99 protein-coding genes, 1 pseudogene and 2 riboswitches (2 of these 102 running past the window's edge) are annotated in these 114,461 nt (G+C 74.5%); of the genes and pseudogenes, 66 read left to right on the forward strand and 34 right to left on the reverse strand.

All coding sequences use genetic code 11. The features are described from left to right. The 5 genes from ACF0H8_RS06170 to ACF0H8_RS06190 all read left to right on the forward strand — a co-directional run. Positions 1–133, forward strand: the end of a protein-coding gene (locus ACF0H8_RS06170) for a hypothetical protein (RefSeq protein WP_395288089.1). It extends 425 nt beyond the left edge of the window; only the last 133 of its 558 coding nucleotides appear in the window; the start codon falls outside the window, past its left edge; its stop codon occupies positions 131–133. Positions 134–158: 25 nt separating this feature from the next. Continuing rightward, entirely contained in the window at positions 159–614 is a 456-nt protein-coding gene (locus ACF0H8_RS06175; protein ID WP_395288090.1) for a hypothetical protein, read from the forward strand. A gap of 94 nt (positions 615–708) precedes the next feature. Beyond that, positions 709–1,233, forward strand: coding sequence for a hypothetical protein (locus ACF0H8_RS06180; RefSeq protein WP_395288091.1), 525 nt, complete (start codon positions 709–711; stop codon positions 1,231–1,233). Positions 1,234–1,304: 71 nt separating this feature from the next. Beyond that, on the forward strand, positions 1,305–2,915 hold the full coding sequence (guaA, locus tag ACF0H8_RS06185; protein ID WP_395290823.1) for a glutamine-hydrolyzing GMP synthase: 1,611 nt from the start codon (positions 1,305–1,307) through the stop codon (positions 2,913–2,915). Between the two features lie 3 nt (positions 2,916–2,918). Further along, complete coding sequence (locus ACF0H8_RS06190; RefSeq protein ID WP_395288092.1) at positions 2,919–4,133, forward strand: glycosyltransferase family 4 protein; 1,215 nt, start codon at positions 2,919–2,921, stop codon at positions 4,131–4,133. A 254-nt stretch (positions 4,134–4,387) separates the two neighbouring features. Here the strand turns inward: ACF0H8_RS06190 and ACF0H8_RS06195 are convergent, their stop codons facing one another. Both ACF0H8_RS06195 and ACF0H8_RS06200 read right to left on the reverse strand, forming a co-directional pair. Next, on the reverse strand, positions 4,388–5,059 hold the full coding sequence (locus tag ACF0H8_RS06195; RefSeq protein WP_395288093.1) for a hypothetical protein: 672 nt from the start codon (positions 5,057–5,059) through the stop codon (positions 4,388–4,390). Continuing rightward, positions 5,056–7,161 carry a PspC domain-containing protein gene (locus tag ACF0H8_RS06200; RefSeq protein WP_395288094.1) on the reverse strand — a complete coding sequence of 702 codons (2,106 nt, stop codon included), beginning with the start codon at positions 7,159–7,161 and terminating at the stop codon, positions 5,056–5,058. Before ACF0H8_RS06200 ends, ACF0H8_RS06195 begins: the two co-directional genes overlap by 4 nt. Positions 7,162–7,298: 137 nt before the next feature. Between ACF0H8_RS06200 and ACF0H8_RS06205 the strand changes: the two genes are divergently transcribed. From ACF0H8_RS06205 to ACF0H8_RS06250, 10 genes are all read left to right on the forward strand, one after another. Further along, complete coding sequence (locus ACF0H8_RS06205; RefSeq protein ID WP_395288095.1) at positions 7,299–8,522, forward strand: PspC domain-containing protein; 1,224 nt, start codon at positions 7,299–7,301, stop codon at positions 8,520–8,522. Continuing rightward, positions 8,519–9,199, forward strand: coding sequence for a LuxR C-terminal-related transcriptional regulator (locus ACF0H8_RS06210; protein WP_395288096.1), 681 nt, complete (start codon positions 8,519–8,521; stop codon positions 9,197–9,199). The genes ACF0H8_RS06205 and ACF0H8_RS06210 overlap by 4 nt, the downstream gene beginning before the upstream one ends. Positions 9,200–9,267: 68 nt before the next feature. Beyond that, positions 9,268–9,609 carry a hypothetical protein gene (locus tag ACF0H8_RS06215; RefSeq protein WP_395288097.1) on the forward strand — a complete coding sequence of 114 codons (342 nt, stop codon included), beginning with the start codon at positions 9,268–9,270 and terminating at the stop codon, positions 9,607–9,609. Continuing rightward, entirely contained in the window at positions 9,609–10,091 is a 483-nt protein-coding gene (locus tag ACF0H8_RS06220) for a DUF456 domain-containing protein (RefSeq protein ID WP_395288098.1), read from the forward strand. The genes ACF0H8_RS06215 and ACF0H8_RS06220 overlap by 1 nt, the downstream gene beginning before the upstream one ends. Positions 10,092–10,151: 60 nt before the next feature. After that, a complete protein-coding gene (gene pcrA / locus ACF0H8_RS06225; protein ID WP_395288099.1) occupies positions 10,152–12,803 on the forward strand; it encodes a DNA helicase PcrA in 2,652 nt (883 codons plus the stop codon). 116 nt (positions 12,804–12,919) lie between these two features. Continuing rightward, positions 12,920–13,729: an acyltransferase family protein gene (locus tag ACF0H8_RS06230; RefSeq protein ID WP_395288100.1), complete on the forward strand. Its 810-nt coding sequence runs from the start codon at positions 12,920–12,922 to the stop codon at positions 13,727–13,729. Then, positions 13,729–15,153, forward strand: coding sequence for an acyltransferase family protein (locus tag ACF0H8_RS06235; RefSeq protein ID WP_395288101.1), 1,425 nt, complete (start codon positions 13,729–13,731; stop codon positions 15,151–15,153). The genes ACF0H8_RS06230 and ACF0H8_RS06235 overlap by 1 nt, the downstream gene beginning before the upstream one ends. Positions 15,154–15,353: 200 nt before the next feature. Next, the gene (sucC, locus tag ACF0H8_RS06240; protein ID WP_395290824.1) at positions 15,354–16,520 is read left to right on the forward strand and encodes an ADP-forming succinate--CoA ligase subunit beta; all 1,167 of its coding nucleotides are present in this window, start codon (positions 15,354–15,356) and stop codon (positions 16,518–16,520) included. An 18-nt stretch (positions 16,521–16,538) separates the two neighbouring features. Then, a complete protein-coding gene (gene sucD, locus ACF0H8_RS06245) occupies positions 16,539–17,456 on the forward strand; it encodes a succinate--CoA ligase subunit alpha (RefSeq protein WP_395288102.1) in 918 nt (305 codons plus the stop codon). A gap of 183 nt (positions 17,457–17,639) precedes the next feature. Next, a complete protein-coding gene (locus ACF0H8_RS06250) occupies positions 17,640–19,154 on the forward strand; it encodes a DUF6350 family protein (RefSeq protein WP_395288103.1) in 1,515 nt (504 codons plus the stop codon). On the opposite strand, the gene ACF0H8_RS06255 is transcribed toward ACF0H8_RS06250, so the two are convergent. Then, positions 19,142–19,900, reverse strand: coding sequence for a hypothetical protein (locus ACF0H8_RS06255; protein WP_395288104.1), 759 nt, complete (start codon positions 19,898–19,900; stop codon positions 19,142–19,144). The genes ACF0H8_RS06250 and ACF0H8_RS06255 overlap by 13 nt on opposite strands. A gap of 39 nt (positions 19,901–19,939) precedes the next feature. On the opposite strand from ACF0H8_RS06255, the gene purN reads away from it, so the two are divergent. Continuing rightward, complete coding sequence (gene purN / locus ACF0H8_RS06260; RefSeq protein ID WP_395288105.1) at positions 19,940–20,578, forward strand: phosphoribosylglycinamide formyltransferase; 639 nt, start codon at positions 19,940–19,942, stop codon at positions 20,576–20,578. A gap of 4 nt (positions 20,579–20,582) precedes the next feature. After that, a riboswitch (ZMP/ZTP riboswitch) is annotated at positions 20,583–20,674 on the forward strand. A gap of 55 nt (positions 20,675–20,729) precedes the next feature. Then, positions 20,730–22,406 carry a bifunctional phosphoribosylaminoimidazolecarboxamide formyltransferase/IMP cyclohydrolase gene (gene purH / locus ACF0H8_RS06265; RefSeq protein ID WP_395288106.1) on the forward strand — a complete coding sequence of 559 codons (1,677 nt, stop codon included), beginning with the start codon at positions 20,730–20,732 and terminating at the stop codon, positions 22,404–22,406. Between the two features lie 115 nt (positions 22,407–22,521). Here purH and ACF0H8_RS06270 read toward each other — a convergent pair whose 3' ends face one another. Next, positions 22,522–23,787 (reverse strand): NAD(P)/FAD-dependent oxidoreductase, encoded by a 1,266-nt coding sequence (locus tag ACF0H8_RS06270; RefSeq protein ID WP_395288107.1) that lies wholly within the window; start codon positions 23,785–23,787, stop codon positions 22,522–22,524. 26 nt (positions 23,788–23,813) lie between these two features. Between ACF0H8_RS06270 and ACF0H8_RS06275 the strand changes: the two genes are divergently transcribed. The 5 genes from ACF0H8_RS06275 to pulA all read left to right on the forward strand — a co-directional run bounded on the left by ACF0H8_RS06275 (position 23,814) and on the right by pulA (position 34,124). Continuing rightward, entirely contained in the window at positions 23,814–24,092 is a 279-nt protein-coding gene (locus ACF0H8_RS06275) for a hypothetical protein (RefSeq protein WP_395288108.1), read from the forward strand. A 101-nt stretch (positions 24,093–24,193) separates the two neighbouring features. Next, positions 24,194–25,504 (forward strand): hemolysin family protein, encoded by a 1,311-nt coding sequence (locus ACF0H8_RS06280; protein ID WP_395288109.1) that lies wholly within the window; start codon positions 24,194–24,196, stop codon positions 25,502–25,504. Between the two features lie 197 nt (positions 25,505–25,701). Next, positions 25,702–26,919: an NADP-dependent isocitrate dehydrogenase gene (locus ACF0H8_RS06285; RefSeq protein WP_395288110.1), complete on the forward strand. Its 1,218-nt coding sequence runs from the start codon at positions 25,702–25,704 to the stop codon at positions 26,917–26,919. A 26-nt stretch (positions 26,920–26,945) separates the two neighbouring features. Then, complete coding sequence (locus ACF0H8_RS06290; protein WP_395288111.1) at positions 26,946–27,929, forward strand: malate dehydrogenase; 984 nt, start codon at positions 26,946–26,948, stop codon at positions 27,927–27,929. A gap of 357 nt (positions 27,930–28,286) precedes the next feature. Further along, positions 28,287–34,124, forward strand: coding sequence for a pullulanase-type alpha-1,6-glucosidase (gene pulA, locus ACF0H8_RS06295; RefSeq protein WP_395288112.1), 5,838 nt, complete (start codon positions 28,287–28,289; stop codon positions 34,122–34,124). 51 nt (positions 34,125–34,175) lie between these two features. Here pulA and ACF0H8_RS06300 read toward each other — a convergent pair whose 3' ends face one another. The 5 genes from ACF0H8_RS06300 to purU form a co-directional block, all read right to left on the reverse strand. Continuing rightward, complete coding sequence (locus ACF0H8_RS06300; protein ID WP_395288113.1) at positions 34,176–34,841, reverse strand: DUF4190 domain-containing protein; 666 nt, start codon at positions 34,839–34,841, stop codon at positions 34,176–34,178. 75 nt (positions 34,842–34,916) lie between these two features. Further along, positions 34,917–35,819 carry a carbohydrate ABC transporter permease gene (locus ACF0H8_RS06305; protein WP_395288114.1) on the reverse strand — a complete coding sequence of 301 codons (903 nt, stop codon included), beginning with the start codon at positions 35,817–35,819 and terminating at the stop codon, positions 34,917–34,919. Continuing rightward, entirely contained in the window at positions 35,816–36,718 is a 903-nt protein-coding gene (locus ACF0H8_RS06310; RefSeq protein ID WP_395288115.1) for a carbohydrate ABC transporter permease, read from the reverse strand. Before ACF0H8_RS06310 ends, ACF0H8_RS06305 begins: the two co-directional genes overlap by 4 nt. A gap of 83 nt (positions 36,719–36,801) precedes the next feature. Then, complete coding sequence (locus ACF0H8_RS06315) at positions 36,802–38,094, reverse strand: ABC transporter substrate-binding protein (RefSeq protein WP_395288116.1); 1,293 nt, start codon at positions 38,092–38,094, stop codon at positions 36,802–36,804. Positions 38,095–38,311: 217 nt separating this feature from the next. Then, positions 38,312–39,160: a formyltetrahydrofolate deformylase gene (gene purU / locus ACF0H8_RS06320; protein ID WP_395288117.1), complete on the reverse strand. Its 849-nt coding sequence runs from the start codon at positions 39,158–39,160 to the stop codon at positions 38,312–38,314. Between the two features lie 138 nt (positions 39,161–39,298). Here purU and ACF0H8_RS06325 point away from each other — a divergent pair, with 138 nt between their 5' ends. From ACF0H8_RS06325 to ACF0H8_RS06350, 6 genes and pseudogenes are all read left to right on the forward strand, one after another. Further along, a complete protein-coding gene (locus tag ACF0H8_RS06325; RefSeq protein WP_395288118.1) occupies positions 39,299–39,832 on the forward strand; it encodes a GNAT family N-acetyltransferase in 534 nt (177 codons plus the stop codon). A gap of 149 nt (positions 39,833–39,981) precedes the next feature. Continuing rightward, positions 39,982–40,069: riboswitch (ZMP/ZTP riboswitch) on the forward strand. A 56-nt stretch (positions 40,070–40,125) separates the two neighbouring features. Then, positions 40,126–41,430, forward strand: coding sequence for a serine hydroxymethyltransferase (gene glyA / locus ACF0H8_RS06330; protein WP_395288119.1), 1,305 nt, complete (start codon positions 40,126–40,128; stop codon positions 41,428–41,430). Further along, positions 41,427–42,314, forward strand: a complete 888-nt coding sequence (locus ACF0H8_RS06335) for a bifunctional methylenetetrahydrofolate dehydrogenase/methenyltetrahydrofolate cyclohydrolase (RefSeq protein ID WP_395288120.1) — start codon at positions 41,427–41,429, stop codon at positions 42,312–42,314. The genes glyA and ACF0H8_RS06335 overlap by 4 nt, the downstream gene beginning before the upstream one ends. Positions 42,315–42,486: 172 nt before the next feature. Continuing rightward, positions 42,487–42,909, forward strand: a pseudogene (locus ACF0H8_RS06340) (aldehyde dehydrogenase family protein); the annotation flags it as partial. A 91-nt stretch (positions 42,910–43,000) separates the two neighbouring features. Continuing rightward, complete coding sequence (locus ACF0H8_RS06345; RefSeq protein WP_395290825.1) at positions 43,001–43,963, forward strand: aldehyde dehydrogenase family protein; 963 nt, start codon at positions 43,001–43,003, stop codon at positions 43,961–43,963. 94 nt (positions 43,964–44,057) lie between these two features. Continuing rightward, positions 44,058–44,870, forward strand: coding sequence for an exodeoxyribonuclease III (locus tag ACF0H8_RS06350; protein WP_395288121.1), 813 nt, complete (start codon positions 44,058–44,060; stop codon positions 44,868–44,870). A gap of 11 nt (positions 44,871–44,881) precedes the next feature. On the opposite strand, the gene ACF0H8_RS06355 is transcribed toward ACF0H8_RS06350, so the two are convergent. From ACF0H8_RS06355 to ACF0H8_RS06370, 4 genes are all read right to left on the reverse strand, one after another. Further along, positions 44,882–46,087 (reverse strand): ABC transporter permease, encoded by a 1,206-nt coding sequence (locus ACF0H8_RS06355; protein ID WP_395288122.1) that lies wholly within the window; start codon positions 46,085–46,087, stop codon positions 44,882–44,884. After that, positions 46,084–46,878, reverse strand: a complete 795-nt coding sequence (locus tag ACF0H8_RS06360; protein ID WP_395288123.1) for an ABC transporter ATP-binding protein — start codon at positions 46,876–46,878, stop codon at positions 46,084–46,086. The genes ACF0H8_RS06355 and ACF0H8_RS06360 overlap by 4 nt, the downstream gene beginning before the upstream one ends. Beyond that, positions 46,878–47,663, reverse strand: a complete 786-nt coding sequence (locus ACF0H8_RS06365; protein WP_395288124.1) for a hypothetical protein — start codon at positions 47,661–47,663, stop codon at positions 46,878–46,880. The genes ACF0H8_RS06360 and ACF0H8_RS06365 overlap by 1 nt, the downstream gene beginning before the upstream one ends. 104 nt (positions 47,664–47,767) lie before the next feature. Beyond that, the gene (locus tag ACF0H8_RS06370) at positions 47,768–48,301 is read right to left on the reverse strand and encodes a TraR/DksA family transcriptional regulator (RefSeq protein ID WP_395288125.1); all 534 of its coding nucleotides are present in this window, start codon (positions 48,299–48,301) and stop codon (positions 47,768–47,770) included. A 264-nt stretch (positions 48,302–48,565) separates the two neighbouring features. On the opposite strand from ACF0H8_RS06370, the gene ACF0H8_RS06375 reads away from it, so the two are divergent. From ACF0H8_RS06375 to ACF0H8_RS06425, 11 genes are all read left to right on the forward strand, one after another. Then, positions 48,566–49,129, forward strand: a complete 564-nt coding sequence (locus tag ACF0H8_RS06375; protein WP_395288126.1) for a 2'-5' RNA ligase family protein — start codon at positions 48,566–48,568, stop codon at positions 49,127–49,129. Positions 49,130–49,307: 178 nt separating this feature from the next. Further along, positions 49,308–50,459, forward strand: a complete 1,152-nt coding sequence (locus tag ACF0H8_RS06380) for a mannose-1-phosphate guanylyltransferase (RefSeq protein ID WP_395288127.1) — start codon at positions 49,308–49,310, stop codon at positions 50,457–50,459. A gap of 55 nt (positions 50,460–50,514) precedes the next feature. Continuing rightward, a complete protein-coding gene (locus ACF0H8_RS06385; protein WP_395288128.1) occupies positions 50,515–51,816 on the forward strand; it encodes an amidohydrolase in 1,302 nt (433 codons plus the stop codon). 162 nt (positions 51,817–51,978) lie between these two features. After that, positions 51,979–53,085: a BMP family protein gene (locus tag ACF0H8_RS06390; protein WP_395288129.1), complete on the forward strand. Its 1,107-nt coding sequence runs from the start codon at positions 51,979–51,981 to the stop codon at positions 53,083–53,085. 123 nt (positions 53,086–53,208) lie between these two features. Continuing rightward, entirely contained in the window at positions 53,209–54,789 is a 1,581-nt protein-coding gene (locus ACF0H8_RS06395; protein ID WP_395288130.1) for an ABC transporter ATP-binding protein, read from the forward strand. Beyond that, the gene (locus ACF0H8_RS06400) at positions 54,786–56,099 is read left to right on the forward strand and encodes an ABC transporter permease (RefSeq protein ID WP_395288131.1); all 1,314 of its coding nucleotides are present in this window, start codon (positions 54,786–54,788) and stop codon (positions 56,097–56,099) included. Before ACF0H8_RS06395 ends, ACF0H8_RS06400 begins: the two co-directional genes overlap by 4 nt. Further along, entirely contained in the window at positions 56,096–57,385 is a 1,290-nt protein-coding gene (locus ACF0H8_RS06405; RefSeq protein WP_395288132.1) for an ABC transporter permease, read from the forward strand. The genes ACF0H8_RS06400 and ACF0H8_RS06405 overlap by 4 nt, the downstream gene beginning before the upstream one ends. A gap of 127 nt (positions 57,386–57,512) precedes the next feature. Continuing rightward, positions 57,513–57,923, forward strand: a complete 411-nt coding sequence (locus ACF0H8_RS06410) for a cytidine deaminase (RefSeq protein WP_395288133.1) — start codon at positions 57,513–57,515, stop codon at positions 57,921–57,923. Beyond that, positions 57,920–59,215, forward strand: a complete 1,296-nt coding sequence (locus ACF0H8_RS06415; RefSeq protein WP_395288134.1) for a thymidine phosphorylase — start codon at positions 57,920–57,922, stop codon at positions 59,213–59,215. The genes ACF0H8_RS06410 and ACF0H8_RS06415 overlap by 4 nt, the downstream gene beginning before the upstream one ends. Positions 59,216–59,517: 302 nt before the next feature. Then, positions 59,518–60,462 carry a hypothetical protein gene (locus ACF0H8_RS06420; protein ID WP_395288135.1) on the forward strand — a complete coding sequence of 315 codons (945 nt, stop codon included), beginning with the start codon at positions 59,518–59,520 and terminating at the stop codon, positions 60,460–60,462. Between the two features lie 120 nt (positions 60,463–60,582). Beyond that, complete coding sequence (locus ACF0H8_RS06425; protein WP_395288136.1) at positions 60,583–60,819, forward strand: hypothetical protein; 237 nt, start codon at positions 60,583–60,585, stop codon at positions 60,817–60,819. Positions 60,820–61,022: 203 nt separating this feature from the next. Here ACF0H8_RS06425 and ACF0H8_RS06430 read toward each other — a convergent pair whose 3' ends face one another. Continuing rightward, positions 61,023–62,654, reverse strand: coding sequence for a DUF222 domain-containing protein (locus tag ACF0H8_RS06430; protein ID WP_395290826.1), 1,632 nt, complete (start codon positions 62,652–62,654; stop codon positions 61,023–61,025). Between the two features lie 575 nt (positions 62,655–63,229). Between ACF0H8_RS06430 and ACF0H8_RS06435 the strand changes: the two genes are divergently transcribed. Both ACF0H8_RS06435 and deoC read left to right on the forward strand, forming a co-directional pair. After that, on the forward strand, positions 63,230–63,571 hold the full coding sequence (locus tag ACF0H8_RS06435; RefSeq protein ID WP_395288137.1) for a hypothetical protein: 342 nt from the start codon (positions 63,230–63,232) through the stop codon (positions 63,569–63,571). A 293-nt stretch (positions 63,572–63,864) separates the two neighbouring features. Beyond that, positions 63,865–64,521 (forward strand): deoxyribose-phosphate aldolase, encoded by a 657-nt coding sequence (gene deoC, locus ACF0H8_RS06440; protein WP_395288138.1) that lies wholly within the window; start codon positions 63,865–63,867, stop codon positions 64,519–64,521. Positions 64,522–64,713: 192 nt separating this feature from the next. On the opposite strand, the gene ACF0H8_RS06445 is transcribed toward deoC, so the two are convergent. Next, the gene (locus ACF0H8_RS06445) at positions 64,714–66,414 is read right to left on the reverse strand and encodes a phospho-sugar mutase (protein WP_395288139.1); all 1,701 of its coding nucleotides are present in this window, start codon (positions 66,412–66,414) and stop codon (positions 64,714–64,716) included. 235 nt (positions 66,415–66,649) lie between these two features. Then, positions 66,650–67,498 (reverse strand): purine-nucleoside phosphorylase, encoded by an 849-nt coding sequence (locus tag ACF0H8_RS06450; RefSeq protein WP_395288140.1) that lies wholly within the window; start codon positions 67,496–67,498, stop codon positions 66,650–66,652. A gap of 202 nt (positions 67,499–67,700) precedes the next feature. Between ACF0H8_RS06450 and ACF0H8_RS06455 the strand changes: the two genes are divergently transcribed. The 5 genes from ACF0H8_RS06455 to ACF0H8_RS06475 all read left to right on the forward strand — a co-directional run bounded on the left by ACF0H8_RS06455 (position 67,701) and on the right by ACF0H8_RS06475 (position 73,114). Further along, positions 67,701–69,101 carry an NAD(P)H-quinone dehydrogenase gene (locus ACF0H8_RS06455; protein WP_395290827.1) on the forward strand — a complete coding sequence of 467 codons (1,401 nt, stop codon included), beginning with the start codon at positions 67,701–67,703 and terminating at the stop codon, positions 69,099–69,101. A 63-nt stretch (positions 69,102–69,164) separates the two neighbouring features. After that, positions 69,165–70,262 (forward strand): succinyl-diaminopimelate desuccinylase, encoded by a 1,098-nt coding sequence (gene dapE / locus ACF0H8_RS06460; protein WP_395288141.1) that lies wholly within the window; start codon positions 69,165–69,167, stop codon positions 70,260–70,262. 94 nt (positions 70,263–70,356) lie between these two features. Then, the gene (locus ACF0H8_RS06465) at positions 70,357–71,172 is read left to right on the forward strand and encodes a TIGR00730 family Rossman fold protein (RefSeq protein WP_395288142.1); all 816 of its coding nucleotides are present in this window, start codon (positions 70,357–70,359) and stop codon (positions 71,170–71,172) included. Positions 71,173–71,265: 93 nt separating this feature from the next. Next, entirely contained in the window at positions 71,266–71,433 is a 168-nt protein-coding gene (locus ACF0H8_RS06470; RefSeq protein WP_123917334.1) for a DUF3117 domain-containing protein, read from the forward strand. A 106-nt stretch (positions 71,434–71,539) separates the two neighbouring features. Beyond that, positions 71,540–73,114: a leucyl aminopeptidase family protein gene (locus ACF0H8_RS06475; RefSeq protein WP_395288143.1), complete on the forward strand. Its 1,575-nt coding sequence runs from the start codon at positions 71,540–71,542 to the stop codon at positions 73,112–73,114. A 68-nt stretch (positions 73,115–73,182) separates the two neighbouring features. Here ACF0H8_RS06475 and ACF0H8_RS06480 read toward each other — a convergent pair whose 3' ends face one another. Beyond that, positions 73,183–73,815, reverse strand: a complete 633-nt coding sequence (locus tag ACF0H8_RS06480; RefSeq protein WP_395290828.1) for an O-methyltransferase — start codon at positions 73,813–73,815, stop codon at positions 73,183–73,185. Positions 73,816–73,956: 141 nt separating this feature from the next. On the opposite strand from ACF0H8_RS06480, the gene sigE reads away from it, so the two are divergent. Genes sigE through ACF0H8_RS06505 form a run of 5 tightly spaced genes read left to right on the forward strand, consistent with a single transcriptional unit; the run spans position 73,957 to position 78,268 of the window. Then, positions 73,957–74,583: an RNA polymerase sigma factor SigE gene (sigE, locus tag ACF0H8_RS06485; RefSeq protein WP_395288144.1), complete on the forward strand. Its 627-nt coding sequence runs from the start codon at positions 73,957–73,959 to the stop codon at positions 74,581–74,583. Further along, on the forward strand, positions 74,580–75,503 hold the full coding sequence (locus tag ACF0H8_RS06490; protein ID WP_395288145.1) for an anti-sigma factor family protein: 924 nt from the start codon (positions 74,580–74,582) through the stop codon (positions 75,501–75,503). The genes sigE and ACF0H8_RS06490 overlap by 4 nt, the downstream gene beginning before the upstream one ends. Next, positions 75,473–77,356 carry a trypsin-like peptidase domain-containing protein gene (locus ACF0H8_RS06495; RefSeq protein WP_395288146.1) on the forward strand — a complete coding sequence of 628 codons (1,884 nt, stop codon included), beginning with the start codon at positions 75,473–75,475 and terminating at the stop codon, positions 77,354–77,356. The genes ACF0H8_RS06490 and ACF0H8_RS06495 overlap by 31 nt, the downstream gene beginning before the upstream one ends. A 49-nt stretch (positions 77,357–77,405) precedes the next feature. Next, positions 77,406–78,026, forward strand: a complete 621-nt coding sequence (locus ACF0H8_RS06500; protein WP_395290829.1) for a twin-arginine translocase TatA/TatE family subunit — start codon at positions 77,406–77,408, stop codon at positions 78,024–78,026. Between the two features lie 38 nt (positions 78,027–78,064). Continuing rightward, the gene (locus ACF0H8_RS06505) at positions 78,065–78,268 is read left to right on the forward strand and encodes a DUF3072 domain-containing protein (RefSeq protein WP_395288147.1); all 204 of its coding nucleotides are present in this window, start codon (positions 78,065–78,067) and stop codon (positions 78,266–78,268) included. A gap of 92 nt (positions 78,269–78,360) precedes the next feature. Here ACF0H8_RS06505 and ACF0H8_RS06510 read toward each other — a convergent pair whose 3' ends face one another. The 3 genes from ACF0H8_RS06510 to ACF0H8_RS06520 are packed head-to-tail and all read right to left on the reverse strand — an operon-like array spanning position 78,361 to position 81,370. Then, on the reverse strand, positions 78,361–79,494 hold the full coding sequence (locus tag ACF0H8_RS06510) for an Mrp/NBP35 family ATP-binding protein (RefSeq protein WP_395288148.1): 1,134 nt from the start codon (positions 79,492–79,494) through the stop codon (positions 78,361–78,363). A 3-nt stretch (positions 79,495–79,497) separates the two neighbouring features. Next, positions 79,498–80,079, reverse strand: coding sequence for a DUF1003 domain-containing protein (locus tag ACF0H8_RS06515; protein ID WP_395288149.1), 582 nt, complete (start codon positions 80,077–80,079; stop codon positions 79,498–79,500). Beyond that, positions 80,072–81,370: a magnesium transporter MgtE N-terminal domain-containing protein gene (locus tag ACF0H8_RS06520; protein ID WP_395288150.1), complete on the reverse strand. Its 1,299-nt coding sequence runs from the start codon at positions 81,368–81,370 to the stop codon at positions 80,072–80,074. The genes ACF0H8_RS06515 and ACF0H8_RS06520 overlap by 8 nt, the downstream gene beginning before the upstream one ends. Positions 81,371–81,535: 165 nt before the next feature. Between ACF0H8_RS06520 and ACF0H8_RS06525 the strand changes: the two genes are divergently transcribed. Both ACF0H8_RS06525 and ACF0H8_RS06530 read left to right on the forward strand, forming a co-directional pair. Further along, positions 81,536–82,426, forward strand: coding sequence for a general stress protein (locus tag ACF0H8_RS06525; RefSeq protein ID WP_395288151.1), 891 nt, complete (start codon positions 81,536–81,538; stop codon positions 82,424–82,426). Next, complete coding sequence (locus ACF0H8_RS06530) at positions 82,423–83,277, forward strand: sugar phosphate isomerase/epimerase family protein (RefSeq protein WP_395288152.1); 855 nt, start codon at positions 82,423–82,425, stop codon at positions 83,275–83,277. Before ACF0H8_RS06525 ends, ACF0H8_RS06530 begins: the two co-directional genes overlap by 4 nt. A gap of 98 nt (positions 83,278–83,375) precedes the next feature. On the opposite strand, the gene ACF0H8_RS06535 is transcribed toward ACF0H8_RS06530, so the two are convergent. After that, positions 83,376–84,923, reverse strand: coding sequence for an aminopeptidase P N-terminal domain-containing protein (locus ACF0H8_RS06535; RefSeq protein ID WP_395288153.1), 1,548 nt, complete (start codon positions 84,921–84,923; stop codon positions 83,376–83,378). A 104-nt stretch (positions 84,924–85,027) separates the two neighbouring features. On the opposite strand from ACF0H8_RS06535, the gene ACF0H8_RS06540 reads away from it, so the two are divergent. From ACF0H8_RS06540 to ACF0H8_RS06550, 3 genes are all read left to right on the forward strand, one after another. After that, positions 85,028–85,888, forward strand: a complete 861-nt coding sequence (locus ACF0H8_RS06540) for a PHP domain-containing protein (protein ID WP_395288154.1) — start codon at positions 85,028–85,030, stop codon at positions 85,886–85,888. Beyond that, positions 85,885–86,508 (forward strand): MarC family protein, encoded by a 624-nt coding sequence (locus ACF0H8_RS06545; RefSeq protein WP_395288155.1) that lies wholly within the window; start codon positions 85,885–85,887, stop codon positions 86,506–86,508. The genes ACF0H8_RS06540 and ACF0H8_RS06545 overlap by 4 nt, the downstream gene beginning before the upstream one ends. A 223-nt stretch (positions 86,509–86,731) precedes the next feature. Then, positions 86,732–87,172 (forward strand): ester cyclase, encoded by a 441-nt coding sequence (locus ACF0H8_RS06550; RefSeq protein WP_395288156.1) that lies wholly within the window; start codon positions 86,732–86,734, stop codon positions 87,170–87,172. A gap of 167 nt (positions 87,173–87,339) precedes the next feature. Here the strand turns inward: ACF0H8_RS06550 and ACF0H8_RS06555 are convergent, their stop codons facing one another. Next, a complete protein-coding gene (locus tag ACF0H8_RS06555) occupies positions 87,340–88,899 on the reverse strand; it encodes a DEAD/DEAH box helicase (protein WP_395288157.1) in 1,560 nt (519 codons plus the stop codon). 312 nt (positions 88,900–89,211) lie between these two features. On the opposite strand from ACF0H8_RS06555, the gene ACF0H8_RS06560 reads away from it, so the two are divergent. Next, positions 89,212–89,865 (forward strand): ferritin-like fold-containing protein, encoded by a 654-nt coding sequence (locus ACF0H8_RS06560; RefSeq protein ID WP_395288158.1) that lies wholly within the window; start codon positions 89,212–89,214, stop codon positions 89,863–89,865. 163 nt (positions 89,866–90,028) lie between these two features. Here the strand turns inward: ACF0H8_RS06560 and ACF0H8_RS06565 are convergent, their stop codons facing one another. Further along, the gene (locus ACF0H8_RS06565) at positions 90,029–90,253 is read right to left on the reverse strand and encodes a DUF3107 domain-containing protein (RefSeq protein WP_395288159.1); all 225 of its coding nucleotides are present in this window, start codon (positions 90,251–90,253) and stop codon (positions 90,029–90,031) included. Positions 90,254–90,426: 173 nt separating this feature from the next. Between ACF0H8_RS06565 and ACF0H8_RS06570 the strand changes: the two genes are divergently transcribed. Genes ACF0H8_RS06570 through ACF0H8_RS06580 form a run of 3 tightly spaced genes read left to right on the forward strand, consistent with a single transcriptional unit; the run spans position 90,427 to position 98,133 of the window. Further along, the gene (locus ACF0H8_RS06570) at positions 90,427–91,230 is read left to right on the forward strand and encodes a DUF3152 domain-containing protein (protein WP_395288160.1); all 804 of its coding nucleotides are present in this window, start codon (positions 90,427–90,429) and stop codon (positions 91,228–91,230) included. 28 nt (positions 91,231–91,258) lie between these two features. Next, on the forward strand, positions 91,259–94,468 hold the full coding sequence (locus tag ACF0H8_RS06575; RefSeq protein WP_395288161.1) for a PD-(D/E)XK nuclease family protein: 3,210 nt from the start codon (positions 91,259–91,261) through the stop codon (positions 94,466–94,468). Next, positions 94,465–98,133 carry an ATP-dependent helicase gene (locus ACF0H8_RS06580; RefSeq protein WP_395288162.1) on the forward strand — a complete coding sequence of 1,223 codons (3,669 nt, stop codon included), beginning with the start codon at positions 94,465–94,467 and terminating at the stop codon, positions 98,131–98,133. The genes ACF0H8_RS06575 and ACF0H8_RS06580 overlap by 4 nt, the downstream gene beginning before the upstream one ends. Positions 98,134–98,247: 114 nt before the next feature. On the opposite strand, the gene ACF0H8_RS06585 is transcribed toward ACF0H8_RS06580, so the two are convergent. The 6 genes from ACF0H8_RS06585 to ACF0H8_RS06610 form a co-directional block, all read right to left on the reverse strand. Continuing rightward, positions 98,248–99,714, reverse strand: a complete 1,467-nt coding sequence (locus ACF0H8_RS06585) for a phosphotransferase (RefSeq protein ID WP_395288163.1) — start codon at positions 99,712–99,714, stop codon at positions 98,248–98,250. Between the two features lie 61 nt (positions 99,715–99,775). After that, positions 99,776–100,525, reverse strand: a complete 750-nt coding sequence (locus ACF0H8_RS06590; protein ID WP_395288164.1) for an amino acid ABC transporter ATP-binding protein — start codon at positions 100,523–100,525, stop codon at positions 99,776–99,778. 50 nt (positions 100,526–100,575) lie between these two features. Then, positions 100,576–101,235: an amino acid ABC transporter permease gene (locus tag ACF0H8_RS06595; protein ID WP_395290830.1), complete on the reverse strand. Its 660-nt coding sequence runs from the start codon at positions 101,233–101,235 to the stop codon at positions 100,576–100,578. A gap of 40 nt (positions 101,236–101,275) precedes the next feature. Next, positions 101,276–102,091 (reverse strand): amino acid ABC transporter substrate-binding protein, encoded by an 816-nt coding sequence (locus tag ACF0H8_RS06600; protein ID WP_395288165.1) that lies wholly within the window; start codon positions 102,089–102,091, stop codon positions 101,276–101,278. Positions 102,092–102,287: 196 nt separating this feature from the next. Continuing rightward, complete coding sequence (locus ACF0H8_RS06605) at positions 102,288–103,430, reverse strand: cystathionine gamma-synthase (protein WP_395288166.1); 1,143 nt, start codon at positions 103,428–103,430, stop codon at positions 102,288–102,290. A gap of 12 nt (positions 103,431–103,442) precedes the next feature. Next, positions 103,443–104,807 (reverse strand): cystathionine beta-synthase, encoded by a 1,365-nt coding sequence (locus ACF0H8_RS06610; RefSeq protein WP_395288167.1) that lies wholly within the window; start codon positions 104,805–104,807, stop codon positions 103,443–103,445. Between the two features lie 224 nt (positions 104,808–105,031). Here ACF0H8_RS06610 and ACF0H8_RS06615 point away from each other — a divergent pair, with 224 nt between their 5' ends. After that, on the forward strand, positions 105,032–106,048 hold the full coding sequence (locus ACF0H8_RS06615; protein ID WP_395288168.1) for a magnesium and cobalt transport protein CorA: 1,017 nt from the start codon (positions 105,032–105,034) through the stop codon (positions 106,046–106,048). A gap of 348 nt (positions 106,049–106,396) precedes the next feature. On the opposite strand, the gene ACF0H8_RS06620 is transcribed toward ACF0H8_RS06615, so the two are convergent. Next, positions 106,397–107,347 (reverse strand): glycerophosphodiester phosphodiesterase, encoded by a 951-nt coding sequence (locus tag ACF0H8_RS06620; protein WP_395288169.1) that lies wholly within the window; start codon positions 107,345–107,347, stop codon positions 106,397–106,399. 143 nt (positions 107,348–107,490) lie between these two features. After that, entirely contained in the window at positions 107,491–109,161 is a 1,671-nt protein-coding gene (locus tag ACF0H8_RS06625) for a S8 family peptidase (RefSeq protein WP_395288170.1), read from the reverse strand. A gap of 614 nt (positions 109,162–109,775) precedes the next feature. Here ACF0H8_RS06625 and ACF0H8_RS06630 point away from each other — a divergent pair. Continuing rightward, positions 109,776–110,099: a hypothetical protein gene (locus tag ACF0H8_RS06630; RefSeq protein ID WP_395288171.1), complete on the forward strand. Its 324-nt coding sequence runs from the start codon at positions 109,776–109,778 to the stop codon at positions 110,097–110,099. On the opposite strand, the gene ACF0H8_RS06635 is transcribed toward ACF0H8_RS06630, so the two are convergent. From ACF0H8_RS06635 to ACF0H8_RS06645, 3 genes are all read right to left on the reverse strand, one after another. Then, on the reverse strand, positions 110,055–110,765 hold the full coding sequence (locus tag ACF0H8_RS06635; protein ID WP_395288172.1) for a hypothetical protein: 711 nt from the start codon (positions 110,763–110,765) through the stop codon (positions 110,055–110,057). The genes ACF0H8_RS06630 and ACF0H8_RS06635 overlap by 45 nt on opposite strands. Positions 110,766–110,993: 228 nt before the next feature. Further along, entirely contained in the window at positions 110,994–112,103 is a 1,110-nt protein-coding gene (locus ACF0H8_RS06640) for a tyrosine-type recombinase/integrase (RefSeq protein ID WP_395288173.1), read from the reverse strand. Next, positions 112,081–112,398, reverse strand: coding sequence for a helix-turn-helix domain-containing protein (locus tag ACF0H8_RS06645; RefSeq protein ID WP_395288174.1), 318 nt, complete (start codon positions 112,396–112,398; stop codon positions 112,081–112,083). Before ACF0H8_RS06645 ends, ACF0H8_RS06640 begins: the two co-directional genes overlap by 23 nt. 90 nt (positions 112,399–112,488) lie before the next feature. Here ACF0H8_RS06645 and ACF0H8_RS06650 point away from each other — a divergent pair, with 90 nt between their 5' ends. The 4 genes from ACF0H8_RS06650 to ACF0H8_RS06665 form a co-directional block, all read left to right on the forward strand. Beyond that, on the forward strand, positions 112,489–112,686 hold the full coding sequence (locus ACF0H8_RS06650) for a helix-turn-helix transcriptional regulator (protein WP_395288175.1): 198 nt from the start codon (positions 112,489–112,491) through the stop codon (positions 112,684–112,686). Positions 112,687–112,875: 189 nt separating this feature from the next. Next, positions 112,876–113,148 (forward strand): hypothetical protein, encoded by a 273-nt coding sequence (locus ACF0H8_RS06655; protein WP_395288176.1) that lies wholly within the window; start codon positions 112,876–112,878, stop codon positions 113,146–113,148. Continuing rightward, positions 113,145–113,918, forward strand: coding sequence for a bifunctional DNA primase/polymerase (locus ACF0H8_RS06660; protein ID WP_395288177.1), 774 nt, complete (start codon positions 113,145–113,147; stop codon positions 113,916–113,918). Before ACF0H8_RS06655 ends, ACF0H8_RS06660 begins: the two co-directional genes overlap by 4 nt. Then, positions 113,915–114,461, forward strand: partial view of a DUF3631 domain-containing protein gene (locus ACF0H8_RS06665; RefSeq protein ID WP_395288178.1) — the start only. 608 nt of this gene lie beyond the right edge of the window; only the first 547 of its 1,155 coding nucleotides appear in the window; it begins with the start codon at positions 113,915–113,917; its stop codon lies beyond the right edge, outside the window. Before ACF0H8_RS06660 ends, ACF0H8_RS06665 begins: the two co-directional genes overlap by 4 nt.

Here is a 114,461-nt window from a genome sequence, read left to right on the forward strand (position 1 = left end):
CGACGCCGAGCTGGGGCGCACCGTGTTCGTGGCGGTCACCGGCAGCGAGCTGGGTGACGAGACGGTCCAGCAGATCGAGGAAAGCATCGAGGTGCTCGACGGCGACCCCGCCGAGGGACCCGCCGGCGCGTGAGCCGGTACCACGAACGGAGATGATGATGAACGTCCGTGCTTTCCTCCGCCCCTGGCTGGGCTCTGCCCTGACCTGGATCGTCGTGATGCTGCTCAGCGGGTTCCTGTACTCCCCCGAGCTGAGCCTGGAGATGACGCTGGTCCTGGCATACGGGTCCATCGTGGCGATGCCCGCGCTCTCCGCCGCCGTGGGGGTGCTGCTGCTGCGCGAGCCACCGCGTCACCGGGTCGCTGCTCGCCTCGTCGCCGGGACGCCGGTGACCGTGGTGGCCCTCGTGCTGACGGCGGTGGTGAACCCCGAGAACACGGAGCGGACTGTCGCCGCCGCCGGTGTCCTGCCGCTGATCGCGCTGGTCCTGCTCACCGCGATGGTCTCGCTCGCTGTCGGATGGCTGCGCGCCCGCGTGGCGGGGCCCGCCGGGGTCAGGACGGCCGGCCGGGCGTCGTACTCGGCAGATGGTCGGCCCCGGCGTCTGCCCTGACCTCCGGGTGTCCCGGACGGGTGCCCGCGTGTGGAGCGGGGCGGTGAAGGTGCCACAGGGTCGGCGGAGGAACGATGGTGAGGAGAACCGGCGGATGGTAGGCAGCGTGGCGCGGGCGGCGGTCGCGGCGGCGGGGGCGGGGACGCTGGTCGCCGGTTGCGCGTCCGGTACGCCGGAGGGATTCACGCGCCTCGAGCAGGGGTGGCTCGCCGTCGACGTCCCCGCGGAGTGGGTCGAGGTCGCGATGGAGCAGACAGGCCCCTACGACCTCGTGCTGCAGGACACCGAGTCCGCCCAGGACGCCGAGCTCCAGCTCGCTGCGGCCACCGAGTACGGCACGCACCCCGCCCGTGGCACTCTCAGCCTGGTGCGGGCGGGACAGCCCTTCGGACCGATTGACGACGGCGACAAGCTCTCCGAGGTCGAGGGCCAGGACGGCCAGGAGCTGTGGCGGTGGGACTTCACCTACGACGACGGCGGCTACCAGGGCGTCACGTGGGTGGCGCACGACCCCGAGGCCGAGCGCACGGTCGTCGTGGCGCTCACCGCGGAGGAGCTCGACGAGCGGACCGTGCAGGACGTCGAGGACAGCATCGAGGTGCGGGTCGAGGACGCGTAGCGTCCCGAGGGTCCGGGTCCCGGGCGCCCACGGCGGCGGGGCGGAGGCGCGACTATCCTGACCTGGTGAGCATCCCAGAGCAGCCGAGCCCGACGGCTACCGAGCCCACCGAGGCACCCGGCACCGAGCGACCCGTGGTGGTGGTCGACTACGGCGCCCAGTACGCCCAGCTCATCGCCCGGCGTGTGCGCGAGGCCAACGTGTACTCCGAGATCGTGCCGCACTCGATGAGCGTGGACGAGATCCTCGCGAAGGACCCCGCCGCGATCATCCTCTCCGGCGGACCGTCCTCGGTCTACGAGGAGGGGGCGCCGTTCACCGACCCGGCGCTGTTCGAGGCCGGGGTGCCGGTGCTCGGCATCTGCTACGGCTTCCAGTCGATGGCCCGGGCGCTGGGGGGGCAGGTGGCCCAGACGGGCTCGCGGGAGTACGGCTCGACCGTGGTGCGGCTGCAGTCCTCCGGCGAGCTGCTGGCGGGCTCGCCCACGCAGCAGACGGTGTGGATGTCTCACGGCGACGCGGTCCAGGCCGCGCCGGAGGGCTTCGAGGTGCTCGCCACCTCCGAGGGCTCCCCGGTCGCCGCCTTCGAGGACCGCGAGCGGCACCTCTACGGCATGCAGTGGCACCCCGAGGTCAAGCACTCGGTGCTCGGCCAGGAGGCCCTGGAGCGGTTCCTCTACGAGGGCGCCGGCCTGCGGCCGAGCTGGACGCCGGGCAACGTCATCGCCGAGCAGGTCGAGGCCATCCGCGCCCAGGTGGGCAAGGACCGCGTCATCTGCGGGCTGTCCGGGGGCGTGGACTCCTCGGTCGCCGCCGCGCTGGTGCAGAAGGCGGTCGGGGACCAGCTCACCTGCGTCTTCGTCGACCACGGCCTGTTGCGTGCCGGCGAGGCCGAGCAGGTCGAGGAGGACTTCGTGGCCGCCACGGGCGTGAACCTCAAGGTGGTGGACGCCTCCCAGACCTTCCTCGAGGCCCTCCGGGGCGTGACGGATCCGGAGACCAAGCGCAAGATCATCGGCCGGGAGTTCATCCGGGCGTTCGAGAAGGCCGCCCGCGAGATCGTGGCGGAGTCCGGCGACGCCGACGGCGAGGTGAGGTACCTCGTGCAGGGCACCCTCTACCCCGACGTCGTGGAGTCCGGCGGCGGCGAGGGCGCGGCCAACATCAAGTCCCACCACAACGTCGGCGGGCTGCCCGAGGACCTGCAGTTCGAGCTGGTGGAGCCGCTCCGCACGCTGTTCAAGGACGAGGTCCGCGCCGTCGGGCTCGAGCTGGGCGTGCCCGAGCCGATCGTGTGGCGCCAGCCGTTCCCCGGCCCGGGCCTGGGCATCCGCATCATCGGGGAGGTGACGGCGCAGCGCCTGGAGACCCTCCGCGCCGCCGACGCCATCGCCCGCGAGGAGCTCACCCGGGCGGGGCTGGACCGCGACATCTGGCAGTGCCCCGTGGTGCTGCTCGCGGACGTGCGCTCGGTCGGCGTGCAGGGCGACGGCCGCACCTACGGCCACCCGGTCGTGCTGCGCCCGGTCTCCTCCGAGGACGCGATGACCGCCGACTGGTCCCGCGTGCCCTACGACGTGCTGGCGACGATCTCCACCCGCATCACCAACTCGGTGCCGGAGGTCAACCGGGTCGTCCTCGACGTCACGTCCAAGCCCCCGGGCACCATCGAGTGGGAGTGAGGCGTGCGGGTCGCGCACGTCTCTGACTGCTTCCCGCCGCGGACCGGCGGTATCGAGTCCCAGGTCCACGACCTCGCCGTGAACCAGGCGCGCTCCGGGCACGACGTGCACGTCCTCACCGCCACCGGCGCCGGCGCGTCCGCCGTCGGTCGCCCGGGGGCCGGCCGGGCGACCTCCCGGGAGGCGGACGGGATCACGGTGCACCGGCTGTCGACACCGCTGACGCTGGGCGTGCCGGTGCACCCGCTGGAGCGCCCGCTGCTGCGGCAGGAGCTGCGCCGGCTGCGGCCCGACGTCGTGCACGTGCACGCCGGGGTGGTCTCGCCGTTCGCCTACGCCGGCGCCCGCGCCGCGCGCGCCCTCGACCTGCCGTTGGCGGTCACCTGGCACTGCATGCTCGACGGCATCGCGCCGGTCTACCGCGCCGGCGCGCGGCTGACAGGATGGTCGCGCGCGCCCCTCGCCGCCTCGGCGGTCTCCGGCGCCGCGGGCAAACGGGTGGCCGAGGTGCTCGGCCGGACGCCGGGAGAGATTCTCGTCGTCCCCAACGGCCTCGACGTGGACGCGTGGGTGCCGCACGACCCGGGAGGGGAGGCGGGCCTGCCGCCGCTGCCGCCCGGCGGCGTGCTGCGCGTGGTCGCCACCCAGCGGCTGGCGCCGCGCAAGCGGCCCGTCCAGCTGCTGCGCGTGGTCGCCGAGGTCCACGAGCGCCTGGGCCGGGACGCGAGCGGCGCCCCGCGGGTGCACCTGACCCTGATCGGCGCCGGACCCGCCGAGGCGGCCCTGCGGGCCGAGGTGGCGCGGCGCCGGCTGGGCGACGTCGTGGAGCTCACCGGCAAGCTCCCGCGCACCGAGCTGACGGCCCGGTATGCCCGCGAGCACGTGTTCGTCGCCCCGGCGCGGCTGGAGGCCTTCGGGATAGCGGCGCTGGAGGCCCGGGCGGCCGGCCTCGCCGTCGTCGCCGGGCGGGGGACGGGCGTGAGCGAGTTCGTCCGCGACGGCGTCGACGGCCTGCTCACCCCCGACCGCGGCGACGGGCTCGACGACGCGGCCGCCGACGCCGCGCTCGCGGACGCGCTCGAGCGGCTCGCCACGGAGGCGGGCCTGCTCGGCCGCATCCTCGCCCACAACCGTGCGGTGCCGCCGGCGGCGGCCTGGCCGGACGTGCTCGGCGCGGCGGAGGCCCTGTACGACCGGGCGCGCGCCCTGCACCGCTGAGCTTGTAGCTCCCCGGCACATTTCCCGCCGCGTTCCTGGGACCTGCGGGCCTCGCTGTTCACCTCGGTCGTCGCCTACGGCGTCGCCGCGCTCGTCGTCGGGCTCGGCGTGCTCCTGCTGATGATGGGGTGGGCCTTCAACGCCCTCTCCCGCCCCACCGCCGACCGGCACTGACACCGGCCGGCCCACGGAAGCCGGGACGACGAGGGCCGGCGCGGGGATCCCCGCGCCGGCCCTCCGTCTGCAGGGACTGCTCACACCTTGCCGGGCGCCTCCTCGCGGCGGCGGGACGCGCGGCCGCGCACCAGGGCGACGCCCAGCAGCGTCAGCGCCGCCAGCAGCAGGAGCGCGATGAGCACCAGCTGCATGTCGAGGCTGTAGCCGAGCGCGACGAGCACGGCCACCGCTCCGAGCACGACGAGCACCAGCCCCAGGACGAGCGTGCCGGAGCGGGGCCCGCGCGGGCGCTCCACGAGCGGTGCGGTGCTCGCCGACCACACCGCCGGGCCGCCCTCCGCCCGGCCGGACCACACCGGCGGCTCGGCCCTCGAGTAGGCGCGTGCGTCCGGCCCCGTCGCGTCCCGTGACGCCTCGCTCTCCCCCGCGCGGGGGAGCGGGCTCGTGACGTCCGCCTCTTCGCCCCCCGCCCGGAGCTGCTCGGTGACGTCCGCCTCCCCGCCACGGCCGGCCGGCAGCGCGGCCGTCTCGCCCGCCTCGTGGCGGGGGAGCGGGGTCGTCTCGTCGGTCGGCAGCTGGGCCGTCTTGTCGGCCGGCAGCGCGGCCGTCTCGCCCGCCTCGTGGCGCGGGAGCGGGGTCGTGACGTCCGCCGCGGTCGCGCCGGAGGGGGGCGGCGTGGTGGCCTCTGCGTCGCGGCCCTCGTGCTCGGGGCCCGCGGGGTCGCCCTGGGGCCTGATGTCCTGGTTCATCGCTGTTCCTCGTCATAGGCGGTGATCCCGGGTCCGACGACCACCGTGGGTTCAGTCTGCAGGGCGGTGGTGCCGGCGTCGTCGGCCGGGCTCTCGACCACGTTCACGCGGCCGGCCCCGACGTGGACGTCGACGACGACGTCCGGATCGCCGTCCCGTGCCTCGGGTGAGGACAGGGACGTGTCGATCCCGAGCCCGTTGTGCCAGCTGCGGGTCTCGCCGGTGCCTGAGTCGCCCGTGGAGCCGAAGCCCTCGCCGTCCGTCCAGCCGGGCCCGGTGCGGGTCTCCACGGCTCCCGCCCCGACCTCGGCGTCGACGCGCACGGCGGCGCCGTCGGGCACGCGGATGGTGATGTCGCCGGCCCCGACGTCCACCGGGATGGTGACCTGGTCCTCGCCGGCGCTGAGCTCGCGCAGGTCGAGGTCCAGGTCGCCGGCCGCGAGGTCGTAGCCCCGCGCGGCCTCGTCCGGGCTGGCCGGAGCGACAGAGAGGTCGCCGACCGGCGCGCCGGGGCCGACCCGGAAGCTGCCTGGGACGATCGTGGTGGCCATCGTCGCGGGCACGACCAGCAGCGCCAGCAGCACGCCGAGCACGGACAGGGCACCGCCGCGCCGCCCGCGGGCACCGGAGACCAGGACGCCGAGCCCGAGCAGGCCGAGCACGGTGCCGCCGATGAGCAGCGGAAGCTGCCAGCCGATGGGGTCGATCCGGTCCACCAGCAGCAGGGCCGCGACGGCGAGCAGGCACAGCGCCAGCACCACCGCGACCACAGCCTGCCCCGGGCCGGGGACGGCGGGGCGTGGCGGGGGCGGCGCGGGGACGGCCGGCCGCGGCGGCACCGGTGGCGCGCCAACCGGTCCGTACCCGGCGAAGCCGGTCTGTGGCGGCGCCGGCTGCCACACCGGTCCGCCGGTCTCGCGCCACGACTGGCCGGCCGCCGGGTCGACGCCCGGCGCCGCGGGGCGAGGGGAGCGGCCGGGTCCCGCCGGCCGGGGCTCGCCGGCGGCGGCCGCCGCGGCCGCGCCGAACGCTGCGCCCTCCGGTGGGAAGGAGCCGGCGGAGCTCGCGTGCGACGCCGGGGCGCCGGCGGCCTCCTGCCAGCCGCGCGCCGGCGCGCCCCCCGCCACGTCCGGCCCGGGGCCCGCCCACTGACCGCGCGGCGGGGGCGGCGTGCGCCGCGACCCCCGGCGCGCGAGCGCCACGATGCCGACGACGATCAGCACCACCGTCGCCACGGAGACGATGGACCAGAAGAACCCGTCGCCCCAGGACACCCAGCCGCCCCACCACACGCCGGGCCGTGACAGCCCGATGACGGTGAAGGCGATCGCACCGGCCAGGGCCGCGTCGACGTTGCCGCGCAGCGCCTCCTGCAGGTGGATGCGGCCGTCGGACTCCTCCGGCAGCAGCGCCCAGGCCACGCCGTAGAGCAGCAGGCCCAGCCCGCCGAAGAGGGTCATCACGACGAGGACACCGCGGATCAGGAGCGGGTCGACGTCGAGCCGGCGGGCCACGCCGGCGGCCACGCCGCCGATCCAGCGGTCCTGGCCGCGCCAGATGCCGCTGCGGCGCAGCGAGTCGAAGAACCCCGAGGCGACGGGCCGCCCCGGCCCGGGGCCGTACGCGCCGGCCCCGTACGGGCCCGGTCCGTAGCCCCCGGGCCCGCCGGGTCCGGAGCCGCCGGGGCCGTAGCCGCCGGGCGCGCCGGGGCCGTAGCCGCCGGGCGCGCCGGGGCCGTAGCCGCCGGGCGCGCCGGGGCCGTAGCCGCCGGGCGCGCCGGGGCCGTAGCCGCCGGGCGCGCCGGGGCCGTAGCCACCGGGCGCGCCGGGGCCGGGGCCATGGGCGGCGCGCGCGCCGGAGGCACCCTCGGGCCCCGGCCCGCCGGAGCCGCCCGGGCGGTACGCTCCCGCACCGGGCCGGGCGCCCAGCGCGCCGGGCCCCGGCCCGTAGGCGCCGCCCGGCTGGCCCGGGCCCGCGCCGGTCGGCTGGTACCCGGTCGGTTCGGGCGCCTGCTCGCGGGGGCCCTGCTGGCCGGGGCTCTGCCGCCCCGGGTCGCCGGGGCCCAGGGGGCCGGGTCCGGCGGGAGTGTCGGTGGTGTTCATGGCACCAGCCAACCGTCCGGCGCACGTCCCCGACCATGGGGGACCACCCTGGTCCGACCCTGAAGTCGCCCTCCCGGCACCCTGGAACAGCTCCGGTGACGTGGTTCCTCGTCGTTCTGACCTGACACGATGGGGCCGTGTCCAGCGCCGCCGCGCACCCGCGCCGCCTCCCGCTCCGCCGCCCCCGGCGGGGCCGGGTCGTCGCGGGGGTGTGCGCGGGCGTGGCCGCCCACCTGGGGTGGCCGGTCGCCGCGGTGCGGTGGATCTTCGTGCTCACGACCCTGCTGGCCGGCGCCGGCGCGGCGATGTACGCCTGGCTGTGGATCACCGTGCCCGCCGGGGACCCCGGCGAGCCGCCGGCGGTGCGCGCACGTCTCGCACCGCGCCTGCGCCTGGGCCCGCTCGGCCCCGGCACGCGCGACCTCACGATCGCCGTCGTGCTCCTCGGCACAGCCGCGCTCCTGCTGCTCTGGCGCGGCGGCGTCGCCGAGCCGGCCACCTGGCTCGTCCCCGCCCTCATCGCCGCGGCCGGTGCCGCGCTCGCCTGGGGACAGCTCGCGGAGGTCGCGCAGGCGGGCGGCCCCGGCGCCTCCCGGCGGCGCGGCACCGTCGTCGTCCGCGTGACCGCCGGCGTCGCCCTCGCCGTCCTGGGGGCGCTGCTGCTCGTCGGGCGCGGGGAGAGCCCCATGGTGCTCCTGCGCGGCGCCGCGGCCGGCCTGGCCATCGTGGCGGGCGTGGCCGTGGTGCTCGCCCCGCTGCTGCTGAGGCTCGTGCGCGAGCTCGGCGCCGAGCGAGAGGCCCGCGCCCGGGAGGCCGAGCGGGCCGACATCGCCGCGCACCTGCACGACTCGGTGCTGCAGACCCTGTCGATGATCCGGGCCCGCGCCGACGGCAACGAGGTCGTCGCCCGCCTGGCCCGCGCCCAGGAGCGCGAGCTGCGCGAGTGGCTCTACACCGACCGGCCCGCGCCCGGCACCTCCACGGCCGACGAGCTCCGGCAGGTGGCCGCCGAGGTCGAGGACCGCCACGGCGTCGCGATCGAGGTGGTCACCGCCGGCGACGCCGTCCCCGACGAGACGGTCCCCGTCGTCGCGGCGGCCACCCGGGAGGCGCTCGCCAACGCCGTGCGGCACGGGCGGGCCCCGGTGACCCTGTACGTCGAGGTGCGCGCGGACCAGGTGGAGGTGTTCGTCCGCGACCGGGGCGACGGTTTCGACGTCGCCGCCGTGCCGGCCGACAGGCACGGGGTGCGCGAGTCCATCATCGTGCGGATGCGCCGCCACGGCGGCGACGCCGAGGTCCGCGTCCGGCCCACCGGCACCGAGGTGCACCTGACCATGCCACGAAAGGGCGAACAATGAGTGAGACCGCCGAGACTGGTGCGCCCCGCATCCGCGTGCTGATCGTCGACGACCACGCGCTCGTGCGCACCGGCGTGCGCGCCGAGCTGGCCGGCCACGGCCCCGACATCGACGTGGTGGGGGAGGCCGACGACGTCGAGGGCGCCGTCGGCGCCGTCCACGCGCTGGCCCCCGAGGTCGTGCTGCTCGACGTGCACCTGCCCGGGGGCCGCGGCGGCGGCGGCGCCGAGGTCGTCGCGGCCTGCGCGGACGTGCTGGCCACCACCCGCTTCCTGGCGCTGTCCGTGTCCGACTCCAGCGAGGACGTGGTGTCGGTCATCCGGGCGGGGGCGCGGGGCTACGTCACCAAGGCGATCGGCGCTGACGAGCTCGTGGACGCCATCCGCCGCGTGGCGGCCGGCGACGCCGCGTTCTCCCCGCGCCTGGCGGGCTTCGTGCTCGACGCCTTCGGCACCGGGGACGTGGCCGTGCACGACGACGAGCTCGACCGCCTCACCGCCAGGGAGCGGGAGGTGATGCGGCTGATCGCCCGCGGCTACGCCTACAAGGAGGTCGCGGCGGAGCTGTTCATCTCGATCAAGACGGTCGAGACGCACGTCTCGGCCGTGCTGCGCAAGCTGCAGCTGTCCTCCCGGCACGAGCTCACCCGGTGGGCGGCCGCCCGCCGGCTGCTCTGACGTGACCAGCCTCTCAGGGCGGTGTCCCGGCGCCGCCAGGCCCCAGAACCTTCCATAGGGTGTCCGCTATGGACATCCTCACGGGCATCATCCTCGTCGTGCACATGGTCGGCTGGGCCATCGTCCTCGGCGGCACCCTGACCAGCCTCCGCCCCCCGCGCATCGCCAAGGGCGTCACGCACGGCGCGGTGACGGCGCTGGTGGCCGGGCTCCTCCTGGTGGGCCTGGCCGAGATGGGCGACGGCGACGTCGACCACGTCAAGATCGCCGTCAAGCTCGTGGTGTCCCTCGTCATCACCTTCCTGGCGTTCTACGGTGCGCGCCGCGAGGAGAGGGTGACCACCGGTCTGGTCGGCGGCATCGCCGGCCTCACGGTCCTCAACATCGCCGTCGCCGTCCTCTGGCGCTGATGGACCCCCTCGCCGAGCTCCTCGTCGGGCTCGTCATCGTCGTCGGGCTCGTCGGCGCCGTCGTCCAGGTGTACCCCGGCGGCCTGGTCGTCCTCGCGGCGGTGGCGGTGTGGGGCGTGGTCACCGGCGGCGCCGTGGGCTGGGTGGTGATCGCCGTCGCCGCCGTGGCGGTGCTCGGGGCCGGGGTGGCCAAGTACCTCCTCGCCGGCCGGTACCTGACGCGGGCCGGCGTGCCGGGTCGGACGCTGCTGCTGGGCGCCGTCGTCGGCGTGGTCGGGTTCTTCCTCGTCCCGGTGGTCGGCCTGCCGCTGGGGTTCGTGGCCGGCGTGTACGTCGCCGAGCTGAGGCGCCGCCGCAACCAGCCCGAGGCGTGGCGGGCCACGGTGGTGGCGATGAAGGCGACCGGGCTGACGATCCTCGTCGAGCTCGCCGGCGCGCTGCTGGCCACCGGCGCCTGGGTGGTGGGCCTCCTCGCGACGTGAGCGGGGCCTCCGCGCGGGCGGCGCCCCGGTGTGGGTGCGCACGCTTACGCTTGAGGCGCGATGACGTCACTGTTCGAGAACCTGCCCCTGACCGGCGTGCCCGCCCAGGACCTGCCGCCGCTGCCCGCCGCCGTCCCCCCGCGCGACGGGCCCGACGACGGCTGGGTGAGCGTGGAGCCGCCGGCCCCGGAGGTCCCCGAGGCCCCGCTCGCGGAGGACCCCGTGGCCCGCGCGCGCCGGCGCGCCGCCCAGGCGGGCGGCCCGGCGCGCCCGCGCCTGGACCCGGCGAAGCTGGTGGAGGGGCTCAACCCTCAGCAGCGCGCCGCCGTCGTGCACTCCGGCTCCCCGCTGCTCATCGTGGCCGGCGCCGGGTCGGGCAAGACCCGCGTGCTCACCCACCGCATCGCGCACCTGCTGGCCACCGGCCGGGCGCGGCCGGGCGAGATCATCGCCATCACGTTCACGAACAAGGCCGCCGCCGAGATGCGCGAGCGCGTCGAGGCGCTGGTGGGGCCCGCCGCGAACCGGATGTGGGTCTCCACCTTCCACTCCGCGTGCGTGCGGATCCTGCGCCGGGAGCACGCCGTGCTCGGGCTGCGCTCGAGCTTCTCCATCTACGACGCCGCGGACTCCCAGCGCCTCATGGCGCTGGTGTGCCGCCAGCTCGACCTCGACCCCAAGCGCTACCCGCCGAAGTCCTTCTCCCGCAAGGTCTCGGACCTGAAGAACGAGCTGATCGACCCGGACACCTACGCCGGCACGGTCAGCGACTCCAACGCCTTCGACAAGGCGCTCGCGCAGGCGTACCGCCTGTACAACGAGCGGCTGCGCCAGGCCCACGCGCTGGACTTCGACGACCTGATCATGACCACCGTGAACCTGCTGCAGGCGTTCCCGCCGGTCGCCGAGCACTACCGGCTCCGGTTCCGGCACGTGCTGGTCGACGAGTACCAGGACACCAACCACGCCCAGTACGTGCTCGTCCGCGAGCTCGCCGGGGTCGACCGCGACGACGACGGCGCGGGGGACCGGGACGGCCTGCCGCCGGCGGAGCTGACGGTCGTGGGGGACGCCGACCAGTCCATCTACGCCTTCCGCGGCGCCACGATCCGCAACATCCTCGAGTTCGAGGAGGACTACCCCAGCGCCACGACGATCCTGCTGGAGCAGAACTACCGCTCCACGCAGAACATCCTCACCGCCGCCAACGCGGTCATCTCCCGCAACCCCGGACGGCGGGCCAAGAACCTGTGGACCGACTCCGGCGCCGGGCCGCTGATCGTCGGCTACGTCGCGGACTCCGAGCACGAGGAGGCGCGCTTCATCGCCGAGGAGATCGACCGGCTGGGGGACGAGCACGGCACCCGGCCCGGCGACGTCGCGGTCTTCTACCGCACCAACGCCCAGTCCCGCGCGCTGGAGGAGGTGCTGGTCCGCACCGGCATCCCGTACAAGGTCGTCGGCGGCACGCGCTTCTACGAGCGCAGGGAGATCAAGGACGCCATCGCCTACCTTCGCGCGGTGGCCAACCCCGACGACGCCGTGAACCTGCGCCGGATCCTCAACGTGCCCAAGCGCGGGCTGGGGGACAAGGCGGAGGCCATGCTCGCCGCCCACGCCGAGCGCGAACGCGTCTCCTTCGGCCAGGCGATCACCGACGCCGCCGCCGACCCGGGGGAGCTGCGCGACGGGCGTCCCGTACCCGAGGTCATCGGGCTGGCCACCCGCGCCCGCACCCAGGTGCGCGCATTCCACGAGCTGCTCACCGGGCTGCGGGAGATGGCCGACGCCGGCGCCACGCCGGCCGAGGTGCTCGACGCCGCGCTCGACCGTTCGGGCTACCTCGCCGAGCTGCGCGCCAGCGAGGACCCGCAGGACGCCACCCGGGTGGAGAACCTCGCCGAGCTGCACGCCGTCGCCGCGGAGTTCTCCGAGCAGGACCCGGAGGGCAACCTGGGCGACTTCCTGGAGCGGGTGGCCCTGGTGGCCGACTCGGACCAGATCCCCGACGCCGCTGGCGCGGACGACGGGCAGGTCACCCTCATGACCGTCCACACCGCCAAGGGGCTGGAGTTCCCGGTCGTGTTCGTCACCGGCCTGGAGGACGGCACGTTCCCCCACCAGCGCTCCCTCGGCGAGGAGGACGAGCTGTCCGAGGAGCGGCGCCTGGCCTACGTCGCCCTGACCCGGGCGCGGGAGCGGCTGTACCTCTCCCGTGCGGCGGTGCGCACCGCCTGGGGCATGCCCCAGGAGCTGCCCGCCTCGCGGTTCCTCGGCGACATCCCCGAGGAGCTGGTGGACTGGCGGCGAGCCGAGTCCTCCATGGACGCCCTGCGCGGGCGCGGCTCGAGCGGCTTCGGCTCGAGCGGTTACGGCTCCGGCGGCTACGGCTCCGGGTCGACCTGGGGCCGCGGGAGCGACGGCCTGCGTGGCGGTTCCGGCGCCCGCAGCGGGCCCGTGCGCACGGGCAAGCTCGGCGCCACCGCGACGACGACGCCCTCCACCGGTGCGAAGTTCGGCTCCGCCACGCCGCGTCCCGACACGGACGTCCCCGGCCTCGACGTCGGGGACAAGGTGACCCACGACAGCTACGGCGTCGGCACCGTGATCGCGCTGGAGGGCGCCGGGTCCTCCGCCGTCGCGAAGATCGACTTCGGCGGCGGGCAGACCAAGCGCCTCCTCCTGCGCTACTCGCCGGTCACGAAGCTGTAGCGGCCACCGAGCCGGCGCGGGTGGCGTGCGCCACGCCACCGCGCGCCTTCCCCGGGGATGTCCCACCCCGCCCCTAGCCTCGGTGACAAGGGGTCGTCGGGCCAGGGAGGCAGGCCATGGGGACACAGGTGGCCGAGGCACGTCCGGCGAGCGCCCGGCAGCCGGGGCGAGGACGCACGGCAGGGTTGCTCGCCGACGCCGGACGCATCGAGGGGCTCGACGGGCTGCGCGCGCTCGCCGTCGCCGCCGTGCTGGTCTACCACCTGCGCCCGGCCAGCCTGCCGGGCGGGTTCCTCGGCGTGGACGTCTTCTTCGTCGTCTCCGGCTTCCTCATCACCACGCTCCTGCTGCGCGAGATCGCCACCCGCGGCCGGATCGACCTGGCCCGGTTCTGGCTGCGGCGGGCCCGGCGGCTGCTGCCGCCCCTCCTGGCCGTGGTGGTGCTCAGCGTCCCGCTGGCGTGGCTCGCCAGCACCGACCTGCTCGTGGGCATCGGCCGGCAGGTGCTCGGCGCCGTGACGTTCTCCAGCAACTGGCTCGAGATCGGCGCGGGGTCGAGCTACTTCGACGCCACCGCGCCGCAGCTCTTCGTCAACTTCTGGTCGCTGGCGGTGGAGGAGCAGTTCTACCTGCTGTGGCCGGCCGCCGTCGCGGCGCTCGTCGCGGCCGCGGGCGGGCGGAGGCGGACGCGCGTCGCGCTCGTCCTCGCCGCGGTCTCGGCCGCCTTCATGGCCGTGCTCCACACCCCGGGCGAGGACGCCACCAGGGTCTACTACGGCACCGACACCCATCTCTTCGGGCTCATGATCGGCGCGGCCCTCGCCTTCGCCTTCGCCACGCCGGGCACGGCCCTGCGCCCCCGGCGTGGGGACGGCGCAGGCGCGACATCGGGGCCGCGCTGGCCCTGGCGGGCCTCGCCGCGCTGATGCTCACGCTGCGCCAGTCCCACGCCTTCACGTTCCGCGGCGGCATCCTCCTCGGCTCGATGCTGGCCGCGGTGCTGGTGGCGGCGCTGCTCGGCCCGGCGGGGTACTACCAGCGGCTCCTGCGCCTGCGTCCGCTGGCCTGGCTGGGGGAGCGCTCCTACGCGGTCTATCTCTGGCACTGGCCGGTGATCCTCGTCCTCGACGAGCTGCTCCCGACCGCTCACGACTCCGCCGCCCACTGGGCCGTGCGCGCTCTCGCCGTCACCGTCACGCTCGCCCTGGCCGCGGCGTCCTACCGGCTGCTCGAGCAGCCCGTGCGCCGGCACGGCTTCCGGGGTGCCGGGCGCCGGGCCCGGCGAGCCCTGACCAGCCGGGTCCCGGCGCGGAGGGTGGTCGCCGGCGGGCTGGCCGCCCTGACCGGCGCCGCGACCGTGGTCACGGTCGCGGCCATCGCGGTGGCGCCAGAGCGCTCGCAGACCCAGGCGCGCATCGAGGCTGCGCAGGGGGCCGTGGACGCCTCCGCCGTGGACGCCCGGGCCGTCGACGTCACGAAGGGCGACTTCTCCGTGCCCACCGGCAAGGAGATCACCGGGTTCGGCGACTCCATCGTGGTGACCAGCGCCGACGGCCTCGAGGCCCGCTTCCCGGGGATCATGCTCGACGCCCGGTCCGTGCGCCGCTGGACCGACGGCGAGGCGGCCGTGCGCTCACGCCTCGCCGAGGGCACGGTCCGGCGGGCGGTGTTCCTCGACTTCGGCACCAACGCCGGGGTGAGCGACGAGGCGCTGGTCCGCCGCGTCCTGGACGCCCTCGGGCCCGACCGGATGATCGTCGTGGTGAACCTCTACGGCGCCAGCGAGTGGATCCCGACGGCGAACGAGACGCTCGCGAACATCGTCTCCAGCTACTCCAACGCCATCATCGCCGACTGGCACGGCGCGATCTCCGCCCGCCCCGAGCTGCTCCAGGCGGACGGCGTCCACCCCGGTCTGGAGGGCGCGCACCTGTACGCCGACGTCGTCGCGCGGGCCTTCGCCGAGCTGTCGGAGCGCCTCACGGGGGTGCCGGTGGACCTCTCGGCCGAGACGCCGTCCGAGCTGCCGGAACGCGTCACGGGCGAGGGCGGAGCAATCTCCGGCGGGGCGGACGACGCGGGCGCGCCGGCCGGCTCCGCGGAGACCGGGGACGACCCCGCCGCTACCGGAGGGGACCCGACGGCGGACGGCACCGGCGGCACCGGCGACCCGCGCGCCACTGATCCGAGCGCCGCGGACGACACGGCTGGTCCCGCGGCCGCGGGCGGCACCGCCGGGCCCGGTGAAGGTTCGGACGGCCCGGCGGTGGGGACCGACCTGGGGACGGACCCGGCGGCGGCCGGCGCGGAGCCGGGTGCCGCGAGCCCGGCCGGTCCGACCGCCCCCTGATCCCGAGCCGCCGCACCCGACAGCCCCATGAGCACGCCGTCGTTGCAGCCGCCGGCACGGCCCGACAGCCCCTCGAGCGCGCGTCGGGGTTGGGTCCCTCACCGCGGACGCACGTGAGACGTGCGCCACGGCGCGGTAGGCTCACCCGAGATGTCTCGATGTCGAGGCATCCAGTGATGTCAACGGAAGGACGCAGCGGGGTGGACCTCTTCGAGTACCAGGCTCGGGACATTCTCGAGAAGCACGGCGTGCCCGTGCTCGGCGGGATCGTCGCGACCACGCCGGAGCAGGCGCGGGAAGCCGCGGAGAAGCTGGGCGGCGGCACCGTCGTCGTGAAGGCGCAGGTGAAGACCGGTGGGCGCGGCAAGGCGGGCGGTGTCAAGCTCGCGCACAGCCCCGAGGAGGCTCAGGCCCGCGCGGCCGAGATCCTCGGCATGGACATCAAGGGCCACACGGTGCACCGGGTGATGATCGCCGAGGGCGCCAAGATCGCCGAGGAGTACTACTTCTCGGTGCTGCTGGACCGGGCCAACCGCCGCTACCTGGCGATGGCCTCGGTGGAGGGCGGCATGGAGATCGAGCAGCTCGCGGTCGAGCGGCCCGAGGCCCTCGCCCGCGTCGCCGTGGACCCCATCGCCGGCATCGACGAGGCGAAGGCCGCTGAGATCGTGCAGCAGGCCGGCTTCGCCGCCGAGGTGGCCGACGACGTCGCCGCGGTGATCCGCAAGCTGTGGGAGGTCTACGACCAGGAGGACGCCACCCTCGTCGAGGTCAACCCCCTCGTGCGCACCGAGGGCGGCGCGATCATCGCCCTGGACGCCAAGGTCACGCTCGACGAGAACGCCGCCTTCCGGCACCCCGACCACGCCGAGCTGGAGGACAGGGCGGCCGCCGACCCGCTGGAGGCCAAGGCCAAGGAGCTCGACCTCAACTACGTCAAGCTCGACGGCGAGGTCGGCATCATCGGCAACGGCGCGGGTCTCGTGATGTCCACGCTCGACGTCGTCGCCTACGCCGGCGAGCAGCACGGCGTGAAGCCCGCGAACTTCCTCGACATCGGCGGCGGCGCGAACGCGGAGGTCATGGCCAACGGCCTGGACGTCATCATCGGCGACCAGCAGGTGCGTGCGGTGTTCGTCAACGTCTTCGGCGGCATCACCGCCTGCGACGAGGTCGCCAACGGCATCGTCAAGGCCCTGGAGATTCTGGGCGACAAGGAGACCAAGCCGCTCGTCGTCCGCCTGGACGGCAACAACGTCGACGAGGGCCGGCGCATCCTCGCCGAGGCCAACCACCCGATGGTCACCCTGGTCGGCTCGATGGACGACGCCGCGGCCAAGGCCGCCGAGCTCGCGGCCGCGAAGTAAGGACGGAACACCAACACCATGTCGATCTTCCTCAACTCCTCCTCCAAGGTCATCGTCCAGGGCATGACCGGCTCCATGGGCCGGACGCACACCCAGCGCATGCTCAACGCCGGCACCCAGATCGTCGGCGGCACCAACCCCAAGAAGGCCGGCACCACGGTGGACTTCGACGTCCGGCCGGCCGGTCCGGGCGCCGAGTCGCGGCACGCGGGCCCGGTCTCCGTGCCCGTGTTCGGCTCCGTCGCCGAGGCCCGCGAGGCCACGGGCGCCGACGTGTCGGTGATCTTCGTCCCGCCCGCGGGCACGAAGGCCGCCGTAATCGAGGCCGTCGACGCCGGGGTGCCGCTCGTCGTCATCATCACGGAGGGCGTCCCGGTCGCCGACACGGCCGAGTTCTTCGCCTACGCCCAGTCCAAGGGCGTCCGCCTCATCGGCCCGAACTGCCCCGGCATCATCACCCCCGGCCACTCCAACGTCGGCATCACCCCGGCGAACATCACCGGCCCGGGCCGCATCGGGCTCGTGTCGAAGTCCGGCACGCTGACCTACCAGATGATGTACGAGCTCTCCGACATCGGCTTCACCACCTGCATCGGCATCGGCGGCGACCCGATCATCGGCACCACGCACATCGACGCGCTGCAGGCGTTCCAGGACGACCCGGACACCGAGCTGATCGTGATGATCGGCGAGATCGGCGGGGACGCAGAGGAGCGTGCCGCCGACTTCATCAAGGCCAACGTCACCAAGCCGGTCGTGGGCTACGTGGCCGGCTTCACCGCGCCCGAGGGCAAGACGATGGGCCACGCCGGCGCCATCGTCTCCGGCTCCTCGGGCACCGCGGAGGCCAAGAAGACGGCGCTCGAGGCTGCCGGGGTCAAGGTCGGCAAGACGCCGTCCGAGACCGCGCGCCTCGCCCGCGAGCTGCTCACCTGAGCGTCGCGCGGCCAGGTGCCGCGCCCCGGTCGCAGGCCCCGGCAGGTGGTTCGTCCGCCCGCCGGGGCCTGCGCCGTCGTCGAGAGCATCGGAAGTACCTCGCCCGCCGCCGTTGCGCGGGCCACGGCGACACGCCGCCCCGCTACCCGGCCCACGCGCGCCGCAGGCCGGACGATGGTCGCGATGCCCACCACCACCGAGCCCACCGTGCCGCGCGTCATCGAGGTCCCGACGCTGCGGCCGCGGCGCGGGGTGCCCGAGGGCTGGCTGCGCGGGCTCGTGGCCGGCCTCGAGTCGGCGGTGATGGGCTGGCTCGCCGTCGCCGTGCCCGCCATCGCCACGTACGTGGCGACGGCGGCCGCGCCCGCCCTGGGTGAGGCCACCTGGCAGGCCGCCGCCGGGGTCGGCACCTCCCTGTGGTTCCTCGGCCACGGCGGCGCCCTGCTCACCGGCCCGGGCACGACGATGTCGGTGGTGCCGCTCGGCGTCACGCTGCTGAGCCTGGCGCTCGTCTACGGCGCCGCCCGCCGCATGCGCCTGCGCTCGGTGGGCGCGGGCGCCTTCGTCCCCGCCGGGTACCTGCTGGCCGCCCTGGTGCTCTTCCCGTTCGCCGCCGTCCCGGTCGCGCCGCTGCAGGCGCTGCTCGGGGTGGTGGCCCTCCCCGTCGTCGGCACCGTGCTGGCGCTGCGGGGCCGGGTCCCGGCGCCGGCCTGGTGGGCCCGTCTGCGCGGGGCACCCGACGCCGTGACGGCCGGGCTCGCCGGGGCGCTGCGCGCCGGCGCGGCCCTGCTGGCCCTCGCCGTCGTGCTTGCGGCCGTCGCGGCCGTCACGGGGTGGGACCGCCTGCTGGGCATCCAGGCGGGCTACGCCCCCGACGCCGTCAGCGCCGTGGTCATGGTCATGGCGCAGCTGATCTTCGTCCCCACGCTCCTGGCGTGGGTGGTGGCCTGGCTGGCGGGGCCCGGGTTCGCCGTCGGCGCGGGCACCGTCTTCTCCCCGGCGGAGGTGGTCACGGCGCCCCTGCCGGCCCTGCCGGTGCTCGGCCTGCTGCCCTCGCCCGCATCGCCCGAGATGGGCTGGGCGGTCCTGGCGCCCGTCCTCGTGGGCGCCGCCGTCGGCGTCTGGCTGGACCGGCGCCGTCGCCGGCCCACGCTCCCCGGGGCGCTCGCGTCCGCCGCGGTGGCGGCCGGCGCGACAGCGCTCGGCGTGCTGCTGCTCGCCGCGGCGGCGTCGGGTTCCGTCGGTCCGGGCCGGATGGCCGTCGTCGGCCCCGAGCCGCTGCTGCTGACGGCCCTGGTCCTCGCCGAGGTCGGTGGGGGCGCGGCGCTGGCCGTCGTGGCGCTGCACCCGCGCACGGCCGAGGCGGTGCGAACCGCTGTCGAGGCGGCCCGGACCAGGACAGGACACCCGGGTGACGGCGCCGGCGCATCCGGCGCCGGGGCGGAGACCCGCCCGGCCGGCGGGGAAGGCGGGGGCGCGGAGGGCCCGGCAGCCGAGGACGCAGGCGGCGGTCGCGGCCACCCGGACGACGGGACGGCGGGCGTCGAGGACGCCGACGCGCCGGTCGGCGCCGGGACCGGGGAGGCCTCGGGGACGGCGCTGCCGGGCGGTGCGTGGCCCAGCACCGGCCAGTCGTCACCGGCGGGTGGGGCGGGCGGCTGGCGCGGCCCGCGCCTGTCCGACTTTCAGGACGACTGAGGCACCAGCTCGCGCTGCATGCGCTCCAGCCGCTCGTCGAGGGAGCGCTGCAGCTCGGCCTCGCAGGCGTCGCGCGCCTGGCTCGTGAGGGCCGAGCGCAGGCAGCCGGTGTAGGCGTCGTACTCGCGCCACAGCATGGCCTGGCTCACCGAGCCCAGCGCCAGCATGCCCGCCAGCACCATGCCGACCACCAGCACGGGCGTCAGCGCCCCGGGGATCCGCGCGGCACGCACCTTGACCAGCGCCACCACGCCCAGGACGACGGCGGCGAGGCACAGCGCCCCGGCGACCAGCGGCCACGGCCAGGGCAGCGCGAAGAGGCCCACCGCGAGACCGGCGAGCAGCACGAACCCGAACCCGCGCACCCAGCGCAGCGCGTCGGACCTGGCCTGCTCCGAGACGGCAGGCTCGGGCCGCCGCCACCCACCCTGCGGGCCGGGCGCGCGGGGGTCGGGAGGGCCGGGCTCCGCGCGCCAGGGGTATGGCGACGGCGGCTGGGCGCCGGGCGGGGCCTGGCCGGTCCACGGTGGCTGGGCGCCGGGCGGGGTCTGGCCGGTCCACGGTGGCTGGGCGCCGGGCGGAACCTGCCCATGCCCCGGCCGCGTGCCGTCCGGCGAGGGCGGTGCCTGGCCGTCGCCCGCCCACGGGTGCGGCGCAGGACCTGGGGACGTCGGGCCCGCAGGCTCCGTGCCTGCGGGCTGCTCGCGCCGCGGCGGGTTGCCGGGCGGACTCGACTGGATGGGCATGGGCACATCATCGCGCACCGGACGGTTACGCTCCCGCACGTGAGCACTCCCGGCAGCCCCGCAGCCCCCGCCCGACTCGTGGTGCTGGTCTCGGGCGGCGGCTCGAACCTCGCAGCCCTGCTCGAGGCCGCGAAGGACCCCGCCTACGGCGCCGTCGTGGTCGCCGTCGGGGCCGACCGCGCCGGCACCGGCGGCGTGGAGCTGGCGCATCGAGCCGGCATCCCCACCTTCGTCGAGCGCCTCGGCGACCACGCCACCCGGGACGACTGGGACGCCGCCCTCACCGAGCAGGTCGCCGCCCACGATCCCGACCTGGTGATCTCCGCCGGCTTCCTCAAGCTCTGCGGCCCCCGCTTCCTCGAGCGCTTCGACGGCCGCTACATCAACACCCACAACACGCTGCTGCCGGCCTTCCCGGGTATCCACGGCCCGCGCGACGCCCTGGAGTACGGCGTGAAGATCACCGGCGCCACCCTCTTCTTCGTCGACGCCGGCGTGGACACCGGCGCGATCGTCGCGCAGGTCGCGGTGCCGGTGCTGGACGACGACGACGTCGAGGCCCTCACCGAGCGGATCAAGGCCGCCGAGCGCGCCCAGCTCGTCGAGCAGGTCGGCCGCCTGGCACGGGAAGGCTGGCGGATCGAGGGCCGGAAGGTCGTCGTCGGGAGCGCGCGCTAAGATCGGTCGCGGCCGTGACTGGCGAGGAAGGTGGCGTCCACCACCGGGGAGCGGCCGGAAGTCCCCTGCAGAGCACCGCGCGCCTGGGTGCCTGGGTCGGGTGCCCGCGCGGCACCCTGCACGCCCGCCATCGACCCAGGAGCGCAGCCACATGACCTCCCAGCCCACCACAGTCGAGCCCGTCGGGGACAAGGTCCCCCTGCGCCGGGCCCTCCTCTCCGTCTACGACAAGACCGGGCTCGAGCCGCTCGCCCGGGCGCTGCACGCCGCCGGGGTGCAGATCGTCTCCACCGGCTCCACCGCCCGGACGATCGCCGCCGCGGGGGTGCCCGTCACCCCGGTCGAGGACGTCACCGGCTTCCCCGAGTGCCTCGACGGCCGGGTGAAGACCCTCCACCCGCGCGTGCACGCGGGCGTCCTGGCCGACCGCCGCAAGGCCGCCCACCGCGAGGAGCTCACCGAGCTGGGCGTCGCCCCCTTCGACCTCGTCGTCGTCAACCTCTACCCCTTCACGCAGACCGTCGCCTCCGGCGCCGGGGTGGACGCTTGCGTGGAGCAGATCGACATCGGCGGGCCGACGATGGTGCGCGCCGCCGCGAAGAACCACCCGTCCGTGGCCGTGGTCGTCGACCCGGCGCGCTACGACGACGTCTCCGCCGCGGCCGCCGGCGGCGGCTTCACGCTCGCCGAGCGCCGGCGCCTGGCCGTCGCCGCCTTCGAGCACACCGCCGCCTACGACGTGGCCGTGGCGTCCTGGATGAGCGGGGTCTTCGACGAGGAGACCGACGGCGCCGCCCGGCTGCCCGGCTTCGCCGGCGGTGCGTGGCAGCGCCGCGCGACCCTGCGCTACGGCGAGAACCCGCACCAGCGCGCCGCGCTGTACGCCGCCGACGACGTGAGCACGGGCATCGCGAACGCCGAGCAGCTGCACGGCAAGGCGATGAGCTACAACAACTACGTCGACGCCGACGCCGCGGTGCGCGCCGCCTACGACCACACCGGCCCGGCGGTGGCGATCATCAAGCACGCCAACCCCTGCGGCATCGCGACCGGCTCCGACATCGCCGAGGCGCACCGCAAGGCCCACGCGTGCGACCCGGTCTCCGCCTACGGCGGCGTGGTGGCCGCCAACCGGCCCGTCACCGCGGCGATGGCCGAGCAGATCGCACCCGTGTTCACCGAGGTCGTGGCGGCCCCGGCGTTCGAGCCGGCCGCGCTGGAGATCCTCGAGCGCAAGAAGAACGTCCGCCTGCTCGTGGTGGACCCCGGCGAGCGCGGCGGCGTGGAGCTGCGCCCGGTCTCCGGCGGCGTGCTCGCCCAGGACCGCGACGCCGTCGACGCCCCCGGCGACAGCCCCGAGGGCTGGACGCTGGCCGCGGGGCCGGCCGCCGACGAGCAGACCCTCGCCGACCTCGTCTTCGCCTGGCGGGCGGTGCGCGCCGTGCGCTCCAACGCGATCCTGCTCGCGGACGACGGCGCCAGCGTCGGCGTCGGGATGGGCCAGGTCAACCGGGTGGACTCCTGCCGCCTGGCGGTGGAGCGCGCCAACACCCTGGGCGCGCCCGTGGCCGGCGACGTCGAGGGCGCCGGCGGCGCCCAGAACGCCGACGACGCCGCGCGCGCCGCGGCGCCGGAGCGCGCCCGTGGCGCCGTGGCGGCCTCCGACGCGTTCTTCCCGTTCGCGGACGGCCTGCAGGTGCTCGTCGACGCCGGCGTCCGCGCCGTCGTGCACCCGGGCGGCTCCATCCGGGACGAGGAGGTCATCGCCGCCGCGAACGCCGCCGGGATCACGATGTACCTCACCGGCACCCGCCACTTCGCGCACTGAGCGACGGTGCGTGGGGCGGGGCGTCCCGCCCCGCGCACCGACTTGCCCGCGGCCGGGCCGGTACGGTCACGTGCGGGCGAGGGGGTACGGCTGGGCACAGCCCGGGCCGGTCCGGCTACGCGACCGCCTTGCGCAGGGGGACGGCCGGGTCGGTGGCGCGCGCCAGGTCCAGCACCGGCCGGGCGCCGCCGGCCAGGAGCTTGCGCAGCGGGCCGACGTCGCGGGGCCGGTCGACGGTGAAGCCCGCGGTGAGCCGGCCGCCGGCGGCGTCGGGCTCGACGAACAGCGCGGTCCACGCGCCGTCGGCGTCCCCGCGCAGCACCAGGAGCGCCCCGGGCACCGGCGCGCCCACCATCGCCAGCTCGTGGCCGAGCTGGGTGGAGAAGACGTAGGGCGCGGCGGGGGCCGGGACGTCAGCCCCCAGCAGGCCCGCGACCAGCGCGGTCGGGTGGGATAGCGCGCCGTCCCAGTGCCCGCCCGGCACGAGGCCCACGCCAGGCACCTCCATGTCGGCGCAGTCGCCGACGGCGCGCACCGGCGCGGGCGCCCCGGCGACGCGGCCGGCCGCGTCCACCGGGAGGGCGCCGCGCGCCGTGAGCGGGAGCGTCCCGTCGAGCCAGGCCGTGGCCGGGCGGGCGCCCACCGCGGCGAGCACGACGTCCGCCCGCAGCGTCTCGCCGTCCGCGAGCACGACCTCGCCGTCCACCACCGCCGTCACGGGGCTCGCGCACCGCAGCTCCACGCCGGCGGCCGCGTACCAGGGGACGGTGCGCGCGCCGAGGTCCGCGCCGATCTGCCGGTGCAGGGGAGTGGGGGCGGCCTCCACGACCGTCACGGCGCACCCGTGGGCGGCCGCCTGGCCGGCGATCTCCGCGCCGATCCAGCCGGCGCCGATCACCGCGACCCGGGCGCCCGGGACCAGGCGCGCCCGCAGCGCCGCGGCATCCGCGGCGGTGTGCAGCACCGCCGCCGACGACCACCCGGCGGGCCGGACCGGCTCGGCGCCGGTCGCGAGCACCACCGCGGACGCCTCGAGCCGCTCCCGCCGCCCGCCGTCGGCCACGGTCACGGTGGCGCCGTCGTCGCCGGCCTCCAGGCGCACGGCCCGGTGCCCCAGCAGCACCCGGTCGGCGAGCGCGTCCAGCTCGCCGTACCCCTCCCCGGACAGCCACACCGGCTCCGGCCGGGTGAAGATCTCCTTGGACAGCGGCGGGCGGTCGTAGGGCGGGAGGCCCTCGGCGCCCACCACGGTGACCGCGCCGGAGAACCCCTGGGCCCGGAGCTCCGCCACCGTGCGCAGCCCCGCAAGGCCGGCGCCGACGACCACCACGCCGGCCCGTGCGCCCGCGTCGCCGCGAGTGAGGAGGGGGAGGTTGGCCACGAGGGCCACGGTAGTCTCGCCACATCATGCCCAGCACCAAGGTCGTCCGCATCACCGTCATGACGGGGTTGCTCCTCGCCATCGCCGTCGTCTGCGTGCTCGGCGTGACGGTCAGCGGGCGGGCGGCCGTGACGGCGCTCGCCGGGCTGCTCGCGCTGTGGGCCGCCGCCCGCGCGTGGGCGCCGGACACCGTGGTGCCCGGCGCGCGCTCGCGGGCCTTCGACGTCACCTTCCTGCTCGCGCTCGCGCTCGTCCTGGCGTACCTCTCCCCGTGGGGGAACGCCATGGTCCCCGCCGCCGCCTGACGCCCGCCGGGGCCGCGCGACGCGCCGGGGGTGACCGGCGCGACCTGTGGGCCTCGCCACGCGCCCCGGTGCGCGGCGCCGGGCCGTGTGATCATGGGGCGGTGAACGACCCCGCGGTCAACATCCTCCTCGTCCTGCTGTTCATCCTCGTCGGTGGGGTGTTCGCGGCCTCGGAGATGGCGCTGGTCTCGCTGCGCGACAGCCAGATCCGCTCCCTGGCCGCCCGCGGCGGCGCCGGCGCGCGGATCGCCAAGCTCACGGCCGACTCCAACCGCTTCCTCTCGGCGGTGCAGGTGGGCGTCACCCTCGCCGGGTTCTTCTCCGCCTCGTTCGGCGCCGCGCAGATCGCTCCGCTCCTCTCGCCGCTCATCGAGTCGTGGGGCGTGCCCGAGGGCCTGGCCTACGGCATCGCGTTCGTCGGCACCACGGTCGTCATCTCCTACCTCTCGCTGGTGTTCGGCGAGCTCGTGCCCAAGCGGCTGGCCATGCAGAGCGCCGAGAAGATCTCGCTCCTCGTCGCCACGCCGCTGGACTGGGTCGCGACGATCCTCCGGCCGGTCATCTGGCTGCTCGGCGCGTCGGTCAACCTCGTCATGCGGCTGCTGGGCCGGGACCCGCAGGCGCAGAAGGAGGAGATGGGCACCGAGGAGCTGCGCTCGCTCGTGGCGCAGCACGAGGCGCTCGGGGCGCAGGAGCGCAACATGGTCGTCGACCTGCTCTCCGTGGGCGACCGCACGGTGCAGGAGATCATGACCCCCCGCACCGAGGTGGAGTTCCTCGCTGCCTCCATGCCCATCGAGGAGGCGCAGCCGCTGGTGCGCACGCTCGAGCACTCCCGCTACCCGGTGCGCCGGGAGGACAACGACGACGTCATCGGGTTCATCCACGTCCGCGACCTCATCCACCCGGACCCCTCCGTGCGCACCGTGGGCGACCTCGTGCGGGAGATCATGTTCTTCCCCACGGGCAAGAAGGTCCTGACCGCGCTGACCGAGATGCGCCAGCGGCACGCGCACCTGGCCGTGGTGGTCGACGAGTACGGCGGCACCGACGGGATCATCACGCTCGAGGACGTCGTCGAGGAGTTCGTCGGGCAGATCCAGGACGAGTACGACCGCGAGCCGCCCGAGAGGGTCGCGAAGGGCGCCACCGAGTCCGTCGCCGGCCTCCTGGGGCGCGCCGACGTCGCGAGGGTCCTCGGCCGCGAGCTGCCGGAGGGCCCCTACGACACCCTGGGCGGCTTCATCATGGCCGGCCTCGGCCGCGTGCCGCGGATAGGTGACTCGGTGACGTGGGACGGCGTGGCCCTGACGGTCACCGCCCTCGACGGTCGCCGCGTCGACCGCGTGGAGGTCCGCAAGGTGCCCGGCGCCTCTGCCGCCGCGACGAGCGTCGCCACCGCCGCGTCCTGACCCGCGAGTGGCGCCCGTCCGCCGTGGCCCCCGCGTCGCCGCCCGTCCGCCGTGGCGCCCTCGTCGCCGCCCGCCGCCCGCCTGGTGAGCCCCGTCACCCGATTATCTCGATGTCGAGTAATCTAGGTCTGGCGCCGGGGCCCCGGCGCACTGCGAAGTCGAGGCGCCCCCCGGGGTGGTCAGGAGTGTGGCAGGACATGGCGAAGATCAAGGTCGCGGGCCCGGTCGTCGAGCTCGACGGCGACGAGATGACCCGGATCATCTGGCAGTTCATCAAGGACCGCCTCATCCATCCGTACCTCGACGTCGACCTGCGCTACTACGACCTGTCCATCCAGAACCGCGACGCCACCGACGACCAGGTGACCATCGACGCGGCCAAGGCGATCAAGGAGCACCACGTCGGCGTCAAGTGCGCCACCATCACGCCGGACGAGGCCCGCGTCGAGGAGTTCGGGCTGAAGAAGATGTGGGTGTCGCCCAACGGCACCATCCGCAACATCCTCGGCGGCGTCGTCTTCCGCGAGCCGATCATCATCTCCAACGTCCCGCGCCTGGTGCCGGGCTGGACCAAGCCGATCGTCATCGGCCGTCACGCCCACGGCGACCAGTACAAGGCGACCAACTTCAAGGTGCCCGGCCCCGGCCAGCTCACCATCACGTTCACCCCGGAGGACGGCTCCGAGCCGATCCAGCACGTCGTCGCCAACTACGGCGACGACGGCGGCGTGGCGATGGGCATGTACAACTTCAACAAGTCCATCGCGGACTTCGCGCGCGCCTCGTTCAACTACGGCCTGCAGCGCGGGTACCCGGTGTACCTGTCCACGAAGAACACGATCCTCAAGGCCTACGACGGCGCCTTCAAGGACATCTTCGCCGAGATCTTCGCCAGCGAGTACAAGGACAAGTTCGACGCCGCCGGCCTGACCTACGAGCACCGCCTCATCGACGACATGGTCGCCTCCGCCATGAAGTGGGAGGGCGGCTACGTCTGGGCCTGCAAGAACTACGACGGCGACGTCCAGTCCGACACCGTCGCGCAGGGCTTCGGCTCCCTGGGCCTGATGACCTCGGTCCTCATGACCCCCGACGGCCAGACCGTCGAGGCGGAGGCCGCCCACGGCACCGTCACCCGCCACTACCGCCAGCATCAGGCCGGCAAGCCCACCTCGACGAACCCGATCGCGTCGATCTTCGCCTGGACCGGCGGCCTGAAGCACCGCGGCAAGCTGGACGGCACGCCGGAGGTCATCGGCTTCGCCGAGACCCTCGAGGACGTGGTCGTCAAGTCCGTGGAGTCGGGGAAGATGACGAAGGACCTCGCGCTGCTGGTCGGCCCGGACCAGGAGTGGCAGACCACCGAGGAGTTCCTCGCCACCCTCGACGAGAACCTCTCGGCCCGCTTGGCCTGAGAACCGACGACGAAGGAGTCCAGCTTATGACCACGCCCGTGAACGTCACCGTCACCGGGGCCGCCGGCCAGATCGGCTACGCCCTGCTCTTCCGCATCGCCTCGGGCCAGATGCTCGGCCCGGACACCCCCGTGAAGCTGCGCCTGCTGGAGATCCCGCAGGGCGTCAAGGCCGCCGAGGGCACCGCGATGGAGCTCGACGACTGCGCCTTCCCGCTGCTGGCCGGGATCGACATCTTCGACGACCCGAAGCGGGGCTTCGAGGGCGCCAACGTCGCGCTGCTCGTCGGCGCCCGCCCGCGCACGAAGGGCATGGAGCGCGGCGACCTGCTCGAGGCCAACGGCGGAATCTTCGGCCCGCAGGGCGAGGCGATCAACGCCGGCGCCGCCGACGACATCAAGGTCCTGGTCGTGGGCAACCCGGCCAACACCAACGCCCTCATCGCCCAGCGGCACGCCCCGGACGTGCCCGCGGACCGCTTCACCGCGATGACCCGCCTGGACCACAACCGCGCGCTGAGCCAGCTCGCCGCCAAGACGGGCACGCCGGTCTCGGAGATCCAGAAGCTGACCATCTGGGGCAACCACTCCGCGACGCAGTACCCGGACATCTTCCACGCCACGGTCGCCGGCAAGCCGGCCGCGGACCTGGTGGACGAGGAGTGGCTGGAGAAGGACTTCATCCCCACGGTCGCCAAGCGCGGCGCCGCGATCATCGAGGCGCGCGGCGCGTCCTCGGCCGCCTCCGCCGCCAACGCCGCGATCGACCACGTCCGCGACTGGGTGCTCGGCACGCCCGAGGGCAGCTGGACCTCGGCCGGCATCGTCTCGGACGGCTCCTACGGCGTGGAGGAGGGCCTGATCTCCTCCTTCCCGGTCACCGCCAAGGACGGGAGGTGGGAGATCGTCCAGGGCCTGGAGATCAACGAGTTCTCACGCGGCAAGATCGACGCCTCCGTCGCCGAGCTCGCCGAGGAGCGCGACGCCGTCAAGGGCCTCGGCCTGCTCTGACGTAGCCCGGCCCGTCCGGACCGCTCGACCGGCGCCCCGGTTCCCGTACAGGGAAGCCGGGGCGTCGTCGTTCGTCTCGTCGGCCTCTGGGCGTCGCGACGTTCCCGGTGGCCGTCTGGTCGTCGTCGCGGGTGCTCCCCTCTGCCACGGTCGCCGCGGTGCTCCGCCCTGCCGTGGTCGCCGCGGCACTCTCGTGAACCAGGCCGCCGCTCACCGGACGAAGCTGAGCGCCGTTTCCCGAATAATTGTCCTGAAACCCTTGCTGCAAGCGTTTCAGTGTCGCTAGCCTCGGCTCCACCCGCGCGACGACGCTGCGGGCACACCTGCGCGACGACGCGCAGCCGACGAAGGAGCCCCATGGCCACGCACCGTGCCGTCGCCGCCCTCAGCACAGCCGTGCTCGCCCTGACGGGCGTCGCCGTCGCCCTGCCGCCGGCTGACGCGGCGGGCCGGCAGGTCGTCCTCGTCGGCTCCCTCCAGGACGAGCTCGGGTGCGCGGCCGAGTGGGACACCGGGTGCGCGCAGACCACCATGACCGCCACGGAGGCCGAGGGCGTCTACGCGCTGGAGGCTGAGGTCCCGGCGGGGAGCTACGCGTACAAGGTCGCCCTGGACGGCACCTGGGACGAGTCCCACCCCGCCGACAACCGGCCCCTGCACCTGACCGCCCCCGCCACCCTGCGGTTCGTCTTCGACGACGCCACGGACCGCGTCAGCCTCGAGGCCCGCACCGTGGCGGGGCAGTACACCGCTGAGGACGACGCCCTCGTCGCCGAGCCGGCGCGCGACCCCGCCGCGGGGGAGAGCTTCTACTTCGTCCTGACCGACCGCTTCGCCAACGGCGACCCCGCCAACGACACCGCGGGCCTGGGCGACGACCGGACGGTGTCGGGGTTCGACCCCACGGACAAGGGCTTCTACCAGGGCGGCGACCTCGCCGGGCTGCGCGAGCGGCTGGACTACCTCGAGGGCCTGGGCACCACTGCCATCTGGCTGACGCCGTCGTTCAAGAACAACCCAGTCCAGGGCGAGGGCGCGGCCGCCTCCGCCGGTTACCACGGCTACTGGATCACCGACTTCACGCAGATCGACCCGCACCTGGGCACCAACGCCGAGCTCGAGGCGTTCATCGACGACGCCCACGGCCGCGGCATCAAGGTCTACTTCGACATCATCACCAACCACACCGCGGACCTCATCAGCTACGCGGAGGGCAGCTACGGCTACGTGGACAAGGCCACGGCGCCCTACCGCGACGCCGCGGGCGACGTCTTCGACCCGGCAGAGCACGCCGGGCGGGACAGCTTCCCCGAGCTGGACCCGGCCACGTCCTTCCCCTACACGCCGGTCCGCGACGCGGAGGGCCCCGCGATGGTGCCCGAGTGGCTGAACGACGTGACGCTCTACCACAACCGCGGCAACTCGACCTGGTCCGGCGAGTCGGTCACGTACGGCGACTTCGACGGGCTCGACGACCTCATGACCGAGGACCCGCGCGTCGTCGACGGCATGGTGGAGATCTACCGGACCTGGATGGACCTCGGCATCGACGGCTTCCGCATCGACACCGCCAAGCACGTCAACTTCGAGTTCTGGGAGCAGTGGACCGCGGCCATCCAGGACCACGCCGCCGCCACGAACCCCGGCTTCTTCACCTTCGGCGAGGTCTACGACGCCGACGCCCGCCTCACCGCCCCGTACGTGCGCGACACCGACATGTCCGCCGTCCTCGACTTCGCCTACCAGTCCGCCGCCCTGAGCTACGCCAAGGGCTTCACCGCCCGGGGGCTGTCCGGGCTGTTCGCCTCCGACGACTACTACACCACCGCCGACTCCTCCGCCGACGCCCTGCCCACCTTCCTCGGCAACCACGACATGGGACGCGTCGGCTACCTGCTCCAGGGCGCCGGCAGCGAGCTCGAGCGCTCGGCGCTGGCGCACTCGCTGATGTACCTCACCCGTGGCCAGCCGGTGGTGTACTACGGCGACGAGCAGGGCTTCGCCGGCGTCGGCAACGACAAGTCGGCCCGGCAGTCCCTCTTCGCCTCGAGCACCCAGGAGTACGTCGACCAGAAGCTCCTGGACGGCACGACCTTCGGCACCGACGACCACTACGACACCGGCTCCGCGCTGTACACCCACATCGCCCGGCTCGCCGCGCTGCGCGACGCCCACCCGGCCCTGGACACCGGCGCGCAGATCGAGCTGCACGCGGACGACGGCGCGGGCGTGTACGCCTTCGCCCGCGTCGAGCGCACCGAGAAGGTCGAGCACCTCGTCGCCGTCAACAACGCCACCACCGAGCGCACCGTCACCCTCACGACCCTCACGCCGGGCGCCGCATACGCCCCGCTGCACGGCACCGAGGCCCCCGTGACGGCGGACCACGCGGGCTCGGTCACCCTCACCGTCCCGGCCCTGTCCGCCGTCGTGCTGCGTGCCGACCGCACCGTGGGGGCGCCCTCCGGGCCCGGCTCGATCACGCTCACGCCGGCCCACGGCGCGAAGGTGGAAGGCCTGACCCCCGTGAGCGCCGACGTGGCCGACGACGTGTGGTCCGAGACCACCTTTTCGTACCGGCTCGTCGGCGAGCAGGGCTGGACCACGCTCGGCACCGCCGAGGACGACACCCCGCGCGTCTTTCACGACACCACCGGCCTGCCCGCCGGCACCCTGGTGGAGTACCGGGCGGTCACGGTGGACGCCGCCGGCAACCGCACCGCCGCCTCCACCGTCGGTTCCGTCGGCGTGGACGTCTCCGCCACGCCCGGGCAGCCGGCGCCGGGCGGCGAGCTGGTCACCGTGCCCGGCAACCACAACGCGGCCATGGGCTGCAGCGCCGACTGGCAGCCGGGCTGCGCCGCCGCGGCGCTCACCCTCGACGAGCAGTCCGGCAAGTACCTCGGCACGTTCGACCTGCCCGCAGGCAGCTACGAGTACAAGGTGGCCGTCGGCGGCAGCTGGGACGTCAACTACGGAGCCGGTGGGGTGCCGGGCGGCGCCAACGCGGCCTACACCCACGCCGGTGGCCCGGTGACCTTCTTCTACGACCCGGTCACGCACGACTTCACCAACACCTCGCAGGGGCCGATCATCACCCTCCCCGGTTCCTTCCAGAGCGAGCTGGGCTGCGCGGGCGACTGGGACCCGGCCTGCATGGCCACCTGGATGCTCGACCCCGACCAGGACGGCACCTTCACCTTCAGCACCGACGACCTCGCCGGCACCTACGAGGTCAAGGTGGCGCACAACCGCTCCTGGGCGGAGAACTACGGCGCCGGCGGCGTGCGCGACGGCGCCAACCTCACCTTCTCCGCCACCGCCGGCAAGGCCGTGACGTTCTCCTACGACATCGACAGTCATCTGCTCACCGTCGAGGTCACCGACCCGCCGCTGCCCGGCCTAGGGCAGCAGCGCGCCCACTGGCTGGACGCGCGCACCATCGCCTGGCCCGCCGACCTGCTCGGCGGCGCTCCGGCCGGCCTGGCCTGGACGCTCCACCACGCGCCGGACGGCGGCCTCGAGCTCGCCGGCGGCGCCGTCACCGGCGGCGAGGAGGTGGCGCTGCGGCACGTGCCCGAGGGCCTGGGGGCCGACCTGCGCGCGCGGTTCCCGCACCTCGCCGGGCACGTCGCGCTCGCCGTCGACGGCCTCGACGCCGGGCGCGCCCGCGAGATCCTGACCGGCGAGATCGCCGTGCTCCAGAGCGCCGGCGACACCCCGACCGCGTTCACCGGCGTGCAGCTGCCCGGCGTGCTCGACGACCTGTACGCGGCGGACGCCGCCGACCGGGAGCTCGGCGCCAGGTGGCAGGGCGGCGCCCCGTCCCTGGCGCTGTGGGCCCCGACCGCCAAGGACGTGGACCTGCTGCTCTACACCGACGGCGCGGGGACCGGTGAGCCCGAGCGCCTGGACATGGCGCGCCAGGACGACGGCGCCTGGACCGTGGCCGGCGAGGCCGCCTGGGAGGACCGGGCGTACCTGTACGAGGTGGACGTCTACGTGCCGGCCACCGGCGCGGTGGAGACCAACGTCGTCACCGACCCGTACTCCGTCGGGCTGACGCGCAGCTCGACCCGGTCGGTCCTGGTCGACCTGGACGACGAGACCTGGGCGCCGCGGCTGTGGGCCGCCACCCCGGCCCCCGTGGTCGAGGACCCCGTGGACCGCACCATCTACGAGCTGCACGTGCGCGACTTCTCCGTCGCCGACGCAACGGTGCCGGAGGAGCTGCGGGGCACCTACGGCGCGTTCGCGCTGGAGGGCACGGCCGGCACGGAGCACCTGCGCGCGCTCGCCGAGGCCGGCATGAACACCGTGCACCTGCTGCCCACCTTCGACATCGCCACCATCGAGGAGGACCGGGCCGCCCAGGCCGTGCCGGAGATCCCGGCGGACGCCGCGCCGGACTCACCGGCCCAGCAGGCCGCGGTCGCCGCCGTCGCCGACGCCGACGCCTTCAACTGGGGCTACGACCCGTTCCACTTCTCCGCCCCCGAGGGGTCCTACGCCTCCGCGGGCAACCAGGACGGCGGCGCCCGGGTGGCCGAGTTCCGCTCGATGGTCGGCGGCCTGCACGACGCGGGCCTGCAGGTCGTGCTCGACCAGGTCTTCAACCACACCGCCGCCTCCGGGCAGGCGGAACGGTCGGTCCTCGACCGCGTGGTGCCCGGCTACTACCACCGCCTGTCGGCCACCGGCTCGGTGGAGACCTCCACCTGCTGCCAGAACGTGGCGACCGAGCACGAGATGGCCGAGAAGCTCATGGTCGACTCGGTGGTGACCTGGGCGGCGGACTACCACGTCGACGGCTTCCGCTTCGACCTCATGGGCCACCACTCGCGCGAGAACATGCTCGCCGTCCGCGAGGCGCTCGACGCCCTCACCCTCGAGGAGGACGGCGTCGACGGCGAGGCGATCTACCTCTACGGCGAGGGCTGGAACTTCGGGGAGGTGGCGGACGACGCCCGCTTCACGCAGGCCACGCAGGGCCAGCTCGGCGGCACGGGCATCGGCACCTTCTCCGACCGGCTGCGCGACGCCGTCCGCGGCGGCGGGCCCTTCGACGAGGACCAGCGGGTGAACCAGGGCTTCGGCTCCGGCCTGTTCACCGACCCCAACGAGGTCGCCGCCGGCACGCCCGCGGAGCAGGCCGCCCGGCTGGCGCATGCGAGCGACCTGGTGCGTCTCGGCCTCGCCGGGAACCTGCGGCAGTACTCGTTCCTCACCAGCTCCGGGGAGCTGCAGCGCGGCGAGGACCTGGACTACAACGGGCAGCCGGCGGGGTATGCCGACAGCCCGGAGGAGGTCGTCACCTACGTCGACGCGCACGACAACGAGACCCTCTTCGACAACCTCACCCTCAAGCTCCCGGTGGACACGCCGATGGCCGACCGGGTGCGGATGAACACGCTCTCGCTGGCGACGACGGCGCTCTCGCAGACGCCCAGCTTCTGGCACGCGGGCGCGGACCTGCTTCGGTCGAAGTCGCTGGACCGCAACAGCTACAACTCCGGCGACCACTTCAACCTGCTCGACTGGAGCGGGCAGACCAACAACTTCGGGGTCGGTCTCCCGCCCGCGGCCGACAACGAGGACAAGTGGCCGGTCATGGCCCCGCTGCTGGCCGACCCCGCGCTGAAGCCGTCGCCGGCGGACATCGACGCGGCCGCCGCCCAGGCGCAGGACCTGCTCCGGCTGCGCGGCTCCACCGGGCTGTTCCGCCTGGGCTCCGCAGAGGCGATCCAGCAGAAGGTCACCTTTCCCGGGTCGGGGCCGGACGCCACCCCGGGGGTGATCACCATGAGCATCGACGACCTCGTGGGCGAGGACGCCGACCCGGCGCTCGACGGGGTCCTGGTGGTGTTCAACGCCTCGCCCGAGCCGGTCACCCAGACCGTCGAGGCGCTCGCCGGCCGGGGCTTCGCCCTCTCGCCGGTCCAGGCCGGCGGCGCCGACGACGTCGTGCGGGCGACGACGTGGGACGCCCCGACCGGCACGGTCACGGTGCCGGCGCGGACGGTCGCCGTGCTCGTCGACGCCCACGGTGACGGCGGCGGAGAGCCGGGCGAGCCGGGCAAGCCCGGCACCGGGAAGCCGTCTGACCGGCCGACGGGCCCGGGCAGGCCCGACCGGACGCCCGTGGGCCCGCCCGCGGACCGTCCCGGCAAGGGGCCGGAGCACCGCGGCCGGTGACCACGCCCTGCGACGGCCCGCCGCGGCGGCGGGCCGTCGCAGGCCGCGCCGTCAGAACCCGTCGGAGCGGTCGCCGACCCCCGCGTCCTGGAGGCACTGCTCCAGGCCGGCCGGGTCGTCGGAGAACTGCTCGACGCACCTGTCGAACTCGGGACCGAAGATGTCCGGGGCCACCTCGGAGACGACCCAGGACCCGAAGATCGTCGAGCCGATGCCCAGCAGCACGGAGAGGGCACCGAGGACGATGGCCGCGATCGGCACCCCGCGGCTGGTGGCCTCGCCCCGCTTGACGCGCCCGAGGGCCACGATCCCGAGCACGATCGCCACGATCCCGCCCACCACGCTCAGCAGCCCGATGAAGGGGACCCACGCGATGAGGAAGGACGCCGCCGCGACGATCAGGGCCGCGATGCCCATGCCGTTGCGCGCCTGGTACGGCTGGCCGGCGTACCCCTGGGCCTGGTAGCCCGGCGGGCCGTAGGGAGCGCCGTAGGCGGGCTGGCCATACCCCGGACCCTGCTGGCCGTATCCGCCCTGCTGCCCGTACCCCTGGCCGCCGTACGCGGGGTCGCCCTGCTCCGGGCCGCGCTGGCCGTACCGGGGCTCCGGGTACGCGCCGGCCGGCTGACCGTAGCTCGGCTCGCCGGGCCGGTACGACGGCGGTGGCGCGGAGCCGTCGGTCTCGGCGGGTCTGTCATCGGGGGGAGGTGTGCTCATGTCGTCATCTCCTCGTCACGTCGGTGCTCGCATCGTGTCACCATGCCCTCCGGGGGCGCCCGGCGAGCGCCGCGCTCAGCCCTTCACCGAGCCGGACATCAGCCCGCCCACGAAGTACCGGCCCAGCAGGATGTAGACCAGCAGCGTCGGCAGCGAGGCGAACAGCGCGCCGGCCATGGACGTCCCGTAGTTCTGCAGCAGGGCGCCGTTGGCCAGGTTGTTCAGCGCGAGCGTCACGGGCCCGTTCTGGCTGGAGGAGAAGAACACCGCGAAGAGAAAGTCGTTCCAGGCCGAGGTGAACTGCCAGATGAGGACGACGACGAAGCTCGGCACCGAGATCGGCAGCACCACCGACACGTACGTGCGGAGCATGCCGGCGCCGTCGACGCGCGCCGCCTCGATGAGCTCCCTGGGCACCGACTCGTAGTAGTTGCGGAAGATGAGCGTGGTGATCGGGATGCCGTAGATGACGTGCAGCGCGATCAGGGTGGGGATGCCGCTGGGCAGGCCGACGCCGAGCACCAGCTGCGTCAGGGGGATCATCACCGCCTGGTAGGGGATGAACATCCCGAAGAGGATCAGCGTGAAGACGATGTTCGCGCCCTTGAAGGACCAGCGGGACAGCACGAACCCGTTCATCGAGCCCAGGAAGGCCGAGATGACCGCCGCCGGGACGACCATCTGCACCGACCGCCAGATCGACGGCGCGAGCGCCTCCCACGCGGCCAGCCAGTTCTCGGTCGTCCACAGCGTGGGCAGGGCCCAGGCACGGGCGGGCGTGGCGTCCCCGGGACCCTTGAAGCTCGTCACGAGCAGCACGTAGACCGGGATGAGCACGACGACCAGGGAGACGAGCAGCAGCGCGTAGCGCACCGTCCGGCCCCACGAGTAGCGGCTGGGCGGCCGGCGCACGTCGGCCGGGCGCCCTGCCACCAGGTCGCTGACGCCCGGGGGTGCGGGCGTGGAGGTGGTGGTCATCGCGCCCGCTCCTTCCGGGTGGTGTGGATCAGGTAGGGCACGACGAGCACGGCGACGATGATCAGCAGGATCGCGCCGACCGCCGCCGCGTTGGCGTAGTCGAAGCTGGACTTGAACACGTACATGTCCACCGCCGGCACCTTGGTCTGGTAGTTCGACGGCTTCGAGATCGACATGATCAGGTCGAACGCCTTCAGCGACATGTGCCCGATGATGATCAGCGCCGAGAGCGCCACGGGGGAGAGCTGGGGGAAGAGCACGTGGCGGTAGAGCTGCCACTCGCTGGCGCCGTCGATGCGTCCCGCCTCGCGCAGCTCGTCGGGGATGCCCCGGAACCCGGCGAGGAAGAGCGCCATGACGTAGCCCGACAGCTGCCAGACCGCCGGGATGGCGATGGCCGCGATTCCCCACGAGATGTTGTTCCACCAGGGGTTCTGCAGGAAGTCCAGGCCGACCATCTGGAACAGCCGGTTCAGCCCGAGGGCGCTGTTGCCCTCGTTGGAGTTCAGCAGCCAGCGCCACACGACGCCGGAGGCGATGAAGGAGACCGCCATCGGGAAGAGGTACACCGAGCGGAAGAACCCCTCCCCGCGCGTCGGGCGCTCCAGGATCCACGCCCACAGGAACCCGATGGCCATGGTGCCGACGAGGAAGACGGCGGTGTAGAGCACGAGATTCTTCAGGGAGTGCTGGAAGTCCTCCGAGGCGAGCAGGTCCAGGTAGTTCTGCAGGCCCACGAACGCCGACGGAGCCTGGCCCGTGGCCTGCGCCGCGGTGTGGTTGTCGGTCGCCGAGGTGGCGAAGTTGACGGCGATCAGGCCGTACACGAAGACGGCGACCAGGAGCAGCGAGGGGGCGAGCAGCAGCAGCGGCGGTCCCCAGCGCCGGACGGTCTTCACGAGGTGCTCCTTCGAGGGAGAGCGGTCCGGCGGTGCCCGCCTCGGCGGGCACCGCCGGGAGCTGCCCGGACGGCCCGCGGTGCTCAGGCGCCGGCCGCGGCGACCAGCTCTTGCTGGTAGGTGGCGAGATCCGAGGCGCCGGAGGTGAACTTGCTCGTGGCGTCGGAGACCTCGTTGAGCCACGCGATCGGCGTGGCCGCGCCGTGAGCGAGCGAGGGCACGATCGTGTCGTTCGCGTAGGCCTCGATCGCCGCCTGCTGGTACTCGGAGAACTCCGCGGGGTCGGCGTCCGTGCGCGCCGGGATGGAGCCCTTCTCCTTGCTGAAGGCCACCTGGCCCTCGAGCGACCCGATGGTCTCCAGCCACGCGCGGGCGCCGTCGGGGTTCGGGGCGCCGACCGGCAGGGTGAAGGAGTCGGCGAGGAAGCCGAACATGCCGTCGGAGCCGGGCACCGGGAAGTCGACGAAGTCCGTGCCGCGCTCCATTCCCTGCTGGTCGAAGGCGGCCAGCGCCCAGTCGCCCATCACGGTGTAGGCGGCGGTGCCGTCGATGACCAGCTGCGTGGCCTCCGGCCAGTCGAGGCCGTCCCGGTCGGTGTTGGTGAAGCCCATCAGGGTCTCGAAGTGCTCGAGGGCCCCGGTCACCTCCGGCCCGGCCCAGTCGGTGTCGCCGGTCCACAGGCCGTTGTAGGCCTCGGCGCCGAGGTCCGCCATGAGCACCGTCTCCAGCAGGTGCACCTGCGTCCAGGTCTGCCCGACGGCGAGCGGCGTGGCGCCGGCGGCCTGCACCTTCTCGAGGTCGGCGATCCAGGCGTCGATGTCGGCGGGCACCGCGGCCGGGTCGACGCCCGCGTCCTCCAGCACCGTCGGGTTCGCCCACACGACGTTGGAGCGGTGGATGTTGGAGGGGATCGAGTAGATGGCGTCCTCGACCGTGAGAAGCTGCAGCAGGTCCTCCGGGAAGGCCTCGCGCAGCCCGAACTCGTCGTAGAGGTCCGAGACGTCCTCGACCTGCGCCGCGTTGATGTAGTCGGTGAGCTCCTGACCGGCGTGCGCCTGGAAGGTGTCCGGCGGGTCGCCGGCCTGCAGGCGGGTCTGGAGCAGGTCCTTCGCGGCCGAGCCGGCGCCGCCGGCGACCGCGCCGTTGATGAACTCGACGTCGGGGTGCTGCTCCTCGAAGACGGCCTGCAGCGCCTCGAGGCCGGCGAGCTCCGAGCCCTGCGCCCACCAGGTGAAGACCTCCACCTGCTCGCCGCCGCCCTCGGCGCCGCCACCCTCTCCGGTCGCGCCGCCGTCACCACCTCCGCCGCCTCCGCCGCATGCCGCGAGGAGGAGACCCGCGGCCGCGAAGCCGGCCGCTGCTGCGCTTCGTCGCATCTGACTGCTCCTTCGAAACGTCGTTGTCCCGTCGGCCTGGCAGGGGGCCGTCGTCGCTGCCGGGGCAGCGATTCCCACCATTGTGATCCGCTGTGCCCCAGATGGCCACGTTCCGGCGGAATCGTGGCGATCTCGTTGCTCGAGGCGACGACGCGCGCGCGAGGCCGGCCGCGGGCGGCGGCGGTGTGCGGGCGGGGCGACGGCGGAGCCGCCGGCCTCAGGGGAAGACGACCGTGCGGCGCCCGTCCAGGAGCACCCGGTGCTCGGCGTGCCAGCGCACCGCGCGGGCGAGCACCCTGCGCTCGACGTCCTGCCCGCGGGCGACCATCTCCGCGACGTCGTCGGCGTGGGTGACGCGCTCGACGTCCTGCTCGATGATCGGGCCCTCGTCGAGGTCCGCGGTGACGTAGTGCGCCGTCGCCCCGATGAGCTTCACACCGCGGCCGTGCGCCTGCGCGTAGGGACGGGCGCCCTTGAAGCTCGGCAGGAAGGAGTGGTGGATGTTGATGACCCGGCCCTCGAGCTCCGCGGTGAGCTCCTCCGAGAGGATCTGCATGTACCGGGCGAGGACCACGAGCTCCACGTCCTGCTCGCGCACGAGCTGCATCAGGGCGTGCTCGGCCTCCGCCTTGGTGTCCTTGGTGACGGGGATGTGGTGGAACGGGGCGCCGTAGAAGCTCGCGATGGGCTCGAGGTCGGGGTGGTTGGCCACGACGCCGACCACCTCGATCGGCAGTCTCTGGAATCGCTGGCGGAACAGCAGGTCGACGAGGCAGTGCGCGTCCTTGGAGGCCATGATCAGGGTCCGGACGGGGCGCCCGACCTCGTCGAGCTTCCACGTCATGGCGAACTCTTGCGCGATGCCGGCGAGCCCCTCCTCGAGCTCGCCGCGTGGGGCCTGCGTCTCCACCTGGACCCGCATGAAGAACAGCCCGGTGGAGGGGTCGCCGAACTGCTGCGACTCGGTGATGTTGCCGCCGTGCTCGACAAGGACGCCGGAGACGGCGTGCACGATCCCGGGCCGGTCGGGGCAGGAGAGGGCGAGGATGAGGTGCGCGGAGCTCACCTGGCGGAGCGTAGTGGGCGCGCGCACGGTCCGTCGGCGCAGTCCGTGTGGCGACGCGGCGCGGACCAGCGGCTTCGCCGCCGTCCGGTGGGCGGGTGGCGGCGCGTGACCCCCGCGGCGGATGCCAGACTGTGCCGCATGGACGACGTCAGGATCGACCTCATCACCGAGGAGGAGGCCGGGGAGCTGCTCACCGTGCGTCGGGCGGCCTTCGTCACCGAGGCGCAGCTGTACGGCGACCCGAACCTGCCCGCGCTGACCCAGTCGCTCACCGAGCTCGTGGCGGACATCGCGCGCCCCGAGGTGGTCACGCTGGGCGCCTGGATCAGTCACCGGCTGGTGGGCTCGATCCGCGTCGAGCTCGAGGCCGACCGGGCGAACCTGGGCCGGCTCGCCGTCGTCCCGGACCTGCAGGGCCGCGGGATCGGCACCCAGCTGCTGATGGCGGTGCTGGAGTACCTGCCGGAGCAGACCAAGGAGGTCTGGGTGTTCACCGGGCAGGACTCCAAGCAGAACCTGGCCATGTACGCCAAGCAGGGTTACGAGCACCAGTACGACCAGCACACCGGCGACCTCACGTACGCCTACCTGCGCCGCATCCTCGGCGAGGGTGAGCCGGAGGACGGCGGCGAGCTCCCGCTGGCGGACCCGGGGCTGCCCGGGCGCCCCTGACGCCACGCCGTCCTGCTCACCGGCTCCGGCTCACGCCTTCTTCCCAGCGCCGCCTGACCCGCGCCGTCCCCTGCCCGCCGTGGCCCGGCGGCGGTGGTCGTACTTGCGAGCCGGGCGGCTTCGGCCCCGCCCGGCCGAGTTGGTAGTCTCGGCGACGTCGCGACTGGCGCCTGAGGTGGGGAACCACCGGGGAGCGACATCAGCACCGATTCGAGGTCGTCCGCCTGGGCCGAGAGTCACCACACCGAGTGCGCGCGCACACCGTGTGTGCGTGAACGACCAGCGGAGGAAGCATGAGCCAGACCACCCCCGGCAGCGCCACGTCCGTGGCCGACCAGTCGCTCGCCGAGCTCGACCCGGAGATCGCCGCCGTGCTCGACGGCGAGCTCGCCCGCCAGCGTGAGACGCTCGAGATGATCGCGAGCGAGAACTTCGTGCCCCGCGCCGTCCTGCAGGCGCAGGGGTCCGTGCTGACCAACAAGTACGCCGAGGGCTACCCCGGCAAGCGCTACTACGGCGGCTGCGAGCAGGTCGACGTCGCCGAGAGCCTCGCGATCGAGCGGGCGAAGTCGCTGTTCGGCGCCCAGTACGCCAACGTCCAGCCGCACTCCGGCGCGCAGGCCAACGCCGCCGTCCTGCACGCGCTGGCGAACCCGGGCGACACCATCCTGGGCCTCTCGCTCGCGCACGGCGGCCACCTCACGCACGGCATGAAGATCAACTTCTCCGGCAAGCTCTACGACGTCGCCTCCTACGGCGTGGACGAGCAGTCGCACCGCATCGAGATGGAGACCGTGCGCGCCAAGGCCCTCGAGGCGCGCCCGAAGGTCATCATCGCCGGCTGGTCCGCCTACCCGCGCCAGCTCGACTTCGCCGCCTTCCGGGAGATCGCCGACGAGGTCGGCGCGTACCTGTGGACGGACATGGCGCACTTCGCCGGCCTGGTGGCCGCCGGGCTGCACCCCTCGCCCGTGCCGCACTCCGACGTCGTCTCCTCCACCGTGCACAAGACCATCGGCGGCCCCCGCTCGGGCTTCCTGCTCTCCCGGGACGAGGAGACCTTCGGCAAGAAACTCAACTCCGCCGTCTTCCCCGGTCAGCAGGGCGGCCCGCTCATGCACGTGATCGCCGCCAAGGCGGTGGCCTTCAAGATCGCCGCCGGCGAGGAGTTCAAGGACCGTCAGCGCCGCACCCTCGAGGGGGCGCGCATCATCGCCGAGCGCCTCAGCGAGCGCGACGTCGCCGACGCCGGCGTCTCCCTCGTCACCGGCGGCACCGACGTGCACCTCGTGCTCGTCGACCTGCGCGACTCCGCCCTCGACGGCCAGCAGGCCGAGGACCTGCTGCACGCCGCGGGCATCACGGTCAACCGCAACGCCGTGCCGTTCGACCCGCGCCCGCCGCGCGTGACCTCGGGCCTGCGCATCGGCACCCCGGCCCTGGCCACCCGCGGGTTCGGCGCCGCCGAGTTCACCGAGGTCGCGGACATCATCGCCACCACCCTGGTGGGCGGCGCGGACACCGACGTCGAGGCCATGCGCGGCCGGGTGAAGGCCTTGACGGACGGGTTCCCGCTGTACCCGGGGCTGCAGCAGTGACGGCGCGGGTCCTCGACGGGCGCGCCACCGCCGCCACCATCAAGGCCGAGCTCGCCGAGCGGGTCGCCGCGCTCCGGGAGCGGGGCGTCACGCCCGGCCTGGGCACCGTGCTGGTGGGGGAGGACCCCGGCTCCAAGGCGTACGTGGCGGGCAAGCACCGGGACTGCGCCGAGGTCGGCATCGCCTCCATCCGCGAGGACCTGCCCGCCACCGCCACCCAGGCCGACGTCGAGGCCGCCGTCGCGCGGCTCAACGCCGACCCGGCCTGCACCGGGTACATCGTCCAGCTGCCGCTGCCCCGCGGGATCGACACGAACGCGATCCTGGAGATGGTCGACCCGGCCAAGGACGCGGACGGGCTGCACCCGACCAACCTCGGCCGCCTGGTGCTCCGGGTGAAGGAGGAGGTCACCTCCCCGCTGCCCTGCACGCCGCGGGCGGTGCTCGAGCTGGTCGCCCGGCACGGCCTGGACCTGGCGGGCAAGGAGGTGTGCGTCGTCGGGCGCGGCACCACGGTGGGCCGCAGCATCGGGCTGCTGCTGACCCGCAAGGACGTCAACGCCACCGTCACGCTCACCCACACGGGCACTGCCGACCTGGCCAAGCACGTGCGCGAGGCGGACGTGGTCGTGGCGGCCGCCGGGCAGCCCGGCATCATCACCGCGGACATGGTCAAGCCCGGCGCGATCGTGCTCGACGTCGGCGTCTCACGGGCCGTGGACCCGGCCACCGGCAAGGCGAAGCTCCGCGGGGACGTCGCCGACGGCGTGGCCGACGTCGCGGCGTGGCTCTCGCCGAACCCGGGCGGCGTGGGGCCCATGACGCGGGCCATGCTGCTCGCCAACGTCGTGGACACCGCCGAGCGGCTGGCCGCGCGGTCCTGAGGCGGGGAGGTGGCCGGCGGCCCGCCGGCCGCCTCCGCCGCCCGGCCGCCTCCGCCGCCCGGCCGCCTCCGCCCCTCCCGCCGCCGTGCGTCCGAACGACGCCCGCGCGAGACTGGCCACGGAGCCCCCGGCCCTCCGTCGTGCCGGGGAGCGAGACGGCGGGGAGCTGACGATGACCGGGATCCTGCAGGAGAGCACCTGGCACGGCCGGGTCTTCACGGGGCGGTGGGCCGAGGCACGGGGCGGCGTCGTCGAGGACGTCGAGCCGGCGACCGGCGAGGTCCTGACCGTCACCGGCAACGCGAACGCCGAGGACGTCGCCGCGGCCTGCGCCTCCGCGGCGGGGGCCCAGCCGGACTGGGCGGCGCGGCCCTACGGCGAGCGCGCCCAGATCATGCTCGACGCCGCCCGCCACATCCGGGACAGCTACGACGAGCTCGCCGGGTGGATCATGCGCGAGTGCGGCGGCGTCCGGGCGAAGGCGGCCACCGAGCTCGACGACGCCGTCCTGCGCCTCACGCACGCCGCGGGGCTCGCCCTCGAGCCCTACGGCCAGCTGGTGCCCACGGCGGTGCCCGGGCGCTGGAGCTTCGCCCAGCGCGTGCCGCTCGGCGTCGTGGGGGTGATCTCGCCGTTCAACTACCCGCTCATCCTCTTCCATACGCTCGGTCGCCCCGGCGCTCGCGCTGGGCAACGCCGTCGTCCTCAAGCCCGACGCCCGCACGCCCGTCTCCGGCGGGTTCCTCATCGCCCGGGTGCTCGAGGAGGCGGGGCTCCCCGAGGGCGTGCTGCACGTGCTGCCGGGGGTGGGCGCGGAGGCGGGGGCGGCGCTGGTCGAGGACCCCAACAACCAGGCCATCTCCTTCACCGGCTCCACCGCCGTGGGCCGCAAGATCGGGGAGGCCGCCGGGCGGCTGCTCAAGCGGGTGGCCCTCGAGCTGGGCGGCAACAACCCCTTCGTCGTGCTCGAGGACGCGGACGTCGAGCTCGCCGCGACGGCGGGCGCGTTCGGCTCCTTCATGCACCAGGGCCAGATCTGCATGGCCACGGGGCGCCACATCGTGCACTTCTCGCTCGCCGCCGACTACGTCGAGGCGCTGACGAGCAAGGCCGCGGCGCTGCGGGTCGGGGACCCCTTCCGCGACGACGTGGACCTCGGGCCGATCATCGACGCCCACCAGCTCGACCACATCGACGGCCTCGTCCGGGAGACCGTCCGGGGCGGTGCGCGCGTCACCACGGGCGGCGAGCACGACCGGCTGTTCTACCGCCCCACCGTGCTCGCCGACGTCGGCACCGACGCGCCCGCCTACCGGCAGGAGGTGTTCGGCCCCGTCGCGCCGGTCGTGACGTTCCGCGACGACGAGGAGGCCGTGCGGCTCGCGAACGACTCCGAGTACGGGCTGAAGGCGGCGGTGCACGGCGGGTCCTACGAGCACGCGATGGAGGTGGGGCGCCGCCTGGAGGCCGGAGCCGTCCACGTCAACGACATGACGGTGAACGACGAGGCGGTCGCGCCCTTCCCGGCGGTCAAGGCGTCGGGCAACCAGACGGCGTTCGGCGGGCCCGCCGACGTCGGCGAGTTCACGCGCTGGCAGTGGGTCACGGCGCGCGAGACGCCGAACCCCGTCCCGATCGGCGGGGCGTGACCCTCGCCGCCCGGGGCGGGTGCCGCCGCGCGGACGCGGTGCGGCGGGTGGACGGCCGCGCGGCCGTGTCGGTGCCGTCGGCGATACTTGCCCGGTGCTGAGCATCGCCACCGTCAACGTCAACGGCATCCGGGCCGCGTTCAAGCGCGGCATGGACGCCTGGATCCGTCACCGGGACCCCGACGTCCTGCTGCTGCAGGAGGTCCGCGCCAACGACGACATCCTCGCCGAGCACCTCGGCGGGGGCTGGCACATCGCCCACCAGGCGTCCGACATCAAGGGCCGCGCCGGGGTGGCGGTGGCCTCGAAGCTGCCCGCCTCGGCGGTGCGCGTGGGCCTGGGCGACGGCGAGCCGCCGGTCGACACCGGCCGGTGGGTGGAGATGGACCTGGAGCTGCCGGGCACCGCCAAGCCGCTGACGGTGGTGTCGGTGTACGTCCACTCCGGCACGGTCGGCACCGAGAAGATGGACGCCAAGTTCGCGCACCTGGAGAAGGTCACCGCCCGCCTCGGCGAGCTGGCGGAGCAGGCGCGCGCGGGGGAGCGGGAGGTCGTCGTCGGCGGCGACCTGAACATCGTCCACCGCGAGGTGGACATCAAGAACTGGAAGGGCAACCACAACAAGGTCTCCGGCGTCCTCGACGAGGAGATCGCCTACCTCGACAAGTGGTTCGCCGACGACTGGGTCGACCTGGGCCGCCGCCTTGGCGGGGACGGCCCCGGGCCGTTCACGTGGTGGTCCTGGCGCGGCAAGGCGTTCGACAACGACTCCGGGTGGCGCATCGACTACCAGCTGGCCACCCCCGGCGCCGCCCGGCGGGCGACGGCCGCCGTCGTGGACCGCGCGGCCGCGTACGACCAGCGCTTCTCCGACCACGCCCCCGTCGTCGTCACCTTCGGGAGCTGAGCTCCCGGCCCTCAGTAGCGGATCGCGTCGATGGGCCGCACCCGCACGGCCACGACGGCGGGCAGCAGGCCGGCCAGGGCGCCCACCCCGGCCGCGGCGGCGAGTCCGCTGAGCGCCGCCGAGAGCGGGAAGGGCGGGGCGTCCTGGAGGCTGAAGCCCAGCAGCTGCTCCAGGGGCAGGTTCTCGACCACCGCGATCGGGAGGCCGACGCCCACCGCGCCCGCCACCACGGTCGCGACGACGGACTCGAGCATGATCGAGAAGAAGACGCGGCCAGAGGTCGCCCCGAAGGACCTCCGGATGCCGATCTCCCGGATGCGCTGGCGCACCGTGACCAGGGAGATGTTGACCAGGCTGAGCGCGCCGAGCATCAGCACGAGCGTGCCGATGCCGAGCACCACGAGCCGGAAGGTGTCGTCGAAGGCGTCCTGCCCGGAGAGGTCGTTGCTGTACACGTCCACCGTCGCGCCCTCACCGAGCGCCGCCGAGAGGTCCCGCCGCACCGTCTCCATGCCCAGCTCGGCCACCCCGGGCGGCACCCACAGCTCCATCTGGGGCGGGGCGAACATCGCGGGGTCGGCGTCCGGGGCGCCGGCGACGCGGGTCCAGGAGTCGTAGAGCACGAAGGCGGTGGGCATCTCCTCCGGCCAGCGGTTCGCCATGACGCCGGTGACGACGAAGGTCACCGGGTCGGCACCCGGCAGCGTCGCGGTCGGGTGGGCCTCGAGCCCGGGAGCGCCGAGCGCGGCGAGGAAGGACTCGTTGACCACGATCGCCGGTGCCAGCCGCTCCTCGTCGCCGAGCGCGAACCACGCGCCGTCCTCCACCGCTACGCGGTGCATCGTGCCGTAGGGCTGGTCCACCAGCCGCAGCTCGGCGTCGAACGTCGCGCCGCCCGCCCGGAACCGCGACGGGAGCCACTGCACCACCGAGGAGTGGTCGACCTCGTACCGCTCGGCGAGCGCCCGCATGGCGGGGACGACGCCGGCGGTGGCTCCCGGCGTGGCGCCGTACGCGTTGACGGTGAGCGTGGTCTGGCGCCCCGAGTCGCGATCCATGAGCTCGCTCTGCGCCTGGGCGGTCATCTGGCCGACGGCCAGGACGGCCGTCATGGCTGCCACGGAGACGGCCACGCCGACGAGGGACAGCAGCACGCGCAGCTTGTGCATTCGGAGCTCGTCCCACGCCTCCACCAGCGCGCCGAGCACGCCGGTCATCGCGCGACCGCCCGGGGCTCGGCCGCGCCGGCGCTCGGCCCGCTGCCGCCCGGCCCGGCGACGTCCGAGCCGACGAGCGACTCCAGCGAGCCGCCGTCGCGCCGCGCGATCTCGATCGGCGTGAGGACCCCCTCGCCGAGCCGGACGTGGCGCCGGGCCCGGGAGGCGACCGCTAGATCGTGCGTGATCGCGATCAGCGCCGCCCCGGTGTCGCAGGCGATGCGGTCCAGCATGTCGACGATCTGCGCGCCGGTCTCGACGTCGAGGGCGCCGGTGGGCTCGTCGGCGAGGATCACGCGCGGGGACCGCACCAGCGCCCGCGCGATCGCCACCCGCTGCTGCTCGCCGCCGGACAGGTGCGCCGGCAGGGAGTCCATCCGCCCGGCGAGGCCCACCCGCTCGAGGGTCTCCTGCGCGATGCGCCGGCGTCGCCAGAACGTGCGGCCGCGGGCGTAGAGCAGCGGCGCGACGACGTTCTCCAGCGCCGTCCGTCCCGGCAGCAGGTTGAACTGCTGGAAGACGAAGCCGAAGTCCTCCCCACGGCGGCGCGCCCGCCGCCTCGCGCCCAGGCGGGCGACGTCGGCGCCGTCGAGCCGGTACTCCCCGGACGACGGGGAGTCGAGCAGCCCCAGGATGTTCAGCAGCGTGGACTTGCCCGTGCCCGAGCGGCCGACGACCGAGACGTGCTCGCCCGCCTCCACCGTGAGGTCGACGCCGCGCAGGATGTGCAGCTCGCTCAGGTCCGGCAGGCGCACGGTCCGGGTGACGCCGCGGAGCTCGAGCAGCGGCATCAGAAGCCCCGGCCGATCGGCATCTCGCCGCCCGCGGGCGGGACGTCCCCGACCGGGATGAACTCCAGGACGGTGTCGCCCTCGGTCAGGCCCTCGGTGACCTGCACCATCTTGCCGTCGGTCATGCCCAGGCCGACCCCCTTCTTCACCGGCTCGGCGCCGTCGGCACCGACCACCCACACGTTGCCGGTGGCGAAGAGCCCCTGGACCGCCGTGACCGGGACGAGGAGGGCGTCGGCGGCCTGGCCGGCCGTGATCGTCATGGTCCCGGCCAGGCCGGGGAAGACCTGGACGTCGGCAGGGACGGCGCACCGGACCTGGACGGTGGCGCTCGGCGCGGGGGCCGCCGCGAAGGGCTCGACAGGGACGTTCGGGTCGGAGGTCCCGGGGCTGACCTCCGTCCCGGTGGACAGGCCGGTGCACGTGAACGGCGCCGGGCCGCCCCGGACCGGGACCTCCTGGTGGATCACCACCAGCGGGGCGCCGACCTCGACGTGCGCGCCGTCGGCCACGGCGAGACGGCCGACCGTGCCCTCCATGGTTGCCTTGGCCTCGACCGCCGGGTCCGCCTCGACGGTGGCGTCGACGGTGACGGTGTTGGCCACGGTTCCCGTGGTCACCGTCGCGACCGCGTCGGTGAACACCGCGCCCGGCTGGGCGGGCGGCGGGCCGGCCGAGAGGGTGGAGGCGCCGCCGAAGAACGCCAGCTTCACCAGCGCGGCCGCGATCACCGCCCAGACCAGCAGGCGCAGCGCCGGGAAGAGGATGTGGCGGGCGAAGGCCATGTGGTCCCCAGTCGGTCCGGGGCGGTCACCGCAGACCACCCTGTCGTCGCGGAATCGACCGGTAGCCGTCCGTAGTGGTGTGCGAATGGGCGGGCGGGCCAGCCCTAGCGCCGCCCGGCGCAGGCGACGCACGTCGTCGCCGTGGGCCGGGCGGCCAGCCGGGCCGGGGCGATGGGGCGCCCGCAGACCGCGCACCTGCCGTAGGTGCCCTCCGCGAGGCGGGCGAGGGCCGTGTCCACCTCCCCGAGCGTGCCGCGCGCCCGCCCGGTCAGCGCCGCCACCTGGGCGCGCTCGAAGCCGATGGTCGCGCCCTCGGGGTCGTGCTCGTCGTCGCTGTTCGCACCCGCCGCGGCTGCCACCACGTCGTCGAAGCTGCGGTCCAGGGCGGCCAGGCGTCCCGCTGCTGCCGCGCGCAGGTCCAGCAGGCGCGTGCGGACCGCCTCGTCGTCGACCGCCCTCTCGTCGGCGCCGACCGTCTCGCCGCCGGTGGCGCCGCCCGTCTCGCCGCCGGTGGCGCCGCCCGGCACACCGCCCGGCACACCGCCCGCACCGACCGACTGGCCGCCCGCACCGGACGACCGGCGGCCCGGCGTGGCGTCGCCGGCGGCCGTGTCGTCCCCGCCCTCGCCGATCGCCATGCCGGCATCGTCCCAGAGCGCCGGCAGGAGCGGCGGTCCCCGGCCCGACGCGGGCGCCGGGCGAGGGCGCTCAGGCGCCACGTGCGACGGACCCACGGCGGCACAGCCCGCCGCCCGGCGATGCGGACCATGGGTGGCCACTTCCTGCCAGCCCCTCGTGATGGGGGCACGTTCCCTGAGAGCCGCCCACCTGCCAGGATGGGGACGTGACACGTCCGCCGCTCGCCGTCGAGCCGAACCCGCGCGCCGCGAGGAGAGGCTGAGATGCACCTGCCCGAGCGCGTCGGGGACCAGGTGCGCATCGGCGTCGCCCTGCAGATCCCCGCGCCCTACGCCACGCTGATCCAGTCCACGCGGATCCGGCTGGGCGACCCGCTGGCGCGCTCCATCCCGCCGCACGTCACCCTGCTGCCGCCCACCGTGCTCGAGCCGGAGCAGCTGCCGGACGTGATCGACCACCTCGGCGAGGTGGCTGCCGCCCACCCCCCGTTCGTGCTGACCCTTCGCGGCACGGGCACCTTCCGCCCGATCAGTCCCGTCGTCTTCGTGCGCGTGGAGCAGGGGGCCGGGCAGTGCGCCGTCCTGGAGCGCGACGTCCGCTCGGGCGTCCTCGCGCAGGAGCTGCGCTTCCCCTACCACCCGCACGTCACGATCGCGCACGAGCTCGACGACGGGGCCCTCGACGCGGCCGAGCGCGCCATGGCGGACTTCGAGGCGACGTACGCGGCGGGCAGCATGCGCCTGTACGAGCACGGCGACGACGGCATGTGGCGGGTCATCGCGCGAATGCCGTTCACCGGCACGGCGGTGACGCACCAGGCCGGCTGACGCCCCGCACCGCTCCGCCGACTGCCAGAGCGGCGCCCGGCCGCCCGCGCAGGTGCGGTCCCGCAGCCCCCGCGAGGGTGCGTCCTGGGCGCCCAGGCTCGCGCCCCCGACGAACCTGCGCGGGGCCGCCCTTGCAAGGGGCGCCCGGTCGCCCACGCGGCCCCTTAGGGTGGCGGTCATGTCCGACGACGTCGCCCCCTACCTGCACGCCATCATCCCGGCCGGCGGGGCCGGTACCCGGCTGTGGCCGCTCTCGCGCCGCTCGGCGCCGAAGTTCCTGCTGGACCTGACCGGGTCCGGGCGCTCGCTGCTGCAGCAGACGGTCGACCGCCTGCGCGCGCTCACCGGTGACGCCGGCGTCACCGTGGTCACGGGCGTCGCGCACGCGGACGCGGTCCGTGCGCAGCTGCCCGGTCTGGGCGAGGGGGACCTGCTCACCGAGCCGAGCCCCCGCGACTCCATGGCGGCCATCGGCCTGGCTGCAGCGGTGCTCGCCCGCCGGCACGGCGACGTCGTGGTGGGCTCCTTCGCCGCCGACCACGTCGTCCGCGACGCCGCTGCGTTCGAGGCGGCGGTGCGCGAGGCGGTGGACGTCGCGCGCGGCGGCTACGTGGTGACCATCGGCATCGAGGCGGACCACCCGTCCACCGCCTTCGGGTACATCCGCGCCGGCGAGCTGCTCGCCGACGCGGCGGACGTCGCCGCGCCCACCGCTGCTGCGCCTGCCGCGCCCGCCGCACCCACCGCCCGCCGGGTGCTCGGGTTCACCGAGAAGCCGGACGCCGCGACAGCCGCCGCGTACCTGGCGACGGGGGAGTACCGGTGGAACGCGGGGATGTTCGTCGCCCGCGCGCAGGTGCTGCTGGACCACCTCGCCGAGCAGCGTCCCGAGCTGCACGCCGGCCTGCTCGAGATCGCCGCCGCCTGGGACACCCCGGACCGCCGGGAGGTGCTGGAGCGGGTGTGGCCGGGCGTGGAGAAGGTGGCGATCGACCACGCCATCGCCGAGCCGGTCGCCGCCAAGGGCGGCGTCGCCGTCGTGCCCGCCGCGATGGGCTGGAACGACGTCGGTGACTTCGCCAGCCTCGCCACCCTCGTCCCCGCGGGTGACGGCGTGCGCGTGCTCGGCGACGCCGCGGAGGTCCTCGCCGTCGGCGCCGACGGCGCGCTCGTGGTTCCGGGCAGCGGGCGGACGGTGGCCGTCGTCGGCCTGCCCGACGCCGTCGTCGTGGACACCCCCGACGCCCTGCTGGTCACCACGCGGGCCCACGCCCAGCGGGTCAAGGAGGCCGTGGACCGGCTGCGGGACGGCCACGAATCCCTGCTGTAGCACCACGCCGGGCCCGGCCAGGGCACGGCGTGGGGCGCCGGGCTATCGTCGGCCTGTGCAAACCATCCCGGCCACCACCGACTCCGCAGTCGCCCGACGCATCAACGCCGTGGTCGCCGCGCTCGAGCCCGAGCTCCTCGAGGTCCGCCGGCACCTGCACGCCCACCCCGAGCCGGCGCGGATGGAGCACGGCACGACGAACTACCTCGCCAACCGGCTGCGCGCCGCGGGCCTCGAGCCCCGCCTGCTGGAGGGCACGGGGCTGGTGGTCAACATCGGGGCCGACCCCCGCCAGCCGGGCCGGCGGCGGGTCGGCCTGCGCGGCGACATCGACGCGCTGCCGGTCACGGAGACCTCCGGGCTCCCGTTCGCGTCGGTCAAGGAGGGCTTCGCCCACGCCTGCGGGCACGACATCCACACCACCGCGCTGTACGGCGCCGCCCTGGCGCTGAAGGCGCTCGACGACGCCGGCGATCTCGCCGTGGGCGTGCGATGCATCTTCCAGCCGGCCGAGGAGGTCCAGCCGGGCGGGGCGGAGTCCGCCATCAACCAGGGCGTGCTCGACGGCGTGGAGCAGATCTACGCGCTGCACTGCGACCCCAAGCTCGACGTCGGCAAGGTGGGATCGCGCATCGGGGCCATCACGGCCGCGTCCGACACCCTGACGGTCACCGTGACGGGCGAGGGCGGGCACACCTCCCGCCCGCACCTGACCGGCGACGTCGTCTTCGCCCTCGGTCAGCTCATCACCCAGCTGCCCGCCATACTGGGCCGGCGGCTCGACCCCCGCGCAGGTGCCAACCTCACCTGGGGATCCGTGCACGCCGGCAAGGCGTCCAACGCGATCCCGGCGTCGGGGACCGTCTCCGGCACGCTGCGCTGCCTCGACGGACGCGTGTGGCAGCGCGCGGCGAAGGTCGTGCAGGACGCCACCGAGCAGGTGCTCGCGCCGTACGGCGTCGATGCGGAGATGACCTACGTGCGGGGCATCCCGCCGGTGGTCAACGAGGAGCGGTCCGTGCGCATCATCGACGCCGCGGCGAAGGACGTCATCGGCCCCGACACCGTGGTGCTCACGGAGCAGTCCCTCGGCGGCGAGGACTTCGCCTGGTACCTCACCCGGATCCCCGGTGCGCTGGTGCGCCTGGGCACGCGCACCCCCGGCGGCCCCGCCTACGACCTGCACCGCGGCGACATCATCTTCGACGAGCGGGCGATCGGCATCGGCACGCGGCTGCTGGCGCGCACCGCCGTCCTCGCCGGGGACGGCTCGCTCGAGCACGCCCGCCTGGGTAGGCGCCCGCCCCTGTCGGACGACAGTGTCGCTCGTTCGACCGGGAGGGAAACAGTTTCATAACTCTTTGCCACCCGGTCTCGCGGGTTGGTCACCCGCACCCTCGCCGGGCGACTAGGGTCACACCTGATATCCGCCGATCCCGGACTGCGCTGACGGTGCTCTGAGAGGCAGAGCGTGCCCCCGGCCCCGCAGGCCCTCGGCCCCACACAGCAGGAGACACGCGTGAAGAAGAGCATCTACGCCGCGGCGCTGGCGACCACGGTCGCCCTGACGCTCGCTGCCTGTGGCGCAGCTCCTGAAGAGGAGGAGCCCGGCGGCGGCGAGGCGACCGGCGGGGCGGCCGAGCAGGTCGACTACTCCGCCTGCGTCGTCTCCGACGCCGGTGGCTGGGACGACAAGTCCTTCAACCAGTCCGCCTACGAGGGCCTCATGCGGGCCGTCGACGAGCTCGGCATCGAGGCGAACGACGCCGAGTCGCAGTCTGAGACGGAGTTCGGCCCGAACGTCGACTCCATGGTGCAGGCCGGCTGCGACCTGACCTTCGGCGTCGGCTTCCTCCTCGAGGACGCCGTGCAGGCCGCCGCGGAGGCCAACCCCGACACGAGCTTCGCCCTCATCGACTCCGCCTTCTCCGAGGGCGAGCAGCAGGTCGACCTCGAGAACGCCAAGCCGATCCTCTTCAACACCGCCGAGGCCGCCTTCCTGGCCGGCTATGTCGCCGCGGGCATGACCCAGACGGGCACCGTCGGCACCTTCGGCGGTCTGCAGATCCCGTCCGTCTCCATCTTCATGGACGGATTCGCCGACGGCGTCGCCGCCTACAACGAGGACCAGGGCGCCGACGTCCGCCTCGTCGGCTGGGACAAGGAGGCGCAGACCGGCGCCTTCGCCGGCACCTTCGACGACATCGCGGCCGGCCGTCAGCAGGCCGACCAGCTCATCGCCCAGGGCGCCGACATCATCATGCCGGTGGCCGGCCCGGTCGGGCAGGGCGCCGCCCAGGCGGCCGTGGAGTCCGACGGTGCCGTGCGGATCATCGGCGTCGACTCCGACTGGTACGAGTCCACCGAGTACGGCGAGGTCGTCCTGACCTCGGTGCTGAAGGACATCAGCCAGGCCGTCTTCGACACCATCGAGCAGGGCGTCAACGGCGAGTTCTCGGGCGAGGCGTACGTCGGCACGCTGGAGAACGAGGGCGTGGGGCTCGCGCCGTTCCACGACTTCGACTCCCAGGTCCCGCAGGAGCTGAAGGACCGCGTCGCCGAGCTGCAGGAGGAGATCGTCTCCGGCGAGCGCACCATCGAGACGGTGAACGCCCCGTCGGCCTGATCCGAGCGCACACCGTGACGGCCCGGCCCTGGTGGCCGGGCCGTCACGGTCCGTGCTGAAGTAGTGTCGACGGACCAGGAACCGCGCACCGGGGGTGCGCCCGACACAGGGAGCTCAATTCCCGTGAAGCTGGAGCTGCAGGGGATCACCAAGACCTTCGGTCCCCTGGTCGCCAACGACCACATCGACCTGGTGGTCGAGCCCGGCGAGATCCACGCACTCCTGGGCGAGAACGGCGCGGGCAAGAGCACTCTGATGAACGTGCTCTACGGCCTGTACCAGCCCGACGGCGGGCGGATCCTGCTCGACGGCGAGGCCGTCGCCTTCAGCGGCCCCGGCGACGCCGTGGCGGCCGGCATCGGCATGGTGCACCAGCACTTCATGCTGGTCCCCGTCTTCACCGTCGCGGAGTCCGTGGTGCTCGGCTACGAGCCCACCGGCGGGGCCGGTCTCATCGACATCGCGGAGGCGCGTGGGCGCGTCAGGGAGATCTCGGACCGGTTCGGCTTCGACGTCGACCCCGACGCCCGCATCGAGGACCTGCCCGTCGGCGCGCAGCAGCGGGTGGAGATCATCAAGGCGCTCTCCCGCGACGCCAAGGTCCTGATCCTGGACGAGCCCACCGCCGTGCTGACGCCCCAGGAGACCGACGAGCTGATCGAGATCATGCGCCAGCTCAAGGCCAGCGGCACCTCCATCGTGTTCATCACCCACAAGCTGCGCGAGGTGCGGGCGGTGGCCGACACGATCACCGTCATCCGACGCGGGAAGGTCGTCGGCCAGGCCACGCCCATTTCCACCGAGACCGAGCTGGCCTCACTCATGGTGGGCCGGTCCGTCTCCCTCGGGGTGGCCAAGGAGCCGGCGCGGGCGGGCGACGAGGCCTTCCAGGTGCGCGGGCTGACCGTGCTGGACCCGACCGGCAAGGCCGTCGTCGACGACCTGACGTTCTCCGTGCGCCGCGGCGAGATCCTCGCCGTCGCCGGCGTGCAGGGGAACGGCCAGACGGAGCTCACCGAGGCCATCCTGGGCCTGGTCGAGCCGGTCGCGGGCTCGATGACGCTGGACGGCGAGGACCTCCTCGGCCGCGGGGTGAAGGACCGGCTGCGGGCCGGCATCGGGTTCGTCCCCGAGGACCGCTCGACCGACGGCGTCATCGCGAGCTTCTCGATCGCCGAGAATCTCGTGCTGGACATCTACGACTCCGAGCCGTTCGCCCAGGGCCTTGCGATGAGCCCCGCGGTGGTGCGCGCCAACGCCGAGAAGCGCGCCAAGGAGTTCGACATCCGGCTCAGCTCGATCGACGACCCCATCTCGACGCTCTCGGGCGGCAACCAGCAGAAGGTCGTCATCGCGCGCGAGATGTCCCGGACGCTGCGCCTGCTCGTGGCCTCCCAGCCCACTCGCGGCCTCGACGTCGGCTCGATCGAGTTCATGCACGAGCGCATCGTGGAGGAGCGGGACAACGGCACCCCCGTGGTCATCGTCTCCACCGAGCTCGACGAGGTCCTCGCCCTCGCCGACCGCATCGCGGTCATGTACCGCGGGCGCATCGTCGGCATCGTCGACGGCGGCACGGACCGCGACGTGCTGGGCCTCATGATGGCGGGCGTCCCGCTGGAGGAGGCCCAGGTCCAGGCGGCCGAGCACCGCACGGCCCTCGCGACGGCCGACTCCGTCGCCGACCAGGAGGGAACGCTGTGAGCGACTCCGAGATCGACAACCCCCGGCCGCCGGCGCACCCCGGCGACGTCGTCGCGGAGTCCGCAGAGGCCGAGGTCGTCCGCCGGCAGGAGCCGGCCGAGCCGACGCGCTCGGCGCAGCTCGTGCGCGACCTCCTCTCCGGCAGCTGGCTCGTCTCCGTGCTCGCCGTCGTCGTCGCGCTGGTCATCAGCGGGGTCCTCATCGCCCTCGCCGACCCGCGGGTGCTGGAGACGGCCAGCTACCTCTTCGCCCGGCCGAGCGACTTCTTCCTCGCCGTCTGGGACGCCGTCTACGGCGCGTACCGCGCGCTGTTCCGCGGCGCGATCTACGACTTCGAGGCCGACACCCTGGCCCGGGCCGTGCGGCCGCTGACGGAGACGCTGGTCTTCGCCACGCCGCTGATCCTCGCCGGCCTGGGCATCGCCGTGGCGTTCCGCGCCGGCCTGTTCAACATCGGCGGGCAGGGGCAGATCATCCTGGGCGCCATCTTCGGCGCGTACATCGGCTTCACCTTCGACCTGCCCGTCGTCCTGCACGTCACGCTCGCCGCGGTGGGCGCGGCGCTCGGCGGCGCGATCTGGGCCGGCATCGCCGGTCTCCTCAAGGCCCGCACCGGCGCCAACGAGGTCATCGTGACGATCATGCTCAACAACGTCGCGATCTACCTCATCGGGTACCTGCTGACCACCGCGGCGTTCAAGGTGCCCGGGTCGCCGTTCCCGAAGTCGCCGGAGATCCCGTCCGACTCCGCCACCTACCCGCTGTTGCTCGGCCCCTCGTTCCGGCTGCACGCCGGCTTCCTCGTCGCCATCGCGGCGACGGTGCTCGTGTGGTGGCTGCTCGAGCGGTCGACGTTCGGGTTCGAGCTGCGCGCCGCGGGCGCCAACCCCTCGGCGGCGCGCACCGCCGGCATCTCGGTCGGCCGGGTCACCGTGCTGACCATGGTGGTCGCCGGCGCGCTGGCGGGCCTGGCCGGCTCCGCGCAGATCCTCGGCACCGAACCGGCGCTGACCGCGGGCGTGGCGGCCAGCTACGGCTTCGACGCCATCACGGTCGCGCTGCTGGGCCGGTCACGGCCGCTGGGCACGTTCCTCGCGGGGCTGCTGTTCGGGGCCCTGCGCGCTGGCGGCGTGCTCATGCAGTCGGCCACCGCCACCCCGATCGACATCATCCTGGTGGTCCAGTCGATCATCGTGCTGCTGATCGCGGCGCCGCCGCTGGTCCGCGCGATCTTCCGGCTGCCCACGCCCGGGGCCGCCGCCCCGCGCAGGAGGACCGCCACCCCGGCCGTGAAGGAGGCTGCGGCGTGAGCGCTCCGACGACGACGGCCGTCGCGCCGCGTGAGTCCACCGCCGTCCTGGCGCCCATCTCGTGGAAGTGGCCGGTCATCTACGGCGTGCTCGCCCTGGCGGCGCTGGCGTTCTTCACGCTGCTGCCCCAGGGCGGCCGGGAGACCACCTTCCAGGTCTCGCGCCAGACGGACCTGGTGGCCATCCCCAACTTCTCCGTCCCCTCGACCGGGACCAACTGGGTCCTGTCGATCGTGATGGTGGCGCTGGTGGCGCTGGTGACCTGGCTGACCATGAACCGGCGCAAGGTGCCGGTGTGGGTGCCGGTGGTGTTCGGCGTCTGCTTCGTGCTGGCGTTCCTGGTGTGGTCGGGCGCGGGCGGGGAGAGCCTCATCCCGCTGACCACGCTGCTGCAGGGCGCGTTGGCGCTGTCGGTGCCGCTGGTGTTCGGCGCGCTGGCCGGGGTGCTGTGCGAGCGCTCCGGCGTCGTCAACATCGCGATCGAGGGCCAGCTCCTCGGCGGCGCGTTCTTGGCCGCCGTCGTCGCCTCGCTCACCTCCAGGGCCTACCTCGGCATGGTGGCCGCCCCGATCGCGGGCGCCCTGGTCGGGGCGCTGCTGTCGTTCTTCGCGGTGCGGTACTGGGTGGACCAGATCATCGTCGGCGTCGTGCTGAACGTGCTGGTCATCGGCGTGACCAGCTTCCTGTTCTCCACCCTCCTGACCGAGAACGCCGAGACGCTCAACGCCCGCCAGGGTCTCCCGCGCCTGCCGGTCCCCCTGCTGTCGGAGATCCCGGTCATCGGGCCGGTGCTGTTCAACCAGAACCTGCTCGTGTACCTGATGTACGCCGCGGTGGTCGTGCTGCAGATCTTCCTGTTCCGCAGCCGGTGGGGGCTGCGCGTGCGGGCCGTGGGTGAGCACCCCAAGGCGGCGGACACGGTCGGCATCAAGGTCAACCGGACGCGCGTGCGCAACACGATCCTGGGCGGTGCCGTCGCCGGCCTGGGCGGCGCGTTCTTCACCGTGGGTTCGGGCCTGGCCTTCGGCAAGGAGATGTCGGCCGGCAACGGCTACATCGCCCTCGCCGCGATGATCCTGGGCAAGTGGAACCCGACCGGTGCGCTGGCGGCGGCCCTGCTCTTCGGCTTCTCGAAGAACCTCGCCAACCTGCTCGGCACCATCGGCGCGCCCATCCCGTCCGACATCCTGCTCATGCTGCCGTACGTGGTGACCATCTTCGCCGTGGCCGGGTTCGTGGGCCGGGTGCGGGCGCCCGCCGCGGAGAACATCCCGTACATCAAGTGATAGGCGGCGGGCCGGGCTAGGGCCCGGACCGCCGAGCCGGTGGGCCGGACCCGACGGGGCCGGCCCACACCCGACCAGCCCGTGGGCCGGCGGCCCACGGGCCGCGCGTCCCGGAAGGAGCCGCACGGTGACCATCTCCGACGACACCTGGGCCGCGCTGCGCGCGCTGGCCATCGAGGCCATGGATCGCGCGTACGCGCCGTACTCGAAGTTCCCGGTCGGCGCCGCCGCGCTCGTCGACGACGGCCGCACGGTCTCGGGCTGCAACGTGGAGAACGCCGGCTACGGCGTGACGCTGTGCGCGGAGTGCGGGCTCGTGTCGGAGCTGGTCCGCAGCGGCGGCGGGAGGCTGGTGGCCTTCACCTGCGTGGGCGCAGGCGGCCAGGTGCTCGTTCCCTGCGGGCGCTGCCGGCAGCTGCTGTGGGAGCACGGCGGGCCGGAGCTGCTCGTCGAGCTGCCGAGCGGCGTGCACCCGATGACGGAGGTCCTGCCCGAGGCCTTCGGGCCGCAGGACCTGCAGGTGGGGGCGCGGGCATGAGCGAGCCCTTCGACGCGGTCGACGTGATCCGGACCAAGCGTGACGGCGGCACCCTGGCGCCTGCGCAGATCGACTGGGTGATCGACGCCTACACGCGCGGGGTGGTGGCCGAGGAGCAGATGAGCGCCCTCGCCATGGCCATCTTCCTCAACGGCATGGAACGGGCCGAGATCGTGCGCTGGACGCGGGCGATGATCGCCTCCGGCGAGCGCATGGACTTCTCGTCCCTGTCCCGGCCGACCGCGGACAAGCACTCCACCGGCGGGGTGGGGGACAAGATCACCCTGCCGCTGGCGCCGCTGGTGGCCGTCTTCGACGTCGCCGTCCCGCAGCTCTCCGGGCGCGGGCTCGGCCACACCGGCGGGACACTGGACAAGCTCGAGTCGATCCCGGGCTGGCGGGCCGCGCTGAGCAACGAGGAGATCCTCGCCCAGCTGGACCGCGTCGGCGCGGTCATCTGCGCCGCCGGCTCGGGCCTGGCGCCCGCCGACAAGAAGCTCTACGCCCTGCGGGACACCACGGCGACAGTGGAGGCGATCCCGCTCATCGCGAGCTCGATCATGAGCAAGAAGATCGCCGAGGGCACCGACTCGCTCGTCCTGGACGTCAAGGTCGGCTCCGGGGCGTTCATGAAGGACGCCGACCGGGCGGGCGAGCTGGCCCGCACGATGGTGGAGCTGGGCACCGACGCCGGGGTGCGCACGGTGGCGCTGCTGACCGACATGTCCACGCCCCTCGGTCTGACCGTCGGCAACGCGCTGGAGGTCCGGGAGTCCGTCGAGGTGCTTGCCGGAGGTGGGCCCGCGGACGTCGTCGAGCTCACGGTGGCGCTCGCCCGGGAGATGCTCGACGCCGCCGGGAGGCCCGACGCGGACCCGGAGGCGGCGCTCGAGGACGGCCGCGCGATGGACGTGTGGCGGCGGATGGTCGCCGCGCAGGACGGCGACCCCGACGCCGTGCTGCCCACCGCGCGACACACCGAGAACGTGCTCGCGGAGTCCGACGGCGTGCTGACGACGCTGGACGCCTACGACGTCGGCGTCGCCTCCTGGCGCCTCGGCGCCGGGCGGGCCCGCAAGGAGGACCCCGTCCAGGCGGTCGCGGGCATCGAGATCCACGCGAAGCCGGGGGAGCGGGTGCGCAAGGGGCAGCCGATCCTCACGCTGCACACCGACACGCCGGAGCGGTTCGAGCGCGCCCTGGAGGCGCTCGACGGCGGGATCGTCATCGACCCCGCCGGGGCCGAGGTCCCCGGGCGCCCCGCGACCGTGCTGGACAGGGTCGCCGGCTGACCCTGCGCCCGGGCTCTACGGGCGACGCACTTCACGGGCTCGGGGGCACGTGGCCGGGGCCGGTGGTGGGGCGCCGTCGGCGCGCGGCCGCGTCCTGTTTGACGCCCCCGCCGAGGTAGAACGTCTTGGCCGAGGTAGAACGTCTCGGCCGAGGTAGAACGGGGCAGCACGGCGTGGCGTTCTACCTCGGCGCAGAAGTTCTACCTCAGCATCGGCGCTACCTCGGGGGGCACGCGCGGCGGCTCGGAGAAGGCCCCGCGGCCGGGTAGCCGGTCCGGGCGTGCTCGGGCACGCTGGACGGCATGTCGCCGACCTCGCGGTTGTCGCTGAGCACCCTTCTCGCCCCGTTCTTCCGCCCCGTCCGTTCTGCCCGTGCCGACCGCGCCGTCACGGCGCCGGTCTCACGCGATGACGACGCGCAAGGCGCCGCGCCCGGCGTCCGGCCCGCGTCGTCCGCGGGCGGCTCGACCCGCGTGCCGGCACCCGGGGGCGCCGGCACCTCCAAGGGTGGCGCCCGCGCTGATACGGCCGCGCCGAGGGCGGAGGGCCTGCCGGTGACGCTCGGCGGTGCGCCCGCCCGGCAGGTGGACGGCACGACGTGCGGGTCCGCCGCCCTCGTCATGCTCGCCGCGACCGGTGACCCGGCGCTGGCGGGCTGGCTGCTGCACGGCTCGCTCCCCGATGCCCGGCCGCCGGAGATCCCGCCCGAGATCCCGTCCGACGGCGTGGGCCCGGCCGGCCGGTTCGCCGCGGCCCAGCGGCACGTCAAGGCGCGCACCAGCCGCCGTGGTCTCGGCCTGCTGCCGTGGCCGGGCGCGCTGGGCACGCCGCCGTGGACGGCCGCACGGGAGGCACGGTTCCCCGGTGTCCGGTACCGGTCCCTGCCGGTGGACGATGCGTCGTCGCGGGCGCGAGCGGTGCTCGCGAGCGTGTACGGGGCGACGCTGGCCGGTGCTCCGGTCCCGCTCTACGTCGGGGACGACCTCCGGCGCGGACCGGCCCGGGCGGTTCCGCGTCACGTGGTCCTCGCGGTGCCGCCGCCCGCGGACGTACCCCACCGTGGTCACGACGAGTCGGGGCAACCGCTCCTGCACCTCTACGACCCCTCCTCGGCGCGCGTGTACCCGGTCCGGGTGCACGAGCTGCTGGCTCGCCAGGAGCCGCATCGCGCGCTCGGTGGGTGGACCCACGTCAACTGGGTGGTGCTCCCCGAACCCGTGTCAGGGCACGTCAGCGGCGCGGGCTGAGGCCCGTTCGCCCGGGGCCAGGCGGATGGCGGCAGCCGCTCACGGGTCGGTCGGCGCCCTTGCGTCCGAGGTTGGGGCGCGGCACGCTGGCCAGGTCAGCGACCACCCCGAGGAGGCGTCATGAGCACTCAGCGACCCGACCCCACAGCCGAGACCGCTGCTGTCGAGCTCGACCCCGAGGTGCTCGGGGAAGAGCACGTGGTGGACGAGAACCTCGAGGCCGAGCCCGAGGAGTACGTTCCCGCGGTCGAGGTGGACGAGCCGATCCGGGAGGCCAGCCCGGCGGACGTGGCGGAGCAGATCGCCGAGGTGCCTGCTGACGACGACGAGGAGCTGCTCGCGGAGGAGGAGTTCTGACCCACCCGACGCCGTGACGGTCCGGCCGGGAGGGTGAACCTGGATCAAGCTGGTGAGCCCGTCCCCGATCGGTGTGCCGTCCGTCGGACCCCGCGGGTCTGGCCGTGGGCCGGAGGACGTCTGTCAGGCCGCGAGGCTTTGGCCGTGGGCCGGAGGACGTCCGTCTGGCCGCGCAGGTCTGGCCGTGGGCCGGAGGACGTCTGTCAGGCCGCGCAGGTCTGGCCGTGGGCCGGAGGACGTCTGTCAGGTCGCGAGGTCTGGCCGTGGGCCGGAGGACGTCTGTCAGGTCGCGAGGTCTGGCCGTGGGCCGGAGGACGTCCGTCAGGCTGCGGCGGCTCTGCTCCGATCAGGGTGCCGTCCCTCCGGATGAACACCCAGCGCCGCCTGCGGCGCTCGATCGCGATCCCGTGGGCGTGGACGTAGTCGTGGTGGTACCAGCACAGGAGTGTCCCGAGCTTGGTGTTCGTCGAGCCGCACTGCGCCCACCACCACACGCTGTGGTGGATCTCACCCTCGCCCGGCGGTGCGTTGCAGTGCGGGTACTGGCAGCGCTTGTCGCGAGCGATGATGGCCCGCGTCTGGGCGGCGCTGAATAGCCGCTCCTCGCGGCCGAGGTCCAGCACCTCCGAGTCCGGTCCGAAGACCACGCGGTGCAGGCCGCTCGAGCACGCCAGGCGCCCGAGGAGGGCCGGTGAGAGGGGTGTGCCGTCCTCGAAGGTCGCCGGCTCCGCGGTGGCCATCGCCGCCGGGTCCACCGCGGCCTCGATGAGCTCCGCTCCGTCGATGCCGCAGGTGCACCGTTCGTGCGTCGCCGGGGCGTCGGTGCCTCCACCCGCGTCCCGTGGGCCCGTTGCCGGCACGGATGAGGCCGGGGACGGGGGCGGGACGCCCCCACCCAGGAGGCTCCGGCGGCTGGACCGGTCCGTGCCGGTGAGGTCCTGCGGGACGCCGAGCGCGGCACCGGGATGGTTCGCGAGCCGGCAGCCGGGGCGGTGCTTGGGCGCGGAGGCCGCGGCCAGCCGCTGCAGCGTCTCGAAGGGCACGGTGACCGTCAGGTGGGGCCGGATCCGTGCACCGGGCCGGAGCGTGCCGGAGTCCAGCGCCAGCTGCGCGATGCCGACCAATGCGTTGGCCCGGCGCTGACCCGGCGTCCGCCTGTCCGTCCGCGACGGGGTGCCGGTACGTGCGCTCAGGGCTGTCAGGACGAGCTTGCCGCTGGTCTTGGAGAGCCACCCGCCAGGGACGTACCCGTCGGTCGTCTCCGACAGGAAGAACTCTTCGCGCGCGATGTCCTCCCTGTAGCGGCGGTCGGACGCGTCCGGGTCGGCCTGCAGTCCCCATTGCTGGACCGCTACGGAGAAGTCGGAAGCGTCGAGCTGGACGGCGTGCTCGAGGAGCAGGGCCTCACCGACCTCCGGGTCCCGGAGAAGGTTCTTGCGGGTGTCGGTGTCCGTGGTGTGACGCACCATGGCGTGGACGTGGTCGACGCTGATCCGTCCTGCGGCGAGCGCGCGGGCGGTGGCCGGCAGATGGTCTCGCAGTGCGCGTGCCTGACGGATCTCGCGGGCTGCCGCCGCGTGGTGCTTGCCCGATCTCGCGCGGTACCAGGCGGCGAGGGAACGCGCGCCGTCGAGCGCCCAGCTTCCGTCGGCCTCGATCACGGCCAGGGCCCGCGCAGCCAGCGCCTCGGCCTGCCGCCGCAGCCGTTCCACCTCGTCGAGTGCGGCGACCACCGTGGGGCCGGGCACGCCATGGAGGTCGACGGTGTTGAGCTCGGCCATGATCGCCCGTGCCTGGGCCAACCCGGCCTCGAGGGCGCCGGCAGGGGTTTCCACTTCGTCCAACAGGGACATCCGCCACCCCCTCGTCAAGAATCGCGCTTTCCGACCCGATGAACGAATGCTATCGAACGTATGTTCGACAACGCAAGAGCGTGAGGACATTTCAGTCAAAATTGTGGAAGAAGTGGCATCACGCGGCCGGTTAGCGATATCCACAGGCGCTTGTTGTGGAAAACCATGGCGCTAAGTGGTGTTTCGCTTTGACGCCGCACGTGCGACGTTGGAAACGCTAGCTCGCTCGGACCTGCGGGCGGGGTGCACCGTGCGCGATCGGTGCGCTGTGGTCCCAGACTATTTTGGATGTAAACCGACGAAAACAGTCCGCGCAGTGGCACAACCGGTCGACCGGCAGGAAAGCGATCTGTGCTGCTCTCGCGCCTGCCGCGCCGATACGGAGGATTGCTCGGGCCGTCCTCACGGGAATGGCTCATCGGGGTCGCACGCCACCGGAGTCGCAACGGCTTCTGGGCGATGTGCTGTGAGCGCGAACGGCCCCACACTTCATGAACAGACGCGACATGTGACCAAAGTCGGTGACGGATGCCGTCCGGTAATCGCACAATGCGGACATGACCGACCCGTACCCGACCGAGGCCCAGCTGGAATCCATCCGGGGATTCGTGGGGACGCCGCACGCCCTCGTCTCCCGGTTGCGCGAGATGTGGTGGCCGGAGGGCGACTACTACATCTCGGACGAGCTGATCCAGGACCACAAGGTCGTCGAGGTGCGGCTCGCGACAGGGGGCTGGTCCGGGAACGAGCAGATCGTCTCCGAGCTGCGCGGCACCTTCTTCTACCTGATCTACTGGCACATGACCCAGCGAGGTGGGCTGCACGCGTTCCACATTCCCGCCGAGCGCTACGACGCCGAGCAGGATCTTGGCTCGCTGCTGCCGGCGACACGCGGCTGACCGTCAAGCCTGGGTCCTCCCACCGCGCGGTCCGGATCGCCCCCGACGACCACGCCGCCCTCCGTGCCGGCTCGGCAGGGCCGGGGCCGCCCACGCCGCCCTCCGTGCCGGCTCGGCAGGGCCGGCGCCGCCCACGCCGCCCTCCGTGCCGGCTCGGCACGGGCCGGGGCCGCCCACGCCGCCCTCCGTGCCGGCTCGGCACGGGCCGGGGCCGCCCGCGACGGCTACCGTTGGACGCCGGACATGCCGAGAACGAACCACGCGCCAGAGACGCAGCTCCAGGAAGAGGAACGATGAGCCCGACCCGTACCGAGGTCGCCCGGATGGTCGACCACACCCTGCTCAAGCCCGAGTCCACCGCGGCCGACGTCGTCGCCCTGGTGGCCGAGGCGCAGGAGCTGGGCGCCTTCTCGGTGTGCGTCTCACCCAACCAGCTGCCGCTGACCGGAACCGGCGAGGTCAAGGTCGCCACCGTGTGCGGCTTTCCCTCCGGTGCCCACCATGCCGACGTCAAGGCCGCCGAGGCGGCACGATCCGCGGCTGACGGCGCGGACGAGATCGACATGGTCATCAACCTGGGACTGGCCACCACCGGTCAGTACGACGCGGTCCGTGACGAGATCGCGGCGGTCCGTGCGGCCGCCCCCGACGTGCTGCTGAAGGTGATCATCGAGTCCGCCGCCCTGACCGACGAGCAGATCGTCGCCGTCTGCCAGGCCGCGGAGACCGCCGGCGCCGACTTCGTGAAGACCTCCACAGGCTTCCACCCGGCGGGCGGGGCCAGCGCCCACGCCGTCGAGCTGATGGCGAAGACCGTGGGTGGCCGCCTGGGGGTGAAGGCCTCCGGCGGCATCCGCACCACCGAGGCGGCGCTGGAGATGATCGCCGCCGGCGCGACCCGCCTCGGGCTCTCCGGCACGCGCAAGGTCCTCGAGGGCCTCAGCGGCTGAGCACGCTGCAGCGTCAGGGCGCCCCGGGTCCACGTTCCCCGACGTGGGCCGGGGCGCGCGACGTTCGGTAGCGACGGTGCCCGGGAGGGCCACGGCTATGCCCCCCAGGACCTACGTGGCGCCCGCAGGACCTGCGACCGCGCCCGCAGGACTCACAGTGTCGCAGCCGCGGGACCTGAGACGTCGCCCGCACTACATGCCGACGGCGGCCGCGACGTCGGCGCGCAGGCGCTCCAGCCTGGCGGCGGCCACCCGGCGGGTGGCGGCGACGTCGTTCGGGTCCTCCACCGGCACGACCACCTCGAGGTAGCACTTGAGCTTGGGCTCGGTCCCCGAGGGCCGGACGATCACCCTGTCGTTCTGGGCGGTGACGTAGAGCATGCCGTCGGTGGGCGGGAGCTCCGCCGAGCCCAGGGCGAGGTCGGTCGTGGTGACCACCCGCGAGCCGGCGAGCGTCGCCGGCCCCGAGCTGCGCAGCCGCGTCATCGCCTCCGCGATGCGGGTCAGGTCCTCCACGCGGATGGACAGCTGGCTCGTCGCGTGCAGGCCGTGGCGGCGCGCGAGCTCGTCCAGCGCCTCGACGAAGCTGGACGCCGAGTCGCGCAGCTGCGCCGCCAGGTACGCCAGGCGCAGCGCCGCCGAGATGCCGTCCTTGTCGCGGACCGCCTGAGGGTCGACGCAGTACCCGATGGCCTCCTCGTAGCCGAACACCAGACCCTCGGTGCGGGCGATCCACTTGAAGCCGGTCAGGGTCGTGCGGTGCTGCAGGCCGTGGGAGTGAGCGATCCTCTCCAGCAGGCGGGAGGAGACGACGGAGCTGGCGAGCACGCCACGACCCGTGACTGCCGCGGCGGCCCCGGTCTGGGCACCCAGCAGCGCGCCGATCTCGTCGCCCGTGAGCTGGCGCCAGCCCCCGGGGACGGAGGGGTCCGGCACTGCCATCGAGCAGCGGTCGGCGTCGGGGTCGTTGGCGAGCACGAGGTCGGCGTTCACCGCCCGGGCCAGCGCGAGGGCGAGGTCGAGCGCGCCCGGCTCCTCCGGGTTGGGGAACTTCACGGTGGGGAAGTCCGGGTCCGGCTCGGCCTGCGCCGCGACGACGTGCACGTCGCCGAACCCGGCGCGGCGCAGGGCCTCGGCCGCCGTGGCCCCGCCGACGCCGTGCATCGGGGTCAGCACGATCCGCACGTCCCGGGTGTGCCGCGCAGGGAGCAGCGAGACGACCCGGCGCAGGTACGCCTCGCGCACCTCGGGCCCGAGCACCTCCCAGCCGCTCTCGGCGAGCGCCACCTCGTTGGCCGGCCCCACGGCGGCGATCTTCTCGGCGATCCGCGCGTCGTACGGTGGCACGATCTGCGCGCCCTGGCCGGCACCGGTGACGGCGCGGCCGCCGAGGTAGACCTTGTAGCCGTTGTCCTGCGGCGGGTTGTGCGAGGCGGTCACCATGACGCCGGCGTCGGTCCCCAGGTGCCGGACGGCGAACGCGAGCACCGGGGTGGGCAGCGGCGCGGGGAGCAGCCTGGCGCGGCCGCCCGCGGCGGTGACGACGGCGGCGGTGTCCCTCGCGAACTGGGAGGAGCCGTGCCGGGCGTCGTAGCCGATGACCACGGTGAAGTCGGGGCCGACCTCCTCGGCGAGGAACGCCGCCAGACCCGCGGCGGCCTGGATGACCACCGCACGGTTCATCCGGTGCGGCCCGGCACCCAGCGCGCCGCGCAGCCCCGCCGTGCCGAACTCCAGGGGACCGGCGAAGCGGGAGTCGAGCTCCGCCTGCGCGACGTGCGCACCGTCGTCGCCCCGCTGGGCCCGGGCGAGCAGCTCGGTGAGCTCGCCCCGCGTGGCGGGGTCGGGGTCGGCCGCGATCCAGGCGCGGACGGTCTCGGCGGTGACGGTCATGGTGCTCTCCTCGGGTGCCGTCGTCGGGGCCGGCGTGCGGTGTGCGCGCCCCGGCGTGGTGCGGTGCGGTGCCCCGCCGCCGGCGGGTGCGGTGGGCGGGTGCGTGCGGGTGCCCCTGCGGGCGGGTGCGGTGGGCGGGTGCGTGCGGGTGCTCCTGGTGGCGGGCGGCGGTGCGGCTCCGCGCCACGGTGGGGTGGCTCGTCAGCTCTGACAGGGAGCGCCGCCCCGCCGCCCGTCACAGACGCCGGACGATCTGGGCGAGCAGCCGCGAGATGCGCGGCCCGGCCGCGCGGCCGGCCTCCAGCACCTCCTCGTGAGAGAGCGGGGCGGGGGAGATCCCGGCCGCCGCGTTGGTCACCAGCGACAGCCCGAGCACCTCGAGACCCGCGTGCCGGGCGGCGATCGCCTCGAGCGCCGTCGACATGCCGACCAGGTGGCCGCCGATCCGGCGGGCCATCTGGACCTCGGCGGGCGTCTCGTAGTGCGGGCCGGGGAACTGCACGTAGACGCCCTCGGGCAGCGACGGGTCCACCTCGCGCGCGAGGTCGCGCAGCCGCGAGGAGTACAGGTCAGTCAGGTCCACGAAGGTGGCGCCCTCGAGCGGCGAGCGGCCCGTGAGGTTGATGTGGTCGGAGATGAGCACCGGCGTGCCGGGCGCCCACTCCTCCTCGAGCCCGCCGCAGCCGTTGGTGAGCACCACCGTCGAGGCGCCGGCGGCCGCGGCCACCCGCACGCCGTGGGCGACGGCGCGCACGCCGCGGCCCTCGTAGTAGTGGGTGCGCGCCCCGATCACCAGGGCGTGCTTGCCGCTGCCCTCGATGCGCACCGACGTGAGGTGGCCGCCGTGGCCGACAGCCGCCGGGGCGGAGAAGCCCGGCAGGTCGGTCGCCGGGAGCTGCGCGACCGTCTCACCGAGCAGGTCGGCCGCGCCGGCCCAGCCAGAGCCGAGCACGAGCGCCACGTCGTGGCGCTCGACGCCGGTCCGCGCGGCGAGGTGCCGGGCGGCGTCGGCGGCGACGGCGAACGGGTCGATGGCGGGGTCGTCGAGCTGGCCCACGGCGGGGGCGTCGTCCTGCGCGGTCATGGCACGACGCTACCGCTAAGGCGCATGCCGTCCGAGTTCGGCAGAATGACTCGGCGTGAGCACCGCAACCGGCCCCGTCCCCCCGCCCACGACCGAGCTCGTCGGCCCGCCGCCGGGGGAGCCCGTCACGCCGCAGGCGCCCGAGCAGCGCCGGGCCCCCGAGCCCGGCGCGGGTGGCTCGCCGGTCCTGGAGGGCTCCCGCGTGGTCATCATCGGCGGCGGCCCCGGCGGCTACGAGGCCGCCCTGGTGGCCAGCCAGCTCGGTGCGCACGTCAGTGTCGTGGAGCGCCAGGGCATGGGCGGCTCCGCGGTCCTCACCGACGTGGTGCCCTCCAAGACCCTCATCGCCACCGCCGAGTGGATGACCCTCACGGAGCAGGCCGGCGAGCTGGGCATCGGGGCCGACGGCGGGCCCGACGGTCAGGCGGGCACCCTGCGCGCCGACATGGACGTCGTCGACCGGCGCGTGCGGCGGCTGGCCGACAAGCAGTCCAGGGACATCCGCACCCGCCTCGAGCGCGAGGGCATCAGGGTTGTCGAGGGCACCGGCCGGGTGGACCCGGAGATCAGCCCGGCCGGCAGCCGCCGGGTGCACGTGGCCGAGAACGACGGCGGCACGCAGGTCCTCGAGGCGGAGGTCCTCCTCGTCGCGACCGGCGCATCCCCGCGCGTGCTGGACACGGCGAAGCCCGACGGCGAGCGCATCCTCACGTGGGCGCAGATGTACAACCTCACCGAGATCCCGGAGCACCTCGTCGTGGTGGGCTCCGGCGTCACCGGCGCGGAGTTCGCCAGCGCGTACAACGCGCTCGGCGCCGAGGTCACCCTCGTCTCCAGCCGGGACCGGGTGCTGCCCGGCGAGGACGAGAACGCCGCCGAGCTGATCGAGGGCGTCTTCCTGCGCCGCGGCATGCACGTGCTCTCGCGCTCGCGGGCCGCCGGGGTGCGCCGCGTGGGAGACGGCGTCGAGGTGGAGCTCACCGACGGGCGGGTCGTGAAGGGCTCGCACTGCCTCGTCGCGGTCGGCGGCGTGCCCAACACCGCCGGGATGGGCCTGGAGGAGGCGGGCGTGTCCCTGACCCGCTCCGGGCACATCGAGACCGACCGGGTCTCCCGCACCCGCGCGCCGCGGATCTACGCCGCCGGCGACTGCACCGGCGTGCTGCCGCTGGCCTCCGTGGCCGCCATGCAGGGCCGCATCGCCATGTGGCACGCGCTGGGCGACGCCGTCGCGCCGCTGAACCTCGACACCGTCGCCGCGAACATCTTCACGGCGCCGGAGATCGCCACCATCGGCGTCACGCAGAAGGCGATCGAGGCCGGCGAGGTCGACGGCGCCATCACCCGGCTGCCGCTGGCCCGCAACCCGCGCGCGAAGATGCTGGGCATCAAGGAGGGCTTCATCAAGCTCTTCTCGGACCGCTCCACCGGCACGGTGCTCGGCGGGGTGGTCGTGGCGCCGCGCGCGGGGGAGCTGATCTACCCGATCAGCCTCGCGGTGGCGCAGCGCCTGACGGTGGACCAGCTCGCCAACGTCATCACGGTGTACCCGTCGCTGACCGGCTCCATCGCGGAGGCCGCCCGGGTGCTGCACCGCGCCTGACGGCGCCGGCCACGCGGACGGCACGGGCCCCGCCCGCCGACGGTGCCCGTAGGGTCGGGTCCCATGAGCACAACCCTCCTGCCGGACCTGGCCACCTGCGACCTCGCCGACCTCACCGCCGCCGTGTGCGACATCCCCTCGGTCTCGGGGGAGGAGGGCGCGCTCGCCGACGCGATCGAGGCGGGCCTGCGCGCCTGCGCGCACCTGGAGGTGCTGCGGGACGGTGACGCCGTGGTGGCCCGGACCAACCTCGGCCGCGAGCGGCGCGTGGTGGTGGCCGGTCACATCGACACCGTGCCGATCAAGGACAACGTGCCGACCTGGCGGCGCACGGCCGCGGACGGCGTCGAGGAGCTGTGGGGCCGCGGGACCGTGGACATGAAGGGCGGGGTCGCCGTCGCCCTGCACCTGGCCGCCAGGCTCGCCGCCCCCCGCTGGGACGTCACCTGGGTCTTCTACGACCACGAGGAGGTCCAGGCCGAGCTCAACGGCCTAGGCCGGCTCGTGCGCGTGCACCCCGACTGGGTGACCGGCGACGTCGCGATCCTCGGGGAGCCCACCGACGGCGGCATCGAGGGCGGCTGCAACGGCACGCTGCGGGCGGAGGTGCGCACCACCGGGCGCACCGCCCACTCCGCCCGCGCCTGGCGCGGGGACAACGCCGTGCACAAGGCGGCGGGCATCCTCGACCGGCTGGGCGCCTACACCGCCGCGGAGGTGGAGGTGGACGGCCTCGTCTACCGCGAGGGGCTGAGCGCCGTGGGGATCCGCGGCGGCATCGCCAACAACATGATCCCCGACGAGTGCGTCGTCACCGTGAACTACCGCTTCGCGCCCTCCCGCACGACCGCGGAGGCGGAGGCGCACGTGCGGGAGGTCTTCGCCGGCCACGAGGTCACGATCACCGACCTCGCCGGGGGTGCCCGCCCGGGCCTGGACTCCCCGCTCGTGGCCGGCTTCGTGGAGGCCGTCACCGCGACCACCGGCGCCGTCCCCGGCCCGAAGTACGGCTGGACGGACGTCGCGCGGTTCGCGGAGCTCGGCGTGCCGGCGGTGAACTTCGGCCCCGGCGACCCGATGCTCGCGCACGCCGACGACGAGCGCTGCGCCATCGACCAGGTCCGAGCCTGCGCCGCGGCGCTGGCGGCGTGGCTCGCCTGAGGCGGCGTCCCGCGCCACGGCGCGCCTGGGAGGCGGCGCGCCGCGCCACGGCCTGGCTCGCGAGATCCTCGCACCGGCGAGGACACTGGTCCCCATGACACGTCAGGTGCACGCCAACCACGACCACGGCGACGGCTACCGTCGCGGGCCCGTGATCCTTCGCGGCGACCAGATCCCGCAGGAGACGACCGACGCCCGGCTGCTCGCGCCCGAGCAGGACACCAGCTGGGTCCACCAGGACCCGTGGCGGGTGATGCGCATCCAGGCGGAGTTCGTCGAGGGCTTCGGTGCGCTCGCGGAGATCGGCCCGGCCATCTCCGTCTTCGGCTCGGCCCGCGTGCAGCCGGGGGAGCCGGAGTACGCCATCGCGGAGGAGGTCGGCCGCCGGCTGGTCGAGGCGCGCTTCGCCGTCGTCACCGGTGGCGGGCCCGGGATCATGGAGGCCGCGAACAAGGGCGCCTGCGAGGCGGACGGCGTGTCCGTCGGCCTCGGGATCGAGCTGCCGTTCGAGCAGGGCATGAACCGCTGGGTCGACCTCGGCGTGAACTTCCGGTACTTCTTCGCCCGCAAGACCATGTTCGTCAAGTACTCCCAGGGCTTCATCGTCCTGCCCGGCGGGTTCGGCACGATGGACGAGCTCTTCGAGGCGCTCACCCTGGTGCAGACCCAGAAGGTGTCCTCCTTCCCGATCGTCCTGGTCGGCAGGCGGTACTGGGCCGGCCTGGTCGACTGGATCCGGACCACGATGGTCGAGCGCGGCACGATCAACCCCGCCGACGTCGACCTCATGCCCGTGGTGGACACCGCGGAGGAGGCGGTCGAGGCGGTGCTGAGCCGTGTCGAGGTCCTCGCGAGGGAGCGACAGGCGCAGGAAGCCGCGGCTGTCGAGGCCGGCGGCGCGGCCGAGTGATCTAGACTTACCACCAGCGACAGTCCGAACGGAGCCGGGAACCCGCCCGGTGGCGAGGGCTGGTCAGTGACCACGAGAAGAGGGGTGCACCACATGGCCGCGATGAAGCCGAGGACCGGAGACGGGCCGCTCGAGGTGACCAAGGAGGGCCGCGGCATCGTCATGCGCGTCCCGCTCGAGGGTGGCGGCCGTCTGGTCGTCGAGCTCACCCCGGCCGAGGCCGGCGAGCTGAGCGAGGCGCTCAGCGCGGTGGCCGGCTGAGCTCAGCCACGCACAGACCACACGAGACGGCCGGTCAGCCCCGCTGACCGGCCGTCTCGGTGGTCCGGCCGGGTGCCGGCGCGCCACGACCAGAACGAAGGGGACCATGCACACACCCACGCTGCCCGAGGTCGTCCTCCTCGCCGAGCACCTCGACGGCGCCGCATGGCGCGAGTACGCGCCCGGCGTCGTCGCCGTGCCCGTGGCGCCCGCCCCCGAGGGCGAGGACGAGGTCCAGCCGCGCGGCGGCGTGGCCGACGCCGCGGCGCTCTACGGCATCGACCTCATGCACGAGGCCGAGCGGCAGGACGTGAAGGGGCAGGCCGGGCAGACGGCGGTCGTCCACCTGCCCCGCGTGCTGCCGGGCGTCGCGCAGGTCCCGTGGGCCGGTCTCCCGCCGGCGGTGGTGCTCCTCGGCATCGGCGACGGCGGACCCGCCGCCCTGCGCCGGGCCGGCCTGGCCCTGGGCCGGGCGGCCGCCGGTACCGGCACCGCGGTGACCACCGTGGGCGCCGGACCGGCGCCCGAGGCGCTGCGCGCCTTCGTCGAGGGCTTCTCGCTGGCGGCCTTCCGCATGCCGCGCTCCGGGCGCACGGACGCCCCGGGCAAGCCGCCGGCCGAGCGCCTGGTCCTCCTCGGCGCCGCCGGCGCAGAGGCCGAGGCCGCCGTGGCCGCCGCATGCGCCGGCGTGCGCGCCACCTGGCTGACCCGGCTGCTGGCGGCGACGCCGTCGAACACCAAGAACCCGGCCTGGCTGGCCGAGCGCGCCGCGGAGCTCGCCGCGGCCGCCCCACAGGCGGGCGGCTCGCTCGAGGTGGCGGTGCACGACGAGGAGTGGCTCCGCCGCCAGGGGATGGAGGGCATCCTCGCGGTGGGCGGCGGGTCCGTCACGCCGCCGCGCCTGGTCACCGTCGCCTGGACCCCCGCCCGCACCGCCGCGACCACCCGCACGGTGGTCCTGGTCGGCAAGGGCATCACCTTCGACACCGGCGGCATCTCGCTCAAGCCGCGCGAGGCGATGATCCCGATGAAGACGGACATGGCCGGGTCCGCGACGGTCCTGACCACCGTGCTCGCCGCCGCCGAGCTGGGCCTGCCGCACCGCGTCGTCGCCGTCCTGGCCCTCGCCGAGAACGCCATGGGCGGGGCCTCCTACCGGCCCGGCGACGTCGTGCGCGTGTACGACGGAACCACCGTGGAGGTGTCGAACACCGACGCCGAGGGCCGCATGGTGCTCGCCGACGGGCTCGGCTGGGCGCGCGCCACCCTGCGGCCGGACGTGCTGATCGACGTCGCCACGCTCACCGGCGCGGCGACGCTGGGCCTCGGCCGCGGCCACGCCGCTCTCTACGCCACCGACGAGGACCTGGCCGCCGCCCTGGTGGGCGCGGGGGAGGCGGCGGGCGAGCACGCGTGGCGCATGCCGCTCGTGGGGGACTACCGGCCCGCGCTGGAGTCGGAGGTCGCCGACATCGCCCACGCCAGCGCCGACCCGCACGTGGGCGCCGGCTCCATCACGGCGGCGCTGTTCCTGCGGCACTTCGTGGGGGACACCCCGTGGGCGCACCTGGACATCGCCGGGGCGGGACGCACGGGCGGCAAGCATCACGAGCTGCCCGCGGCCGCGCCCACCGGCTACGGTGCCCGGCTGCTGCTGCGCTATCTCGAGGGCCTCGGCTGAGGTGCGCCGGCCCGAGAGGTTCGACCTCGCGGGCGCACGACCCGGGCCGGGGGGCCCGGCAGGGGCGGCTAGCGCCGCACGCCCACCAGCAGGCCGTCGCCGCTGGGCAGCAGCGCGCTGACCAGGCGCTCGTCGGCGCGCACCATCTTGCCGAGCTCACGAACGGCCACGGTGGTGTCGTCGCGGCGGGCGGGGTCGGCGACGCGGTCGTGCCACAGCGCCGCGTTGACGGCGAGGATGCCGCCGGGGCGCAGCAGCCGCACCGCCTGCGCGACGTCCTCGGCCGCCTCGCCCGGGTCGCCGTCGACGAGCACGAGGTCGTAGGCGCCGTCCGCGAGGCGGGGCAGCACGTCCAGGGCCCGGCCGGCGATGAGGCGGGTGCGGGCGTGCCGGACGCCCGCGGCGGCGAACGCCTGCCGCGCCGCGCGCTGGTGCTCCGACTCCACGTCGATCGTGGTCAGGACGCCGTCCGGGGCCATGCCGCCCAGCAACCACAGCGCGCTGACCCCGGTGCCCGTGCCCACCTCGGCGACCGCGTGCGCCCGGCCCGCCGCCGCGAGCACGCGCAGGGCCGCCCCGGTACCGGCGGAGACGGGGGTGACCCCGAGCTCCTCGGCGCGCAGGCGGGCGTCGGCGATCGCGTCGTCCTCCGGGACGAACTCTTCGGTGTAGGCCCAGGACTGGACCTTGTCGGCAACGATGGTGGGCCTCCGGGTGGTGCGGGCGGGGGGCCGCCGGGACGAGGCGGGCCAAAGGGTGATGCTACCGGTGGGAGGCGTCTTCCCAGGCGGTGTCCAGGTTGCCTCCGTACGATGACTGCCATCGAGACCGAAGGACTGGACATGGCTGACGACGACCTCTCCTCCCCGGCGCCCCTCCTGGAGGGGGCGGAGGGCGGCTGGGCGCCGCCGTCCTGGGAGCAGATCGTCACGGAGCACTCCGGGCGGGTGTACCGGCTCGCGTACCGCCTGACCGGCAACCGCGCCGACGCGGAGGACCTCACCCAGGAGACGTTCGTGCGGGTCTTCCGCTCGCTGCACTCCTACAAGCCGGGCAACTTCGACGGCTGGCTGCACCGCATCACCACCAACCTCTTCCTCGACCAGGCGCGGCGGCGCTCCAGGGTGCGCCTCGACCCGATCGGCGAGTCCACCGAGCGGTTGCCCAGCCTGCACGACGCCGAGGAGCCCGAGCGCGGCTTCGAGCACGCGCACCTGGACCTCGACGTGCAGGCGGCGCTCGACTCCCTGCCGCCGCGCTACCGCGCCGCCGTGGTGCTGTGCGACATCGAGGGCCTGAGCTACGAGGAGATCGCCACGACCCTGGGCATCAAGATGGGCACGGTCCGCTCGCGGATCCACCGGGCCCGCGCCATGCTCCGGGACCAGCTCGAGCACCGCCGTCCCGCCGGCAAGGCCGCGGACGCCGCGCACGACCGCGCCGCCGCCGTCGCCGGGGGCGCCGGATGAGTCACCTCGGCGACGACGTCAGCGCTCTCGTCGACGGGCAGCTCCCGCCCGAGCGTGCCGAGGAGGCCCTCGCGCACCTGGTCACCTGCGACGTGTGCGCGGCTGAGGTCGCGGCCGAGCGGGCGTCCCGGCGCCGCCTGTCCCAGGCGCGCGACGTCCCGCCCAGCACCGAGCTCACCTCCCGCCTGATCGGCCTCGCCAGCCGGCCGCCCGAGCCGCCCCGCGGCGGGTGGGCGGGGCGGGCGTGGGAGCCGCTCGCCGACCCGCGCGCCCGGCACCGCCTCGTCACCCGCTCCGGGCTCGCCCTCGCCGGCGCGGCCGGCGTGGTGGGCACGCTGCTGGTGGTGGGCACCCTCGCGGAGCGGCCCGGTAACCCGACGGCGATGCTGGCGCAGGTCACCGGCCCGGACGGGGGCGAGACCGAGCTGGTGCTCAGCCCCTCCAGCGTCTTCCTCGAGTCCGGCCCCGACGTCGACACCACCCGCGCCGCGCTGGCGTGGCTCGAGGAGCACGACTGGGCCGCGCCCCGGACGGTGCCGGACGAGCTGCACGTGAGCGCGCTGGAGAGCGTCGAGACGGCGGCGGGGGAGACGCTCATCGAGCTCGAGCTCGTGGGGCAGGGCCACCAGGTGACGGTGGTCCAGCAGCGAGGGGTGCTCGACGCGGCCTCCGTGGCGCACCTCCCGGCGGTCGACCTGGGCAAGGCGCAGGGGTACGAGGTGCCGGTTCCCGGCACGGCGCTGGTGATGCAGTGCGACGACGTCGTGACCCTGGTGGCGTCGCGCGGTCCCGAGGCGCTGGTGCGGGCGGTGGCCGCCGAGCTGCCCGTGACGGCGCCGGGATCCGGGATGGCCGACCGTCTGGGCCTCGGGTGGCAGACACTCGTGGGGTGGACGGACCTGATCGGGCAGAACCCGTGACCCTCGACGGCGAAGGCCGGGACGTGCCCCAGGACGCCTCGGGCCGTGCCGCGGGTCGCGCGGCGCGGCCTGACCCGGCGCGGCCTGACGACCCGGCGCGGCCGGACGACCAAGCCCGGCCGGACGACCAAGCCCGGCCGGACGACGGCGCCGACGCGAGCGCTCAGGCGCCCGGCGCCGGCGGGCCTACGCCCGCGCGCGGGCCCACCGCGGGCGGCCCGGCCTACGACTACGCGCCCACGCCGCCGCCCCGGCCCGAGCCGTACCACCGGGTCGGCGGTTCCGGCTCCTTCGCCGCGCCGTACGACCCGTACGCCAGGGCGCCCCAGGCGGGGCAGCCGTACCCGCCGCCGAGCGCGCCCGTGGCTCCGTGGCGGTCCGGGCAGCCCTACCCGCGCCGGCTCCGCCACGGCGAGCCGGACCGCGGGGCGCCCGTGCCGCCGTCGGGGCCCGGCCTGCGCCCGTGGCGGCGCCGGGGACCCCACCCGGCCGCCGGCGACCCCGCCGCCGGCCAGGCGCACGAAGCCGCGGCCGGGTACGCCCACCCGGGGGGTCCCGCGGCCGGCGCGCACGACCTGGACCGGGACGGCCAGCCCGCACCGCATCCTGCGGCGCACCAGGAGCCGCCCGGCGGGCGCGGTGGCGACACCGGCGCCCACCCCGGTGGGCCGTCCGGTCAGCCCGGCTACGACGGCCGCTCGGCGCCCACCACCTACAGCCGGCTCGACGACGTCTTCGCCTCCGCGTCGGACCGGCCCCACCGGCCGCGCCGCACCGTCGCCGCGGGCGTGGTCGTTCTCCTCGTTATCGTGGCGCTCCTGGCGGGCATCCTCATCGGCGGCCTCGGGGCGCGGACGTTCTTTGACGTCGGCAGCCCCGGGACCGTGACCCTGCCCACCTCGGCCGGGGCGGACGCGGACCGGGCGCCGGAGTCCGTGGCCGGCATCGCCGAGCGCGTCCTGCCCTCCACCGTCTACATCGAGGCACGCGCCGGCGGCCAGGGCAGCTCCGGGACCGGCATGGTGCTGCGCGAGGACGGCTACGTCATCACCAACAACCACGTGATCGAGCTCGCCGTGGACGGCGGGCAGGTCGTCGTCGTCTTCCCGGACGGGCGGGAGGAGCAGGCCGAGGTCGTCGGGCGCACCCCGGACTACGACCTCGCCGTGCTGAGGGTGGACCGGCAGGACCTCGAGCCGCTGGTGCTCGCCGACTCCGACACCGTCGCCGTGGGCGACCCGGTCGTCGCGGTGGGCGCCCCGCTCGGCCTGCAGGGCACGGTGACCACCGGGATCGTCAGCGCCCTCAACCGGCCGGTGCGGGCAGGCGGGGGCGGTGCGTCCACCTTCATCAACGCCATCCAGACCGACGCGGCGATCAACCCCGGCAACTCCGGCGGGCCCCTCGTGGACGCCGCCGGCCAGGTGGTCGGCATCAACACCGCCATCGCGCAGGCCTCCGGCACGCCGCAGGCGACGGGCTCGATCGGGCTCGGCTTCGCGATCCCGTCCAACCAGGTCCGGCGCACCGCGGAGCAGATCATCGCCGAGGGCCGGGCAACCTACCCCGTGCTCGGCGTGGCGCTCGACACCAGGTACACGGGCGAGGGCGTCCAGGTGCTCCCGGGTGACGAGGGCGGCCAGACCGCGGTGACCCCCGGCGGTCCCGGCGACCTCGCCGGGATCCGCCCCGGGGACGTCATCGTGAGCATCGACGGGCGCCCCGTGACGGACCCCGACGAGCTGATCGTCGCCATCCGCTCGAAGGCGCCGGGCGACACCGTCGAGCTCGAGGTCCGGCGGGACGGCGACCAGCGGACCGTCTCCGTGGTGCTGGGCGAGGAGTCCAGCTGAGGCGACGGCGTCACGCGCGGGGCCTCCGGCCCCCTATCCTGGCCTGGTGATGGGGATCTCGGGCGGCGAGCTGGTCGTCCTCCTCGTCCTCGCCTTCCTGCTGGTGGGGCCGGAACGGCTGCCCGAGCTGGCCCAGCAGCTCGGACGCCTCACCCGCGAGCTCAAGAAGCTCGCCACGGGCGCCAAGGAGCGCGTCCGCGAGGAGCTGGGCCCGGAGTACGAGGACCTGTCCAAGCTCGACCCGCGGCAGTACGACCCCCGCCGGATCGTGCGCGAGGCGCTCCTCGACGAGCCTGCGCGACCGGCGAGGCGCCCGCCCGCCGCCCGGCGCAGGCCGCCCGCCCGCGCCGCGGCGGCCGCCGGGGCGGCGGCGGGGGCCGCCGTCGTCCCACCCACCCCGGCCGAGGGGGCCGACGCTGCCACCGGTGCGGCGCGCCCCGACCTCCCGGGCACCGGCGGCGCGACCGCCACGACGACCGCCGTCCCGCCCACGGACGAGGCGCCGGCGACCGCGCCCGCCGGCAGCTCCGCGCCCACCGGCAGCTCCGCGACGGCCGACGCCGCCGCACCCGCCGCGGCGGCGCCCGCCGGCGCAGCGTTCGCCGGGGACGCCGCGGCGCCCGCCGACGCCGCGGCCTACGTGGTGCCGTTCGACGACGAGGCCACCTGAGCGGGCGCACCTGGTCGGCCCGCCCTAGCGTGGGACCCATGAGCGAGAACCCCGACACCATCAAGGACCCCGAGGAGTGGACCACCGGCGAGGAGCCGGCCACGGGCGCGCAGCTGAGCTACCTGGGCACGCTCGCGCGCGAGGCCGGCCGGGAGGTGCCCGAGAACCTCACCAAGGCGCAGGCGTCCAGCCTCATCGACGAGCTGCAGGACAAGAGCAAGCGCGTCTCCGGCCAGGACTGACGCCGGCCCCGCACCGCGCGGCCGGCCGGCGGCCCAGGAGGGACGACGAGGCCCGGCCACCGCCGACGGCGACCGGCCCCGGGCGTGCCTCGTCAGCGCCCCACCGGGCTGATCCCGAGCGAGCGGCCGGCCAGGCCGCGGGCGCGGTGGGAGAGGCGCCGGGCCACCGACCGCAGCGCCTCGGCGGCGGGGGAGGCGCCGTCGCCGAGCACGAGCGGGGTGCCTGTGTCGCCCGCCTCGCGCAGCGGCTGCTCCACCGGGACCTGCGCCATGAGCGGCACCTGGTAGCCCAGCGCCGTGGACAGCTCCTCGGCCACGCGCGCGCCGCCGCCGGAGCCGAAGAGCTCCACGTGGGTGCCGTCCGGCTGCTCCAGCCAGGACATGTTCTCCACGACGCCGACGACGTGCTGGTGCGTCTGCGCGGCGATGACGCCCGCCCGCTGCGCCACCTCGGCGGCGGCCACCTGGGGGGTGGTCACCACGAGGATCTCGGAGTTCGGCAGCAGCTGCGCCACGGAGATGGCGATGTCGCCGGTGCCGGGCGGAAGGTCCAGCAGCAGCACGTCCAGGTCGCCCCAGAACACGTCGGCGAGGAACTGCTGCAGCGCCCGGTGCAGCATCGGCCCGCGCCACACCACCGGGGCGTTGTCGCGGGTGAACATGCCGATGGAGATGACCTTCACGTCCTTGGCCACCGGCGGCAGGATCATGTCGTCGACCTTGGTCGGCGGGTGCTCGACGCCCAGCATGCGCGGGATCGAGAAGCCGTAGATGTCGGCGTCGACCACGCCCACCTTCAGCCCGTCGGCGGCCATCGCCGCGGCCAGGTTCGCCGTGACCGAGGACTTGCCGACCCCGCCCTTGCCGGAGGTGACGGCGTAGATGCGGGTGAGGGAGCCGGGCTGCGCGAAGGGGATCACCGGCTCGGCGACGCCGCCGCGCAGCATGGTGCGCAGGTCGCGGCGCTGCTCGTCCGTCATCACGCCCATCTCGACGCGCACGCCGGTGACGCCGTCGAGCGCCCCGACCTTCGTCGTGACGTCGCGGGTGATGGTGTCCTTGAGCGGGCAGCCGGCGGTGGTGAGGTCGACGCCGACCACCACCTCGCCGTCGTCGCCGACCACGACGGAGCGGACCATGTTCAGCTCGGTGATCGGGCGCCGGATCTCGGGGTCGATGACGCCCGCGAGCTCGGCGCGGACCGCCTCGACGGTGGGAGCACTCATGCCCTACATCGTAGGCGGGTCCGAGGAGGCCCTCGGACCGGATCCCCGGGAGCGCTCGTGGGCCTCGTGCATGGCGGCCAGCTCCCGCTCGAGGTCCCGGATGCGCTCGTCGCGCTCCTCCACGATGTCCTCGAGCACGCTGCGCAGCTCCGAGCGGACGAAGTCGCGGGTGGCGACCTCGTTCAGGGCCAGCCGCACCGCCGCCATCTCTCTCGCCAGGAACTCGGTGTCGGCGAGGTTGCGCTCGGCCCGCTGCCGGTCCTGCTCGGCCGCGACCCGGTCGCGGTCCACCTGCCGGTTCTGCGCCAGCAGGATCAGCGGCGAGGAGTAGGAGGCCTGCAGGGACAGCATGAGCGTCAGGGCGGTGAAGCCCAGCGCGGCGGAGTCGAACTGCAGGTGGCGCGGGGCGAGGGTGTTCCACAGCAGCCAGGCGGCGCAGAACAGCGTGAGGTACAGCAGGAACCGCGGCGTGCCGAGGAACCGGGCGATGGCCTCGGAGACCCGGCCGTAGGCCTCGGGGTCCACGCGTCGGCGCGGCAGCCAGCGGCGCCGCGCCTCCAGGGGGGTGTCGAGCCGCTCAGCCATGGGCGCTCCTGTCGACGGCCTGGTCGGTCACATCCTCGTCGGCGTCGCGCCAGTCTGCGGGGAGCAGGTGGTCCAGGACGTCGTCGACCGAGACCGCGCCGAGCAGCCGGCCCTCGTCGTCGACCACCGGCATGGCGGTGAGGTTGTAGGTGGCGAGCAGCCGGGTGACCTTGCCGATGCCGTCCTCCGGGTGGAGCGGGTCGATGTCCTTGTCCAGCAGCGAGCCGAGGAGCTCGTGCGGGGCCTCGCGCAGCGCCCGCTGGAGGTGCACGACCCCGAGCAGCTTGCCCGTCGGGGTCTCCAGGGGCGGGCGGACGACGAAGATCATCGCGCCGAGGGCCGGCGTGACGTCCTCGCGCCGGGCGTGGGCGAGCGCGGCGGCGACAGGCGCCTCCGGCGGCATGATGATCGGCTCGGTGGTCATGAGGCCGCCGGCGGTGTTCTCCTCGTAGGCCAGCAGGCGGCGCACGTCCTCGGCCTCGTCCGGCTCCATCCGGCGGAGCAGCTCGGTCGCCGTCTCCGACGGCAGCTCCGAGACCAGGTCCGCGGCGTCGTCGGGCTCCATCGCCTCCAGGACGTCGGCGGCGCGCTCGGGGTCCAGGCCCGAGACGATGGAGACGCGGTCCTCCTCGCCGAGCTCCTCGAGGACGTCCGCCAGGCGCTCGTCCTCCAGCTCGCGCGCCACCTCGAGGCGGCGGGCGACCGGCAGGTCGCGCAGCACGTCGGCGATGTCCGCGGGCTTGAGGTCCTCCAGCGTGGCCAGCAGGGCCGTCGCGCCCTGCTGGGCGGGGCTGCCCGCGAGGCCGGTGACCTCCGAGACGTCGACCACCTGGGTCTCGCCGCGGCGCAGCAGCCCGCCGCGGCTGCTGCGGCGCACGAAGAGCTTGGTGACGTGCCAGTCGCGGTTGCGCTGCTGCTCGATCGCGACGTCCTCGACGGTCGCCACGCCGGAGCCGTCCCGGAAGGTCACCTGGCGGTCGAGGAGCTCGGCGACGACGAGCGTCTCGGTGGCGCGTCGCTGGAAGCGGCGGATGTTCACGAGGCCGGTGGTGATGACCGCGCCGGCGTCGATGCTCGTCACGCGCGTGAGCGGGAGGAACACCCGCCGCTTGCCGGGGACCTCGACGACGAGGCCCACGGCGCGGGGGGCGCCCTTCACGCGGACGAGCACGACGACGTCGTGCACCCGCCCGACCTGGTCGCCGAGCGGGTCGAACACGGGGGTGCCGGCCAGTCGCGCCACGTACACGCGGCTCGGCGGCGCGCTGCTCCGGGTGATGGTGGTGCTCACGGCGGCAAGCCTAGGCCCGCCCCGGCCGCGGGTGCGTCCGGGGCCCGCCGCGGGAACGCCGCAGGTGGCGGGAACGGGGCGCGCAGAGGGGCGTCACGGGGGTGCGCGGGAGCGGCGCGGTGGGCGGACGTGGCACGGGGCTGCCCGCTGGAGGAAGATCGGGGCATGGCCATGGTGCGCAAGCAGAACGACACGTCGGTCCCCACGATGCCCACCGGGGTCGAGGTGGCGTCCTTCGCGACCTACCTCGAGGCGCAGAAGGCGGTCGACCACCTCTCGGACGAGGCGTTCCCGGTGCGGAACGTGACGATCGTCGGCTCCGACCTCCGGCTCGTGGAGCGGATCACCGGGCGGCTGACCTACGCCCGGGTCGCCGGGGCGGGCGCGATGAGCGGCGCCTGGTTCGGGCTGATGATCTCGCTGCTGTTCTGGTTGCTCACCCCCTCGGGCGAGTTCCCGTTGCTTGCCGGCGTCCTCATCGGCGCCGCCTTCGGGATCCTCTTCGCGATCGTCTCGTACGCCTTCACCGGCGGGAAGCGGGACTTCACCTCCGCCAGCCAGGTGGTGGCCTCCCGCTACACCATCCTGTGCGCGCCGGAGAGCGCCGGCGAGGCCCGCCGCCTCCTGAGTGACGCCGGGCAGCGCGGCTGGGCGCCGCCGTCGGGCCGCCCAGCGACGACGCCCCCGGCCGCGCCGTACAACCCGTACGGCACGCCGCGGCCCGCCGACCCCGGCGCCGCGCAGCCGGGCGCCGCCGAACCCGGCGCGACCCAGCCCGGTGGCCCTGCAGGCGCCGGGCAGCCGGGGCAGCCGGGGCAGCCGGAGACCGCCTCGCGGCCCGCGCCGGCGGCTGAGCGGCCCCGGTACGGCCTGCGCCTGGAGGACCTGGAGCAGGCGGGCCCGGCGGGGCCCGCGGCCCCCGGCGCGCCCGCCGGTGCGGGGCCGGCCGGCGCGCCCGGCGGTGGCGGACCCACGCACGAGGCCGCGGGGGAGGATCCCGGCGCGCGGGGCGCCGGGGAGCCCGGCACGGACGACCGTGGCCCGGGCCGCGCATGAGCGCGCCCATCCCGGTGGGCCTCTCGACGTCGTCGGTGTACCCGGGTGGTGTGGAGGAGACGTTCGCCCTCGCACGCGACCTCGGCTACGACGGCGTCGAGGTCATGGTCCTGCGCGACCCCGACAGCCAGGACGCCGCGCGCCTGCGGCGCCTCAGCGAGGAGCACGGGCTGCCCGTCCTCGCCATCCACGCGCCCACCCTGCTGCTCACCCAGGGCGTGTGGGGCAAGGACCCGTGGGACAAGATCGACCGGTCCACGGAGCTGGCGCACGCCGTCGGCTCCGACGTGGTCGTGGTGCACCCGCCGTTCCGGTGGCAGCGCTCCTACGCGGAGCACTTCGTCGGCGCCATCGCCGAGCGCGAGCGGCTCGACGGGATGCGCCTGGCGGTGGAGAACATGTTCCCGTGGCGCGCCCGCACCCAGAAGCGGGAGCGCACCATGCAGGCCTACCTGCCCGGCTGGGACCCGCTCGAGCACGACTACGGCTCGGTGACGCTGGACCTCTCGCACACCGCGACGGCCGGGCTGGACCCCGACACCACGCTCGCCATGGCCGACGAGCTGTTCCCGCGGCTGGCGCACCTGCACCTCGCCGACGGCACGAACACCTTCATGGACGAGCACCTCGTTCCCGGCAAGGGCGACCAGCCGTGCGCGCAGGTGCTGCACATGCTCGCCGCGCAGCGGTTCGCGGGCTCCGTCGTCGTCGAGGTCAACACCCGCAAGATGTCGGGGGTCGGCCGGCGTTCCGCGCTGGCGGAGTCGCTGGCCTTCGCGCGCAAGCACCTCGACGGCGCAGCGGCGGCCGCGCGGCCGTTCGCCGAGGAGGACGTTCCCGAGGAGAGCTGACCGCGGGGCGGTGCGGGCCCGGCCCCCGCGACCGCCCGCCCCGCCGACAGACGCAGGGCCCGCGGCGCGCTCGCGCGCCGCGGGCCCCTGGTGGTCGGTCAGCCGCGGAGGGCCGCCATCCACGCCTCGATGTCGTCCGGCGTGCGCGGCAGCGCGGCGGAGAGGTTCTCCACCGAGCCGTCCTCGCGGACGAGGATGTCGTCCTCGATGCGCACGGCGATGCCGCGCAGCTCCTCGGGGACCTTCAGGTCGTCCGCCCAGAAGTACAGCCCGGGCTCGATGGTGAAGATCATCCCGGGCCGCAGGTCCGCGTCGAGGTACATCTCGCGCCGCGCCTGCGCGCAGTCGTGCACGTCCAGGCCCAGGTGGTGGCTGGTGCCGTGCACCATCCAGCGGCGGTGGTACTGCCCCTCCGGCGCCAGGGACTCCTCGGCGGTGCCCGGCAGCATGCCCCACCCGGCCAGCCGGGCGGCGAGGACCTCCATGGCGGCGGCGTGCAGGTCCCGGAACTTCGCACCCGGCTGCCCGGCGCGGGCGAAGGCGGCGTCGGCGGCGTCCAGCACGGCCTCGTAGACCTTGCGCTGGGCCGGGGTGAAGACCCCGTCGACCGGCAGCGTGCGGGTGACGTCGGCGGTGTACAGCGAGTCGACCTCCACGCCCGCGTCGATGAGCACCAGCTCGCCCGGCCGCACGGCGCCGTCGTTGTTGATCCAGTGGAGGGTGTTGCCGTGGTTGCCGGCCGCGGCGATGGTCTCGTAGCCCAGGCCGTTGCCCTCCTCCCGGGCGCGGGCGCCGAAGACGCCCTCGATCACGCGCTCGCCGCGGGGGTGCTCGACCGCCCGGGGGAAGTTGCGCACGATGTCCTCGAAGCCCCTGGCCGTCGCGGCCACGGCCGCGCGCACCTGCTCCACCTCGTGCTCGTCCTTGCGCAGTCGCAGCTCGGACAGCGTCTCGGCGAGCGCCGCGTCGGCCTGCGCCGCGTCGGCGGTCAGCCCGGCCTGCTCGCGCACCGCCGACACGCGCGCCTCGACGGCGGCGTCGGACTGCGGGACGACCCGAAGCTGCACCTGGCCCGCGCCGACGTCCTTGGCGAGGGCGTCGCCCAGGGAGTCGATGTGCTCGGTGCGCAGGCCGGTGAGGGCCCCGACCTCCTCGAGCGAGGGGCGCGCGCCCACCCACAGCTCGCCGTAGCGGGAGTCGGCGTAGAACTCCTCGGTGTCCCGGCCGGCGCGCGGCCGGAAGTACAGCACGGCCTCGTGCGTGGGGGCGTCCTCCGGGGTCTCGCCGGCCGCGCGGGCCTCGCCGGCGGCCTCGAGCGGGTGCAGGACCAGCACGGCGTCCGGCTCCTGGTCCGTGCCCAGACCCGTGAGGTGCGCGAAGGCCGAGTGCGGCCGGAACCGGTAGTCGTTGTCGTTGTTGCGCCGGACCAGCTGGCCGGCGGGGACGACGAGCCGCTCGCCGGGGAAGAGCCGGCCCAGGGTGGCGCGGCGGGCCGCGGCGAAGTCGGCGGCGGGGGAGCGCTCCGGCAGGCCGTCGGGGCGCGGGCCCCAGCCGTCGGCGATGAAGGTGCGGAAGGCCTGGCTGTTCGGCTTCTGGGATCGGTTGTTGACGCGCTCGCTCAGCGGCTGCTCGGTGGACTCGGTCATGCCCCCATGCTCTCACCGGACGGCGACGGCGCCGCCGGGCACCGGCGTCCGGTCCGTCACGCCGCTGTTCGGCCCGCCCCCGGCGAGGCTCTACCCTGGCCCCTGTGCCAGCATTTGAGACGGTTCGCGTCGACCCGCACACCCACTCGTCGGCGTCGGACGGGACGGAGTCGCCCGCGGAGCTGATGCGCGCCGCCGCGGCGGCGCGCCTGGACGTCGTCGGCCTCACCGACCACGACACGGTGCGCGGCTGGGCCGAGGCCGAGGCGGCGGTGCCGGCGACCGGCGTCGCCCTGCTGCGCGGCGCGGAGGTCTCCTGCCAGTGGCGGGGCGTCACCGTGCACCTGCTCAGCTACCTGCACGACCCCGCCGACGCCGCCCTCACCGCCGAGATGGAGCGCGCCCGCGGTTCGAGGGAGGACCGCGCCCGCACCATGGTCGAGCGCATCGCGGAGGACTACCCGATCACGTGGGAGTCGGTGCAGGCCCAGCGCTCCGACGACGCCACGGTCGGCCGCCCGCACATCGCCGACGCGCTCGTGGCGGCCGGCGTCATGCCCGACCGGGACACCGCGTTCGAGACCGTGCTGTCCGCCCGCGGGCCCTACTACGTGCCGTACCACGCCCCGGACGCGGTGGAGGCGGTGACGCTGGTGCGCGCCGCCGGCGGCGTGCCCGTGATGGCCCACCCGCGCGCCGGCCTGCGCGGGCGCGTGGTGCCCGACTCCGTGATCGCCCGCATGGCCGAGGCGGGGCTCGCCGCCCTGGAGATCGACCACCGCGACCACACGGTGGGCGCGATGGAGGAGCTCGCCGCGCTCGCCGACCGGCTGGGCCTCGCACGGACCGGCTCGAGCGACTACCACGGCCAGGGCAAGCCGAACCGGCTGGGGGAGAACCTCACGGGCGCCGCCGTGCTCGAGCTGATCGAGGAGCAGGGCGCCCTGCCGGTGGTGCGCCCGTGAGCGCAGTGGTCGACCTGACGCTGCTGTCGACGACGTTCTTCACGCTGTTCGTCATCATGGACCCGCCCGGCTCGGTGCCGGTCTTCCTCGCCCTCACCTCCACGATGACGGCGCGGCAGCGGAGCATCGCGGCGCTGCAGGCCACGGCGGTCGCGTTCGGCGTCATCCTGGCGTTCACGCTGTTCGGGCGGTACATCCTGGACTTCCTGCACATCTCCGTGCCGGCGCTGCAGCTCTCCGGCGGCCTGCTGCTGCTCCTGGTGGCCATGGAGCTGCTGACCGGAAAGATGGAGGACCCCGAGCCCTCGGCGAACGGGGTCAACGTGGCGCTGGTGCCGCTGGGCACGCCGCTGCTGGCCGGCCCCGGCGCGATCGTGGCCGCGATGCTGGCGGTGGAGGACGCCGACGGGTCGGTGGCCGACTGGGTCGCGATCGGGGTCGCGCTGGTGGCCATCCACGTGGTGCTGTGGGCGTTCATGCGCTTCGCCGGCGTCATCCACCGGGTGCTCGGCGACGGCGGCACGACGCTCGTCACCCGGCTCGCCGGCCTGCTGCTGGCCGCGATCGCCGTCCAGCTCATGGCGGACGCCGTCTTCGCCTTCATCGACCAGAGCGTCTGAGCCCCCGGCCGCCGGTCCCGCACAGCCGCGGGCCCGTGGGGGCCACCGCACGCCGCGGCGCACGGGCGCAGCCCTGCCGACGCGGTCAGGTCGTGGGAGAATGGATGCGCTTCCCGGGGGAGGTGGTCCATCGGCTGCGCGACGAGGTGGTCCATCGGCGGGGGCGGTGGCTCCCCGCCGGCGTGCGGGCACGCCCTGCCCGCGAGGCGAGGAAAGATCGACGATGATGACGACGGAAGAGCGCGCCGGGATGATCCGGCGCGTGCTGGACGCGCTGTGGAACGAGGGCGACCTCGGCGCCTGCGACGAGCTGTACGCGGAGCACTGCTCCTTCCACGACCCGACCTTCGGGATCGACGGCGTGCAGGGGCTGAAGGACTTCGTGCGGGAGCTGCGCATGGCCGAGCCCGACCTGCACATGAACCTGCACGACGTCGTGGTCTCCGAGGGTATGAGCGCGCAGCGGTTCACGCTGGGCGCGACCCACAAGGGCGAGTTCCGGGGGCTGCCCGCCACCGGGAAGACCTACGTGATGACCGGGCTCATGATGGGCAAGTGGGAGGGCGACCGCATCGTCGAGGAGTGGACGAACTACGACGCCCTCGGCGCTTTCCAGCAGCTGGGGTTCATCCCCGAGCGGATCATCCACGAGTCCACCGCGTGAGGGCGCATCAGGGGCCGGCGGCCGGCAGCCGCCGGCCCTGCCGCGCCACGACGACGGGAGCCCGCCGCCGCAGCAGCGGGACCACCGCCGCCGCGGCAACGAGACGCCAGGAGGAGGACGAGCGCCACCTCGTGGCGGGTGACGCGGTCCCAGACGGCCACGGGGGATCAGCCCTGGGCGCCCTCGGTGGGCCTGCCGCCACGGGTGCGGCGCCGCGGGCGGCGCTTGCGCGGACGCTCGGTGTCGCCGTCGGCCTGCCCGCGAGGGCCGTCGGACTGGCCACGGGCGCCGTGCGGGGCGCTGCCGTGCCCGCCGCGACCGCGGCCGGCGTGCTTCTTGCCGGTCTCGCCGAGGTCCTCGATCTCCTCGGCGTCCAGGCCGGCGCGGGTGCGGTCCCCGCGCGGCAGGCGCCCGGTGGTGCCCTCCGGGATGTTGAGGTCCGCGTAGAGGTGCGGGGAGGTGTGGTAGGTCTCCACGGGCTCCGCGGCGCCGAGGTTGAGGGCCTTGTTGATCAGCGACCAGCGCGGCATGTCGTCCCAGTCCACGAACGTCACGGCGGTGCCGGTGTTGCCCGCGCGGCCGGTGCGGCCGATGCGGTGCAGGTAGATCTTCTCGTCCTCGGGGCACTGGTAGTTGACCACGTGCGTGACGTCGTCGACGTCGATGCCGCGGGCGGCGACGTCGGTGGCCACCAGCACGTCGATCTTGCCCGAGCGGAACGCCCGCAGCGCCTGCTCGCGGGCGCCCTGGCCGAGGTCGCCGTGGATCGCGCCGGAGGCGAAGCCGCGCTCGGCGAGGTCCTCGGCGACGCGGGCGGCGGTGCGCTTGGTGCGGGTGAAGACGATGGTCAGGCCGCGGCCCTCCGCCTGGAGGATGCGGGCGAGCATCTCGACCTTGTTGAGGGCGTGCGCGCGGTAGACCACCTGGCGGGTGTTCTTGACCGTGGCGCCCTGGTCGTCGGGGTCCTGCGCGCGGATGTGCGTCGGGCGCGTCATGTACCGGCGCGCCATGGCGACGACGGCACCGGGCATGGTCGCCGAGAAGAGCATGGTGTGGCGCGTGGCGGGGGTGCCCGCGAGCAGGGTCTCGACGTCGGGCAGGAAGCCCAGGTCGAGCATCTCGTCGGCCTCGTCCAGGACGACGGTGCGCACGCGGGAGAGGTCGAGGTGCCGCTGCTTGAGCAGGTCGATCATGCGGCCGGGGGTGCCCACGACCACCTCGGCGCCCTGCTGCAGGGCCTCGATCTGGGGCTCGTAGGCGCGGCCGCCGTAGACCTGCACGACGCGGACGGTGCGCCGGCGCGAGGCGGCGGCGAGGTCCTCGGCGACCTGCTTGGCGAGCTCGCGGGTGGGGACGATGACCAGCGCCTGGGGCCGGCCGGCGTCGGGGAGCTCGTCGAAGCCGGGTTCGCCAGGCGCCACGAGGTGCTGGAGCAGCGGGATGCCGAAGCCGAGGGTCTTGCCCGTGCCGGTCTTGGCCTGCCCGATGATGTCCTGGCGTCCCAGCGCCACCGGCAGGGTGAGCGCCTGGATGGCGAAGGGGTGGGTGATGCCGACGTCGCGGAGTGCGTCCACGATGTCGGTGCGCACGCCGTAGTCGGCGAAGGAGCGCTCCTCGAGGTGGTCGGTGCGGCCCTCGTCGGTGATGTCCGGGGTGACCTCTTCGACGACGGGGGCGGGGCCTGCGACGGCGTCGAGCACGCCGGAGGTGGTGTTCAGCTGGGTCATGTGTGCCTTGTCGCTTCCGTGGTGGCACGCGCACCGGACGGGAACTGCCCGTGGCGCAGGGGCCGTGCCACCTGCTCGTGGCAGCCGATCGTGATCATGTCTGCCGCGATGGCGGCTGGGCTGAGGCTGTTGCGAGACGACCGGGCAACCGTGTACCAACCCAGGGTAGCGGGTCGGGCCGGTCCGCCGCAGTGGTGGCGGTCACCATCGTTCCGGAAAGCGTGCCCGAGGCCTCCGTCCCGGCCCGCCCGCCGTGTGCCGGGCCCCACGGCTCCCCGGGTGCCGGACGGGCCGGTGACCTAACCTGGGCCCATGCCGGAAGCCGTCGAGAATCCCGCCGTCGTCGACCTGGTGGGGCTGCACTCGTCCATCCAGCTCTCGGCCTTCACCCGTCTCGCCAAGGACGCCCAGCACGCCCCAGACCTGCCCGGGCGGGTGACCCTCTCGCGCATGGCGGCCGGGGAGCTGGCGCACCTGGACCAGCTGGAGCGGCTCGCCGGCCGCCTGAACGCCGACTTCTACGGCGCGCTGGGGGCCTTCGACGGCCTCATGGGTGACCTCGACCGGCGGACCCCGCCGGGTGACTGGTGGGAGCGGCTCATGAAGACCTACGTCGCCTTCGGCGTGCTCACCGACCTGCAGCGGGAGCTCTCCGGCGACCTGCCCGCGCCGCTGGACGACGTGGTGGGGGACATCCTCGCCGACAACGGGCACGCCGACTTCGTCGTCGCCGCGCTCACGCCGGTCGTCGCGGCCGAGCCGCAGCTCGGCGCCCGGCTGGCGCTGTGGGGCCGCCGCGTGGTCGGGGAGGCTCTCGGCATCGCCCAGCGCGCGCTGGACGAGCATCCCCGGCTGCTCACGCTGCTGGGGACGCAGGGCCCGGAGGGGGACCCCGCGGCGCGGGTGCGCCACGGGCTCTCCGGCGGCCACGCGCGTCGCATGGACCGGCTGGGCCTGACCGCCTGACTGGCCTGACCGCCTGACTGGCCTGACCGCCCGACTGGCCTGACCGCCCGACTGGCCTGACCGGCGGCCGGCACGCGTTGCCGGCAGCGGCCCGACGCCCCGACCGGCTGGACGACGACGGGGCCCGGCCTGCCGGCCGGGCCCCGTCACGTCTCGTGGCGGCTCAGACGAGCCCGAAGCCGACGCGGCGCTGCTCGGCGGGGCCCAGCTCGACGAAGCCCAGCGCCTCCGCGGGGACCACCACGTGGCGACCCTTCTCGTCCTGCAGGACCAGGGTGGTGCTGTCGGCGAGCGCCTTGTCCACCGCGGCGAGGACCTCGTCCGGGCTCTGCGTGGACTCGAGGGTGATCTCGCGCGAGACGTTCCGGACGCCGATGGTGATCTCCACAGTCTCTCCTCCTGTACACGGCTGCGAGCATCCGCCCGTGCGGCGCTCCAGTGCTCCGCCCATCGTAGGTCCCCGCGCGCCCGCGACGCCGACCGGGGCGCGGGGCGGCGGGCACGGACCCGTCGCCGGGCCCGCGTGGCTCCCCCGGGCGCCGGCGCGGCGGGTGCGAGGATATGTCCGTGCCCTCCCTCCGCCGTGCCCTCGCCGTGCTCGCGCTCGCGGCGGCGCCGGCGCTGGCCGGCGGCGTGCCCGCCGTCGCGGCGCCCCCCGCCGCCCCCGTCGCCCTCTCGCCCTCCGGCGCCGAGCGGGACGGGGACGAGCGCGACGCCCGGGCCGGGCGGCCCACGGGCCTGCCGCCCAAGGCGGCGCTGCCCTGGCTGCGCTCGAGCGTCGAGTCGGTCCTCGTCGCCGAGCGGCACCGGGCCGGGCTCACCGCGGACGCGGTCCCCGAGAGCGCGAGCGGGACCCTCGTCGTCGTCCCGGGCAGCGCGGAGCCGCCCCGCGATGCTGCGGCCGTGCACACCGTGCGCGTCGAGGTCGAGGAGGGGCTGCCGGTCGACGGCGCCCGCTTCGCCGACTTCGTGCTGGGCACCCTCAACGACGAGCGCGGCTGGGGGCACGACGGCTCCGTGGCGTTCGCGCGCACCGACGGTTCCGCCGACCACCGCGTGATCCTCGCCTCCGGCGCCCTCACCGACCGGCTGTGCCACCCGCTGCGCACGCTGGGGGAGGTCTCCTGCGGGACCGCCGGCCGCGCCGTCCTCAACGCCGAGCGCTGGTCCGACGGCGCCGAGCCCTTCCAGGAGGGCGGCGGCACGGTCACCGCCTACCGGCAGTACCTGGTCAACCACGAGGTCGGGCACCTGCTCGGCCACCCGCACCGCGCGTGCCCCGCGCCGGGCGCGGTGGCGCCCGTGATGGTCCAGCAGACCCTCGGCCTGGGCGGCTGCCTGCCCAACGGCTGGCCGGCGCCGTGATGTCGGTGGTCGCTGCTTCGATCGACGCATGGACGCCGCCCCCGCCTCCCGCACCCCGTTGCGGCTGAGCCTGCCGCCGGCCGCGCCCCCCGCTCCGTCGCTGGACGAGGTGCAGGCGCGCGCCGCCGCGTGGCCCGCCGACGCCGGCCACCTCCTCGTGGTCGGCGCCCCCGGCACGGGCAAGACCACCACCGCGATCGAGGCGTTCCTCGCCCGCGCCGCGTCCGCCCCCACCGCCGTGCCGGGCGGCGCCGCCGGCGGGGACCAGGGCGTCCTCATGCTCGTGCCCACCCGGCGGGGCGCCGCCCGCGTGCGGGACGCCGTCGCCGCCCGCCTCGGCCGCACCACCACGCAGGTGATGGTGCGGACCCCCGCCTCCTTCGCGTACTCGGTGCTGCGGCTGCGGGCCGCCCTGGTCGGGGCGCCGCCGCCCACCCTCATCACGGGCCCGGAGCAGGACCAGGTGCTCGGCGAGCTCCTCGCCGGCCACCGCGCGGGCGTCGGCGCCCACGTCGGCTGGCCGGCGAGCATCGGGCCGGAGACGCTGGCGCTGGGCGCCTTCCGCGACGAGCTGCGCGACCTGTTCATGCGCGCCGCCGAGCTGGGGCTGGGGCCCGAGGAGCTCGCCGAGCGCGGCCGGCGGTACGGGCGCGCGGAGTGGGTCGCCGCGGCCGCGCTGCTGCAGGAGTACCAGGACGTCACCGCGCTGGGCGAGATGACGCCGGACCGCGGCGCGCGGCTCGACGCCGCGCGCATCGTCGACGAGGCCACCGCCGCGCTGCGCGCGTGGGAGGCGGAGGTCCCCGGCCATCCCCGCCCCCGCTGGTCGGCGGTGGTGGTGGACGACCACCAGGACTCCACGCTCGCCGCCGCGCGGCTGCTGCGGGTGCTCGCCGAGGACGGCGCGCAGCTGCTGCTGCACGGCGACCCCGACGCCGGCGTGCAGGGCTTCCGCGGCGGCACCCCGGCGCTGGTGGCGCGCGCCGAGACCACCGAGCCGCTCGGCGGCTTCGGCGCCACGCGGCTGGACCTGCCCACGGTCCACCGCGGGCACGCCGGGCTGCGGCGGGCCGCCGCGACCGTCACCGCGGCCGTCTCGACGCTGGGTGCCGTGCGGCACCGCCGCGCCGCCGCGGCCGAGCGGCGGTACCCGGACGGCCTGTCGCACGGTGTGGAGGCGGCCGTGCTGCGCTCCGGCGCGCAGGAGGGCGCGTTCATCGCCCGGCGGCTCCGCGAGGAGCGGCTGCACCACGGCACGCCGTGGTCGCAGATGGCGGTCGTGGTCCGCTCCTCGGGGGACCTCACGCGGATCCAGCGCATGCTGCGCAGCTGGGGCGTGCCCGCCGGCGGCACCGCCGCGCCGGGCGTGCTGCGCGACGACCCGGCCGTGCGCCCGCTGCTGGTCGCGCTGCGCACCGCCCTGACGGGGCGCGTGGAGGCCGAGGAGGCGGTGGAGCTGCTCACCTCCCCGCTGGGCGCCCTCGACGCCGTCTCCCTCCGTGCGCTGCGCCGCACCGTGCGCGGCTGGGAGCGGGCCCGCGGCGGCAACCGGCCGGTCGAGGAGCTGCTGAGCGAGCTGCTGGGGGACCCGGCGCTCGCCGAGACCCTGCCCGCGCACGTGCGCCCGGGCGCCCTCCGGGTGGCCACGGTGCTCGCCGCGGGCCGCACGGCGCTGGCCCAGGACGGCGTGACGGCCGAGACCGCCCTCTGGGCGCTGTGGCACGCCAGCGGGCTGGCCGAGCCGTGGCGCGAGCGGGCGCTGGCCGGCGGCGCGGGCGCGGAGCGCGCCGACGCCGCCCTTGACGCGGTCATGGCGCTGTTCAAGGCCGCCGAGCGCTACACCGACCGCACGGTCGGCGGTGGGCCCGCCGGGTTCCTGGACCACCTCACCGCCCAGGACCTGCCCGCGGACTCCCTCGCAGCCCGTGGCGTGCGCCCCGACGCCGTGCAGGTCCTCACGCCGGCCGCCGCCGCGGGGGAGGAGTGGGCAATCGTCGTCGCCGCCGGTCTGCAGGAGGACGTCTGGCCCGATCTGCGGCTGCGCGACTCCCTCCTCGGCGCCGGCGCGCTGGCCGACGTCGAGGCCGGCCGCTCCCTGGACGGTCGCCGGGCCCTCGGTCCGGCGCGCCGTCAGGTGCTCGACGACGAGCTGCGCATGCTGGCGGTGGCGGTGTCGCGCGCCACCCGCCGCCTGATCGTCACCGCGGTGCTGGACGAGGACCAGCGCCCCTCTTCCTTCTTCGACCTGCTGGCCCCCGACGACGCCGCCACCGAGGAGCTCGTCCGCGCCGCCCCGCCGGCCCTGGACCTGCGCGGCCTCGTGGCCGAGCTGCGCTGCGTCGTCGAGGCCGAGCCCGCCGGCCCCGAGGACGCCGGACGCCGGCGCGCCGCGGCGGCGCTGCTCGCCCACCTCGCCGACCAGGGCGTGGAGGGCGCGGACCCGGCCGAGTGGGCCGGGCTGGCCCCCGTGAGCACCGACGCGCCGCTGCGCCCGCCGGGCGAGCCGGTGCCGGTGAGCCCGTCCGCCGTCGAGCAGGCGACGAGCTGCGCGCTGCGCTGGGCGCTGGAGCAGGCGGGCGGGCGCGGCGAGCGCAGCCTCGACCAGTCGGTGGGCTCGCTCGTGCACGAGATCGCCGCCGAGCACCCGCACGGCACGGCCGAGGAGATGCACGCGGCGCTGGACGCCCGCTGGCCCGGGCTGGGCCTGGGGGAGGGCTGGGTCGGGGCCCGGCAGCGCCAGCTCGCCGACGCGATGATCGACCGCCTCGCCGCCTACGTCGCGACGGTGCCGGGTGACGTCGACGTCGAGCGGGAGTTCACCGCGGACGTGGGCCGGGCGCACCTGACCGGCCGCATGGACCGTGTCGAGCGCCTCGACGACGGTCGGGTGCGGGTGGTGGACCTCAAGACCTCCGCCAGTCCCGTGAGCAAGGAGAAGGCCGCGGAGCACGCACAGCTCGGGGCCTACCAGGCCGCCGTGGACGCCGGCGCGTTCGGCGGGGCCGCCTCCGCCGGCGGGCGGCTGGTGTACCTGGGCACCGGCAAGGCGGCGGCGCTGCGGCCTCAGCCGGCCCTCACCGACGCAGAGGACCCGCGGTGGGCGGAGCGGCTGGTGACCGAGGCCGCCGAGGCCATGGCCGGCTCGACCTTCCTGGCCCGGCAGAACGAGCAGTGCCAGCACTGCCCGGTGCGCACCTCCTGCCCCCTGCAGGACGCGGGGCGGAGGGTGACCGGATGACCGCCGCGACGACGACCCCCGAACCGACGAGGACGGAGCCGCCCGTGCGCTACTCGGCCCGCGACATCGCCCGGGCGCTCGGGCAACCGACCCCCACCGACGAGCAGCAGGGGATGATCGAGGCCCCGCTCGAGCCGCTGCTCGTGGTGGCCGGCGCGGGCTCGGGCAAGACGGAGACCATGTCCGCCCGCGTGGTCTACCTGGTGGCCAACGGCCTCGTCGACGCCGAGCAGGTGCTCGGCCTGACCTTCACCCGCAAGGCGGCCGCCGAGCTCGCGCAGCGCGTGCGCAAGCGCCTGCGCAAGCTGCGCGAGGTCGGCCTGGTCGGCCACGGCGCCCCGCCGGCCGACGCCACGGGCACCGGCGCCCCGGCCGCGGGCCCCGGCGCCCCGGCCGCGGGCCCCGGCACACCCGGGGCCGGCGCGGCCGACGGCGGTGCCGGGACCGCCGGCCGTCCGGGCGCCACCGGCGCCGGCGGCGCCGGGGCGCTGCTGGATGCCGACCGGCCCAGCATCGCCACCTACAACTCCTTCGCGGGCGGTATCGCTCGCGACCACGCCCTGCGCGTGGGCGCCGATCCTGACGCGCGGCTCATCACCGAGGCCGCCGCCTGGCAGCTCGCCGACGACCTCGTCCGGTCCTGGGCCGGTGACCTGCCCACCGACCGCTCGCCGGCCACCGTCACCAACGCGGTGCTCGCGCTCGCGGGCTCCCTGGGAGAGCACCTGCTGGGCCCGGGCGAGGCGCGCGAGCTCATGGAGGACCTGCACGCCGACCTGGTCGAGAAGCAGCCCGACGGCAAGGTGAAGGCCCCGAAGCCCGACGTCACCAAGGCGGCCGTCGCGCTGCGCGAGCGCATCGCGCTCATGGACCTCGTCGCCGCCTACACCCGCGTCAAGCGCGAGCGCGGGCTCATGGACTTCGCCGACCAGGTGGCGCTGGCCGCCCGGATCGCCGCCGAGGTGCCCGAGGTCGGCGCGCAGCTGCGCGAGCAGTACCGCGTCGTGCTCCTCGACGAGTACCAGGACACCTCCGTCGCCCAGCTGCGGCTGCTCTCCGCCCTGTTCGGCGAGGGGCACCCGGTGACCGCGGTCGGGGACCCGAACCAGGCGATCTACGGCTGGCGCGGCGCCTCCGCGGCCGCCCTGGCCACGTTCCCGGAGACGTTCCGCACCGCGGCCGGCGCACCGGCCCGCACCCTCGCCCTGTCCACCTCCTGGCGCAACGACCGGGCCATCCTCGACGCCGCCAACACCGTCTCCGCGCCGCTGCGCACCGGGCGCTCCGACGGTCCCTCCGTCGAGGTGCCGGTGCTGCGGGCGCGCCCGGACGCCGGCCCAGGCGAGGTGCTCGGCGGGTACGTCGTCGGCCAGGCTGAGGAGTCCCGGCAGGTGGCGGCGTTCCTGGCCGCGCGGTGGCGGCCGGGGACGGGCCGGACCGCGGCCGTGCTGTGCCGCAAGCGCTCGCAGTTCCCGCAGGTCGTCCAGGCCCTGGCGGAGGCGGGGCTGCCCGCCCGGGTGCTGGGGCTGGGCGGGCTGCTGGCGACCCCGGAGGTCGTGGACCTGCGCGCCACCCTGCAGGCTGCGCACGACGCCGGCCGCGGCGACGCGCTCATGCGGCTGCTGACGAACCTGCGCCTGGGCGCCGCGGATCTGCACGCCCTGCAGGACCACGCCCGCGAGCTCGCCCGGGCGGCGGCCGCGGAGCTCAGCGAGGACGACGAGCGCCGGCTCGACCCGCGGGACGAGGCCAGCCTCGCCGAGGCCGTCGACCGGCCGCCGGCCGCGGGGTGGACCAGCCGGCGCGGGCACACGCTCTCGGCCGAGGGCGTCTCGCGGGTGCGGCGGCTGGGCGGCCAGCTGCGGCAGGTCCGGGCGATGTCCGCCGTGCCGCTGCCCGAGCTGGTGGTCACCACCGAGCAGCTGCTGGGCCTGGACATCGAGGTCGCCGCCCGCGCCGGGCGCGGCGGGGGCGCCGCCCGCACCGCGCTGGACGCCTTCGCCGAGGTCGCCGCACGGTTCGCCGCGGACGCGGACCGTCCCACGCTCGGCGCGTTCCTGGCGTGGCTGGACGCGGCGGAGGAGCGCGAGCGTGGGCTCGACGCCGCGGAGCCGGCTGCGGACGAGCCGGACACGGCGGTGGTGCAGGTGCTCACCGTGCACGCGGCCAAGGGCCTGGAGTGGGACGTGGTCGCCGTGCCCGGGCTGGTCGAGAGCCAGTTCCCCGGCTACGACGTGCGGCCCACGGCGGACGGGTCGGTCACCGACTCCGGCTGGCTGACGGACGTGCGGGAGCTGCCGTACCCGCTGCGCGGCGACGCCGAGTCGCTGCCCACCCTCGACGTCGCCGGGGCCCAGACCCACACGGACGTGGACGAGGCGCGCAAGCAGTTCCGCGCCGACGCCGGCGCGCACCGGGTCGCGGAGGAGCGGCGGCTGGCGTACGTGGCGCTCACCCGCGCGCGCAGCACGCTGCTGCTCACCGGGTCGTGGTTCCGCACCGGCAAGACGTCCCTGCCGCCCTCCCGGTTCCTGACCGAGCCGTACAGCCTGGGCCAGGTCGCCGACATGCCGCTGCTCGCGGGCGAGCCCGAGGAGTCCGCCGCGGACGGCGGCGCTCGGGCCGCCGGGCCCGACGCGGACGCCGGCACCCAGGGCACCGGGTCGGCGTGGGCGCCGCGGCCGGAGGACGGCACCGAGAACCCGGCGCTCACCGAGGAGGTCACCGCCGCGTGGCCGGTGGACCCGCTCGGCACCCGCCGGCCCCGCGTGGAGGCCGCGGCGGCCGCCGTCCGGGAGCAGGCGGCCGTGCAGCGCCGGCGCCCTCTCGTGCTGGGGCGGGCCGAGGGGGACGACGCCGCCGGCCGCCCGTGTGCCGACGTGCCTGCGGGTGCCGACGTGCCTGCGGGTGCCGACGTGCCTGCGCGTGCCGATGTGCCTGCGGGTGCCGACGAGCCCGGGGAGGCGCGCCGCTGGTTCGAGGACGCCCGGCTGCTGCTCGCCGAGCGTGACGCCGCCCGGGACCGCGGGCAGGACGTGCCCCTGCCCGGGCACCTGTCCGCCTCCGCGGTCGTCAAGCTGGTGGCGGACCCGCGCGCCTTCGCCCGCGACCGGCGCCGTCCCGTGCCGGCCGAGCCCACGCTGGTCTCGCGCCGCGGCACCCGCTTCCACGAGTGGGTGGAGCACTTCTACGGCCAGGGGGCGCTGCTCGACCTCGACGACGTCGCCGGCAGCGGCGAGGACCTCGGCGACTTCCCCACGCTGACCGACGCCGAGCTCGTGACCCTGCAGCGCACCTTCGCCGCCTCGGAGTGGGCCACGCGCGTGCCCGTCGCCGTCGAGGTCGACCTGGAGACCCCGGTGGCCGGCACGGTCGTGCGGTGCCGCGTCGACGCGGTCTTCGACGGCGCCGACGGCGTGGAGGTCGTGGACTGGAAGACCGGCCGGCCGCCCCGCGGCACCGAGGAGCTGGCCGAGCGGGAGATGCAGCTCGCCCTCTACCGGCTGGCCTGGTCGCGGGCGACCGGCACCCCGCTCGAGCGGGTGGGCGCGGCGTTCTACTACGTCGGGCACGACGAGACGGTGTGCGCCGGGGAGCTGAGCGAGGAGGAGATCGTCGCCCGCATCACCGCGGCCATCGAGGCGGGCGCCGCCCCCGGGGCCTGAGGCGCCGGGCCCGGGAGCAGGCGGCGGCACTTCCTGGGAGGCGAGCAGAAACGCTGCCTGAAGGTGCCGACGAGGCCCAGCCGGTCAGGAGGGAGCAGACACTCCGGGTCGAGGTCAGCGGGTCGCCGCCTCGGGGGCGTCCGGCTTCCCGGTCGCCGTCGCGCCCCCGCCGGGTGCGTCGTCGGGCCGGTCGCCGCCGGCCCCCCGGCCGGCGGGGCCGCCGGCGTCCTCGAGGCTTCGGTTCTCCCCGCGGGAGTCGCCGTCGCCGGGCTCCGAAGCGTCCCCGCGCGGACCACCGTCGTCCACGAGCCCCGCACCGTCCACGCGCAGCCCGGCGTCCTCGCGGAGGAAGTCGGGCAGGTTGCCGCTCAGGTTCAGCGGCTCCGTGACGGCGCCCTCGTCGGCGCGAGCGGCGCCGGCGGGCCATGCGGAGCGCGGGTGCTCGTCGGCCGCGGGCTCGTCCGCGTCGCGTGCGTCCGCCGGGGCGTCGTCCGCGTCGCCGCCGTCCTCCGCACCATCGTCGGGGAGCGCGCCGTCGCTCGCGGCCCAGCCCTCGCCGTCCTCGGCCCAGCCCTCACCGTCCTCGGCCCAGCCCTCGCTCTCCTCGGCCGGCTCCTCCCAGCCGTAGTCGGCGACGACGACCGGCTCGCGCGCCCCGATCGGCGGGGAGTCCTCCACGTCCTCGGCGAGCGCGCGGAGCATGGCGTCGGCGTCGTCGACCACGGCCTGCTCGCCGGTGCGCACGCCGTGCAGCAGCCACCGGGCCAGGGCCAGCTCGGAGACCAGCAGCGCCCGGTCCAGCAGGTGCACGTCGGCGCTCTCGGTGCGTGCCAGGGAGTACGCCTCCTCGATGGCGTCGAGGGCGTCCTCCGGCGCCAGCGCCGTCAGCCAGGCGAGGTCCTCGGCGGGATCACCCACGTGCACGTCGGCGAAGCTGAGCATCGCGGTGATCTCGCCCTCGTGGACGAGGACGTGCTCGGGGGCCAGGTCGCCGTGGACGGGGGTGGTGCGGAACCGCCACAGCGCGACGTCCTCGAGCGCGTGCTCCCAGCGGTTGAGCAGCACCGACGGCACGTGCCCGGTGCGGGCGGCTTCGTCCACCTCCGCCAGGCAGCGGCGCCGGTAGGCGTCGGCGTCGTAGACGGGCAGCCCGGAGTCGGCGACCACCGAGGCGTCGATCTCGTGGAAGGCGGCGATCGCGCGGCCGAGCCGGGCCGAGAGCCCGGGGCCCGCGGTCAGGCGGGTGAGGTCCAGGGGCCGGCCGACCAGCTCGCGGTAGACCATGGCGCGACCGCCCTCGGGCAGGGCGGCGAACCCCGCCGGGCGCGGGACGTCGAAGGGCAGCTCGCCGGCGTCGACGACCTTGGCGAGGTTGCTCAGCAACGCGACCTCGCCCTCCAGCGCGGCGCCCGCCGCGGCGTGCAGCGGGGCGCGCACCACCCAGTGCCGGCCGCCGGCGTCGAGCACCCCGGTCGTCTGGAAGTCCGTGGTCGCCCGCTGTGGTGGGCGCGTGGCCACCACGTCGAGGCCGGGAACGGCCGCGGTCGCGAGGGCGGCGAGGGCGAGAGATGAGCGAACCACAGAGCAACCGTAGGCGGGCCGGACGCGCCGTGCGTGCCATACGCGCCGGAACGGCCGCCCGTCAGAGCGGGTCGAGGATCCGGCGCAGGAACTGCCGGGTGCGCTCCTGGCTCGGGTTCCCGAGCACGTCGCGGGGTGCGCCCTCCTCGACGATGGTGCCGCCGTCGAGGAACACCACGTGGTCGGCGACCTGCTGCGCGAACCGGATCTCGTGGGTGACGACGACCATCGTCCAGCCCTCGGCCGCGAGGTCGCGCATCACGGCGAGGACCTCGCCGACGGTCTCCGGGTCCAGCGCCGACGTCGGCTCGTCGAAGAGCATGAGGGCGGGGCGCAGCGCCAGCGCGCGAGCGATCCCGACCCGCTGCTGCTGGCCGCCGGAGAGCTGGTAGGGATAGGCGTCGGCCCGGTTGCCCAGCCCGACCTTCGCCAGCAGGCTGCGGGCCTCGGCCTCGGCCTTCGCGCGGGGCCGGCGCTGGGCGTAGATCGGTCCCTCGGTGACGTTCTCCAGCGCGGTCCGGTGCGGGAAGAGGTTGTGGGCCTGGAAGACCATGCCCGACTGCGCCCGCAGCCGGCGCAGCTGCGCGGGGGAGGGAGGGCCAGTGAAGTCGACGCTCACCTCGCCGATGCGCACGGCGCCGGCGTCCGGGACCTCCAGGCCGTTGAGGCAGCGCAGGAGCGTGGTCTTGCCGGACCCGGACGCGCCGATGAGCACGGTGACGCTGCCCTGCCCGACCGCGAGGTCGATGCCGCGGAGGACCTCGTGGTCGCCGAAGGACTTGCGCAGTCCCTCCACCTGCAGCAGGGGCATGGTCGTCCTCCTCGGGTGCGGCGCGGCGGCGGCGTTGGTGGTGTGGCCGCTCATACGGTCACGTACCTGGACAGGTGTCGCTCGAGACGGGTCTGGCCGGCCGACAGCACGGAGCAGATGAGCCAGTAGATCGCCGCCGCGAGCGTGTACAGCTCGAGGAAGGCGTAGGTCGGTGCGGCGATCTCCTGGGCCTTCCGCAGCATCTCGGTGACCAGGATGGTCGAGGCCAGCGAGGTGTCCTTCACCAGGGAGATGAAGGTGTTCGACAGCGTGGGCACCGCCACGCGCAGCGCCTGGGGCAGCACCACCCGGCGCATCGTCAGGCGGTAGCCCATGCCGACGGTCTGCGCCGCCTCCCACTGCCCGCGCGGGACGGCGAGGATCGCGGCCCGGATCGCCTCGGAGGCGTAGCCGCCGACGTTGATGGAGAACGCGGCGACGGCGGCGGGGAACGGGTCGATCACCACCCCGAAGGAGGGCAGCGCGTAGAAGATGATGAACAGCTGCACCAGCAGTGGCGTGCCGCGCACCACCGACACGTACGCGCGCGCGATCGCGGACACCACCCGCAGGCGCGACAGCCGCATCAGCGCCACGACGAGCGCGATGACGAGGCCGAACGCGAAGGAGAGCAGCGTCAGCGGGATGGTGCCCGCGATGGCGCCGCCGAGCAGCGGCCCGACCGACGCGGCCAGCAGGTCCCAGCTCACGTCCACGACGGCATCGTCCCCCGGCTCGCCGCTCCCCGCGTCACTGGGTGACGTCCTCGCCGAACCACTTCTCGGAGATCTCGGTCAGCGTGCCCTCCTCCCGCAGCTCGCCCAGCGCGTCGTTGACGGCGTCGAGCAGGCCGGAGTCCTTGCGCATCGCCAGGGCCTGCTCGGTGCTCTCGCCGGTCTCCAACGCGATCTTGACCTCGGTGTCGCCGGTGGACCTCAGGTAGTCCAGGACGGCGAGGTTGTCGTTGAACGTCAGGTCGATGCGTCCGTCCTTGAGCAGGGCGATCGACTGGGTCAGCCCCTCGACGGCCTGGACGTTCGCCCCGGCCGCCCGGGCGGCGTCGTTCCAGTTGGACGTGGCGCTCTGGGCGGCGGACTTGCCCTCGACGTCCTCGATGGAGGTGATGTCGGCGTTGTCCGCGCGGGTCACGACGACGCCGGTGGAGACGGTGTACGGCTCGGACAGGTCGTACCTCTCCTGCCGCTCCTCGGTGACGCTGACCTGGTTGGCGATGACGTCGTAGCGGCCCGACTCCAGGCCCGGGAAGATCGCGTCCCACTGGGTCTCGTAGAACTCCGGCTCCACGCCCAGCTTCTCCGCCACGGCCGTGACCACGTCGATGTCGTAGCCGGTGAGCTCGTTGGTCGTGGCGTCGTGGAAGGTGAAGGGCGCGTAGGTGCCCTCCGTCCCGACGCGCAGCACGCCGGACTCCTGGACCTCGGCGAGCGCGGAGCCGCCCTCGGGGCTGGCAGCGCCGGTGCCGTCCCCGGCGGGCTGTGAGGAGCAAGCGGCCAGGGCCGCCGTCACTGTCGCCGCGAGGGCGATCGCGTACCGGGTGCGCTTCATGTTCTCTTCTCCTGCTCCGTCGCGCCGCGTCCGGCGCGTGTCCCGCAGCGTGGTGGTCCGCGCTGCCTTGTCCCGGCCTGGCATCCCGGGCCGGGCGTCGTGCGACCCGCCGGGGCTCGCCGGCGGGTGTGCTGGTGACCGCAGGGCCCCCGGTGCGACCTGTGCCGGCGGCCCGCCGGGCACCGTGAAGGATGCCTCAGAGGCGCCCGAGCGCCTCGTCGAGGTCCGCGACGAGGTCGGCGACGTCCTCCAGCCCCACGGACAGCCGCACCACGTTCTCCGGGACGGCGAGCGGGGTGCCGCGCACGGAGGCGTGGGTCATGGCGTCGGGGTAGCCGATGAGCGACTCGACACCGCCGAGGGACTCGGCGAGCTGGAAGACCGAGGTGCCCTCCGCCAGGGACCGGGCCGCCTGCGGCCCGCCGGCGAGGGCGAGGGAGATCATGCCGCCGAACCGGGACATCTGCGCCGCGGCGACCTCGTGGCCCGGGTGGCCGGGCAGGCCCGGGTAGTACACCCGCTCCACCGCCGGGTGCTCCACCAGGTGCTCGGCGACGGCCTGCGCGTTGGTGCTGTGCCGCTCCATCCGCACCGGCAGCGTCTTGATGCCGCGCACGGTCAGCCAGGCGTCCATCGGCGCCGAGACGGCGCCGACCGCGAACTGCAGGAAGCCCACCTTCTCGGCGAGCGCGTCGTCGTCGAGCACGACCGCGCCGCCGAGGACGTCGGAGTGCCCGCCGATGTACTTGGTCGTGGAGTGCACGACGACGTCGGCGCCGAGGCTCAGCGGGTTCTGCAGCGCGGGGGAGGCGAAGGTGTTGTCGACGACGACGGTGAGCCCGGCCGCGTGCCCGATCTCGGCGAGGGCCGCGATGTCGGTGATCTTCATGAGCGGGTTGCTGGGCGTCTCCACCCAGAGCACCTTCGTCTCCGGGCGGATGGCGGCCCGGACGGCGTCGGGGTCGGACATCTCGGTGGCGGTGACCTCCACGCCCCAGGCGCGCAGCACCCGGTCGAGCAGCCGGTAGGTGCCGCCGTAGACGTCGTTGCCGAGCACCACGTGGTCGCCGGGCGCGAGCAGCGCCCGCAGCAGGGTGTCCTCGGCGGCGAGGCCGGAGGCGAAGGAGTAGGCGTGCGCGCCGCCCTCGAGGGAGGCGAGCAGCGTCTGCAGCGAGTCCCGCGTGGGGTTGGCGCTGCGGTTGTACTCGTACCCGCCGCGCAGGTTGCCGATGCCGTCCTGGACGTACGTGGAGGTCTGGTAGATGGGTGGGATGACCGCGCCGGTGGTGGGGTCGAACTCCTGCCCGGCGTGGATGGCGCGGGTGTCGAAGCCAGTCATGAAGGTCCTTCCTCAGGCGCCGGCGTAGGCCAGCAGGTCGTGGCGGGTGAGGACGCCGACCGGCTTGCCGGCCTCGGTGACGAGCAGGGCGTCGGCGCCGGTGAGGGCGGTGCGGGCGGCGCTGACGGGCTCGTTGACGCCGATGAGGGGCAGCGGCGGGCCGCTGACCTTGGACACCGGGTCGGTGAGCTGGGCCTGCCCGGAGAAGACGAGGTCCACCAGGGCCTTCTCGCTGACCGACCCGGCGACCTCACCCATCACCACCGGCGGCTCGGCCAGCAGCACGGGCAGCTGGGAGACGCCGTACTCGGTGACGATGTCGATCGCCTCGCGCACCGTGTCGCCGGGGTGGACGTGCACGAGGTCGGGCAGCCGGCCGGTCTTGGCGCGCAGCACGTCCGCCACCCTGGGCTCCTCGCCGCTCGGCTGGAACCCGTAGGAGCGCATCCAGGTGTCGTTGAAGATCTTGCCGAGGTACCCGCGGCCGCCGTCGGGCAGCAGCACGACGACGACGTCGTCCTCCGTGAGGTCCTTCGCCGCCCGCAGCGCGGCGACCACCGCCATGCCGCTCGACCCGCCCACGAGGATGGCCTCCTCCTGGGCCAGGCGGCGGGTCATGGCGAAGGAGTCGGCGTCGGAGACGGCGATGACCTCGTCGACGACGCTGGGGTCGTACGCGCCGGGCCAGAAGTCCTCGCCCACGCCCTCCACGAGGTACGGCCGGCCGGTGCCGCCGGAGTACACCGAGCCCTCCGGGTCGGCGCCGATGATCCGCACGGCGTCGCCGGAGACCTCCCGCAGGTACCGGCCGGTGCCGGTGATCGTCCCGCCCGTGCCGACGCCGGCCACGAAGTGGGTGATGCGGCCGTCGGTGTCGCGCCAGATCTCCGGGCCGGTGGTCTCGTAGTGGCTGCGCGGGCCGTTGGGGTTGGAGTACTGGTCGGGCTTGAACGCGCCGGGGATCTCGGCGGCGAGCCGGTCGGAGACGCTGTAGTACGACTCGGGGCTGTCCGGGGCCACCGACGTCGGCGTGACGACGACCTCGGCGCCGTAGGCGCGCAGCACGTTGCGCTTGTCCTCGCCGACCTTGTCGGGCACGACGAAGATGCAGCGGTACCCGCGCTGCTGCGCGACGAGCGCCAGGCCGACGCCGGTGTTGCCGGACGTCGGCTCGACGATGGTGCCGCCCGGCCGCAGCTTCCCCTCGGCCTCGGCGGCCTCGATGATGCGCCGGGCGATGCGGTCCTTGCTGGAGCCGCCCGGGTTGAGGTACTCGAGCTTGACGAGCACCGTGGCCCGCACGTCAGCCGTGACGTGCTGGAGCTTGACGAGCGGGGTGTTGCCGACGAGATCGACGACGGTCTCTGCGTACTTCATCTAGGTGTCCTCACGGGAGCACGCGCGCTAGCGACGTGCGGGATGGTCGAACGGTGACAGGGTCGGAGCGGGGACGCTCAACAACACAGCTGGATCACCGGGGACATGCCGCGACTGTAGCCCAGCGTCCGCATCTGCGAAACCCCGTCCCGTGCCGCGGGCGGGCGGCCGGCGGCGCGAGGTGGTGAAGTGGCTTGAAGGAACCGTCTACGAGAGGCAGGACAGTGGTACTGGTCGACAACGCCGTCTACATGAACGGGAGGCGCACGGCGCAGCCCGCGACCCTGGGGGAGACCTTCGCGGAGCTGGAGGCGCGCGGGGGGATGGCGTGGATCGGGCTCTACCGGCCCAGCGAGGACGAGCTGTTCCAGCTGGCGGACGAGTTCCACCTGCACCCGCTGGCGGTGGAGGACACCACCAAGGCGCACCAGCGCGCGAAGCTGGAGCGGTACGGGGACACGATCTTCACCGTGCTGCGCCCCGCCCGGTACATCGACAGCACGGAGAAGGTCGAGTTCGGCGAGCTGCACGTCTTCGCGGGCCGCGGCTTCGTCGTCACCGTCCGCCACGCGGAGTCGCCGAACCTCGCCGCGGTGCGGCGGCGGCTCGAGACCCGGCCGGAGTTTCTGCGGCTCGGGCCGCCGGCCGTGCTGTACGCGATCTTCGACGAGGTCGTCGACGAGTTCGCGCCGGTGGTCGCCGGCCTGGAGAACGACATCGACGAGATCGAGGACCAGCTCTTCAGCGGCGACCCGTCGGTGTCGCGGCGCATCTACGAGCTCTCCCGCGAGGTGATCGAGTTCCAGCGCGCCACGCATCCCCTGGTCGGGATGGTCGAGGACCTCGAGCGCGGCCTCAACGGCGAGCAGCTCGACGTCGAGCTGCGTCACTCGCTGCGGGACGTGCGAGACCACGCGCTGCGGGTGGTGGAGCGCGCCGACGCCTTTCGGCTGCTGCTCCAGAACGCGCTGTCCGTGAACGCCACGCTGGTCACGCAGCAGCAGAACGAGGAGATGCGCCGCCTGAGCGAGGCGGGCTACGAGCAGAACGAGCAGGTCAAGCGGATCTCCTCGTGGGCGGCGATCCTGTTCGCCCCCACGCTGGTGGGGACCGTGTACGGGATGAACTTCGAGCACATGCCGGAGCTCCACTGGACCCTCGGGTACCCGATGGCGCTGCTCCTCATGCTGGCCATGGGCGTGGGGCTGTTCGTGGTGTTCAAGAAGCACAGGTGGCTGTGAGGGACCGGGGGCGCGGGCGACGGCGCAGCCCCCGCCCGCCTCAGTCACACACCGATACGTGGCAGGCATCACTGCGCGGCGCGGTCGAAGGTCCCAGGATCCCGCCGCGGCCGGCGACGAGGATCGAGGCGTGGCAACACCCTCCGACTCCGGCTACCCCGCCTCGTTCGCCCGCGCCCGCAAGGCGCTCGGCCTCGACAAGCCGCAGGTCAAGGACCCGACGCCCGAGCCGCGACGCTAGCTCCCGCGAGCGGGCCCGGCGAAGCCGGCCCGGCCCAGCGGCCGCGGCAGCCACCGGGTGCCCCGGGTCGGCGCGGGCGGCGTGTGCCGGGGTCGGGGCAGCCCGCGTCAGCTCTCGCCGAGCACCCTGGCGAGGACGTCCGGCCGGTCGGTCATGATGCCGTCGACGCCCCAGCGCAGCAGGCGGCGCATGTCGGGCACCTCGTCCACGGTCCACACGTCGATGCGGAGGCCGCTGTCGTGGGCGGCGCGCACGAGGCCCTGCGTGGTGATCGGTAGGCCCTTGTAGGTGTCCGGCGGCTGCACCGCCTGGAAGGGCGTGTCGTAGACGCGGCCCAGCCGCACCATGCTGAGCGCCCGGAAGGCGACGAGCTCCCCCCGGGAGGACGCCGTGGCCACCGCGTTGCCGGACACCTGCCGGAACCGCTTGATCAGGGCGCCGCTGCTGGCGACCACGAGGGTGCGGTCCTGCGCGCCCGCGGCCTCGATGACGCGCCACGCGGCCTGCTCCACGCCGGGGCGCTGCCCCTTGAGCTCGATGTTGACGGGCCGGTCGGGGAACTCGCGGTAGATCTCCTCGAGGGTCGGGATCCGCACGCCGCGCCCGCGCCACGGGAAGGTGGCGCCGTCGTCGGGCGTGAAGCGGTAGCCCGCGTCCAGCGCCTGCAGCTCGGCGAGGGTCTTCGCGGCGACGAGACCGGTGCCGTCGGTGGTGCGGTCCACCCGGTCGTCGTGGATCACGACGACGGCGCCGTCGGCGGAGAGCTGGACGTCGAGCTCGACCACGATCTCGCCGCACCTCATCGCCTCCCGGAAGCCCTCGACGGTGTTCTCCGGCACCACCTTGCGCCCGCCCCGGTGGGCGAAGTTCACCGGCCAGCCGGTGGGCGTCGGCGGTTTCGCGCGCACGGTCCGGCCGCTCATGCGGGCGGCGAGCATCGCGCCGGCGGCGCCGGCGACGAGGCCGAGGAGGAACGGCCCGGCGCCGAGGCGCAGCTCCCAGATGTTGTCGGCGACGACCGCGCCGGCGCCCGTCTGCTTGATGATCGCGTTGCTCACTGCGCCCCCTTGCCCTCCCACCCGCCTCGCCGGCGGCTGTGGCACCCATGGTCCCGTCTCGCGGCGCGCGACAGGGGCGGTTCACCGCGGCAACTCGCGCGACGCCTCCCTACGGCTCGGTCCGGCTGCGCATGGTGTCCGGATCAGCGGCCCCACTCGCGCAACGCCCGGGAGCAGGTCCGCGCAAGCAGCGTGCGTCCGTCGGGCCGCGGGCCGAGCAGACCGGCCTCGGGCTCCGTCCCGGCCCGGAGCGTCGCGCGCAGCTCGTCGTCCTCGCCGATCCGGTAGACGAGCTCGCTCACCGCCGTCTGGGGGAGCCCCTCGATGTCCGGGTCGGCGACGCCCATGAGGGTCGCCACCTGGGCCCGCACCTGGTCCCGGCCCTCGTCGGCGAGCACGCTCTGCAGCCGGCCGACGGCGCCGTCCGCCGCGGCCCGGGCGGTGACGGCGTCCAGGTCGCCGAGCTCCGGCAGGCCGGCGGCGAGCAGCCCGTGGGCGTCGACGATCCCGACGCCGAGGCTCGCCGCGTCCCACCCGGGCGGCACGTAGTGGCCGTGCGAGCGGAGCAGCGTGAGGAAGGCGGCCTGCACGTTGCCGCGGCCGTATCGCGCGACGATCGTCTCGTGCCCGTGGTGGGCGACCCACAGCGCGGCCACGCCCGCGAGGCAGGCCACCGCGAAGGAGGTGCCGTGGCCGCGGCACTCGCGGAAGGTCGGCGGGTTGGTGGTGCTGTCCACGGACGCCGCCCACACGCTCTCGCCCGGCGCGGCCAGGTCCACCATGGACCCGCGCGAGGATTCGACCCAGGGCCGGCCCTGGGCGTTCGTGGCTGCGACGGCGAGGCACTCCGGGTAGGAGGCGGGCGCGACCACCACGCCGACCTTGTTGCCCGCGGCGGCCATCACGATGATGCCGTCCGCCACGGCCGCGCGGATCGCGTCCTGGAGCCCGATGAACCCCCGCCCGCCCAGCGACATGGTGATGACGTGGGCGCCCCGCTGGCGCGCCACCTCGACCGCACGGGCGACGTCGCTGTCGAAGACCTGCACCACGCTCTTGACCGCCCGGATCGGCACGACGGTGCAGCCCGGGGCGACCCCGACGATCGTCCGCGCCTCGCGGCTGGCGATCACGCTGGCGGTGTGGGTGCCGTGGCCGGGGGTGTTGAAGGGCATGTACCAGGGCCGCTCGAGCGGGTCCCGGGCGTCGTCGTCGCCGGTCAGCGCGTCCCAGTCGCGGGTGAGGTCGAACATGCCCGCGACCTCGGGGTGGTCGGTGTAGCCGGTATCGATGGAGGCCACCACCGCGCCCTCGCCCTTGCTGCGGCCGTCGGCGGGCGGCGCCACGGCCCACGCGGCGCGCGCCCCGACCGCGTCGAGCGCCCAGGTGCGCGGGTCCGACTCCGGCAGGTGGGTGCCGGAGCAACCGGGCCCGGCAAGCGCGGACGGCGTGCCGTCCGCGCCCAGTTCAGGGGCGACCGGCGGCGGCTCGACGCCGTAGGCGCTCGAGGGCAGGTCCGGCTCCACCACGTCGCCGGTCACGGCCGCGAGCCGGGCGGCGAGGTCGTAGGCGGTGCGGGAGGCGTCGTAGGCGACGATGGAGGGCGCCGCGCCGGACACCACCCAGTAGTCCGCGAGCCGCCCCTGCGCGCCGTCGGGGAAGAGCGGCTCGACCCGCCACGGCCGGCCGGCGTCGTCCGTCTCGCCGAGGGCTGCCGTCGCCGCCGCCCGCATCCGCCCGTCGCTGGCTCTGTCACCGTGGGGGAGCCGGGCTACGAGGCGGACGGTGGTGACCGACGGGTCGTCGCGCGGCATCTGGTACCTCTCGATCCGATCGGCGGAGCGGAATCTAGCGTCCCGACGTTATCCGGACGTTCCCACGTCGTGACCGGCGGCGGGCACGACGGTCTCCGGGCGACGGCCCCCAGCACGCGCCGATTGTCCGGACATGGTGAGCCAGCGGGCTTGGGTGGTGAGCCAGCGGTTTCGCGTGGTGAACCAGAGGTGGACTCGAAACTACTGCCTCGCCACACGAACCCTCTGTCTCGACGACAGCGCTCAAGGCGAACTACGTCGGCCAGGACGCGCGAGGGTCCTACTGGTTTGAACCTGAACAACACCGCCGAGGGGTTGAAGATCGGCACCGGGACGGCGCGCCAGCAGGCGCAGCTGCATGGCTGACAGGCCGGCCGCGTCTGCGGCAAGGTGCCGTCCCGGTCTGGGCGAGCCCGGGCGTCCGCCCCGTCGGAGCGGCCCGCGCACCTCTCCACGCTCATGCCTGCCATTCGTTCGGCACCGGCGGCCCGGATGCAGCTTCCCCGCGCAGGCGTTCCTCCACAGGCGTCGCCAATCCGACCCGCGGGGGCGGATCGTCCAATAGGTTCTGGCCTACGTGTCGCGCCGTTCTCCTGGGGGAGGGGTGGTGGTCGATGGACGACGGTGCCCTGCTGCTCGAGTCCGAGGTGCGTGAGCTGGTCCGGCGGCGTGGCCTGGACCCCGCCCGGGACGTCGACGGCGTGCGGGCGCTGGTCGCCGACGCGCTCGCGGACTACGACGACCGGTCCCTGGCGGGCCTGGTGCCGCCGCTGCCGGACCCGGAGCTGGCTGCGAAGTCGGTGGTCGACGCGGTCGCCGGGCTGGGTCCGCTGCAGCGCTACCTCGACGACCCGGAGATCGAGGAGATCTGGATCAACGAGCCGGAAGGGGTTTCACTGCAGGTCAGCGACCTGCGCGGGCGTGGAGGTCCGCGGTGAGTCCGCAGCCGAACCAGGCTTCTGGGCGATGATCCGGTCCACGAGGCAGTAGCGCTCGATCCACGTGGCCGGGACGGGGGCGATCCACCCGGCGATCTTCCGAGCGTCGTCGTGGAGGCGAGCCAGGTGTTGGTGGTGGATCGGCTCATGGTGGGCGATCCGGTTCCGCAGGGCGTAGACCCGCCCGACGGTGGTGCTGATCTCTTTAAGTTTGGCATTGGCGTGGGGCATGCAGCGGCGCAGGCCGGGAACCCAGAGCGTGGGGTGGTACTTGGGAGTGAGGAGGTACCGCCAGAAGCCGAAGTTGAGCTCGGCCACAACCTTGCCGGGCGTCTCGGGGCGGCCGCCCCTGGTCGCTCGCTCTTGGGCCTTGGCGATGTCCTCGCGGGCCTTGGTGTCCAGCGTGGAAGCCAGGGTTACGTACCACCGCTCGGTCGAGGGTACGAGCCTGCTAAGTTCTCGATGCGCCGCATTTCGGAGCAGCACCTCGACGTGTCCAAGACAGATCGAGAAGGCGGCCGAGACGGTGGAGTTCCACCTGTACAGGCCGAGTGCCGCGGTGATGTCATGGCCGCATCGGTCCATGTACGGTCCCAGACGCTCGGGGGAGAGGTGCTCCTCCACGACGAGGAGGTCTTGGACGTTGAGTGGACCTTCGTTGGACATCGGGACCCTTCGCAATTAGTGTTACTCCCGAAGACCCCGGTAGCCCCTGATGCCTCGCGCATCATGCCGCCGGGGTTACGACTTTCATGGACAGTGCGGTCCAGCATCTCACTCACCGCCCGCGCTTCGAGCACCGGCCGGGTATGTGAGACGGCGAGGCTGCGACCCGCGACCCGAGTATGAGGTCTGCCGCGCGGCGACTTTCAGCCGCCAGGATGCCCCCGGCGCTCAGCCGTCAGCGCCGGCCTCCACTGCGGCATCCGTCGTCTGGAACTGAAGCGTCTCCGCAAGCATCGCGGCCACCGCCTTGCGCGTCCGATCCTCGGCCGAGGGCCATAGATGGCTGTATGTGTCCAGGGTCATCGACGGTCTGGCGTGGCCCAGCGCGCGCTGAACGGTGACGACGTCACAGCCCTTTGCGATGAGGCCGGAGGCGAAGAAGTGCCGAAGGCCATGCAGATGCACGCCAGTGATGCTCGCGGCCGTGGTGGTGCGCCGCCACCACGAGTCGACAGTCGACGGGGGGAGTGGCTTGCCTGCGACCGTGGAGAACAGCCATCCGTCTGGGGCGGTTCCGTGCTGCTCGACGTGGGCCGCCAGGATCTGCAAAAGGCCCTCGGGCAGGTAGACGGCGCGCTTGGAGCCGTACTTGGGGTCCTGAATCTGCGCCCCCTTGCCGGGGGCGTCCTGGATCTGACGCTCGACGTGGAGAGTGCGGTGCAGGAAGTCGATGTCGTCGAGCTTGACGGCCGAGGCCTCGCCGAGGCGAAGCCCGGCGAAGGCGCACAGCGCGATGTACGCGCGCATCCGGGGTTCGGTGGCCCGAAGCAGAGCGCCGACCTGTTCCGCCCGGGGAAGTTCCAAGCGGTTGTCCCGGCGCGGCTTGCGCGGTGTCTTCACGGAGGCGGTGGGGTCCGCGGGGATGCGGCGGTCGGTCACGGCGGCGCGGAAGATGGTCCGGACGGCGGTGAAGCGCGAGGCGATGGTCGTGGGCGCAAGGCCGGCGTCCTGGAGTCTCTTCACCCACATCTCGACGTGCGCCGTCCGGATGCCTCGTAAGGGGATGTCGGCGAAGGTCACACACCGAACCGCGGTGTCCATGTGGGAGATGGTTCGCGGGGCCCAGATCTGCCGGGTCTTCCAGTCCTCGTAGAACTGCCGGAACGTCAGCTTCCCGGCGGTGGGGTCGACGTACTGCCCGGTCAGCTTCGACGCGGTGACTTCGTCCTCGAACCGCTTGGCGTCCACCTTGCGCTTGAAGTGCCGGGCGCGCTCCTTCCCCGCCTCGTCCCGGTAGCGCACCCTGTACTTGCCGTCAGGGCGCTTCTGGATGCTCAAGATCTGCCTCCCCGATGAGTTCTTCCAGGCGCACGCCAATGGTGTCTGCCAGCGCGTAGGCCTCCTTGAGCTTCACCTTGCGCTGCTTGTTCTCGATCTTGGCCAGCGTCGTCTGGTGCCAGCCGAGCCGGAACGTCTCGTTGATGGCATCGACGATCTCCTCCTGGGAGCGGCCGGCGCGGATGCGGCTGCTGCGGACCCGCTCCGCGAATCTCTCGTCGATGTCGTAGATCAGCCAGTGCCGGCGGTCGACATTCCGGCTGAGCTGGAGCCTGCCCTCGTGTGGTGTGGTCACGAGGGGAGACGTTAACCGATGAGAGGTTGAAACGACTAGCGGCATCTGTCATGCTCCGTCCGTAACTTCAACCGATGAGAGGCTGAAACGATGAACAGAACGATCCTGACGCTGAAGGAGGCCGCGGAGATGCTCCGCGCGTCCGAGAGCACGCTCCGGTACTGGCGGCATCTGGGCGTGGGCCCGCGCAGCTTCAAGCTCGGCCGCCGAGTGGTCTACGCCCGTGAGGACCTGGACCGCTGGGTTCACGACAACTACGACGCCGCGCACGGGCACGGCATCGGCTGATCGCCGTGCGAGAGCTCAGGGCACCGCCGGCCCACAAGGCGAACGCCCTCAGTGACGGAGTGGCGGCTCCGTGTGTCACTGAGGGCATCCAGCAGCAGCACCCCCAGCCATCAGCAAGGAGAACCACGCATGCTCAGTATGTCGCACCGTCCCGGCGTTCCGGCAACGGACGTCCCTGACCTTCCGCTCGTGTTCACTGTGGAGCAGGTCGTCGAGTACTTCGCCGGTATGCCTACCGACCCCACCGCAGAGCAGATCGGCCGGGCGGCCCTCCGCGTCGGGGTCGGCTGGTACCCGGCCCTGGTCTACATGCTCTTCCTGGAGGGGCTGCTCGCCCCCTCGGCCGCCGCGGCGTGTGTGCCGGCCGCCTGGCAGACGTGCCTCTGCCCCGAGCTGGAGCTGGACGAGCAGGAGTGGCGGGACCTCTTCGCCCACGCCGGTGTGGGGGAGGAGCGGGCATGACGGACTCTGCGCACAGCCCGGGCATGCTCAGTGCGGCCCTCGACCTCGCCGCTGCCGGCTGGGAGGTCTTCCCGTGCTGGCCCGGGGGAGACCGAGCCAAGGCCCCGATGACTCCCCACGGGCACCTCGACGCGACCACAGACACTCACCGCATCTGCGGCTGGTGGACGCGGCACCCCACAGCGATGATCGGCGCGGCCGTGCCCCGGTCGCTGCTCGTGCTCGACATCGACCCGCGCAACGGCGGCTCTCGACCGAATCTCGAGGCGGTCACCGGCCCGCTGCCGCCCACCCAGATGGTCACGAGCGGGCGTGGCGACGGCGGCGTGCACCTGTACTTCCTTCGACCCACCGCGCTCGTGACGTCGACCCGCCTCCCGGCTGGGGTAGACCTGAAGGTCAACGGCTACTGCATCGTCCCGCCCTCGCGGCACCCGGCCACGCAGCGGCCCTATGCATGGAGCTACCTTCCGCCCCAGCCGCTGCCGGCGCAGGCCCTCGCTGTCCTGCGGGCGCAGCCCCATGCGCCCACCCATACGCCGGCCTCCCGGTCGGCGTCCTGGGGGGCTCTTGCCAGGTTCGTGGCCGCCCCTGAGCCCGGTGAGCGAAACCAGCGCCTCTTCTGGGCGGCATGCCGCGCGGCCGAGCTCGGTGCGGACGAGCGCACCTTCGACGACCTGCGTGATGCCGCGGTCGTCGTCGGGCTGCCCGACAGCGAGGCGCGCCGCGCCGTGGACTCCGCCCGCCGCAGGATCGGAATGCGGGCATGAGCGCGCCCCAGGTCCCGCTCCTGCCGGGGCCCCGAGCGGGTGCAGAGCTTCTCAACCGTGTGCGTTCGGTCTTCGCCAGGTACACCGTCCAGAGCAGCGACCACGCCCTGACCGCGCTGAGCCTGTACGCCCTGTACACGCACGCCGCGCACGCCTTCGACTTCGCGCCGCGACTGCTGCTGACCTCGGCCGAGAAGCGTTCGGGCAAGTCCAGGACGCTGGAGGTGCTCGGCGCACTGTCTCGGGCACCGCTGGTCGCGGCCAACGCCACGGTCCCGGCCATCTTCCGCAGCATCGACCCCGACAAACCGCGCACGCTGATCTTCGACGAGGCGGACACCATCTTCGGGACCAAGATCAAGGCGGAGATGAACGAGGACCTTCGGGGTCTGATCAATGCGGGCTTCCAGCGCGGCACGCCCGTCCTGCGGACCGTGGGGCCCAACCACGTCCCGACGGAGTTCGCCACCTTCGCCCCCGTGGTGATGGCAGCCATCGGCACGCTGCCCGACACCATCGTCGACCGGGCCGTCAACATTCGGC

It is taken from the genome of Georgenia sp. AZ-5, assembly GCF_043952095.1.
In the GTDB taxonomy this organism is placed as follows: domain Bacteria; phylum Actinomycetota; class Actinomycetes; order Actinomycetales; family Actinomycetaceae; genus Georgenia.

Coding starts and splice junctions, on each gene's coding strand:
- ACF0H8_RS06175 (WP_395288090.1), top strand. CDS start 159: ATGAACGTCCGTGCTTTCCTCCGCCCCTGGCTGGGCTCTGCCCTGACC.
- ACF0H8_RS06180 (WP_395288091.1), top strand. CDS start 709: ATGGTAGGCAGCGTGGCGCGGGCGGCGGTCGCGGCGGCGGGGGCGGGG.
- ACF0H8_RS06195 (WP_395288093.1), bottom strand. CDS start 5,059: ATGAACCAGGACATCAGGCCCCAGGGCGACCCCGCGGGCCCCGAGCAC.
- ACF0H8_RS06200 (WP_395288094.1), bottom strand. CDS start 7,161: ATGAACACCACCGACACTCCCGCCGGACCCGGCCCCCTGGGCCCCGGC.
- ACF0H8_RS06210 (WP_395288096.1), top strand. CDS start 8,519: ATGAGTGAGACCGCCGAGACTGGTGCGCCCCGCATCCGCGTGCTGATC.
- ACF0H8_RS06215 (WP_395288097.1), top strand. CDS start 9,268: ATGGACATCCTCACGGGCATCATCCTCGTCGTGCACATGGTCGGCTGG.
- ACF0H8_RS06220 (WP_395288098.1), top strand. CDS start 9,609: ATGGACCCCCTCGCCGAGCTCCTCGTCGGGCTCGTCATCGTCGTCGGG.
- pcrA (WP_395288099.1), top strand. CDS start 10,152: ATGACGTCACTGTTCGAGAACCTGCCCCTGACCGGCGTGCCCGCCCAG.
- ACF0H8_RS06230 (WP_395288100.1), top strand. CDS start 12,920: ATGGGGACACAGGTGGCCGAGGCACGTCCGGCGAGCGCCCGGCAGCCG.
- ACF0H8_RS06235 (WP_395288101.1), top strand. CDS start 13,729: ATGCTCACGCTGCGCCAGTCCCACGCCTTCACGTTCCGCGGCGGCATC.
- sucD (WP_395288102.1), top strand. CDS start 16,539: ATGTCGATCTTCCTCAACTCCTCCTCCAAGGTCATCGTCCAGGGCATG.
- ACF0H8_RS06250 (WP_395288103.1), top strand. CDS start 17,640: ATGCCCACCACCACCGAGCCCACCGTGCCGCGCGTCATCGAGGTCCCG.
- ACF0H8_RS06255 (WP_395288104.1), bottom strand. CDS start 19,900: ATGCCCATCCAGTCGAGTCCGCCCGGCAACCCGCCGCGGCGCGAGCAG.
- purH (WP_395288106.1), top strand. CDS start 20,730: ATGACCTCCCAGCCCACCACAGTCGAGCCCGTCGGGGACAAGGTCCCC.
- ACF0H8_RS06275 (WP_395288108.1), top strand. CDS start 23,814: ATGCCCAGCACCAAGGTCGTCCGCATCACCGTCATGACGGGGTTGCTC.
- ACF0H8_RS06285 (WP_395288110.1), top strand. CDS start 25,702: ATGGCGAAGATCAAGGTCGCGGGCCCGGTCGTCGAGCTCGACGGCGAC.
- ACF0H8_RS06290 (WP_395288111.1), top strand. CDS start 26,946: ATGACCACGCCCGTGAACGTCACCGTCACCGGGGCCGCCGGCCAGATC.
- pulA (WP_395288112.1), top strand. CDS start 28,287: ATGGCCACGCACCGTGCCGTCGCCGCCCTCAGCACAGCCGTGCTCGCC.
- ACF0H8_RS06300 (WP_395288113.1), bottom strand. CDS start 34,841: ATGAGCACACCTCCCCCCGATGACAGACCCGCCGAGACCGACGGCTCC.
- ACF0H8_RS06305 (WP_395288114.1), bottom strand. CDS start 35,819: ATGACCACCACCTCCACGCCCGCACCCCCGGGCGTCAGCGACCTGGTG.
- ACF0H8_RS06315 (WP_395288116.1), bottom strand. CDS start 38,094: ATGCGACGAAGCGCAGCAGCGGCCGGCTTCGCGGCCGCGGGTCTCCTC.
- ACF0H8_RS06325 (WP_395288118.1), top strand. CDS start 39,299: ATGGACGACGTCAGGATCGACCTCATCACCGAGGAGGAGGCCGGGGAG.
- glyA (WP_395288119.1), top strand. CDS start 40,126: ATGAGCCAGACCACCCCCGGCAGCGCCACGTCCGTGGCCGACCAGTCG.
- ACF0H8_RS06355 (WP_395288122.1), bottom strand. CDS start 46,087: ATGACCGGCGTGCTCGGCGCGCTGGTGGAGGCGTGGGACGAGCTCCGA.
- ACF0H8_RS06360 (WP_395288123.1), bottom strand. CDS start 46,878: ATGCCGCTGCTCGAGCTCCGCGGCGTCACCCGGACCGTGCGCCTGCCG.
- ACF0H8_RS06365 (WP_395288124.1), bottom strand. CDS start 47,663: ATGGCCTTCGCCCGCCACATCCTCTTCCCGGCGCTGCGCCTGCTGGTC.
- ACF0H8_RS06370 (WP_395288125.1), bottom strand. CDS start 48,301: ATGGCGATCGGCGAGGGCGGGGACGACACGGCCGCCGGCGACGCCACG.
- ACF0H8_RS06375 (WP_395288126.1), top strand. CDS start 48,566: ATGCACCTGCCCGAGCGCGTCGGGGACCAGGTGCGCATCGGCGTCGCC.
- ACF0H8_RS06380 (WP_395288127.1), top strand. CDS start 49,308: ATGTCCGACGACGTCGCCCCCTACCTGCACGCCATCATCCCGGCCGGC.
- ACF0H8_RS06415 (WP_395288134.1), top strand. CDS start 57,920: ATGAGCGAGCCCTTCGACGCGGTCGACGTGATCCGGACCAAGCGTGAC.
- ACF0H8_RS06420 (WP_395288135.1), top strand. CDS start 59,518: ATGTCGCCGACCTCGCGGTTGTCGCTGAGCACCCTTCTCGCCCCGTTC.
- ACF0H8_RS06425 (WP_395288136.1), top strand. CDS start 60,583: ATGAGCACTCAGCGACCCGACCCCACAGCCGAGACCGCTGCTGTCGAG.
- ACF0H8_RS06435 (WP_395288137.1), top strand. CDS start 63,230: ATGACCGACCCGTACCCGACCGAGGCCCAGCTGGAATCCATCCGGGGA.
- deoC (WP_395288138.1), top strand. CDS start 63,865: ATGAGCCCGACCCGTACCGAGGTCGCCCGGATGGTCGACCACACCCTG.
- ACF0H8_RS06445 (WP_395288139.1), bottom strand. CDS start 66,414: ATGACCGTCACCGCCGAGACCGTCCGCGCCTGGATCGCGGCCGACCCC.
- ACF0H8_RS06450 (WP_395288140.1), bottom strand. CDS start 67,498: ATGACCGCGCAGGACGACGCCCCCGCCGTGGGCCAGCTCGACGACCCC.
- dapE (WP_395288141.1), top strand. CDS start 69,165: ATGAGCACAACCCTCCTGCCGGACCTGGCCACCTGCGACCTCGCCGAC.
- ACF0H8_RS06465 (WP_395288142.1), top strand. CDS start 70,357: ATGACACGTCAGGTGCACGCCAACCACGACCACGGCGACGGCTACCGT.
- ACF0H8_RS06470 (WP_123917334.1), top strand. CDS start 71,266: ATGGCCGCGATGAAGCCGAGGACCGGAGACGGGCCGCTCGAGGTGACC.
- ACF0H8_RS06475 (WP_395288143.1), top strand. CDS start 71,540: ATGCACACACCCACGCTGCCCGAGGTCGTCCTCCTCGCCGAGCACCTC.
- sigE (WP_395288144.1), top strand. CDS start 73,957: ATGGCTGACGACGACCTCTCCTCCCCGGCGCCCCTCCTGGAGGGGGCG.
- ACF0H8_RS06490 (WP_395288145.1), top strand. CDS start 74,580: ATGAGTCACCTCGGCGACGACGTCAGCGCTCTCGTCGACGGGCAGCTC.
- ACF0H8_RS06500 (WP_395290829.1), top strand. CDS start 77,406: ATGGGGATCTCGGGCGGCGAGCTGGTCGTCCTCCTCGTCCTCGCCTTC.
- ACF0H8_RS06505 (WP_395288147.1), top strand. CDS start 78,065: ATGAGCGAGAACCCCGACACCATCAAGGACCCCGAGGAGTGGACCACC.
- ACF0H8_RS06510 (WP_395288148.1), bottom strand. CDS start 79,494: ATGAGTGCTCCCACCGTCGAGGCGGTCCGCGCCGAGCTCGCGGGCGTC.
- ACF0H8_RS06515 (WP_395288149.1), bottom strand. CDS start 80,079: ATGGCTGAGCGGCTCGACACCCCCCTGGAGGCGCGGCGCCGCTGGCTG.
- ACF0H8_RS06525 (WP_395288151.1), top strand. CDS start 81,536: ATGGCCATGGTGCGCAAGCAGAACGACACGTCGGTCCCCACGATGCCC.
- ACF0H8_RS06530 (WP_395288152.1), top strand. CDS start 82,423: ATGAGCGCGCCCATCCCGGTGGGCCTCTCGACGTCGTCGGTGTACCCG.
- ACF0H8_RS06535 (WP_395288153.1), bottom strand. CDS start 84,923: ATGACCGAGTCCACCGAGCAGCCGCTGAGCGAGCGCGTCAACAACCGA.
- ACF0H8_RS06550 (WP_395288156.1), top strand. CDS start 86,732: ATGATGACGACGGAAGAGCGCGCCGGGATGATCCGGCGCGTGCTGGAC.
- ACF0H8_RS06555 (WP_395288157.1), bottom strand. CDS start 88,899: ATGACCCAGCTGAACACCACCTCCGGCGTGCTCGACGCCGTCGCAGGC.
- ACF0H8_RS06560 (WP_395288158.1), top strand. CDS start 89,212: ATGCCGGAAGCCGTCGAGAATCCCGCCGTCGTCGACCTGGTGGGGCTG.
- ACF0H8_RS06570 (WP_395288160.1), top strand. CDS start 90,427: ATGTCCGTGCCCTCCCTCCGCCGTGCCCTCGCCGTGCTCGCGCTCGCG.
- ACF0H8_RS06575 (WP_395288161.1), top strand. CDS start 91,259: ATGGACGCCGCCCCCGCCTCCCGCACCCCGTTGCGGCTGAGCCTGCCG.
- ACF0H8_RS06580 (WP_395288162.1), top strand. CDS start 94,465: ATGACCGCCGCGACGACGACCCCCGAACCGACGAGGACGGAGCCGCCC.
- ACF0H8_RS06590 (WP_395288164.1), bottom strand. CDS start 100,525: ATGCCCCTGCTGCAGGTGGAGGGACTGCGCAAGTCCTTCGGCGACCAC.
- ACF0H8_RS06600 (WP_395288165.1), bottom strand. CDS start 102,091: ATGAAGCGCACCCGGTACGCGATCGCCCTCGCGGCGACAGTGACGGCG.
- ACF0H8_RS06605 (WP_395288166.1), bottom strand. CDS start 103,430: ATGACTGGCTTCGACACCCGCGCCATCCACGCCGGGCAGGAGTTCGAC.
- ACF0H8_RS06610 (WP_395288167.1), bottom strand. CDS start 104,807: ATGAAGTACGCAGAGACCGTCGTCGATCTCGTCGGCAACACCCCGCTC.
- ACF0H8_RS06625 (WP_395288170.1), bottom strand. CDS start 109,161: ATGCCGCGCGACGACCCGTCGGTCACCACCGTCCGCCTCGTAGCCCGG.
- ACF0H8_RS06630 (WP_395288171.1), top strand. CDS start 109,776: ATGGACGACGGTGCCCTGCTGCTCGAGTCCGAGGTGCGTGAGCTGGTC.
- ACF0H8_RS06635 (WP_395288172.1), bottom strand. CDS start 110,765: ATGTCCAACGAAGGTCCACTCAACGTCCAAGACCTCCTCGTCGTGGAG.
- ACF0H8_RS06650 (WP_395288175.1), top strand. CDS start 112,489: ATGAACAGAACGATCCTGACGCTGAAGGAGGCCGCGGAGATGCTCCGC.
- ACF0H8_RS06660 (WP_395288177.1), top strand. CDS start 113,145: ATGACGGACTCTGCGCACAGCCCGGGCATGCTCAGTGCGGCCCTCGAC.